The sequence below is a fragment of the Vibrio sp. MA40-2 genome (assembly GCF_047302445.1).
In the GTDB taxonomy this organism is placed as follows: Bacteria; Pseudomonadota; Gammaproteobacteria; order Enterobacterales; family Vibrionaceae; genus Vibrio.
In genome coordinates, this window is the sequence record NZ_CP178628.1 from 1,095,755 (window position 1) to 1,211,097 (window position 115,343).

At 40.2% G+C, this 115,343-nt stretch carries 105 protein-coding genes and 2 pseudogenes (2 of these 107 running past the window's edge); 52 read left to right on the forward strand and 55 right to left on the reverse strand.

Annotated elements, in window-relative coordinates; genetic code table 11:
- On the forward strand, nucleotides 1-3,939 hold the 3' portion of the coding sequence (gene rpoC / locus ACLKML_RS12710; RefSeq protein WP_413285615.1) for a DNA-directed RNA polymerase subunit beta'. 267 nt of this gene lie to the left of the window's left edge; only the last 3,939 of its 4,206 coding nucleotides appear in the window; its start codon lies off the left edge, out of view; the stop codon is at nucleotides 3,937-3,939.
- Between the two features lie 203 nt (nucleotides 3,940-4,142).
- A complete protein-coding gene (locus ACLKML_RS12715; RefSeq protein ID WP_413285616.1) occupies nucleotides 4,143-4,583 on the forward strand; it encodes a hypothetical protein in 441 nt (146 codons plus the stop codon).
- Nucleotides 4,584-4,682: 99 nt separating this feature from the next.
- Here ACLKML_RS12715 and rsd read toward each other — a convergent pair whose 3' ends face one another.
- Entirely contained in the window at nucleotides 4,683-5,177 is a 495-nt protein-coding gene (gene rsd, locus ACLKML_RS12720; RefSeq protein WP_413285617.1) for a sigma D regulator, read from the reverse strand.
- Nucleotides 5,178-5,355: 178 nt separating this feature from the next.
- Here rsd and nudC point away from each other — a divergent pair, with 178 nt between their 5' ends.
- Nucleotides 5,356-6,144, forward strand: coding sequence for an NAD(+) diphosphatase (gene nudC / locus ACLKML_RS12725; protein ID WP_413285618.1), 789 nt, complete (start codon nucleotides 5,356-5,358; stop codon nucleotides 6,142-6,144).
- A gap of 248 nt (nucleotides 6,145-6,392) precedes the next feature.
- A complete protein-coding gene (hemE, locus tag ACLKML_RS12730; RefSeq protein ID WP_413285619.1) occupies nucleotides 6,393-7,460 on the forward strand; it encodes a uroporphyrinogen decarboxylase in 1,068 nt (355 codons plus the stop codon).
- Between the two features lie 87 nt (nucleotides 7,461-7,547).
- On the opposite strand, the gene ACLKML_RS12735 is transcribed toward hemE, so the two are convergent.
- Complete coding sequence (locus ACLKML_RS12735; RefSeq protein ID WP_413285620.1) at nucleotides 7,548-8,474, reverse strand: D-2-hydroxyacid dehydrogenase; 927 nt, start codon at nucleotides 8,472-8,474, stop codon at nucleotides 7,548-7,550.
- A gap of 69 nt (nucleotides 8,475-8,543) precedes the next feature.
- Between ACLKML_RS12735 and ACLKML_RS12740 the strand changes: the two genes are divergently transcribed.
- Nucleotides 8,544-9,131, forward strand: coding sequence for a YjaG family protein (locus ACLKML_RS12740; protein WP_413285621.1), 588 nt, complete (start codon nucleotides 8,544-8,546; stop codon nucleotides 9,129-9,131).
- Between the two features lie 36 nt (nucleotides 9,132-9,167).
- Here ACLKML_RS12740 and ACLKML_RS12745 read toward each other — a convergent pair whose 3' ends face one another.
- On the reverse strand, nucleotides 9,168-10,226 hold the full coding sequence (locus ACLKML_RS12745) for a CNNM domain-containing protein (protein WP_413285622.1): 1,059 nt from the start codon (nucleotides 10,224-10,226) through the stop codon (nucleotides 9,168-9,170).
- A gap of 267 nt (nucleotides 10,227-10,493) precedes the next feature.
- Here ACLKML_RS12745 and hupA point away from each other — a divergent pair, with 267 nt between their 5' ends.
- On the forward strand, nucleotides 10,494-10,766 hold the full coding sequence (hupA, locus tag ACLKML_RS12750; protein WP_413285623.1) for a nucleoid-associated protein HU-alpha: 273 nt from the start codon (nucleotides 10,494-10,496) through the stop codon (nucleotides 10,764-10,766).
- A 45-nt stretch (nucleotides 10,767-10,811) separates the two neighbouring features.
- Nucleotides 10,812-11,507, forward strand: a complete 696-nt coding sequence (locus ACLKML_RS12755; protein ID WP_413285624.1) for a DUF1481 domain-containing protein — start codon at nucleotides 10,812-10,814, stop codon at nucleotides 11,505-11,507.
- Nucleotides 11,508-11,632: 125 nt separating this feature from the next.
- On the opposite strand, the gene purD is transcribed toward ACLKML_RS12755, so the two are convergent.
- Nucleotides 11,633-12,943, reverse strand: a complete 1,311-nt coding sequence (gene purD, locus ACLKML_RS12760) for a phosphoribosylamine--glycine ligase (RefSeq protein WP_413285625.1) — start codon at nucleotides 12,941-12,943, stop codon at nucleotides 11,633-11,635.
- Nucleotides 12,944-13,064: 121 nt separating this feature from the next.
- Nucleotides 13,065-14,672, reverse strand: coding sequence for a bifunctional phosphoribosylaminoimidazolecarboxamide formyltransferase/IMP cyclohydrolase (gene purH / locus ACLKML_RS12765; RefSeq protein ID WP_413285626.1), 1,608 nt, complete (start codon nucleotides 14,670-14,672; stop codon nucleotides 13,065-13,067).
- A 193-nt stretch (nucleotides 14,673-14,865) separates the two neighbouring features.
- Here purH and zntR point away from each other — a divergent pair, with 193 nt between their 5' ends.
- Nucleotides 14,866-15,264: a Zn(2+)-responsive transcriptional regulator gene (gene zntR, locus ACLKML_RS12770; RefSeq protein WP_413285627.1), complete on the forward strand. Its 399-nt coding sequence runs from the start codon at nucleotides 14,866-14,868 to the stop codon at nucleotides 15,262-15,264.
- Between the two features lie 54 nt (nucleotides 15,265-15,318).
- Here zntR and glcF read toward each other — a convergent pair whose 3' ends face one another.
- Nucleotides 15,319-16,605, reverse strand: a complete 1,287-nt coding sequence (gene glcF / locus ACLKML_RS12775; protein ID WP_413285628.1) for a glycolate oxidase subunit GlcF — start codon at nucleotides 16,603-16,605, stop codon at nucleotides 15,319-15,321.
- A 182-nt stretch (nucleotides 16,606-16,787) separates the two neighbouring features.
- Here glcF and ACLKML_RS12780 point away from each other — a divergent pair, with 182 nt between their 5' ends.
- The 4 genes from ACLKML_RS12780 (at nucleotide 16,788) to ACLKML_RS12795 (ending at nucleotide 22,483) form a co-directional block, all read left to right on the forward strand.
- Entirely contained in the window at nucleotides 16,788-18,188 is a 1,401-nt protein-coding gene (locus ACLKML_RS12780) for an FAD-binding oxidoreductase (RefSeq protein ID WP_413285629.1), read from the forward strand.
- A gap of 143 nt (nucleotides 18,189-18,331) precedes the next feature.
- Entirely contained in the window at nucleotides 18,332-19,258 is a 927-nt protein-coding gene (locus ACLKML_RS12785) for a hypothetical protein (protein WP_413285630.1), read from the forward strand.
- A gap of 25 nt (nucleotides 19,259-19,283) precedes the next feature.
- Entirely contained in the window at nucleotides 19,284-20,774 is a 1,491-nt protein-coding gene (locus ACLKML_RS12790) for an FGGY family carbohydrate kinase (RefSeq protein WP_413285631.1), read from the forward strand.
- A 2-nt stretch (nucleotides 20,775-20,776) separates the two neighbouring features.
- Nucleotides 20,777-22,483 (forward strand): glycerol-3-phosphate dehydrogenase/oxidase, encoded by a 1,707-nt coding sequence (locus ACLKML_RS12795; RefSeq protein ID WP_413285632.1) that lies wholly within the window; start codon nucleotides 20,777-20,779, stop codon nucleotides 22,481-22,483.
- 32 nt (nucleotides 22,484-22,515) lie between these two features.
- Here the strand turns inward: ACLKML_RS12795 and ACLKML_RS12800 are convergent, their stop codons facing one another.
- From ACLKML_RS12800 to ACLKML_RS12810, 3 genes are all read right to left on the reverse strand, one after another.
- Nucleotides 22,516-23,496, reverse strand: a complete 981-nt coding sequence (locus tag ACLKML_RS12800) for a YhfZ family protein (RefSeq protein ID WP_413285633.1) — start codon at nucleotides 23,494-23,496, stop codon at nucleotides 22,516-22,518.
- A gap of 250 nt (nucleotides 23,497-23,746) precedes the next feature.
- On the reverse strand, nucleotides 23,747-24,685 hold the full coding sequence (locus ACLKML_RS12805) for a sodium-dependent bicarbonate transport family permease (RefSeq protein ID WP_413285634.1): 939 nt from the start codon (nucleotides 24,683-24,685) through the stop codon (nucleotides 23,747-23,749).
- 3 nt (nucleotides 24,686-24,688) lie between these two features.
- Nucleotides 24,689-24,904, reverse strand: a complete 216-nt coding sequence (locus ACLKML_RS12810; protein WP_413285635.1) for a hypothetical protein — start codon at nucleotides 24,902-24,904, stop codon at nucleotides 24,689-24,691.
- A 159-nt stretch (nucleotides 24,905-25,063) separates the two neighbouring features.
- Here ACLKML_RS12810 and ACLKML_RS12815 point away from each other — a divergent pair, with 159 nt between their 5' ends.
- Nucleotides 25,064-25,990: a LysR family transcriptional regulator gene (locus ACLKML_RS12815; protein ID WP_413285636.1), complete on the forward strand. Its 927-nt coding sequence runs from the start codon at nucleotides 25,064-25,066 to the stop codon at nucleotides 25,988-25,990.
- A 58-nt stretch (nucleotides 25,991-26,048) separates the two neighbouring features.
- On the forward strand, nucleotides 26,049-26,528 hold the full coding sequence (locus tag ACLKML_RS12820; RefSeq protein WP_413285637.1) for a GNAT family N-acetyltransferase: 480 nt from the start codon (nucleotides 26,049-26,051) through the stop codon (nucleotides 26,526-26,528).
- A 134-nt stretch (nucleotides 26,529-26,662) separates the two neighbouring features.
- On the opposite strand, the gene fic is transcribed toward ACLKML_RS12820, so the two are convergent.
- Both fic and ACLKML_RS12830 read right to left on the reverse strand, forming a co-directional pair.
- On the reverse strand, nucleotides 26,663-27,814 hold the full coding sequence (gene fic, locus ACLKML_RS12825) for a protein adenylyltransferase Fic (protein WP_413285638.1): 1,152 nt from the start codon (nucleotides 27,812-27,814) through the stop codon (nucleotides 26,663-26,665).
- 149 nt (nucleotides 27,815-27,963) lie between these two features.
- On the reverse strand, nucleotides 27,964-28,155 hold the full coding sequence (locus ACLKML_RS12830; RefSeq protein WP_413285639.1) for a type I restriction-modification enzyme R subunit C-terminal domain-containing protein: 192 nt from the start codon (nucleotides 28,153-28,155) through the stop codon (nucleotides 27,964-27,966).
- 893 nt (nucleotides 28,156-29,048) lie between these two features.
- Between ACLKML_RS12830 and ACLKML_RS12835 the strand changes: the two genes are divergently transcribed.
- The gene (locus ACLKML_RS12835; RefSeq protein WP_413285640.1) at nucleotides 29,049-29,408 is read left to right on the forward strand and encodes a 4-fold beta flower protein; all 360 of its coding nucleotides are present in this window, start codon (nucleotides 29,049-29,051) and stop codon (nucleotides 29,406-29,408) included.
- A gap of 72 nt (nucleotides 29,409-29,480) precedes the next feature.
- On the opposite strand, the pseudogene ACLKML_RS12840 reads toward ACLKML_RS12835, so the two are convergent.
- A pseudogene (locus ACLKML_RS12840) lies at nucleotides 29,481-29,783 on the reverse strand (transposase); the annotation flags it as partial.
- A pseudogene (locus ACLKML_RS12845) lies at nucleotides 29,780-29,923 on the reverse strand (IS110 family transposase); the annotation flags it as partial. The pseudogenes ACLKML_RS12845 and ACLKML_RS12840, both read right to left, overlap by 4 nt.
- 114 nt (nucleotides 29,924-30,037) lie before the next feature.
- On the opposite strand from ACLKML_RS12845, the gene ACLKML_RS12850 reads away from it, so the two are divergent.
- The gene (locus tag ACLKML_RS12850) at nucleotides 30,038-30,943 is read left to right on the forward strand and encodes a hypothetical protein (protein ID WP_413285641.1); all 906 of its coding nucleotides are present in this window, start codon (nucleotides 30,038-30,040) and stop codon (nucleotides 30,941-30,943) included.
- A 294-nt stretch (nucleotides 30,944-31,237) separates the two neighbouring features.
- Here ACLKML_RS12850 and ACLKML_RS12855 read toward each other — a convergent pair whose 3' ends face one another.
- The 5 genes from ACLKML_RS12855 to greB all read right to left on the reverse strand — a co-directional run bounded on the left by ACLKML_RS12855 (nucleotide 31,238) and on the right by greB (nucleotide 35,239).
- Nucleotides 31,238-31,927 carry a hypothetical protein gene (locus tag ACLKML_RS12855; RefSeq protein ID WP_413285642.1) on the reverse strand — a complete coding sequence of 230 codons (690 nt, stop codon included), beginning with the start codon at nucleotides 31,925-31,927 and terminating at the stop codon, nucleotides 31,238-31,240.
- A gap of 456 nt (nucleotides 31,928-32,383) precedes the next feature.
- A complete protein-coding gene (gene fis, locus ACLKML_RS12860) occupies nucleotides 32,384-32,680 on the reverse strand; it encodes a DNA-binding transcriptional regulator Fis (RefSeq protein ID WP_317717934.1) in 297 nt (98 codons plus the stop codon).
- A gap of 23 nt (nucleotides 32,681-32,703) precedes the next feature.
- A complete protein-coding gene (dusB, locus tag ACLKML_RS12865) occupies nucleotides 32,704-33,672 on the reverse strand; it encodes a tRNA dihydrouridine synthase DusB (protein ID WP_413285643.1) in 969 nt (322 codons plus the stop codon).
- Between the two features lie 131 nt (nucleotides 33,673-33,803).
- Nucleotides 33,804-34,694 carry a 50S ribosomal protein L11 methyltransferase gene (gene prmA, locus ACLKML_RS12870; protein WP_413285644.1) on the reverse strand — a complete coding sequence of 297 codons (891 nt, stop codon included), beginning with the start codon at nucleotides 34,692-34,694 and terminating at the stop codon, nucleotides 33,804-33,806.
- A gap of 62 nt (nucleotides 34,695-34,756) precedes the next feature.
- The gene (gene greB, locus ACLKML_RS12875; RefSeq protein ID WP_317717931.1) at nucleotides 34,757-35,239 is read right to left on the reverse strand and encodes a transcription elongation factor GreB; all 483 of its coding nucleotides are present in this window, start codon (nucleotides 35,237-35,239) and stop codon (nucleotides 34,757-34,759) included.
- A 380-nt stretch (nucleotides 35,240-35,619) separates the two neighbouring features.
- On the opposite strand from greB, the gene ompR reads away from it, so the two are divergent.
- Both ompR and envZ read left to right on the forward strand, forming a co-directional pair.
- Nucleotides 35,620-36,339, forward strand: a complete 720-nt coding sequence (gene ompR, locus ACLKML_RS12880; protein WP_317717930.1) for a two-component system response regulator OmpR — start codon at nucleotides 35,620-35,622, stop codon at nucleotides 36,337-36,339.
- A 59-nt stretch (nucleotides 36,340-36,398) separates the two neighbouring features.
- Nucleotides 36,399-37,772: a two-component system sensor histidine kinase EnvZ gene (gene envZ, locus ACLKML_RS12885; RefSeq protein WP_317717929.1), complete on the forward strand. Its 1,374-nt coding sequence runs from the start codon at nucleotides 36,399-36,401 to the stop codon at nucleotides 37,770-37,772.
- A 125-nt stretch (nucleotides 37,773-37,897) separates the two neighbouring features.
- Here the strand turns inward: envZ and recG are convergent, their stop codons facing one another.
- The 7 genes from recG to ACLKML_RS12920 form a co-directional block, all read right to left on the reverse strand.
- Nucleotides 37,898-39,976, reverse strand: a complete 2,079-nt coding sequence (gene recG, locus ACLKML_RS12890; protein WP_413285645.1) for an ATP-dependent DNA helicase RecG — start codon at nucleotides 39,974-39,976, stop codon at nucleotides 37,898-37,900.
- Nucleotides 39,977-40,245: 269 nt separating this feature from the next.
- A complete protein-coding gene (gene accC, locus ACLKML_RS12895; RefSeq protein WP_413285646.1) occupies nucleotides 40,246-41,589 on the reverse strand; it encodes an acetyl-CoA carboxylase biotin carboxylase subunit in 1,344 nt (447 codons plus the stop codon).
- 54 nt (nucleotides 41,590-41,643) lie between these two features.
- The gene (gene accB, locus ACLKML_RS12900; protein WP_413285647.1) at nucleotides 41,644-42,102 is read right to left on the reverse strand and encodes an acetyl-CoA carboxylase biotin carboxyl carrier protein; all 459 of its coding nucleotides are present in this window, start codon (nucleotides 42,100-42,102) and stop codon (nucleotides 41,644-41,646) included.
- 68 nt (nucleotides 42,103-42,170) lie between these two features.
- Nucleotides 42,171-42,620 carry a type II 3-dehydroquinate dehydratase gene (gene aroQ, locus ACLKML_RS12905; protein ID WP_413285648.1) on the reverse strand — a complete coding sequence of 150 codons (450 nt, stop codon included), beginning with the start codon at nucleotides 42,618-42,620 and terminating at the stop codon, nucleotides 42,171-42,173.
- A gap of 358 nt (nucleotides 42,621-42,978) precedes the next feature.
- On the reverse strand, nucleotides 42,979-44,919 hold the full coding sequence (gene acs, locus ACLKML_RS12910; protein ID WP_413285649.1) for an acetate--CoA ligase: 1,941 nt from the start codon (nucleotides 44,917-44,919) through the stop codon (nucleotides 42,979-42,981).
- 170 nt (nucleotides 44,920-45,089) lie between these two features.
- On the reverse strand, nucleotides 45,090-45,725 hold the full coding sequence (locus tag ACLKML_RS12915) for a 3'-5' exonuclease (protein ID WP_413285650.1): 636 nt from the start codon (nucleotides 45,723-45,725) through the stop codon (nucleotides 45,090-45,092).
- A 2-nt stretch (nucleotides 45,726-45,727) separates the two neighbouring features.
- A complete protein-coding gene (locus ACLKML_RS12920; protein ID WP_413285651.1) occupies nucleotides 45,728-47,554 on the reverse strand; it encodes a DUF294 nucleotidyltransferase-like domain-containing protein in 1,827 nt (608 codons plus the stop codon).
- 246 nt (nucleotides 47,555-47,800) lie between these two features.
- Between ACLKML_RS12920 and ACLKML_RS12925 the strand changes: the two genes are divergently transcribed.
- Complete coding sequence (locus ACLKML_RS12925) at nucleotides 47,801-48,967, forward strand: 3-phenylpropionate MFS transporter (RefSeq protein ID WP_413285652.1); 1,167 nt, start codon at nucleotides 47,801-47,803, stop codon at nucleotides 48,965-48,967.
- A 97-nt stretch (nucleotides 48,968-49,064) separates the two neighbouring features.
- Complete coding sequence (locus ACLKML_RS12930; protein ID WP_413285653.1) at nucleotides 49,065-52,559, forward strand: PAS-domain containing protein; 3,495 nt, start codon at nucleotides 49,065-49,067, stop codon at nucleotides 52,557-52,559.
- Between the two features lie 88 nt (nucleotides 52,560-52,647).
- Here the strand turns inward: ACLKML_RS12930 and ACLKML_RS12935 are convergent, their stop codons facing one another.
- The 4 genes from ACLKML_RS12935 to ACLKML_RS12950 all read right to left on the reverse strand — a co-directional run bounded on the left by ACLKML_RS12935 (nucleotide 52,648) and on the right by ACLKML_RS12950 (nucleotide 57,700).
- Complete coding sequence (locus tag ACLKML_RS12935) at nucleotides 52,648-54,351, reverse strand: sodium:solute symporter family protein (RefSeq protein ID WP_413285654.1); 1,704 nt, start codon at nucleotides 54,349-54,351, stop codon at nucleotides 52,648-52,650.
- Nucleotides 54,352-54,363: 12 nt separating this feature from the next.
- Complete coding sequence (locus tag ACLKML_RS12940; RefSeq protein WP_317717918.1) at nucleotides 54,364-54,630, reverse strand: DUF4212 domain-containing protein; 267 nt, start codon at nucleotides 54,628-54,630, stop codon at nucleotides 54,364-54,366.
- 302 nt (nucleotides 54,631-54,932) lie between these two features.
- Nucleotides 54,933-55,568, reverse strand: a complete 636-nt coding sequence (locus ACLKML_RS12945) for a response regulator (RefSeq protein ID WP_413285655.1) — start codon at nucleotides 55,566-55,568, stop codon at nucleotides 54,933-54,935.
- A gap of 266 nt (nucleotides 55,569-55,834) precedes the next feature.
- Nucleotides 55,835-57,700: a protein-disulfide reductase DsbD gene (locus ACLKML_RS12950; RefSeq protein ID WP_413285656.1), complete on the reverse strand. Its 1,866-nt coding sequence runs from the start codon at nucleotides 57,698-57,700 to the stop codon at nucleotides 55,835-55,837.
- 169 nt (nucleotides 57,701-57,869) lie between these two features.
- On the opposite strand from ACLKML_RS12950, the gene ACLKML_RS12955 reads away from it, so the two are divergent.
- Entirely contained in the window at nucleotides 57,870-58,406 is a 537-nt protein-coding gene (locus tag ACLKML_RS12955) for an FxsA family protein (RefSeq protein WP_413285657.1), read from the forward strand.
- 223 nt (nucleotides 58,407-58,629) lie between these two features.
- Here the strand turns inward: ACLKML_RS12955 and ACLKML_RS12960 are convergent, their stop codons facing one another.
- The 3 genes from ACLKML_RS12960 to ACLKML_RS12970 form a co-directional block, all read right to left on the reverse strand.
- Complete coding sequence (locus ACLKML_RS12960; protein ID WP_317717914.1) at nucleotides 58,630-59,109, reverse strand: tRNA (cytidine(34)-2'-O)-methyltransferase; 480 nt, start codon at nucleotides 59,107-59,109, stop codon at nucleotides 58,630-58,632.
- A 100-nt stretch (nucleotides 59,110-59,209) separates the two neighbouring features.
- A complete protein-coding gene (gene cpxA / locus ACLKML_RS12965; protein ID WP_413285879.1) occupies nucleotides 59,210-60,586 on the reverse strand; it encodes an envelope stress sensor histidine kinase CpxA in 1,377 nt (458 codons plus the stop codon).
- Complete coding sequence (locus ACLKML_RS12970; protein ID WP_413285658.1) at nucleotides 60,586-61,272, reverse strand: response regulator; 687 nt, start codon at nucleotides 61,270-61,272, stop codon at nucleotides 60,586-60,588. Before ACLKML_RS12970 ends, cpxA begins: the two co-directional genes overlap by 1 nt.
- A 247-nt stretch (nucleotides 61,273-61,519) precedes the next feature.
- Between ACLKML_RS12970 and ACLKML_RS12975 the strand changes: the two genes are divergently transcribed.
- From ACLKML_RS12975 to pfkA, 3 genes are all read left to right on the forward strand, one after another.
- Nucleotides 61,520-62,020: a CpxP family protein gene (locus ACLKML_RS12975; protein WP_413285659.1), complete on the forward strand. Its 501-nt coding sequence runs from the start codon at nucleotides 61,520-61,522 to the stop codon at nucleotides 62,018-62,020.
- Nucleotides 62,021-62,181: 161 nt separating this feature from the next.
- On the forward strand, nucleotides 62,182-63,090 hold the full coding sequence (gene fieF, locus ACLKML_RS12980) for a CDF family cation-efflux transporter FieF (protein WP_413285660.1): 909 nt from the start codon (nucleotides 62,182-62,184) through the stop codon (nucleotides 63,088-63,090).
- A 292-nt stretch (nucleotides 63,091-63,382) separates the two neighbouring features.
- The gene (pfkA, locus tag ACLKML_RS12985; protein WP_413285661.1) at nucleotides 63,383-64,345 is read left to right on the forward strand and encodes a 6-phosphofructokinase; all 963 of its coding nucleotides are present in this window, start codon (nucleotides 63,383-63,385) and stop codon (nucleotides 64,343-64,345) included.
- Nucleotides 64,346-64,589: 244 nt separating this feature from the next.
- On the opposite strand, the gene tpiA is transcribed toward pfkA, so the two are convergent.
- A complete protein-coding gene (tpiA, locus tag ACLKML_RS12990) occupies nucleotides 64,590-65,360 on the reverse strand; it encodes a triose-phosphate isomerase (protein WP_413285662.1) in 771 nt (256 codons plus the stop codon).
- 236 nt (nucleotides 65,361-65,596) lie between these two features.
- Here tpiA and ACLKML_RS12995 point away from each other — a divergent pair, with 236 nt between their 5' ends.
- Together ACLKML_RS12995 and ACLKML_RS13000 are read left to right on the forward strand one after the other, a co-directional pair.
- Entirely contained in the window at nucleotides 65,597-65,944 is a 348-nt protein-coding gene (locus ACLKML_RS12995) for a 5-carboxymethyl-2-hydroxymuconate Delta-isomerase (RefSeq protein WP_413285663.1), read from the forward strand.
- 79 nt (nucleotides 65,945-66,023) lie between these two features.
- Nucleotides 66,024-66,455 (forward strand): DUF805 domain-containing protein, encoded by a 432-nt coding sequence (locus ACLKML_RS13000; RefSeq protein WP_413285664.1) that lies wholly within the window; start codon nucleotides 66,024-66,026, stop codon nucleotides 66,453-66,455.
- An 88-nt stretch (nucleotides 66,456-66,543) separates the two neighbouring features.
- Here ACLKML_RS13000 and ACLKML_RS13005 read toward each other — a convergent pair whose 3' ends face one another.
- Nucleotides 66,544-67,161 carry a helix-turn-helix transcriptional regulator gene (locus ACLKML_RS13005; RefSeq protein WP_413285665.1) on the reverse strand — a complete coding sequence of 206 codons (618 nt, stop codon included), beginning with the start codon at nucleotides 67,159-67,161 and terminating at the stop codon, nucleotides 66,544-66,546.
- Nucleotides 67,162-67,446: 285 nt separating this feature from the next.
- A complete protein-coding gene (gene glpX / locus ACLKML_RS13010; RefSeq protein WP_413285666.1) occupies nucleotides 67,447-68,454 on the reverse strand; it encodes a class II fructose-bisphosphatase in 1,008 nt (335 codons plus the stop codon).
- Nucleotides 68,455-68,726: 272 nt separating this feature from the next.
- Here glpX and zapB point away from each other — a divergent pair, with 272 nt between their 5' ends.
- Nucleotides 68,727-68,969, forward strand: coding sequence for a cell division protein ZapB (gene zapB, locus ACLKML_RS13015; RefSeq protein WP_413285667.1), 243 nt, complete (start codon nucleotides 68,727-68,729; stop codon nucleotides 68,967-68,969).
- 155 nt (nucleotides 68,970-69,124) lie between these two features.
- On the opposite strand, the gene rraA is transcribed toward zapB, so the two are convergent.
- The 7 genes from rraA to priA form a co-directional block, all read right to left on the reverse strand.
- Nucleotides 69,125-69,667: a ribonuclease E activity regulator RraA gene (gene rraA / locus ACLKML_RS13020; RefSeq protein WP_413285668.1), complete on the reverse strand. Its 543-nt coding sequence runs from the start codon at nucleotides 69,665-69,667 to the stop codon at nucleotides 69,125-69,127.
- A 77-nt stretch (nucleotides 69,668-69,744) separates the two neighbouring features.
- Nucleotides 69,745-70,662 carry a 1,4-dihydroxy-2-naphthoate polyprenyltransferase gene (locus tag ACLKML_RS13025; RefSeq protein ID WP_413285669.1) on the reverse strand — a complete coding sequence of 306 codons (918 nt, stop codon included), beginning with the start codon at nucleotides 70,660-70,662 and terminating at the stop codon, nucleotides 69,745-69,747.
- A gap of 149 nt (nucleotides 70,663-70,811) precedes the next feature.
- Entirely contained in the window at nucleotides 70,812-72,143 is a 1,332-nt protein-coding gene (hslU, locus tag ACLKML_RS13030) for an HslU--HslV peptidase ATPase subunit (protein WP_413285670.1), read from the reverse strand.
- Nucleotides 72,144-72,172: 29 nt separating this feature from the next.
- Nucleotides 72,173-72,691: an ATP-dependent protease subunit HslV gene (gene hslV / locus ACLKML_RS13035; protein ID WP_317717900.1), complete on the reverse strand. Its 519-nt coding sequence runs from the start codon at nucleotides 72,689-72,691 to the stop codon at nucleotides 72,173-72,175.
- A 202-nt stretch (nucleotides 72,692-72,893) separates the two neighbouring features.
- Nucleotides 72,894-73,436 (reverse strand): SPOR domain-containing protein, encoded by a 543-nt coding sequence (locus tag ACLKML_RS13040; protein WP_413285671.1) that lies wholly within the window; start codon nucleotides 73,434-73,436, stop codon nucleotides 72,894-72,896.
- A 192-nt stretch (nucleotides 73,437-73,628) separates the two neighbouring features.
- The gene (gene cytR / locus ACLKML_RS13045) at nucleotides 73,629-74,633 is read right to left on the reverse strand and encodes a DNA-binding transcriptional regulator CytR (protein WP_413285672.1); all 1,005 of its coding nucleotides are present in this window, start codon (nucleotides 74,631-74,633) and stop codon (nucleotides 73,629-73,631) included.
- A gap of 181 nt (nucleotides 74,634-74,814) precedes the next feature.
- Entirely contained in the window at nucleotides 74,815-77,016 is a 2,202-nt protein-coding gene (gene priA / locus ACLKML_RS13050; RefSeq protein WP_413285673.1) for a primosomal protein N', read from the reverse strand.
- A gap of 335 nt (nucleotides 77,017-77,351) precedes the next feature.
- Here priA and rpmE point away from each other — a divergent pair, with 335 nt between their 5' ends.
- Both rpmE and ACLKML_RS13060 read left to right on the forward strand, forming a co-directional pair.
- Nucleotides 77,352-77,567, forward strand: coding sequence for a 50S ribosomal protein L31 (gene rpmE, locus ACLKML_RS13055; protein WP_272132745.1), 216 nt, complete (start codon nucleotides 77,352-77,354; stop codon nucleotides 77,565-77,567).
- Between the two features lie 229 nt (nucleotides 77,568-77,796).
- Nucleotides 77,797-79,056: a malic enzyme-like NAD(P)-binding protein gene (locus tag ACLKML_RS13060; protein WP_413285674.1), complete on the forward strand. Its 1,260-nt coding sequence runs from the start codon at nucleotides 77,797-77,799 to the stop codon at nucleotides 79,054-79,056.
- A gap of 73 nt (nucleotides 79,057-79,129) precedes the next feature.
- Here the strand turns inward: ACLKML_RS13060 and metJ are convergent, their stop codons facing one another.
- Nucleotides 79,130-79,450 carry a met regulon transcriptional regulator MetJ gene (gene metJ, locus ACLKML_RS13065; RefSeq protein ID WP_317717895.1) on the reverse strand — a complete coding sequence of 107 codons (321 nt, stop codon included), beginning with the start codon at nucleotides 79,448-79,450 and terminating at the stop codon, nucleotides 79,130-79,132.
- A gap of 235 nt (nucleotides 79,451-79,685) precedes the next feature.
- Between metJ and ACLKML_RS13070 the strand changes: the two genes are divergently transcribed.
- From ACLKML_RS13070 to metF, 3 genes are all read left to right on the forward strand, one after another.
- A complete protein-coding gene (locus ACLKML_RS13070; protein ID WP_413285675.1) occupies nucleotides 79,686-80,852 on the forward strand; it encodes an O-succinylhomoserine (thiol)-lyase in 1,167 nt (388 codons plus the stop codon).
- On the forward strand, nucleotides 80,853-83,258 hold the full coding sequence (locus ACLKML_RS13075; RefSeq protein ID WP_413285676.1) for a bifunctional aspartate kinase/homoserine dehydrogenase II: 2,406 nt from the start codon (nucleotides 80,853-80,855) through the stop codon (nucleotides 83,256-83,258).
- 211 nt (nucleotides 83,259-83,469) lie between these two features.
- Entirely contained in the window at nucleotides 83,470-84,357 is an 888-nt protein-coding gene (gene metF / locus ACLKML_RS13080; RefSeq protein ID WP_413285677.1) for a methylenetetrahydrofolate reductase, read from the forward strand.
- A gap of 123 nt (nucleotides 84,358-84,480) precedes the next feature.
- On the opposite strand, the gene ACLKML_RS13085 is transcribed toward metF, so the two are convergent.
- The 3 genes from ACLKML_RS13085 to argE all read right to left on the reverse strand — a co-directional run bounded on the left by ACLKML_RS13085 (nucleotide 84,481) and on the right by argE (nucleotide 89,596).
- Nucleotides 84,481-85,020, reverse strand: coding sequence for a PadR family transcriptional regulator (locus ACLKML_RS13085; RefSeq protein WP_413285678.1), 540 nt, complete (start codon nucleotides 85,018-85,020; stop codon nucleotides 84,481-84,483).
- 363 nt (nucleotides 85,021-85,383) lie between these two features.
- Nucleotides 85,384-88,017 (reverse strand): phosphoenolpyruvate carboxylase, encoded by a 2,634-nt coding sequence (gene ppc, locus ACLKML_RS13090; protein ID WP_413285679.1) that lies wholly within the window; start codon nucleotides 88,015-88,017, stop codon nucleotides 85,384-85,386.
- Nucleotides 88,018-88,459: 442 nt separating this feature from the next.
- On the reverse strand, nucleotides 88,460-89,596 hold the full coding sequence (gene argE / locus ACLKML_RS13095; RefSeq protein ID WP_413285680.1) for an acetylornithine deacetylase: 1,137 nt from the start codon (nucleotides 89,594-89,596) through the stop codon (nucleotides 88,460-88,462).
- Between the two features lie 157 nt (nucleotides 89,597-89,753).
- Here argE and argC point away from each other — a divergent pair, with 157 nt between their 5' ends.
- The 5 genes from argC (at nucleotide 89,754) to ACLKML_RS13120 (ending at nucleotide 96,255) form a co-directional block, all read left to right on the forward strand.
- Nucleotides 89,754-90,758: an N-acetyl-gamma-glutamyl-phosphate reductase gene (argC, locus tag ACLKML_RS13100; RefSeq protein WP_413285681.1), complete on the forward strand. Its 1,005-nt coding sequence runs from the start codon at nucleotides 89,754-89,756 to the stop codon at nucleotides 90,756-90,758.
- An 11-nt stretch (nucleotides 90,759-90,769) separates the two neighbouring features.
- Nucleotides 90,770-91,558, forward strand: coding sequence for an acetylglutamate kinase (gene argB, locus ACLKML_RS13105; protein WP_413285682.1), 789 nt, complete (start codon nucleotides 90,770-90,772; stop codon nucleotides 91,556-91,558).
- 131 nt (nucleotides 91,559-91,689) lie between these two features.
- Complete coding sequence (locus ACLKML_RS13110; RefSeq protein WP_413285683.1) at nucleotides 91,690-92,901, forward strand: argininosuccinate synthase; 1,212 nt, start codon at nucleotides 91,690-91,692, stop codon at nucleotides 92,899-92,901.
- A 142-nt stretch (nucleotides 92,902-93,043) separates the two neighbouring features.
- Nucleotides 93,044-94,918, forward strand: a complete 1,875-nt coding sequence (argH, locus tag ACLKML_RS13115; protein ID WP_413285684.1) for an argininosuccinate lyase — start codon at nucleotides 93,044-93,046, stop codon at nucleotides 94,916-94,918.
- 458 nt (nucleotides 94,919-95,376) lie between these two features.
- Nucleotides 95,377-96,255 (forward strand): NAD(P)-dependent oxidoreductase, encoded by an 879-nt coding sequence (locus tag ACLKML_RS13120; protein ID WP_413285685.1) that lies wholly within the window; start codon nucleotides 95,377-95,379, stop codon nucleotides 96,253-96,255.
- A 58-nt stretch (nucleotides 96,256-96,313) separates the two neighbouring features.
- Here the strand turns inward: ACLKML_RS13120 and ACLKML_RS13125 are convergent, their stop codons facing one another.
- Complete coding sequence (locus ACLKML_RS13125; RefSeq protein ID WP_413285880.1) at nucleotides 96,314-96,562, reverse strand: DUF3624 domain-containing protein; 249 nt, start codon at nucleotides 96,560-96,562, stop codon at nucleotides 96,314-96,316.
- 251 nt (nucleotides 96,563-96,813) lie between these two features.
- Here ACLKML_RS13125 and ACLKML_RS13130 point away from each other — a divergent pair, with 251 nt between their 5' ends.
- Entirely contained in the window at nucleotides 96,814-97,104 is a 291-nt protein-coding gene (locus ACLKML_RS13130; protein ID WP_413285686.1) for a co-chaperone GroES, read from the forward strand.
- Nucleotides 97,105-97,173: 69 nt separating this feature from the next.
- Nucleotides 97,174-98,823 (forward strand): chaperonin GroEL, encoded by a 1,650-nt coding sequence (gene groL / locus ACLKML_RS13135; RefSeq protein WP_413285687.1) that lies wholly within the window; start codon nucleotides 97,174-97,176, stop codon nucleotides 98,821-98,823.
- A gap of 204 nt (nucleotides 98,824-99,027) precedes the next feature.
- On the opposite strand, the gene crp is transcribed toward groL, so the two are convergent.
- The 6 genes from crp to ACLKML_RS13165 all read right to left on the reverse strand — a co-directional run bounded on the left by crp (nucleotide 99,028) and on the right by ACLKML_RS13165 (nucleotide 104,564).
- Complete coding sequence (gene crp, locus ACLKML_RS13140) at nucleotides 99,028-99,660, reverse strand: cAMP-activated global transcriptional regulator CRP (RefSeq protein WP_272132783.1); 633 nt, start codon at nucleotides 99,658-99,660, stop codon at nucleotides 99,028-99,030.
- A gap of 245 nt (nucleotides 99,661-99,905) precedes the next feature.
- Nucleotides 99,906-100,775, reverse strand: coding sequence for a phosphoribulokinase (locus ACLKML_RS13145; protein WP_413285688.1), 870 nt, complete (start codon nucleotides 100,773-100,775; stop codon nucleotides 99,906-99,908).
- Nucleotides 100,776-100,864: 89 nt separating this feature from the next.
- Nucleotides 100,865-101,077, reverse strand: coding sequence for a YheU family protein (locus tag ACLKML_RS13150; RefSeq protein WP_413285689.1), 213 nt, complete (start codon nucleotides 101,075-101,077; stop codon nucleotides 100,865-100,867).
- Nucleotides 101,078-101,084: 7 nt separating this feature from the next.
- Nucleotides 101,085-102,062 carry a hydrolase gene (locus tag ACLKML_RS13155; protein ID WP_413285690.1) on the reverse strand — a complete coding sequence of 326 codons (978 nt, stop codon included), beginning with the start codon at nucleotides 102,060-102,062 and terminating at the stop codon, nucleotides 101,085-101,087.
- 115 nt (nucleotides 102,063-102,177) lie between these two features.
- Nucleotides 102,178-102,651 (reverse strand): TIGR02444 family protein, encoded by a 474-nt coding sequence (locus tag ACLKML_RS13160; RefSeq protein WP_413285691.1) that lies wholly within the window; start codon nucleotides 102,649-102,651, stop codon nucleotides 102,178-102,180.
- Nucleotides 102,648-104,564, reverse strand: a complete 1,917-nt coding sequence (locus ACLKML_RS13165) for an ABC transporter ATP-binding protein (protein WP_413285692.1) — start codon at nucleotides 104,562-104,564, stop codon at nucleotides 102,648-102,650. The genes ACLKML_RS13160 and ACLKML_RS13165 overlap by 4 nt, the downstream gene beginning before the upstream one ends.
- 365 nt (nucleotides 104,565-104,929) lie before the next feature.
- Here ACLKML_RS13165 and kefG point away from each other — a divergent pair, with 365 nt between their 5' ends.
- The 5 genes from kefG to ACLKML_RS13190 all read left to right on the forward strand — a co-directional run bounded on the left by kefG (nucleotide 104,930) and on the right by ACLKML_RS13190 (nucleotide 109,270).
- On the forward strand, nucleotides 104,930-105,523 hold the full coding sequence (gene kefG / locus ACLKML_RS13170) for a glutathione-regulated potassium-efflux system ancillary protein KefG (protein WP_413285881.1): 594 nt from the start codon (nucleotides 104,930-104,932) through the stop codon (nucleotides 105,521-105,523).
- Complete coding sequence (gene kefB / locus ACLKML_RS13175) at nucleotides 105,507-107,303, forward strand: glutathione-regulated potassium-efflux system protein KefB (protein WP_413285693.1); 1,797 nt, start codon at nucleotides 105,507-105,509, stop codon at nucleotides 107,301-107,303. Before kefG ends, kefB begins: the two co-directional genes overlap by 17 nt.
- 22 nt (nucleotides 107,304-107,325) lie before the next feature.
- Nucleotides 107,326-107,523 carry a YheV family putative zinc ribbon protein gene (locus tag ACLKML_RS13180; protein ID WP_317717873.1) on the forward strand — a complete coding sequence of 66 codons (198 nt, stop codon included), beginning with the start codon at nucleotides 107,326-107,328 and terminating at the stop codon, nucleotides 107,521-107,523.
- Between the two features lie 104 nt (nucleotides 107,524-107,627).
- A complete protein-coding gene (gene slyD / locus ACLKML_RS13185; RefSeq protein WP_317717872.1) occupies nucleotides 107,628-108,218 on the forward strand; it encodes a peptidylprolyl isomerase in 591 nt (196 codons plus the stop codon).
- A 107-nt stretch (nucleotides 108,219-108,325) separates the two neighbouring features.
- On the forward strand, nucleotides 108,326-109,270 hold the full coding sequence (locus tag ACLKML_RS13190; protein WP_413285694.1) for an isoaspartyl peptidase/L-asparaginase family protein: 945 nt from the start codon (nucleotides 108,326-108,328) through the stop codon (nucleotides 109,268-109,270).
- A 130-nt stretch (nucleotides 109,271-109,400) separates the two neighbouring features.
- Here the strand turns inward: ACLKML_RS13190 and ACLKML_RS13195 are convergent, their stop codons facing one another.
- A complete protein-coding gene (locus tag ACLKML_RS13195; RefSeq protein WP_413285695.1) occupies nucleotides 109,401-109,628 on the reverse strand; it encodes a SlyX family protein in 228 nt (75 codons plus the stop codon).
- Nucleotides 109,625-110,605: a WD40 repeat domain-containing protein gene (locus tag ACLKML_RS13200; RefSeq protein ID WP_413285696.1), complete on the reverse strand. Its 981-nt coding sequence runs from the start codon at nucleotides 110,603-110,605 to the stop codon at nucleotides 109,625-109,627. Before ACLKML_RS13200 ends, ACLKML_RS13195 begins: the two co-directional genes overlap by 4 nt.
- Before the next feature lie 138 nt (nucleotides 110,606-110,743).
- Between ACLKML_RS13200 and fkpA the strand changes: the two genes are divergently transcribed.
- From fkpA to fusA, 8 genes are all read left to right on the forward strand, one after another.
- Nucleotides 110,744-111,616, forward strand: coding sequence for an FKBP-type peptidyl-prolyl cis-trans isomerase (gene fkpA / locus ACLKML_RS13205; protein WP_413285697.1), 873 nt, complete (start codon nucleotides 110,744-110,746; stop codon nucleotides 111,614-111,616).
- Nucleotides 111,617-111,779: 163 nt separating this feature from the next.
- Nucleotides 111,780-112,502: a transcriptional regulator gene (locus tag ACLKML_RS13210; protein ID WP_317717867.1), complete on the forward strand. Its 723-nt coding sequence runs from the start codon at nucleotides 111,780-111,782 to the stop codon at nucleotides 112,500-112,502.
- Nucleotides 112,499-112,891, forward strand: a complete 393-nt coding sequence (gene tusD, locus ACLKML_RS13215; RefSeq protein WP_413285698.1) for a sulfurtransferase complex subunit TusD — start codon at nucleotides 112,499-112,501, stop codon at nucleotides 112,889-112,891. The genes ACLKML_RS13210 and tusD overlap by 4 nt, the downstream gene beginning before the upstream one ends.
- Nucleotides 112,888-113,244, forward strand: coding sequence for a sulfurtransferase complex subunit TusC (gene tusC / locus ACLKML_RS13220; protein ID WP_413285699.1), 357 nt, complete (start codon nucleotides 112,888-112,890; stop codon nucleotides 113,242-113,244). The genes tusD and tusC overlap by 4 nt, the downstream gene beginning before the upstream one ends.
- Nucleotides 113,245-113,252: 8 nt before the next feature.
- Complete coding sequence (gene tusB, locus ACLKML_RS13225; protein ID WP_413285700.1) at nucleotides 113,253-113,543, forward strand: sulfurtransferase complex subunit TusB; 291 nt, start codon at nucleotides 113,253-113,255, stop codon at nucleotides 113,541-113,543.
- A gap of 517 nt (nucleotides 113,544-114,060) precedes the next feature.
- Nucleotides 114,061-114,435, forward strand: coding sequence for a 30S ribosomal protein S12 (rpsL, locus tag ACLKML_RS13230; RefSeq protein ID WP_005417208.1), 375 nt, complete (start codon nucleotides 114,061-114,063; stop codon nucleotides 114,433-114,435).
- 111 nt (nucleotides 114,436-114,546) lie between these two features.
- On the forward strand, nucleotides 114,547-115,017 hold the full coding sequence (gene rpsG / locus ACLKML_RS13235; protein ID WP_102471084.1) for a 30S ribosomal protein S7: 471 nt from the start codon (nucleotides 114,547-114,549) through the stop codon (nucleotides 115,015-115,017).
- A 211-nt stretch (nucleotides 115,018-115,228) separates the two neighbouring features.
- Nucleotides 115,229-115,343 carry the start of an elongation factor G gene (gene fusA, locus ACLKML_RS13240; RefSeq protein WP_413285701.1) on the forward strand. 1,982 nt of this gene lie beyond the right edge of the window, so only the first 115 of its 2,097 coding nucleotides appear in the window; the start codon lies at nucleotides 115,229-115,231; the stop codon falls past the right edge of the window.

Here is a 115,343-nt window from a genome sequence, read left to right on the forward strand (position 1 = left end):
GTAGAAGTTACACAAACTAAAGTTCGTCGTGACCGTATGGGTCACATTGAACTTGCGTCTCCAGTTGCCCATATCTGGTTCTTAAAATCACTTCCGTCTCGTATCGGTCTATTGATGGATATTCCATTGCGTGATATCGAGCGCGTACTTTACTTTGAAATGTACGTAGTGACAGAGCCTGGTATGACTGATCTAGAAAAAGGTCAGATGCTTACAGAAGATGAGTATCTAGATCGTCTAGAAGAGTGGGGTGATGAGTTTACTGCTAAGATGGGTGCAGAAGCGATCAAAGATCTGCTTTCTACCATGGATCTTAATGCTGAAACTGAGCAAATGCGCGAAGAGCTTGAGACAACTAACTCAGAAACTAAGCGTAAAAAAATCACTAAGCGTTTGAAGCTTGTTGAAGCATTCATTACTTCTGGCAACAATCCAGAATGGATGATTTTAACTGTTCTTCCAGTGCTTCCACCAGATCTTCGTCCTCTAGTTCCACTGGACGGCGGGCGTTTTGCAACGTCGGATCTGAACGACCTATATCGTCGTGTGATTAACCGTAACAACCGTTTGAAGCGTCTCTTAGAGCTTGCAGCTCCGGACATTATTGTACGTAACGAAAAACGTATGCTACAAGAATCCGTTGATGCGCTTTTAGATAATGGTCGTCGTGGTCGTGCGATCACTGGTTCTAACAAACGTCCATTGAAATCTCTTGCTGATATGATCAAGGGTAAGCAAGGTCGTTTCCGTCAGAACTTACTAGGTAAACGTGTTGACTATTCTGGTCGTTCTGTAATTACAGTAGGTCCATATTTACGTCTGCACCAGTGTGGTCTTCCTAAGAAGATGGCACTTGAACTATTTAAACCATTTATCTACAGCAAGCTAGAAACTCGTGGCATGGCAACGACGATCAAAGCAGCGAAGAAAATGGTAGAGCGCGAAGAAGCGGTTGTTTGGGATATTCTAGATGACGTTATTCGTGAACACCCAGTATTGTTAAACCGTGCGCCAACACTTCACCGTCTTGGTATTCAAGCGTTTGAACCAGTACTTATCGAAGGTAAAGCAATTCAGCTACACCCACTTGTGTGTGCGGCATATAACGCTGACTTCGATGGTGACCAAATGGCGGTACACGTACCTCTAACTTTGGAAGCGCAACTTGAAGCACGTACACTGATGATGTCGACAAATAACATTTTGTCTCCAGCATCAGGTGATCCAATTATCGTACCTTCTCAGGATGTGGTATTGGGTCTTTATTATATGACTCGTGACAAGATTAACGTTAAAGGCGAGGGCATGTACCTTGCGGGACCAGCAGAAGCAGAAAAGGCTTATCGTACTAAGTCGGCTGAACTTCATGCTCGCGTTAAAGTTCGAATCACTGAAACCGTTGTTGATGAAGATGGCGACAGCACAACTAACACTAAAATGGTTGATACCACTGTTGGACGAGCCATGCTTTGGCAAATCGTACCAAAAGGATTGCCATTTAGCCTTGTTAACCAGAAGCTAGGAAAGAAACAAATTTCTACCCTTCTAAATGAGGCGTATCGTAAGCTTGGTCTTAAAGATACAGTTATTTTTGCTGACCAAATCATGTATACAGGTTTTGCATACGCAGCGCTTTCTGGTGTATCTGTTGGTATCAACGATATGGTTGTTCCGGCAGCCAAATACACTGAAATTTCTGAAGCAGAAGAAGAAGTTCGCGAAATCCAAGAACAATTCCAATCTGGTCTTGTTACTGCGGGTGAGCGTTACAACAAAGTTATCGATATTTGGGCTTCGACCAACGACCGCGTTGCGAAAGCTATGATGGATAACCTTTCTTTTGAAACAGTAATTAACCGTGATGGTGAAGAAGAACAACAAGAATCGTTTAACAGCATCTATATGATGGCTGACTCCGGTGCTCGTGGTTCTGCAGCACAGATTCGTCAGCTTGCTGGTATGCGTGGTTTGATGGCTCGACCAGATGGTTCAATCATCGAAACACCGATTACAGCAAACTTTAAAGAAGGTTTGAACGTACTTCAGTACTTTATCTCTACGCACGGTGCTCGTAAGGGTCTTGCGGATACGGCACTGAAAACAGCAAACTCCGGTTATTTGACACGTCGTCTAGTAGACGTTGCTCAAGATGTTGTTGTGCATGAACATGACTGTGGAACTCATGAAGGTATCGATATGATGCCGCACATTGAAGGTGGTGACGTTAAAGTTGCACTTTCTGAGTTAGCATTAGGTCGTGTTGTAGCTGAAGATGTACTAAAACCAGGTACTGATGATGTATTGATTCCACGTAACACTCTGATCGATGAGAAGTGGTGTCAAATCATGGAAGAAAACTCTGTAGACCGTATGAAAGTACGTTCTGTAGTAACCTGTGATGCAGACTTTGGTTGTTGTGCTCAATGTTATGGTCGTGACCTAGCACGTGGTCACCTTGTTAACCAAGGTGAGGCAGTTGGTGTTATTGCTGCTCAGTCTATCGGTGAACCGGGTACACAGCTTACCATGCGTACGTTCCACATCGGTGGTGCTGCTTCGACAGCGGCTGCTGAGAACAGCATTCAAGCTAAGACAACAGGTACAGTTAAACTTCATAATGCTAAGTTCGTAATTAATAAAGATGACAAACTTATCATTACTTCTCGTGCATCTGAACTAACTATTATTGACGAGTTCGGTCGTACGAAAGAGAAGCACAAACTTCCTTACGGTTCTATGCTGAGTAAGAAGCATGACCAAGACGTTACCGCTGGCGACATCGTTGCTAACTGGGAAGCTCACACCATGCCAATCATTACCGAAGTGGCAGGTCGTATCCAATATGTGGATATGATTGATGGTGTAACAGTTACTCGTCAAACTGATGATTTAACTGGGCTTTCTTCAAGTGAAGTTACCGATCCAGCTGCTCGCTCTACAGCAGGTAAAGATATGCGTCCAGCTATCAAACTTGTTGATGCGAAAGGTAAAGATGTAATGATCCCTGGTACTGATATGCCTGCTCATTACTTCTTGCCAGGTAAAGCGATTGTTCAAATCGAAGATGGCGCAGAAGTGGGTATTGGTGACACATTATCTCGTATTCCACAGAAATCGAGTGGAAACAAAGATATCACCGGTGGTCTTCCTCGAGTAGCTGATCTATTTGAAGCTCGTAAGCCTAAAGAGCCTGCAATTCTTGCTGAACACACTGGTACAGTGTCGTTTGGTAAAGAAACCAAAGGTAAGCGTCGTCTTGTTATTACAAGAGATGGTGGCGAGCATTACGAAGAGATGATTCCTAAGCATCGTCAGCTAAACGTATTTGAAGGTGAGAAGATCGAACGTGGTGATGTTATTGCCGACGGTCCAGAAACACCACATGATATTCTACGTTTACGTGGTATTCGCGCGGTAACCTCTTACATTGCAAACGAAGTACAAGAAGTATACCGTTTGCAAGGCGTTAAGATTAACGATAAGCACATCGAAACTATCGTTCGTCAGATGCTACGTAAGTGTACCATCACTCATGCAGGTGACTCAGAGTTCCTTGCTGGTGAACAAGTTGAATACGCTAACGTTAAGATTGCTAACCGTGCTCTAGAAGCGGAAGGTAAAGAGCCAGCACGTTTTGAACGCGAACTACTGGGTATTACCAAAGCATCTCTAGCAACAGAATCGTTTATTTCTGCCGCTTCGTTCCAAGAAACGACTCGCGTGCTAACAGAAGCCGCTGTTTCTGGTAAGCGCGATGATTTACGTGGTCTAAAAGAGAACGTTATTGTTGGTCGTTTGATCCCAGCAGGTACTGGTTTTGCCTATCACCAAGAACGTCAGAAATTACGTGAAGGTGGTGGTCCAGAAGCCCCATCCGCTGAACAAGCAACAGATAATCTTGCCGCACTACTTAATGCTGGTTTTTCTTCGGAAGAATAAGTATTAACAAAGCGTCAATAAAAGCACCTTCGGGTGCTTTTTTTTCGTTTGGATTTTCACGTTTTCACCTAATGAATTTACCTAGTGATTGGCAAACAGAAGCGGAAAAAAATCCACTCATGTTATGTCAAAAAACCATAATCTATATAAACTTTTGATGTCAAAAAGCATAAGTTCAATGGAGCGTTGAAAGTAAATTGCCTATGAATATATTAATCAAGTGGGTATTGATAGTTGTCGCAAACTCGATATACGCGTTTAACGTTGCAGTGAACTCGGGAGAATTTGTTGTATCAGGTATAATATTAGGGATTGCGACCTGGATTATTATTTACGTTTTATTAGACACTTATCTTGCTAAGAACGGTTATGTCAAGCTGAGCAAACAGCTGACTATTAGTACATGCCTTCGAATACCGTTACAGTTATTTTCTATTATCGATTTTTATGCGGGATTTGCTGCTATTAATACTGTGGAGCTGATTTTTCCGTGGGTAAGTTCTGCATTAGTTGGAACATACTTGGGGACAGTATGTACCGGTTTTTATCTTAGCCTTGTATGCGGAATCATATTGCTGTTTGTTCATTTAGTTGCTTGGTTAGCAGAAAGGGCAAGTAAAAATAACGAGACAGGTAAAATATGATATTACCTGAAGATAAAAGTAGAGATGGGCATTTGAATTGCCTCCGTTCTCTACTCAATTCGACTTTAGGTTTAAGTATACTAAAATATTATGATTAGTTTACGCGCCTGGTGGGACTGATAAACTATCGGCAATTAATTGAATAAGGTTATCTTCCACTTCAAACCTCGTTTCAATAATTTCACCAATTAACGACAAATCACTATCAAAATCATCCAGAGTATCGTCTCTGCCTACATCTGCATATTTGTCGGTAAAGTTGAGCAGAGGGTCGGTGGTCAGAATTATCTTCCCATATGTTTGGTTGATCTCATCGGTTGGAGAGAAGCCGGTAGATTTCCATTTATCCATAACCATTTCATAAATTTTGAAATGACCTTCAGAGATATAATCTACTAAGTGTTGGCTAAATTGTTGTAACTCTTGAGGAGTAGGAAGTCGTTCTACTGCTTTCTTGTTCAAATTTGGGCTTAGTGCTGCAAGGTGACAATATTCGACAATAACTACTTGTCGTGTATCGAGCCAATGATCAATAACCTCGCTTGATCCACCCCACTGTTCTTGTACTTTTTTAAACTTATTTAACATGACCATGTCCCTCATGATCAGATTGCGCTCATTGCGACAATCGACAATCCCATTACAGGGGCGTATAAAATTATTATCTATTTGATACCAAAAGCAATATGTACTTCTATTGCATAGAAACTAATTCTGGTATGAATTTAGATTGCCAGTAAAATAAGTTAACTTCAAGTGACGAGGTCAAAGGATGTTAAAAAATAGTGTTAAAGATAACGAACTTGGCGCCTACTGGATAGTCGTAAGTGCCAGTTCACTTTGGTTAGTGGATGACCAAATCCCATTTGGTGATGCGAAGGATTTTAACTTACCAGAAGAAAAAGCGATTTGTATCGGCAAATATGATAATTGCAACGTTATGTGGCTTAATGAGGCGGATGTTGATCAACCACTAGAAATGTCATCTCTTAGAGAACATCTACTGATGCCGCAAGCGTTATTCTTATTGGCCAGTAAGGCTATTCAATATGGTCATATGACTCAAACACAACGATTTTGTGCTCAGTGTGGTGGACGAAATTTTCTAAATCATAATGAAATTGCAATGCAATGTGGAGAGTGTCGTAAAATACATTATCCGCGAATTTTTCCTTGTATCATCGTGGCAGTAAGAAACAAAGATAAGATCTTATTGGCTCAGCACCCACAACACAAAGGCGGAATGTATACAGTCATTGCTGGTTTCTTAGAAGTAGGTGAAACCTTAGAGCAATGCGTTGCCAGAGAAGTAAAAGAAGAAACCGGACTAAACATTAACAACATTCGTTACTTTGACAGCCAACCATGGGCTTTTCCTACTAATATGATGGTTGGATTTTTAGCCGACTACGAATCAGGAGATATTCAGCCTGATTATTCTGAGCTTGCGGATGTAAAATGGTTTACACCAGAACAAATACCACCGATAGCACCTAAAGGCACCATTGCGCGTGCGTTAATAGATAAAACCATCGACAATATAAAACAGAAAAAAGCATAAAAAAAACCCTCCGTAAACGGAGGGGGTAAGTAAGATGTCGTTATGAGATATCTAGGTATTTAATTACCTAAGTTTATTATAGTTTTCGCTAGCGATAGATTTGTAGCATGCCGGTTAGTGAGACGCAAAAGAATTAGCGGTTAAAAACTTGAGAACATGATCTAGGGCTCAAAGCTTGTGTCGCAGCTTGCTCTAACAATGTTAGAATAAGCGTTTGGAAAACTTAAAGTTCAAATTGGAAATGCAAAATGACCGAATTAAAAAATGATCGCTATTTACGCGCTCTATTAAAACAACCTGTAGATTACACCCCTGTCTGGATGATGCGTCAAGCCGGGCGTTATCTACCGGAATATAAAGAAACGCGTGCTCAAGCGGGCGATTTTATGTCACTTTGTCGAAATGCTGAATTGGCTTCTGAAGTAACACTTCAACCTTTGCGCCGTTTTCCTCTAGATGCAGCTATTTTGTTTTCTGATATTTTAACCATTCCAGATGCGATGGGGTTAGGCTTGCACTTTGATACAGGTGAAGGGCCAAAATTTGAACGCCCTATTACATGTAAAGCAGATGTAGATAAAATCGGTAATCCTGATCCTGAAGGCGAACTTCAGTATGTAATGAATGCAGTACGTCAGATACGTAAAGATTTGCAAGGGCAAGTGCCTCTTATTGGTTTTTCTGGAAGCCCATGGACGTTAGCCACCTATATGGTTGAAGGTGGTACCTCTAAAGCGTTCACCAAAATTAAAAAAATGATGTATGCAGAGCCAGCAACACTGCATTTATTATTGGATAAATTAGCGGACAGTGTCATCGATTATCTCAATGCTCAAATTAAAGCCGGTGCTCAATCGGTTATGGTATTTGATACTTGGGGTGGTGTTCTCACACCTAGAGATTACAACTTGTTTTCTTTGCAATATATGCAAAAAATCGTTGATGGATTGATTCGTGAAAATGATGGCCGTCGTGTCCCTGTTACCCTATTCACTAAAAATGGTGGAATGTGGTTAGAACAAATAGCCGCTACAGGTTGTGATGCCGTTGGGTTAGATTGGACAATTGATATTGAAAATGCCAAAGCGCGTGTAGGAGATAAGGTTGCCTTACAAGGTAATATGGACCCATCAATACTTTATGCATCTGCACCACGTATAGAAGACGAAGTTTCTACTATCTTGAAAGGGTTTGGTGATGAAGGCACTGGTCATGTATTTAATTTAGGCCACGGGATTCATCTGGATGTCCCACCAGAGAATGCCGGTGTATTTGTAGACGCCGTTCATAAATTATCTAAGCCTTACCATAAATAATATTAGTAACGGTTGCGATGACAAATCGTCTATGTAATGTAGTAAAGCACTAATGGAAAATCATTAGTGCTTTTTAATGTTAAAGGGTTAATAACCTTTATCAAAATCAACTCGATTATCTAATTGGAATCCATCACGCCATTTTAGATAATTGTCGCAGAATATCTCAAAGACTTGCTCTGGAAAACTGTCTGCGGCGATATGTGGAGTAATCGTTACTTTGGCGTTATGCCAATAAGAGCATTGTTCTGAAATTGGTTCGTTAGCGAAAACATCTAAAAAAGCATGCGATATATTATCTCCTTCCAAAGCCTCTATAAGTGCAGCTGTGTTAACGGAATTGCCTCTACCTACGTTGAAAAATAAAGCATTACGGCAATGAGAAAAAAAGGTCTGGTCAAACATGTTTTTTGTCTGTGTTGTCCCAGGCAAAGTAGACACAATGATGTCAGCATCGGCTAAATATAAGTCCAATTGCTCAAAGTGGGCCGTTTGATCAAAAGCCGATTCTTTAGGCGGAATGCCGCTACGATTAATTCCTATCGAATGTAAATTAAGTACTGCTGCGGTTTTTGCTAAGTAATTACCAATTGCACCCGTGCCTAAAATTAATAATTTTTTTCCCGCCAAAGTGCTATACGCGTGTGGTTGCCAGCATTTTTGCTGTTGCTGCTGCCGATAGAGATTAAAATGACGAAAATACTCTATGCAATAGCCAAGAACATATTCAGAAATTTGTTGGCCAAATATACCTTTCACATTAGTTAGCTGGTAATTTTGTCGTAAATTTGGATGCATTAAAGGATCGACACCTGCATAAGTAGACTGAACCCATTTCATATGAGGAAATGTATCAATACAGTCAGCTAACATAGGAGGAGCGGCAAGCACAATATCAGCATTAGTGTTTTTTTCAGTAATGATTAAATCTGGTAAATTGGCCTTTTCAAATAGCTCAAGATAAACGCTATCACTTTTGGTTAAAATTCGTAGTTTGTTGTTGAAATTATCCATCTGTTTTCTTTTTTCCCTTTGCTTAATCGAGTACACTGCAGCTGATTATTTTTAAACCATAGAGCGGTTATGTTACAGAATCCACTTCAAGTACGCCTAGAAAAGTTCGAGCCTTGGCAGCAAATTACCTTCATGGCTTGTTTATGTGAACGCATGTACCCCAATTATGTCGTGTTCTGTGAGAATACAGAATTTGCCGAAGCGCGTATATATCGAGATATTCTCGATAGTGTTTGGGAATTGATGACGGTTAAAACTGCAAAAATTAACTTTGAGCGCCAGTTAGAAAAATTAGAAGTGCTTATTCCAGATTCAGAAGATTTTGATTTTTATGCGGTTTACCCTGCAATTGATGCTTGTAAAGCTCTATCTACGTTACTGCATGGCTTGTTGGATCGAGACTATCTATTTGAAAATATGCTGTCAGTTAGCGAAATATCTGTCACGACGGTCAGTCAATTAGAAGAAGCACAGGGTAGTGAGCCCATCACCAATGACAATCAAAAAGACAACCCAGCGGTTTGTACCGAATGGGATGTTCAATGGGCTATTTATCGACCGCTTATTGAAGCAGAAAGGCGAGATATAGAGTTAATCAAAGATTTACGCCAAGAAATTAAAGAGGAAGGCATTAGTAATATTGGCCTTGCACTTTAAGTTACTCCAGGAATAGTGATTAAGTTATTATTTAACTTAATCACTATCATCACGGCTGACTTTTACGTCATGCATCTTCTTCCATGTTTCCCACCGTTGATAAGCTAACTCTTGCATGTTAGTGGTTCGGTCTGCTTCATCAATGATTTGTTCTCCTAAAAGATGCTCGAAGATATCCTCCAGTGTCACAATGCCTTGAATAGTGCCATATTCATCGACGACTAAAATTAATTGAAGGCGTTGAGCCAACATATGATCAAAGGCTTTAGGTAGTGCAGTATTGTTTAGTAATACGTTGATCGGGCGCATTATCGCGCCTAGTTGCCTTTCTCCATGGCCTAATTGTTGTAGTTTGTATAGTTCAAGTCGGTGAATAAACCCAAGCACGTTATCTTTTTGTTGGCTATAGATTAGCGGTCGAGAAAAGGGAATATCTTTATACTGATCTATAAATTCATTAATTGTTAATTCTGCTTTTACTCTGAAAACAACTGGCCGAGGTGTCATTATTTTAGTAATTGGAACATCACGTAGAGAAAGTAGGTTATCTAGTATTTTTGATTCTCCTTCATTAAACTCGCCTCGTTCTCTTGCTAGCATGGCCATAGCAGAGATTTCATCACGTAATTTTGGCGGAGCATGGCCATGAGCAAGGCGCTTGGTAATTTGCTCTGATAACCAAACAAAAGGCGTCAGAGCCCAAACCATCCATTCCAATATGTTGGCTGCCAATGGCGCGAGTTGTCGCCAGTAGGTTGCTCCTATCGTTTTTGGCACAATCTCTGAAAGCAGTAAAATCCCTAGGGTCAATAATGCAGAAAAAAGACCTAACCACTGATTGCCAAATACCGTAGCAGCTTGAGCTCCAGCTCCAGCAGCGCCAATAGTATGAGCAATGGTGTTTAAGGTTAAAATTGAAGCTAAAGGTCGGTCTATATTCTCTTTTAGTTGACTTAGTTTGAGTGCAGATGGGTGATTTTTTTGCCTCAGTTGTGCTAAGTAACTAGAGGTAATACTTAACAGTATTGCTTCCAATACCGAGCAAACAAATGAAACACCAATCGCAATAGCGATATATATCGTCAGTAAGAGCATAAAATTTTCTTGGGTTTCCTGTGTAAATTATCAATAAATATTGGTCAATATAGCTGATATTATAGTCCTTACGTCTTGTATTTATTAACGTTAGTGCTATTTTTTAGAGGGTTACAATATAAAAAACTGTATCAATTTGTGAGTTATTGCCCATATTCTGGTTAAAAATTTAGCTTTTAAAGAAAACTTCACCTACAAACCTTTGCCAGACGGGGCCTTTATGCATTACAGTGGAATCAATTTGATAACAAATGAGAAGGGAAACCTATGAACAAGACCCAATTAATCGACTTTATCGCTGAAAAAGCGGATCTATCTAAAGCACAAGCAAAATCTGCTCTTGAAGCAACTCTTACTAGTGTAACTGAAACACTAAAAGAGGGTGACCAAGTCCAACTAATTGGTTTCGGTACATTCAAAGTGAATCACCGTGCAGCACGTACTGGCCGTAATCCAAAAACCGGCGAAGAGATTCAAATTTCAGCCGCTAATGTTCCTGCATTTGTTGCTGGTAAAGCACTGAAAGATTCAGTCAAATAATTAAGGTCGACACCGAACAAATTACTGTTCGGTGTCATTCCCATTATGAAAAAATGTATTTTAGCTATACTCACCAGTTCTTTTATTGTTGGCTGTTCCTCAGGCTCAATAGAGAATAATAGCCAACGTTTTACCACTTTTACTGGCGGACAAACGGCAGGCGATTCAACCAGTTTTTATTGGTATACCCAGCGATTAGATATGCCTTATTCAGCGACAGATGTGGTTACGTCCGGAGATTATGGTTGGTATCAGTCTAACTATCGCTGGAGAGAAAATCGCGTTAAAGAAATCGTTCGCGAAGGAATAACTCTTCAAGCATCTAATGAACTAGTGCCATTTAAGGTACATTTGCGTTTTAACCAAGATGGAGAGGCGGTTTACCAACAATACAGGCTTGATGGTAAGGTGCTTCCTTTTACTCCTAAACAGATTACCCAACTAAAAAATGAAGCGGTATCAGTGAAGATATCCACCGAAGTTGGGAGTAAAAATGGTGTTAAATTAATACAAGGCTATTGGGATGGTGAGCAATTTACCGATTGCTCCGATAATAAATACGATAAAATTGAATTTAATCAGACATTACCTAGTTTTGTGGTCGACCGTTTAGCAAGCCTAGATAGTTATGCTGCTTTTACCGGATCTAGCTTTTCAGGGAAATTAGTCGTGACAGATTTATTAATGCTTGATGATGATGATCATGAGTGCGTGACGCCGCCTATTCTTATAGAAGAGTAATTAAACGCTTATATTTTTTAGAAGAAAATAAAAATCTAGAGAAGATAAATAAAGCATCAGCTAAACCTGACTAACAAAATCCATAAAAAAAGCGCCTGAGCGCTTTTTTTATGGAAGGAAAGAAATTATTTTTTATTCTCTCTTTCTATTGCTCTGTAGCCGATATCATTGCGATGGAACATGCCATTCCAGCTGACTTGTTTTGCAAGCTTATAAGCACGTTCTTGAGCTTCTGACACAGTATTGCCAAGTGCAGTGGCACAAAGTACACGCCCACCGCTAGTGACTATTTTACCGTCTTTTTCACTGGTGCCAGCATGGAAGATTTTTTCTTCTATCATGCTCTCTTTATCGTTTAGTTGCTCACTATCCGGAAGCCCCGAAATAACCTCACCTTTTTGGTAGTCAGCTGGGTAGCCTCCTGCTGCTAAAACGACGCCAATAGATGCGCGAGGATCCCAATAAGACTCAGCATTTTCTAGGTTTTCGTCAATGGCATCTAAACAAAGGTCAACCAGGTCAGATTCCATACGCATCATGATAGGTTGCGTTTCTGGATCACCAAAGCGACAATTATATTCAATCACTTTTGGTGTACCATCAGCACTAATCATTAATCCCGCATACAGGAAGCCTGTATAAGGGTGCCCTTCTGCATCCATACCACGAACTGTTGGATAAATGACTTCTTGTAGAATACGTTCATGTATTTCTGGTGTAACCACAGGCGCAGGAGAGTAAGCTCCCATACCGCCAGTATTCGGGCCGGTATCTTTATCGCCAACACGTTTATGATCTTGGCTGGTGGCCATTGGTAACACACTCTTACCATCAACCATAACAATAAAGCTGGCCTCTTCACCTTCTAGAAATTCTTCAATAACAACACGGCTGCCTGCATCACCAAAGGCATTACCAGCCAGCATATCTTTAATGGCCTCTTCCGCTTCTTCAAGCGTCATTGCCACAATTACCCCTTTACCCGCAGCGAGTCCATCTGCTTTTATAACTATTGGCGCGCCTTTTTCTCTAACATAGGCAATAGCAGGATCAATTTCAGTAAAATTAGCGTACCAACCCGTTGGAATATCATGACGAGCTAGGAAATCTTTAGTGAATGCTTTTGAACCTTCTAACTGTGCTGCGGCTTTGGTGGGACCAAAAATAGGCAGCTTTGCTTCTCTAAAAGCATCTACCACACCAAGTACTAGCGGTACTTCCGGGCCAACGATAGTGAGTTCTATCGATTTTTCTTTAGCAAAAGCGACTAAAGCATCGATATCTTCTACTGCAATAGCAACATTCGACAACTTGGGTTCAAGTGCGGTACCTGCATTACCCGGAGCCACGTAAACTGTCTCAACACCAGGGTTTTGTGCCGCTTTCCAACCTAGTGCATGTTCACGACCACCCGCACCGATAATCAATACATTCATTTTTACATCCTTAATTATTCCCTGTTCACAAAAGGGAGCAACTATTAGCTAATTTGACCTTAGAGTTCAGGTTGATCTCTAGGGCTATGTATCATTTTTGATGATTAACAATTTATAGCGATTAGTGACGGAAGTGACGCATTCCGGTAAATATCATCGCCATGCCATGCTCGTCAGCTGCTTCGATAACTTCGTTATCTCGCATAGATCCGCCAGGCTGAATAACACATTTGATACCAGCTTCAGCCGCCGCATCAATGCCATCACGGAACGGGAAGAAAGCATCAGACGCCATTACACTTCCGGCAACTTCTAAACCTTCATCTGCCGCCTTAATACCAGCAATTTTTGCAGAGTAAACTCGGCTCATTTGACCAGCACCAACACCAATGGTCATATCACCTTTTGCATAAACAATTGCATTGGATTTCACGTACTTGGCGACTTTCCAACAGAATAAAGCATCTTTTAATTCTGCTTCTGTTGGCTGACGTTTAGAAACAACGGTTAGATCATCTAGCGAAACCATTCCTTGATCGCGATCTTGCACTAACAGACCACCATTGACACGCTTAACATCAAAACCAGTTGTTTTTGTTGTCCATTCGCCACACTCAAGTAAACGAAGGTTTTTCTTAGTTGCAACAATTTCAATTGCTTCAGCTGATACACTTGGAGCAATAATCACCTCAACAAATTGACGCTCAACAATCGCTTTTGCAGTTTCTGCATCTAACTCTTGGTTAAACGCAATAATACCGCCAAAGGCAGACGTTGGATCAGTCTGATAAGCGCGGTTATAAGCTTCAAGAATGTCTTTGCCAAGTGCCACACCACAAGGGTTCGCATGTTTAACAATAACACAAGCTGGTTCTACAAACTCTTTTACGCATTCCAGTGCCGAATCAGTATCGGCGATATTATTGTAAGACAGAGCCTTACCTTGGATTTGTCGCGCAGTAGAAACAGAAGCTTCTTCAGGCTTGCTTTCAACGTAAAATGCGGCCGCTTGATGGCTGTTTTCGCCATAACGCATATCTTGTTTTTTCTCGAACTGCTGGTTGAAAGTACGAGGAAACTTGCTTTTGTTTTCAGGGGAAGGTTGGTCGTCTTGGTTATTATCACCATAAGAAGGAACCATGGTGCCAAAGTAATTGGCGATCATGCCATCATATGCGGCAGTGTGCTCAAATGCAGCAATGGCGAGATCAAAACGAGTGTCCAATGTTAATGATTTTTCATTCGCATCCATTTCTGAAATAACGCGAGAATAATCAGATGCATTAACAACAATAGCAACGTCTTTATGGTTTTTGGCTGCACTACGTACCATCGTTGGGCCACCAATATCGATGTTTTCTACTGCATCAGCTAATGTACAACCTTCTTTGGCCACTGTTTCAGCAAAAGGGTAAAGGTTAACAACCACCATATCGATAGGGTCGATACCGTGTTGTGCCATAACAGCATCATCTTGACCACGACGGCCAAGAACACCGCCATGAACTTTAGGGTGAAGCGTTTTTACACGGCCGTCCATCATTTCAGGAAAACCTGTATAATCAGAAACTTCAGTTACTGAAATGCCTTGTTCTGCAAGTAAGCGAGCAGTGCCTCCAGTAGATAAAATATCGACACCATGGTCAGAAAGAGCTTGAGCGAACTCAACAATACCAGTTTTGTCTGATACGCTAATTAGGGCACGACGGATTGGGCGGGCGTTATTCATTGCTTCCATTTTCCTCGAATTCACAGAGTGATTGATTAAGAGATATGTTTGTAACGATTGCAGCGATAATACTTGCTGATTTTATGGCGCGTATTCTACCCAATTTGTACTTAAAATGCTCGCGCAATCGATTGGCTTCACAAAAATAATTAAATTGGTCGGTTTTTAAGATAAAACGAAGGAAAAAAATAGTATGTATTTGATTGGTGAATTGGCAAAAAAAAGTGGAGTGACAACGGATACGCTTCGATTTTATGAGAAAAATGGGCTTATTAATCCCACTTCACGCAGTGAATCCGGTTATCGCTTGTATTCGGAAACCAGTCTTGAACAAGTTCGCTTTGTTTTAAATTCGAAACAACTTGGTTTGAGTTTAGATGAGATTAAAGAACTTTTGGATATTCGTTTAGAAGCCACGCTACACAGTTGTGCAGAAGTAAAAAACATCACTTCCGCCAAACTGGAATTGATCGATGAAAAAATTCGAGAGTTGAGCAAAATTCGCAGCGCGCTAAAGAAGATAAATGATGCATGCTGCGGACAAAGTGAAAAAGATGCCAGCCACTGTTCAATATTAGAAGCGTTAAAATAATGTATTGGATTATGCATTATCAAATATTGATAATATTATTTACGCAGCGGTAACTTAAAAAATTGAGTTTTCGCTTAACATGCGTTCAATATGTTCTATCCAATGTGTCACAGGGAGATTAGATTTTGAAGCAATATGAGACTGGCAACTAGCATTAGAGGTTAAGATTTTAGTTGGAGAATTGAAATTTAAAGCTGTAATTTTGTTTTTCAATAATTTTTGGCTCATTGTTGTTTGCAGAATAGAATAGGTGCCACCGGCGCCACAGCATATATGGTTATCTTCTGTCTTAACTATTGTTACCCCTAACTTGGTTAATAGTTCTTCTGGGATTTGGTGTTTTTCTAACCCATTTCTTAATGAACATGGAGAATGGAGTGCTACTTTATGTTCGTTTTTTGAAACGACGAAATTAGCAAGATCTTCTTCAAGTAGTATTTCGCCAATGTTCTTTACCAGTGAGCTGATCTTGCGTGCTTTTTTAGAATATTCTAGATCATCGGCTAAGTATTTCCCGTACTCTGTAAGCATAAGCTCGCAGGATGAAGAGAGTGATAGAATAGCTTCGGCACCATTGTTGATCCCTTGCCATTTTTCGATCTCTTGTAACCATGCATCTATATTGTTTTTCATTAACTGTTTCGCTTTTTCAAGGTGACCTAAACTCAAATGGATAGCTCCACAGCAGCCCACTTTTTGGGCTTTCTTTACAGAAATACCTAGTCGATTAAGAACATTTATTGCTGCAATATTGGTGTTTGGAGTAATTGATGGTTGTGCGCATCCCTCTAGCAGTAAAACAAATCTCTTTTTTTTGCTATTTCTTTTTGTTAATGATTTTTCTTTCGATGGGATTTTTTCTGACATCGAGCGTGGTAATAACGGGTTTAATAGTCTTGCTGTAGTTAAAGCCAGAGCAAAACGATTTTTATAGGGAAGTACTTTCTGAAGAAGCCAACGAACGATTTTCTCTTGCAAAGGCCTTGGGTACTCTTTGCCTATTAATGTTCTAGCGATAGTTATTAAGTGGCCAAATTCAATATTTGCGGGGCAGGTTGTCTGGCAACTTCTACAAGTAATGCACAAATCTAACAGGTTTCTTTCTTTTAACGATAAACGTTTACCTTCCAGAAACGCTCTGATCAAATAAATTCGTCCTCTTGGGCCAGAGTGTTGATCACTCAATTCAATAAATGTTGGGCAGGTACCATTGCAAAACCCTCTATGAGCGCATTTCTTAATAATCGAGCTTGCTGATTTTGCCAGTTCCGAGCTTTTATATTTAGGGTCTAAGTCAGTCAACATATTCGATAGTGTCCATTTTTGGCTTTGATTTTTCATTTGTCGTCATAGATAGCGTGTTTAACTGGTAAATAGAGTCAGTTCTCGTTTTTTAATTTCTATATTGACAATAACGTCCAATCGATCAATAGTCAATTTATTGATTGCTCCGTAATTGGAGTTTTGTTAATGGCTCGCATTACAACTTTCTTTGTATGCGCCAATTCTAGAGAAAGGAAATTATGTCTAGTTATCAAAATATAGTAATTGAACTCAAGAAAGTGCTTGGTGAGCACAAAGTCTCTACGGCGAAAAAAGATCTTGAAGCAAGCAGTCATGATACATGGCCGTTGATGACCAAACTTAACTTGCTTGATCAACATCCCAATATGGCTGATATCGTTGTCAGAGCCGAAAGCGATGATGATATTTGTAAGGTATTAGATATCGCTAATAGAGAAAAAATCCCTACTACGGTTCGTGCTTTAGCTTCTTCTGTAACAGGGCAACCTTTACCAACTAAAGGTGGGATAGTTTTAGATATCTCTGAAATTCCAAGTGGCTTTACGGTAAATGAAGCAAATATGACGGTTACAGCGACTTGTAGTTTCAATGGTGGTGATCTTGAAGATTTACTTCAGAAACAAGGGTGGACACTAGGTCATTCCCCTCAATCGTTATATCGTTCAACGGTTGGAGGTTGGTTGGCTACTTTGGCGACAGGTCAATTTTCATCTTTGTATGGTGGTATTGAAGATTTGGTGGTTGGGTATGATGTTATTCTCGCTACTGGTGAAAAAATGCCACTACGAGCTAACCCAAGAGCAGCTATGGGGCCTGACTTACGACAAATTTTCTTAGGCTCTGAAGGAACGCTTGGGGTTATCACCTCAGTAACATTGAAAGTATTTCCAATTCAAGAAGCTGAATCTCTTATGACCTATGCAGTGCCAACAGTAATGGATGGCTTGGCGATGATGCGTGAAATAGCTGCGGCTAATCTTAAGCCATTTCTTGTTCGACTTTACGATACAGAAGAGGCTAAGCATGCAATGCAAGACACATTATTTGCGACCCCAGTTATTTTTCTTGGTAGTAGAGGGTTAACTCCTATGGTCGAGGCGGAACAAAATGTGCTAAATCACATAGTAGTGAAGCATGGAGGTCAGGCTATTGGAGCCAAAGGAGTTCAAGGGTGGATGGATAGACGTTATGACTTTTCAACAGTTGAAAACTTGTTAGCAACCAAAGGTGGGTTTGGTGAAACCATCGAGATTGCGCATAACTGGGACTCAATTCATGACCTGTGGAAAGATCTGAAACAAGCACTAGATCCTCTTGCTGATGAAGTGATTTCTCATTTTTCACATATATACACTCAGGGCACTTCAATGTACGTGATACTGCTTGGCGCAGAAGAAGACAACGAAAAATGTGTTGAGACATTGAGGGCAATCTGGAAGACAACTATGGAGATATGTTTAGAGCACGGTGCTGAGCTTTCTCATCATCATGGCGGTGGTCTTGCTCGTTCACCTTACAGCCGACGTTCAATAGGGGACTCCCACCTTATTCTTCGAAAACTAAAACAAGCGTTAGATCCAAATGCAATTTTGAACCCTGGAAAGTTGGGACTTGATTAAAAATTAAATATATTTGGTAGATACCTACGTCTACCAGATATATACATCAGTGGTTTGCGACTTTACACAAATAATAACGAGTTGGTATTCAGCCACAATTTTATAACGTGAAAAAGGACAAAATGATGGAAGGTTTTTTCAATATGAGCCTCATAGGAATAATCGGGTCTGCTGCTGGTGGCTTTTTAGGTGCAGCTTTTGGTGGTTTGGTCGCCTTCGTTTTTGCAGGAATCGCTATTTTAATTGGAATCGCTATTTTAATCGGAAGTAGCGATGCTAGCTTTTTAAACTTAATTGGATTAGGCCCATTCTTTGGACCGCATATTTCATTTGCTGGAGGTGTTGCCGCAGCCGCTTATGCTGCTAAAAAAGGTTGGTTAGATAATGGAAGAGATATTGTAACTCCGCTAGTGAGCTTAAGTCAGCCAAGCGTACTATTAGTTGGTGCTGGATTTGGTGTGTTTGGATATGTGTGCCAATCTGTTATCGCTTCTATAGATGGAGTTGGAGAAAATACCGATTCAGTTGCTTTAACCGTTGTAATTTCTGCGGTTGTAGTACGTTTAATTTATAGCAAATGCGGTATTGTAGGCCAACACTGTGATGGTAAAAAAGGCATGGATAAATATACGCCTTGTGGAAGTCACTCTTGGTTATTGTATCAAGATTCTTTTGTTATGACGGCATTGTTGGGTGTATTTATTGGTGCAATGTCATCGTGGGCTTCCTTTGAATTACTGCGTGCTTATCCTAATGCTCCTGGTGTCATTCTTTTAGGGTTTGCAATTTCAGCGACATCGTTGCTATTTCTTTCTGTGAATATCCTAGTTCCAGTAACTCATCACATTACCTTAGTGAGTGCCGTCGCTGTATCGTTGTTCATAGAGATTATTGATAGTGATGCGATGGTTGTTATGGTGGGATCTCTAGCTGGTTTGGTTGCTGCCATTGTTGGTCAAGCCTTTGCACGGTTTTGGCTGATTCGCGGCGATACGCATATCGATCCACCCGCGAGTGCTATCTGGCCAGTAACTTCTGGGCTAATTTTTGTCTCGACTGTTTTTCAATAAACTACAAAAGTAAAGGAGATCACTTATGAATAAATTCATATTAGTTATTGATGCAGGTACCACTGGGATTAGAGCACTCATTTACAATGAACGTAGCCACATTCTAGCGCAGGCATATACTGAATTTCCTAATTATCATCCGAAACCAGACAGAGTAGAACAAGACGCTACAGAGATCTGGGAAGCGACTAAATTAATGGTAGAACAGGTTTTAGCTAGTCTATCTATCAAAATGAACGATCTCACCTGTATTGGTATAACGAATCAACGAGCAACCACCGTGGTTTGGGATAGAGAAACAGGTCAACCAATAACAAGAGCGATCGTTTGGCAAGATACTCGGACCGCCGGTAGAGCGGAGGAATTAGCATCTGAATGGGGAGAAAAAGTATATAGCAGAACGGGTTGGCCTTTAGCTCCAGTATATTCTAGCCTAAGTCTTGAGTGGATGATGAATAATGAACCTCTAATTCGTCACCGAGCTAAAAAAGGAGCACTTGCCTTCGGCACGATTGACTCTTGGATTATCTATTGTCTAACAGGGGGAGAGGTACATGTAATAAGTGCTTCGAATGCTTCAGTAACGGGCTCTTATGATCTACTTAACGATGAATGGTATGAGGAATGGCTTGATGCTTTGGGTATTCCATTATCGTTATTCCCAATTGTTTGCGATGACTCTGCGAATATTGGCTTGACTAGTGAAACTGTTATGGGAGCGAGTGTACCTATTTCGGGTGTTATTGCTGACCAACACGCCGCATTATTTGCTCAAGGCTGCACTGAACCAGGGATGATTAAATGCACTCATGGCACAGGTACATTCTTAGATATGTTGATTGGTGAAGAACCTAAAATAGATACCAATAGTGGAATTGTTTGTCAGATAGCATGGCGTAAGGATGGTAAAACACATTATGCATTGGAAGGTTATGCTGGCTGTACTGGCTCTGCTATTCAGTGGTTGAGAGATGGATTACAGATCATTGATTCATCTTCAGAGTCAGAATCGATTGCATCTAAGGTTGATGATAATGGTGGGGTTTATGTTGTTCCTGCATTAACTGGTTTATCCGCACCGTACTGGGATTCCTATGCTCGCGGCACTATTCTCGGTATCTCCCCTGGTACAACAAGAGGCCATATTGTTCGGGCAACATTAGAGGGCATCGTTTATTCCGTATGTGATTTTGTTACAGCGATGCAAGAAATATCCGGATATGAGATTAAGAATCTTGCTGTAGATGGTGGTGCTTCTAAGAATGACTTACTCCTTCAATTTCAGGCCAACCAGATTGGTGTTGATGTTGTTCGACCTAGGAATGTAGAGGCAACCAGTCTTGGGGCCGCTCTTCTGGCTGGTTTAGGAATAGGTCTATGGAAGACAGAAAAAGATGCATTTAGCATTGGTAGGAACAAGACGGTGTTTTCTCCTCAGATTGAGCAAACCCTCCGTTGTAAACAATATGAAACATGGAAGCGGGCAGTAGAACGCTCAAGAAATTGGAGTAAGTAACAATGAAAAGAGCGAGTTTACAACAACTTGCTGGGGTCACATTTGATATTATCGTTATTGGTGGAGGTATCACAGGTGCAGCTGTTGCCCGTGATGCCGCACTACGCGGGCTTAAAGTGATTCTAGTTGAAAAGGATGATTTTGCATCAGGAACATCAAGTCGTTCATCTAAGCTGATCCACGGTGGCCTGAGGTATCTTGAAACATATCAATTTGGATTGGTCGCTGAATCGGTGCGGGAACGTGAACTTGCGTTAAGGCTAGCTCCTCATTTGACTAAAGTTCAACCATTTTTGTATATGTTTTATGATGATGCGCCAGATAAAAAATGGTTACTGAACTTAGGTCTAACTTTCTATGATTTTGTTTCCGGTAATTGGAACAAACGTCGGCATAAAATGTTAAATAAGCAACAAGTTCTGGAAAGGCAGCCTCAGTTTAGAGCGGATGGTTTGCAGGGAGCAGCACTGTTCTATGACGTATCTACAGACGATGCCCGGGTTACTTTAGATACAGTGAAAAGTGCGGCTGATCATGGTGCTCAAGTCATTAACCATTGTGAAGTTATAGGACTGACATACAATGATAACCGCTGTGATGGCGTTAGAATTCGTGATTCATTAACACATAAAGAAAGCCTTATTAAGGCAAATTATGTTGTTAACTCATCCGGTCCTTGGAGTGATAATATACTCGGTTTTGAAAATGAGAAATCGAATATATTACGTCCCACTAAAGGTGTACATATTGTTTTACGTAAGCAAGACTTTCCTTTGCATTCCGCTATATTTATGCGTTCTCCTGATGATGGACGTGTTGTTTGGCCAATTCCTTCAATGCAGGATGACAGAGTGTTTATTGGTACCACAGATACAACCTATAATGGAAATCTAGATGATGTTCACCCAGAAAAAGAGGATATTCAATACCTATTAAATGTCGCTAACCACTTGATGCCGAAAGCCAATCTAACAACAAGCGATGTGATTGGTTCATGGGCAGGATTACGTCCTCTTATTGCACCTAAAGATGATCTAAATAACAGTAAAACACCTCGTGAACATCAAATATTACAAAGTGATTCTGGCATTTTTTCTATTGTCGGAGGGAAACTTACTAGTAATCGAGTCATGGCTAAACAGTTATTGGATCGCGTGGAGAAAAAAGATCAATACAAATATTTATCTCCTGGAGTATTGCCCTATTCTGCAGATAAAGTGGGCATTTCAGGTGCTCAAGCTGAAGACAATAATAGCGCATTAGGTAAGCCAAAGTATTCAAAAACTTTGGTTGTTGCAGGGTTAACTGAAGAAAATATACCATTCGCTATCGCAGAAACATGGGCTGGAAGGTATGGATACAATGCTTACAAACTTGCAAAGTTATGGAATAGTGAAAGTGAATATCAGACAATTTTGTCAGATCGAAACCTGACAGTTGCAGAAATTTATTATTGTATAAATGAAGAAGCGGCTCGTTCATTGATAGATCTTCTTGTTCGTCGGACCTCAGAATTTTTCTGGGATGATAGTGGAGGACTAATTAATATTGACTCCATTGCACAAGCGATGAAAGAACTACTCGATTGGAGTGAAGAAGAGACGTTAAGTCAGATAAATGAATACTATAATTTAGTTCGCAAGCATCGACCAACACCAGTTCAAAAGCCACAAATGATCACTGATATGATCAATAAGGTAGTTGAGTAAATAAATGTAATCAGCCCTTTATTTGGGGCTGATTAAGTTAAGGACGCAGTGGATAAAAAATTAAAAGCTTTGTTATATGGGTCTTCTGTATTAAAAGCATTACATTGATTTTGAACAATTTCCATATTATCCAATTCGTTTAAAAGAGATATTAATTCAGGGCGATGAGGATTGGTAACAAACGTGGCGGCAGAGAGCTGTTCATGTATTGCGATTGACTTCTCATTCTGCAGTATTGAAGCACGTAACCCTGCTAACTCTAAAGGTACAGGACTTGATGTCATATGCCATAAACCAGCATCAACTTCGTTTTTTAGCGTTCTAGCTGGCACCTGTCTAAAATTGGTCTCTATGTATTCGAATCCTTCACTTTCTGGGAATTCAGCTTTGGTAATTCGGGTATGATCTGAAGAATTACTATCGATAGCAATTTTTTTCCATGAAGAGGTGGGACCTTTAGTTCTAGAGACAATCACGAGTCGATTCAAAGAGTAATATGTATGTGGAGTAAGTACTTTTATATTAGTTTCTGAAAGTTGTTTTTGCATGTTTTCAGACGCACCTCGAGAGACCAATGCAATATCGAACTCTCCCGATAACACTTGGGATATCCTTTTTTCTCCACCTGGCTTATTGGAAATAAAATAAGGGATGTTTAGTCTACTTAGTTTATTAGTGATGTTACGAATAAGGATATCTATTTCAATCGAACCGCTACTTGGCATAAGCAATTGCACTGGCTTCAGCTTTGCGATATTCCAACATAAACCTGTATCGATTTCTGTAATAATTCGTCCCAAGTGTCCTTTGGAACGAGTTGTCAGTGCCTCTGTTTTTTTCAGTGTGTTCAGAGCTCTTTGAATAGTACCTGCAACAATCCCATATTTTTCGAGAAATTGTGTATTAGTCAGTAATTTACTATTTAAACCAGTTTGCAACGCGTGTACAACAATACATCGTTGAGCATTAAGTATTGCTTGATCATCATTTACAATAATTTTGGCGCTTGGCATAAAGAAGGTACCGAATAATTATATCGTAACTCGATACGATAATACCTTATTTTAATCGAGTTAGTTATGTAATTTTTAAAATCAATTTTAAGATTTATGTTCATGGAATCAAATTAGTAGCTTACATGATTCCAATTTAAGACGGGCAAGGTAGTTAATTTATTACCATTCTTAATGGAATACAATGCTCTGTATGGGTAAAGAAAAACTAAGTATTCTTCAATCAAATGAAGGGTCGTTAGCCAATATATCATGAATAACTGCCGACATGCTGGCCAAGTACAATAAAGAAAGGCACATTAAATAAAACGTTAAAAGGAAATGTAATACCTAGAGACGCGGTAATAGACATACCCGCGTTTGCTTCTGGCAAGCTTTCTTTCATTGCTGCAGGTACTGCAATGTAAGATGCACTTGCTCCTAATACAGCCATAAGGGTAATGCCTCCAGCACTAAAACCGAGCAGATAACCAAGAGTGGTTCCGGCTAGGCCTCCTATCATTGGCATGAGCACAGCGAAGCTAATCAAGAATAAACTGTTTTGTTTTAATGCTGATAACTGTTGGCCTGCGGTCATGCCCATCTTCAATAAGAATAAAGCTAGAACGCCAGAAAACAATTCGATGAAGAAAGGTGATAATTTTTGTACACTTTCACCACCCCAGTAACCTATCAATAAGCTACCGACCATAAGTAATATACTTGGGTTAGCAATTAACTCTTTCTTCAAAAAATGCGCGTTTATCAGTTTTACATTACCCTTAGCCAAAACCAGACCAACGACAATTGCCGGCATTTCTAGCAGCACGACAAAGAGTGGGAAGTAAGCTTCATAACTAATATTATTGGCTTCCAATAACGCCACGGCCACCGCATAGGTGGCCACACTTACAGAGCCATAATGCGCAGCAATGGCTCCCGCATTAACTTTATCCAGTTGACCGAAGTATCTAAGCAGAGGATAGGCTATCAAAGGTAGTAATAAACCGAAGGCAACGACCGCTAGTGACATAATAATAAGATCGGGATCAATATACTTTTGAAGTGCCAACCCACCTTTAAGACCAATCGCAATCATTAAAAACATACTAAGTGTTTTATAGAGGCTTTCTGAAAAGGGGATTTTAGCTCCCAGTAATTGACAAACAATGCCCAAGACGAAAAATGCAACTACTGCGTCAATGATCATGACTTATTTCTCTCCAATAGCTTGTTGTGTAAGCACAATATCACGACGGCGACTTTTATTTACAGATGACTTGAAGGTGTTAAATAAGGTAAAAGCAGTCAACATGGCTGCAGATGCTAAAAAACCAAACGAATCGTGACCAATTGATGTACTAATCGAGTGAAACAGCACTAACATAGTAATAGTGATTGATGGTAAAACCATATTTCGATATTTCATAAAATCCCCCTGTAAAATTTCTTTGCATGTTATTCTTTTATTTGCATAGATTAAAATAGATAATCTATATAGTTTGAATAGATAAAAATCTATGAAATATGATTGATGAATTAGATTTGAACCACTAGTTGAAGAGCATTAACGGAATTGGAGAAGATTATGGCGTCGCGATTACACGCACATATTGGCACGTTTCGCCAGCTTGAAATTTTGCTCGCAGTTTATGAGCAAGGCAGCATAAAATCTGCCGCCGATACGCTGTTCTTAACTCAACCCACGGTATCGATGCAATTAAAGAAGTTGGCAGAATCTATTGGTCTGCCGCTTTACCAGCAAGTGGGTCGAAAATTAAAATTTACCGATGCTGGGCTAGCAACGGTAAAAACGGCGCGACAAATACTGCAAAGCTGTGAAGAATTAGATATGCACTTATCTAGTCTAAAAGGACTGGAGGTTGGTACGTTGAGGTTAGCCGTTACCACTACGGCCAAGTATTTTATTCCTCACCTGCTAGGGCCATTCTGCGAGCGTTATCCTGGGATTGATATTCAGTTAACGATTGCCAATAGACGACAAGTTATAGAGCGGGTAGAAAACGGCTCAGATGATTTTTATGTGTTCAGCCACTTACCACAGGATTTGGATCTTGAGGTGATCGAATTTATGTCAAATGATCTAGTTGCGATTGCTCAAGTTGACCACCCCTTTACTAAACAGAAGGTTGTTTCATTACAAGAATTTTGCCAACAAGACTTTCTAATTCGCGAGGAAGGGTCTGGCACAAGATACGCCACAGAAGCTTTCTTTAAAAAGCAGCCATATCAACCTAATATCAAAATGACCATAGCCAGTAATGAAGCAATTATTCACTCGGTGTTATCGCGATTAGGTGTGTCTATTTTATCGGCGCATACCTTAGCGTTCGGGAATGTTTATGATGTAAAGGTGATTAACGTTGAATCCCTACCTATTCAAACGCACTGGTCATTTTCTTGGACAAGAAGCCAATCTTTGTCACCAATAGCCAAGGTGTTTTTGAACTATGTTGAAACAGAAGGCAGAAAAATGATGCGTGAAGTTCTATAGCATTGAAATGATTTGCAATAAGTTGTAGTTCGAATTTATCGTCTGAAAAGGGGAATATATGATTGTACTCAGAGCAATGCGTACAGAAGAGTATCCAAGGTACTGTCAGTATTTTATTGACGATTACAGCCACGAAATAGCTAAGAATTATGGGCATTCAATGGAACTTGCCATTGAGTTAGCTAAAAAAGATTTGCATCGTTGTTTTCCAAATGGACTGGAAGGAGATGAGCATTCACTGCTCTGTATTGATGCTGATGTTAATGGTAAGCAAAACCTAGTCGGTTATTTATGGCATTCAGATAATGTTAAAGATAAATCTACCTTCATATATGATTTTTATGTGTTTAGCGACTACCGTGGGTTAGGTTATGGAACGGAAGCTATTTCTGTGTTTGAAAAGCAATTGCAAGGCCGAGGAATTAATCAAATCAAGCTGAGAGTTGCTTATCACAATGAACGAGCCCTTAAGTTGTATCAAGAAGTCGGTTTTGTGATTACAGGCTTTAACATGTCTAAGAAAATAGGGGCTTTATAGCTTAAAAACGCATTTCTAGTTAATACTGTCGTCAGGCAATACATCATGAAGGTTCCACAGTTTTTGTACGATATCGTTATTACTCATTTTAGGTTCTCAATTTATAATTTTGGCTAATGGTTGATGCATTAGGCTTATTTTTCAGGTAAATAGGGGCTGAACTGATTGCTGTCTTTGGTCATTAGGGTGACAAATTTAGGGTGGACAAATAGTTTTTCTTTACCCGATTGCACCTCTTCAAGTACACCGATATCACAGAGTTGCTTTAAGTAGACGGAGGCGGTTTGACGTTTCGCCAAGCCACCCTCTACTAGATTTTGAATACGGCAATAAGGCTGTTCAAAAATCACTTGTACTAGTTCGTAGCTGTAGATTTTAGGTAACTGCTGACGTACATATTCAGTGGTGTGTTCTATCAGTTCGCGAGCCGCGGCGATTTTATGGGTGGTCCACTTAGCCGTTTGCTCAACAGCGTTAACAATAAAGATGATCCATGGTTGCCACTCTTGGTTAGTGGTCACATTAAGCAGTAAGCGGTAATAATCTTGCTTGTTAGCCACGATATAGCGACTTAGGTACAAGATAGGTGTGCTAAGCAGTTGTTGGTCGATAAGGTAAAGAATATTGAGTATGCGACCTGTACGACCATTACCGTCGATAAATGGATGAATAGCTTCAAACTGGTAGTGGGCCATTGCCATTTTTATCAGTGGGTCTACGTCATCTTGATTGTGTAGGAAGGCTTCCCAGTTACTTAGCAAGTCACGAATGACAGACTCGCCTGCTGGTGGGGTATAGATAACCTCACCTGTGGCCTGATTGGTTAAGCTAGTACCGGGGACTTTACGGACATCCATTGACATCGATTTAAGGGTGCTGCAAATTTCTAATGCGGTGGTCACACACAATGGCCTGCTGGTTAGTTCGGTAAAGCCTTGATATAGGGCGGTGCGATAGCGCAGCGCCTCTTTGGTTATGGGATCGGCTTGGCTATCTTCATGAGCGTGCTGAAATAGCTTGTCGGTCGTGGTGACAATATTTTCAATTTCACTACTGCCTTGTGCTTCAAGCAGTGGCAGTAAGTTGATAAGTAACCCTTGATTAGGCAGTAGCTCACCGGCTTGTTTTAATTCAGCAAGGGCGGCACGAGCAGGAATACAGGCTTTAAGTATGGGTAAGGTTTCAGCCAACTCACCTAGTTCGCTGTCTAGCGGTAAGGGCGGCAAATGGTTGTAGGCTTGGTCAGCTTGCCATTTCATGTTTAAAAAACCTTCTTTTGTCGACATAATGAGACTTTGCAGTGAGCTTATGTCGATTCAGTCGACATGTAAAGAAAACATGTTTATAAAATTAGATTTAATCGACATGTATAGCGTAATTTGAGTTGTTATGTCGATGGTATCAACATCAATGACAACCCGTGTAGAAAACAGCACTAACCCACCTGCCCAAGGTATTCGTTTAGTTCGTCGATAATGGTATCGAGCTGGTCATCAAGTACACGGTTAAAGCGCTTGGCCCCGCCTTGGTCCGCAAAACGTTGGTTTACAAATGCCTTATCAATCACAGCTTCATCCACTAACTTTTTTGCTAAGCACTCTAGTGCCGTATACCTTACATAAAGCACCTAAAACATCAGCTACCGAGTAATAAATTCTGGAATCTTTACCTAGTGAAGCGATTTGGCTCAAGGGGGTATCGAAGATGATAGCTTGATTGATGGAGATTGCTTTTTGATTTAGACCATTCGCAAACTATTCCCAAAAATAGCTTCTTTAACAGCTATATCAGTTTTTGCGACCAAATGAATATTTCTGGTTATGACCGTTGCAACAAAATCAAGCTTGGATCATATTTGAAAAGTTTCTGATGGAGGTAAGATCTCTGTTAACGGGCAGAGGTTGAATTGTTACCGGACGGTTTCGTTACAGGAAATGGAAGTATACATAACGATTTTAGATTTCTTACATAACGTTACGTAACGTAGCTAGAGCACTTTATTATGCTGAATATTCTAGTGAGTTAACCCTAAAAACTAGCTCGTTTGTGCCCCGTTATGTTTTTAGTTAGTTTCTCTGCATAACATTCTGCTTGGCATTTGACTTACTTTTCCTTATGCCAAAACATCCAACTATGTAGCCAGATTTGCTTGGCACTCTAGCATTCCACTTTTGTGAATTTATACAGTTTATTGGGCTTGAATCCCGATTGAGTATGAAAAATGGCTTATTTTGTCTAGAATCCAGTCTCTCTTTGTCAGTAGGGTGAGTAGTAAGTTATTGTTAAATTTAGGATTGCCACCATTACCCCAAAGATAACGAGCATTGTTAAAAAGTGATAACACGCAGGCTCGTTTTTACGTAAAGGCAGAGTGAAAAATGTGATGAATATGCACTATATTTCATCTATTTATGGTAGTTTGAATGAAAGTTAGGCAAGCAGAAAAACGAGCTGGCCTGTTATTAAGAATTTATGTGCCAGTGTTATTCAATAATTAGCTCTCACAAAGGAGAATAAGTAATGTCATTAGATTTTTATGATTCAAACGGTAGACCATATGCTTATACAGATGATGGTGTACATCTTTTTTCATTTACAGGTATCCCGATAGGGTATGTTAGTGCTGATTCTATCTACTCCTATTCTGGAGTGCATATTGGTTACTTTAATGATGGCGTGATTAGGGATGATAGAGGGGATACTTTACTCTTTACTAACGAGTCTACGGCTGGCCCCATGAAGCCTATGAAACAGATGAAGCCTATGAAGGGTATGAAGCAAATGAAGCCTATGAAAGGCATGAAACAGATGAAACCTATGCGTCCAATGAAAACGCAAGGTTGGTCAGGTTACGAACCAGAACATATCTTTGAATCATAGGCACATAACAAACGACTATGGCATCAATAGCTAATTTTTTGCGATGTTCTCATCCCACAAGACGCCATCTTTTTACATAGGGTTTAGGATGCCAACCATCTTGCGAACTCAAGCGATGATAGCAACTTTTTTGGGGTTTCCAGCAGCGACTAAGTGAGTGTAAGTGGCCTTAAATATAGGGTTACACTGTATTGCTGACATCATCACCATATATAAAACAGTTCCTACTTGAGCCCGTCCTCCTTGGATAACTCGTTTGCCTTTATAGCGTCCACTTTTCCGAGTCATAGGGGCTACGCCGATTAAAGATGCTGCTTGCTTGTTAGTGATATACCCCAGTTCAGGGACATTACTAATGATGGAGGCAGTTGGCAGGGTGGTAAATTAGCGACAGTTTCTAATAGTTTGTTTCTCTTAACAGTTTTACGTAGAACACACTTGCCATATGCATCTACGCCATGAATACTGAATACATTCTTGGCAAGATCAACGCCAATAGTTTGAATGATGGACATGGTAACCTCCAGTTTTTGATCGTATCCATAGTTAACTATGGCACGCTGCGGTTGGGGTAGAGGGAGTCCATATCATTCGTTTTATGCAATTATATATTTTAAATAGAGTGATTTATGTCAGTTGAGTTACCTTTCGAATTATTCAAAAAAAACAAAATCACCCAAGCTTGGGATCAATATGTACTAGAAACCTATAGAAACAACAGGAATTTTAATGACATTATAGATGGGCATGCAACTCTAAAAGAAATGCCAAAGCCTAGAAGTAGAAAAGAAGTAGCTAAAGTTATTTTGGCTTCTGGGCAAGAACCAGACCTATTTGCACAGAGATTTAATGCTAAGCCAGTGATGGGGGATGTAGGTGAAGCCATAACAGAGCTACTTCTTCCAAGTGAGCAACTGTCGGTAAACTATAGTGGTGCAGATGTCATATATCAAGAAGCTCTTATAGAAGTCAAAAGTACTGCTTCTGATCGTGTATCAATGAGTGGAATTCAGTTTAAGGATGCAGACTATTTGCTTATCCATAGATATCACGAAAAGAGAGGAAATTACCTATGGTCTTACTTAATACCAATGGAACTCGCAAGATTAGTAAAACATCCCGAAAATCAAGATAGGAACGTGACATTTAATATTGATAAAGAAAATTGGATCGAGAAGTTTGGGATTAGTCCGCTCAGAATTGTTGATTACTTCCGTTTGAGAGGAGCGTATTTGGGGCACGAAAATATAAGGTATATAAACCAAATTCTCAAGCCAGGTTCTTACATCCGTAACTTCAAGTTATATAAAAGTATTTTTAAATATCAAGGTTATTTAGAAGTTGATAGTTTGTTTGTGATGTATCGTGATTGTGAATGTTGGAAGTGGGAACATCGCTTGGCTTACTATCAATATTCATTTAGCAAGTTAGTTGGATCGTTTAGCTGGCATTTTAATAAAGAATCCGTTGGTCGACTTCCTTCAATAGGGTTTGAACCTATTTTAGTTGATAATATGTGGCAGAGAAGCATATAACAAGACAATCAGTGTAACCCGTTACACTTAGCGGTTTTGGTATGAAGTTCAGCGCGCTTTGTTGGTTTTGCGTGAGGCGTCTTATTGCAGGTGTTACCAATACTTTTCCTAATGCTTCACACTGTTTTTAGAGTGTTTGCGTTAACACACCTCTGTCCAAATTCTTATTTGGTTGACTTTTTAGTCATCGTACTCGGAGTTTAAATCTTCTTTTGCCATTACTTATTCTTAGATACAAAAAGCCACTACTAAGAAGTTTACCTAAATAAAGTAAACTTCTTATAAATTTTGTAGTTAATTTATGGCGGTACTACCCCATTGCATAGCTACAGAGTTGGCTAGCAAACCAGCGATATAATCATGTCCATCATGGTTCACTGTTAGGAATACACCTTCATAAGTTCCATTGAATTCAGAGTCAGTACAAGATACAGCACTTGCATCCGTGATATTCCAGTAAGCACCAGAGCGTTCTATGTCTCCTGTAATAATGCAAGTACCAGTAATTATAAATGAGCCGTCTGAATTTACTTGCCAAGTACTACCGTCATCTGCATCAGTATAAGTACCTACTATTTCAGCTAGGCTTAATGAATCTGAAGCTTTGTCCATGGAATAGATTAAATTCGTACCATCTACCTCGCCATTAAGAGTGACTTCGCTACTATCAAACGTTGCAGTTAGCACCAAATCAGTGTCCACAGCAAAAGTAGCTGTGTCTGCGTAAGTCAGCCCTGTAGTTGTCATAGTGTTGACGGTAGTTGTAGCGGTGTTAGTAAAATAAATACTGTCATTAGAAAAATCACCAACAATTATGTTCTCTGAGTCTCTGGTTGAATCAACAATCATTACTGCTAAGTCAGCAGTGTTGGAGTATATTCCATTACCTGTAAATGATGGAGAACTATCGCTACTGCCTCCACCGCCACAACCAATGAGTAATGATGAAGATAGACATACAATAATAAAGCTTTTATTTTTCATTATATTTAACCCTAGTTTTAATGTGCATGCTATCAAACTAGTATCATTTATTGCATTGTTTTATGTCTAATTTTAAGATTAATGAACTGTTTTATAATGATATTTGTAATATATAAAATTTTAGATTACATCACTTCTAAAAATATTTGTAAGTGAATTTGACGTTTTTGAGATCACTTCCCTCTAGTTGTCCTAACTTACTTAGGACAGCTATACAGTTTAGGACATTAAAAACCACTTTAAATTCGAAGTGACGTCCTAAGTGTCGGATACTTTTCTGTTTTTTCTACATATATTTTTTACTGTCAGAATAGACAAATGTTTCGCATGAAAATTATTCTAGGTGGCACGACGGAGGTTTTTTTAGTTCGTGGGTTTTGTTGTGGGTTTAAAAATAAAAAAGACCTAACCATTAATGGTTAAGTCTTTTTAAATCAATGTATTACAGTATGATTTCTAGTTCATGCCGTATTTTTTTAGTTTTTTACGAAGAGTACCACGGTTGATACCCATCATATTTGCTGCGCGAGTTTGGTTACCGCGAGTATATTGCATGATGGTGTCTAGTAATGGTTGCTCAACTTCTGCCAATACTAGTTCGTACAGGTCGTCAACGTCTTGACCATTTAACTGAGCAAGGTAATTTTTCAAAGATGCTTTTACAGAGTCACGTAGAGGCTTCTGAGTTACTTGATCTTGTGAAGTTACAGTAGTGACTGTTAGTGGTTCAGAAGTTAAATTTTGTTCGAACATATTATGCTAGCTCTTCTCGTAATTTATGATGCAAATTGTACAAAGTAACCTTCTAGTGCATCTAGTTGCTGACTAGCAGCATCTATTGCGTTGAAGGTACGGCGAAACTCACTCGCTTGCCCATGTTCTTTTAAATACCAACCCACATGCTTTCGAGCAATGCGAGGGCCAAGAAATTCACCATAAAATTGATGAAGCTCTCGAACATGTCCAAGTAAAATATCCTGTACTTCCTTATAAGGTAGTTCAGGCAAGGTGGTGCCGTGTTCCAAATAATGATGGATTTCTTGAAAAATCCAAGGACGACCTTGGGCAGGCCGACCAATCATTAAAGCGTCCGCTCCGGTGTAATCTAGAACGTATTTGGCTTTCTCTGGACTGTCGATATCGCCATTAGCAATAACGGGTATAGAGATAGCCTGTTTGACGGCTCTAATGCTGTCGTATTCCGCCTCGCCTTTGTACATACAGGCTTTTGTTCTTCCATGAAGAGCAAGAGCTTGTATGCCACAGCCTTCGGCCATTTTTGCTATTTCGACACAGTTTTTATTGTCTGTGTCCCAACCTGTACGGGTTTTCAGAGTAACTGGAGCATCTACTGCATTAACCACCTCAGTTAATATTTTTTCAATAATATCTGGGTGTTGTAGTAGTGCTGACCCCGCCAGCTTTTTATTTACTTTTTTTGCCGGACAGCCCATGTTGATATCGATGATTTGAGCACCGTTTTCAACACTGTGTATGGCTGCTTCAGCCATTAACTTGGGATCAGAACCCGCAATTTGTACAGAGCGAATGCCCGATTCACCCTCATGCACCATGCGTTGCTTTGATTTGGCCGTTTTCCAGAGCTTAGGATTAGAGGACATCATTTCACTGATAGCCATCCCAGCACCGTATCGAAGACATAACTCTCGAAATGGTCGATCGGTCACACCAGCCATTGGTGCCACAATCAATTTGTTCTTAAGTTGATAATTTCCGATTTTCAAAAGGCCGTCACAGTTCTTATCTAGCAAGGGCGCGCATTTTACGCATTTTTTCGATGCGTGAAAAGACTAATTTTTGAGCATTTACAATTTGTTTTTCAAATTGCCTAATTTTCAATCAATTAGTGCCTATTTTACGACGGTTTTTTTTGTCCAGAGATACGACACCACTCTTGTAGTTCGGCGATAGGATCAATATCGAGTTTATCTTGGTAATAACTGGCTACGTCTTCTGCTTGTGTATCCAGAACTCCAGACATGGCAAGTAAACCATTTGGCTTGATTAATCCTTTAATTACCGGAGAAAGTTCTCGTAGTGGCGCGGCGAGAATATTGGCTACTACTATGTCAGCAATTAAGTCTTGCGGTTGGTCTTGAGGCAAATACAGTGCTAATTGTTCGGCAACACCATTACGTTTGGCATTTTCTTTGGAGGCTATAATTGCTTGCGGGTCAATATCAATGCCGACCACTTTGTCTGCACCAAGTTTAATGGCAGCAATAGCAAGAATGCCTGAGCCACAACCAAAATCGATCACTGTTTTGCCTTTAAGGTCTATGCTTTCAAGCCATTCAAGACAAAGTGATGTAGTTGGGTGTGTTCCGGTACCAAAGGCTAACCCGGGATCTAGCATAACGTTAATGGCATCAGGTTCAGGAACTTCTCGCCAGCTTGGGCATATCCACAAGCGTTGTCCAAATTTCATAGGGTGGAAGTTTTCCATCCATTCACGCTCCCAATCTTTATCTTCTAGCTGCTCAATTTTGTAAGAAAAATTATCAGCCAGTAATTGTGATTGGGTTATTTGACTTAATATTAAGGCGGTGTCGACGGTTGCATCGTATAAGGCTACCACGTCGGTTTCACCCCAAAGATGAGTTTCTCCAGGAAGTGGCTCAAATATCGGAGTATCTTTTGAATCAAGAAAAGTAACTGATAAAGCACCAGTTTCTTCCGACAACATATCACCAATTTGCTCAGCATTGTCAGCTGTTGCGTTGAGTTTTATTTGAATCCATGGCATGAGAGTCACTCGATAGGTAAATTAATTTGAGGGAATTCTAGCAGAATCTTGCTGATATGGTACTAATCGTCTTTTGAGTAACGTATTTTATTGATAAACCATTCTTTGAATCCTTCGGGAGTTTTTACCGAAAATTCATCATCAACTTGTTTCTTTAGTAACGCTCTTGCCATAGGTGAATCAATCGATACGTAATCTTTTATTCCACCATAAATTTCGTCTGGACCGACTATTTTGAAGGTCTTTATGTCGCCTTGTTCGTTTTCAATTTCTACCCAAGCGCCAAAAAACACTTTGCCTTCTTGTTCTGGTGAATAATCTACCACTCTAAGCTGTTCTAATCGTTTTCTTAAGAAACGTACCCGTCGGTCAATTTCTCTTAAGCGTTTTTTATTGTATTGATAATCGGCATTTTCACTGCGATCACCCAAACTCGCTGCCCAAGTTACTTTTTTGGTTACCTCTGGACGTTCTTCTCGCCAAAGATAATCAAGTTCTTTTTGCAGTTTATTGTACCCTTCTCGAGTGACCAGATTTGTTTTCATATGAGCTTCATTTTTCTGAACGGTGTTAGTTTTTTATATTGTGTAACACAAATAATGAGCTTGGCAATGGCGAGAGATAACATAATTAACGTGTTGTTATTTTCTGTGTACAAGATTTAGGCAATTATTGATAATATAACAGTAAATATTTGCATGAAATTTACTATGTAAGTTATAGAATTAGGTATGCTTGATAGATAAGGTATTCGGTTTAGGTTTATAGCCTTTATCTTTGACGTTACCTTTTTGATGGCGGTGTGAGTGTGGTTAAGTACATATTTACTTATGCGTACCGGGTTCATTCATAGGTTATTTTAATGTAACGTCTATGCCGTTGGGTTTAGTTTATTTCATTTCCGTTAGGTTATTTGGGACAGTAGATGCAAGAAAACCATAAAATATTAGTTGTAGATGATGACGCCAGATTACGTTCTTTGTTGGAACGCTATCTTACCGACCAAGGATTTCAGGTGCGAGGTGTTGCTAATGCAGAGCAGATGGATAGATTGCTAGCACGAGAAACGTTCCATTTAGTAGTATTGGATCTTATGTTACCAGGTGAAGATGGCCTTTCTATCTGTCGTCGTCTTCGTAGTAATGATAATAGAATCCCAATTGTTATGTTGACCGCTAAAGGAGATGAAGCTGATCGCATAATTGGTTTAGAAGTGGGGGCTGATGATTACTTACCCAAGCCGTTTAATCCGCGTGAGTTGTTAGCTCGTATTAATGCCGTGTTACGTCGGCAGGTTGTCGAAGCGCCAGGAGCACCGAGTGCAGAAGAGACCAATATAGAATTTGGTGAGTTTCGTTTAAACCTTGGAACAAGAGAGATGTTTCGTGGTGATGAATGCATGCCTCTTACGTCTGGCGAGTTTGCCGTATTGAAATCTTTAGTAACCAATGCAAGAAAACCGATGTCTCGAGATCAATTGATGAATATGGCCAGAGGTCGAGAATATTCAGCAATGGAACGTTCAATTGATGTTCAAATATCCAGATTGCGTAGAATGTTAGAAGAAGATCCAAGTCACCCTAGATATATACAAACAGTTTGGGGTTTAGGTTATGTGTTTGTGCCTGATGGTCAAGCGGTTTAATTCTATTATCAAAAACCCTTAAACATTCGTTTTAAGGGTTTATTATTTTTGGGGCAGTTATGCTTATCCGCAGTTCTCACACGCAAACGGTCATACTTTTCATTTTAGTTCTGTTAGCCAGCCAAGCTTACTCTTATTTTGCCATATTTAACTATGCTTTATTACCGAGTTTACAACAGTTTAATCGTATTTTAGCCCACGAGATAAATCTGATATTAGACGATAGGGCCGAGCTTGAAACGGGAGAATATTTGCAAGCGCCTTCTAGAAGAAGGTTGCTAGACAAGCTTGGTGTTACCGCTCATCAAGAAGGCGATGCAATTTATGCGGAATTTAATGATGCCACCAGTATCGATTTTTTAAGTCATGAAATGAGTGATGAACTGGGTGGTGCGTCAGAAGTGAGGTTATCTTCTGGTAGTGAGAGTTATATCCTATGGGTTAAGTTAGAAAAATTACCCAATATTTTATTGAGAATACCGCTTTCAGAATTACAAGAAGAGGATTTTATTCCTCTGTTTAGAAACAGTTTACTGATTGCGATATTGATCATTTGTTCCTGTTGGGTTTTTGTCAAAATTCAAAATAGACCTTTGGTGGCACTAGAAGGAGCAGCAAGAATGGTGGGCCGAGGTGAGTTTCCAACACCTTTAGCAGAGAAAGGTGCCAGTGAAATAAGAGCAGTAACTCAGGCTTTTAATCAAATGTCGCAAGATATCCAGAAGTTAGAAGAAGATAGGGCTTTGTTGATGGCTGGCATTAGCCATGATCTGCGTACACCGTTAACCCGAATCCGTTTAGCAACGGAAATGATGTCCGAACAAGATAGTTATCTTGCGGAAGGCATTATTCAGGATACGGAAGAGTGCAACGAAATTATTAATCAGTTCATGGATTACTTGAAACCTGTTAATACAGATAGCTTTCAACAGGTTGATTTAAATGTTATTGCTAACAATGTTGCAAGTGCAAGTAATAACGCGAGTGCGAGTAAAGAAAATGCCAATGGAGACAATGTAAATCAAGTGAAAATTAGTCTTGCAAGCGAACCTTGCTTGTTACAAGGAAATGAAATTGAAGTAAAACGTTCATTGACCAATCTGGTGGTTAACGCAGAAAGGTATGGTAATGGGTGGGTGAGAATAACGACTGGAATGACAGTAGATAAGCAGTCGGTGTGGGTTTGTGTCGAAGATAATGGTCCTGGAATCAATATTGATCAACTTGATAAATTGTTTGAACCGTTTACTCGCGGAGATAGTGCGCGAGGCAGTGAAGGAACGGGTTTAGGTCTTGCTATCGTTAAAAGAATTGTTACGCAGCATAATGGCTCTATTTCTGTAACCAATCGTTCTGAAGGGGGCGGAAGAGTGCATTTACAATTCCCGAGTGTGTCTCGATCAAACAAAGTGAATAAAAACAAAAGAGCTTAAAATGAATAACCTGAATGTCGTTTGAATAATCTGAATATGGTTTTAAGAATTTGAGTATGATTTAAAAAATGAGAGTTTAGATTAAATCACCAAAGCTAAGATTAAATAGATAACTAACGTTGATATCAGGCATTAGAATAAATATCACGCTCTCCTAACCAGCGTGTAATAATGGCTTGCGCGCTTTTAGGGTGATTATCGTGAATAAATCGAGCCATGCGTTGAATATCGGGTATAAGTCTTTGATCTCTTATGAGATCGGCGATTTTTAAATCGGCGATACCGGTTTGTTTCGTTCCCAATAGTTCTCCTGGACCTCTGATTTCTAGATCGCGCTGAGCGATAACAAAGCCATCGTTACTTTCTCTTAGTACCGCTAAACGTTTTTGAGCGGTTTTGGAAAGAGGGGAGTGATAGAGTAAAACACAGTGACTTGCTACCGTTCCTCGACCGACTCGGCCTCTAAGTTGATGGAGTTGAGCTAAGCCCAATCGCTCAGGGTTTTCGATGATCATTAAACTAGCATTAGGCACGTCAACGCCCACTTCAATAACGGTTGTTGCAACAAGTAAATGCAATTGGTTATTTTTAAACTGCTGCATTATGGCTTGCTTCTCGGCGGGTTTCATCCTGCCATGAACGAGACCAATTTTTAGTTCAGGGAGTTGTTTTTGCAGTTCTTCAGCGGTGTCTGCTGCGGCCTGTGCTTCTAACACTTCTGACTCATCAATCAGAGTACACACCCAATAGGCTTGTTTGCCTTCGTTTAAACAGGCATTACGCACTCTATCTATAATATCGTCTCGTTTAGTATCAGGAATTGCTACGGTTTGGATCGGTGTTCGCCCGGGAGGTAACTCATCAATAATAGAGGTTTCCAAATCGGCATAGGCTGTCATGGCCAAAGTTCTAGGGATAGGGGTGGCAGTCATGATCAGTTGGTGAGGGAAGGCGCCCTGAATTTCACCTTTTTCTCTTAGTTTTAAGCGCTGATGGACACCGAAACGATGTTGCTCATCAATAATCACTAACGCCAGTTGATTAAATTCGACATGATCTTGGAATAGTGCATGGGTACCGACCACCATTTTAGCATCGCCACTGGCTATTTTAGCTAACTCTGTTTCTCGAGCTTTCCCTTTTAGCTTGCCGGCTAACCAAGCGACTTGAATGCCAAGTGGCTCAAGCCAATTGGTAAAATTGATAGCATGCTGCTCGGCTAACAATTCGGTTGGGGCCATTAAGGCAACTTGATAACCAGATTCAATGCCTTTTACCGCAGCAAGAGCGGCAACCAATGTTTTACCTGAACCTACGTCACCTTGAACCAGACGCATCATCGGGTGCGGTTTGAGTAAGTCGGCTTCTATTTCTGTCACGACTCTGTTTTGCGCATTGGTTGGTGAAAACGGCAATTGTGCGAGTAGCTTATGTTTAAAGTTATCTTGGGCGGTCAATGGTAAAGCATTATCTTTTTGTCCTTTACTGCGAACTGCTAGCATAGAAAGGTTTTGCGCCAATAACTCTTCTATAATTAATCGCTGTTGTGCCGGTGTTTTACCTTCATCAAATTCTTGTATATTGGTAGTTGGCGGTGGACGATGAATAGTGTGCAGCGCTTGAGATAAGGTCAATTGATTGTTATATAAACCTGATGGTAATAATTCTTCAACCGCTGCGCTTTCTAATAACTGTAACGCTTGTTCCGTTAGATTGCGTAAAGTGTTTTGTCGTAAGCCTTCGGTGGTGGGATAGACCGGAGTAAGATTTTGTTCTACATCTGGTTGAGTTGCTGGAGCGAAAAACTTGTAATCGGGATGAACAATTTCTAACCCATAATTACCGCGTTTAATTTCTCCGTAAGCATGCACCAATTTTCCAATTGTGAAGTTATTTTTCATGCCTGCAGTAAAATTAAAAAAGCGTAATGTGACGGTACCATTGCCATCACTTATTTTAACAGTAAGCATTTTTTTACGGGAAAAAGTTGTATCAACGCTCATGACTTCACCTTGAACTGCAGCCCATAAACCGGCGTGAAGTTTGGCCATGGGATATATTCTGGTGCGATCTTCATATCGCAAAGGAAGGTGGAATAACAAATCTTGTACTGAATATAAACCGACTTTTTGTAACTTCTCGGCTACCTTGGCGCCAACACCAGATAGAGAAGTAATCGAAACGCTTGATAAAAGTTGGGACATAATTTAACTCACTTCCAATTCAGTACGCAGTCATATCAGGTTAACGAGACAAGGGATGATTCTTTACGTGACATTCTATTTTTTACAACACATCTTACCCTCTACGCAAAGATTCGCCTGTATAGCTAATATGTTTATAGTTATTCAATCATCTCACTGTCTATTTGTACAGGTTTATAAGTAGGTAAATAGTATTAATCGCTAACGTTCACCACCAATAAAAAAGCACTCGTTAGAGTGCTTTAGAAGAGAGACTAATTCAGGTGACCTTATTGGAGACCGAGTTTTTTCTCTAAATAATGAATGTTTGCGCCGCCGTGCTGGAAGTTTTCATCATTCATAATGTCTTGTTGCAGTGGTATGTTGGTTTTAATACCTTCGATGATCATTTCACCTAGGGCGTTTTTCATACGTGCAATAGCCACATCTCGATTTTCACCGTAAGTAATTAACTTACCTACCATTGAATCGTAATGAGGTGGAACCGTATAGCCAGCATAGATATGAGACTCCCAACGAACGCCCATTCCACCTGGTGAATGGAAACGTTCGATTGTTCCTGGGCAAGGCAAGAACTTTTCAGGATCTTCGGCATTAATACGACATTCAATGGCATGGCCACTTAATTTAATATCATCTTGAGTAAAGGATAATGGTTGGCCTGCTGCCACACGAAGTTGCTCTTTAATTAGGTCAACACCGGTTACCATTTCTGTTACTGGGTGCTCAACTTGAATTCGAGTATTCATTTCAATGAAATAGAATTCACCATTTTCATACAAGAACTCGAATGTGCCAGCACCACGATAATTAATTTCAAGACAAGCTCGCGTACAACGTTCGCCGATGTATTTACGCATTTCTTCGGTAATGCCTGGAGCGGGTGCTTCTTCGACAACTTTTTGATGGCGACGCTGCATAGAACAGTCGCGCTCACCAAGGTGGATAGCACCGCCTTGTCCGTCAGCAATGATTTGAACTTCAACATGGCGAGGGTTTTCAAGGTATTTTTCCATGTAAACCACATCATTGTTGAATGCAGCTTTCGCTTCTGCTCTGGTCATGGCGATAGCTTCAACCAACTCAGGTTCACTACGTACAACACGCATACCACGGCCGCCACCGCCACCTGAGGCTTTAATGATTACAGGATAACCAATGCGCTTAGCGTGCGCTTTATTTTGGTTTTCATCATCATCAAGTGGGCCATCAGAACCAGGTACACAAGGTACACCCGCTCGTTTCATTGCATTGATAGCAGAAACTTTGTCACCCATGATGCGAATCGTTTCGGCTTTAGGGCCAACAAAAATAAAACCGCTTCGTTCCACTTGTTCAGCAAAATCTGCATTTTCAGACAGAAAACCATAACCAGGGTGAATAGCTATCGCCCCAGTGACTTCGGCTGCTGAGATGATACGCGGTATATTCAGATAACTGTCTATTCCGCGTGCAGGACCGATACAAATCGATTCGTCTGCTAATAATACGTGTTTAAGGTCGCGGTCGGCTGTTGAGTGTACCGCAACTGTTTTGATACCTAATTCTTTACATGCGCGAAGTATACGAAGTGCAATTTCACCTCGGTTCGCGATGACTAATTTGTCCAGCATAGTGATTGGCCTCTATTATTCGATGACGACAAGCTATTATTTGATAACAAGAAGTTATTCAATAACAACAAGCGGTTGATCGAATTCAACGGCGGCACCGTCTTCAACCAGAATAGCAGTAACAACGCCCGACGTATCAGCTTCAATCTGATTCATCATTTTCATTGCTTCAACGATACAAAGCGTGTCACCAGCAGAAACTGATTGACCCACTTCAATAAAGGATTTTGCTTCTGGGCTTGGAGAACGATAGAAAGTTCCGACCATTGGAGAAAGAACTTTATGGCCAGGAGCTTCAGCTACAACGGGAGCTGCATCAACCGTGGTTGCAGCAGGAGCAGCTACTGCGGGTGCTGCCGCTATTGGAGCTTGTGAATATTGCATTGGTGCAAATTGTTGTGTAGGACCATTACGGCTAATACGTACGGACTCTTCACCTTCTGATATTTCTAGCTCAGAAATACCCGACTCTTCTACTAATTCAATAAGCTTCTTTATTTTACGTATATCCATCTTTTCTTTCTCTTTGTCTGTTAAACGTTTCTCACTCTAAGACAGAGTGAAACGAAATTAGTTCTTCACTACTTTGATTTCAGCTGTTCTATCGCTGCCATCAAAGCAAATTGGTAACCCTGAGCACCTAATCCACATATCACACCCACTGCTTTATCTGATAAATAAGAGTGGTGGCGGAAAGTTTCACGCGCGTGAACATTGGATAAGTGCACTTCAATAAATGGGATTGCTACACCGAGTAAAGCATCACGTAAAGCAACACTTGTATGAGTAAAGGCAGCGGGATTAATAATAATGAAATCGATTTTGTTATGAGCAGCATGAATCGCTTCTAGTAATTCATATTCCCGATTAGATTGCAGGTGTTGTAATTCAATATCCGCACGGTTGGCTTGTAGAACTAAATCGTCTACTATTTGATCTAACGTTTGGCTTCCGTAGTGACCTGGCTCTCGAACACCTAATAGGTTAAGATTTGGGCCGTTTAAAAGTAGAATGCGTAACTTTGTAGTCATCGTGTAGTTATCTTCCTTTAATTCGGATCAACTTCGAATGTTCATATTATTATAGATGAAAATGAAAATTTTCCAGTTAATTTTTGAGAAAATTTCATTTTAGCCCACGATTATAGCTAATTCACCGAAAATAGCAGCATTTTACTGGTCTAATCTCCCAACTTAATGACCTAAGTTGCAACAGAGGTTACATTTTTTGTGTGATTTTGCGATGTTCAGTAGACAATAAAATAGTAGGATTTTTAAATTGTATTTTTATAACTGCGCAAACTAGCAAAATTTGCCAGTAAGAAAATAAAAAAAGCGCTATAAAAAATAGCGCTAAATGGTAGAAATTATCTTTGTTTAATCCATTCGGTTAGGACATTTCGGCTTTTTCAGCGATCAGTTTATCGACAACACTTGGGTCGGCTAATGTCGAGGTATCGCCTAAATTACTGGTGTCGCCAGTGGCTATTTTACGCAATATACGGCGCATTATTTTACCTGAACGAGTTTTCGGGAGCGAGTCTGTCCAGTGCAACACATCGGGGGTCGCAATTGGACCTATCTCTTTTCTCACCCAATCTTTTACTTCTTTATGCAGTTCTGCACTTGGATATTCACCCGAATTTAGCGTGATGTAGGCATAGATAGCTTGTCCTTTAATATCATGAGGAACACCAACAATTGCCGCTTCTGCTATTTTATCGAAGGCAACCAGTGCGGATTCAATTTCAGCTGTTCCCATCCTGTGACCCGATACATTAAGAACATCATCTACACGACCAGTGATCCAGTAGTAACCATCTTCGTCACGACGAGCGCCATCACTGGTAAAGTACATGCCTTTAAAAGTAGAAAAATAGGTCTGCTCAAAGCGATCATGGTCACCATAAATACTGCGCATTTGACCCGGCCACGAATCTAAGATAACTAAGTTTCCGTCGGTTGCCCCTTCAATGATATTTCCCATATTATCGACTAGGGCTGGCTGCACGCCGAAGAATGGGCGAGTCGCCGAACCCGGTTTCAAAGCGGTGGCTCCGGGTAGCGGAGAAATAAGAATGCCACCGGTTTCTGTTTGCCACCATGTATCAACGATAGGGGATTTTTCATTGCCGATAGTTTTGTAGTACCACTCCCAGGCTTCTGGGTTTATAGGTTCACCTACCGAGCCCATAATACGTAAACTGTTTCGGTTGGTGCCTTCAATCGCTTCATTGCCTTTGGCCATCAGGGCTCGAATCGCTGTTGGAGCGGTATATAAAATAGAAACTTGATGTTTATCGACTACTTCACTCATTCGATTTGTGTTTGGATAATTAGGTACACCCTCAAATAGAATGGTTTTTGCGCCATTGGCTAATGGCCCGTAAACTAAGTAGGTATGGCCAGTTATCCAACCGACGTCAGCGGTACACCAAAATGTGTCACTGTCATTATAGTCAAACACATATTTAAAGGTCATCGCCGCATAAACAAGGTAGCCCCCTGTTGTGTGCAGAACACCTTTAGGTTTGCCAGTTGAACCTGATGTATAAAGAATAAATAGTGGATCTTCTGCCTTCATCTCTTCAGGCGGACAATCATCTGAAACAGTGGCAGTTGCTTCGTGCCACCAAATATCACGATGTTCATGCCATTCGATATCACCACCTGTTCGTTGCAGTACCATTACTTTGCTGACACTGCTTGTTTCAGGGTTGGTTAGTGCTTCGTCGACGTTCTTTTTCAATGGTACTGCACGCCCTGCACGAACGCCTTCATCGGCTGTGACGACGACTTTCGCGTTAGAATCGATTATGCGACCAGATAAAGCTTCTGGAGAGAAACCGCCAAAAACAACAGTGTGAACAGCTCCAATACGGGTACAAGCCAGCATGGCTACCGCGGCTTCTGGTACCATTGGCATGTAAAGACAAACTACATCGCCTTTATGCACACCCGCTTCTTTTAACGCGTTAGAAAATTGACACACCTTTTGGTGTAATTCATTGAAGGTTAATGTTTGATCTTGTGTTGGATCATCACCTTCCCAAATGATGGCAACCTCATCGCCTTTTTGGGCTAGATGTCGGTCAATACAGTTAGCCGAAACATTCAATGTTCCATCTTCAAACCAGCGTATATCAACGTGCCCAGTATCGAAAGAGGTACTTTTAACCTGGGTGTATGGCTTAATCCAATCGACAATTTTGCCATGCTCTCCCCAAAAACCTTCCGGATCACTAACCGACTGTTGGTACATAGAAAGGTAGGTTTCATTGTCCGCGTGGGTGGTGGCTTTAATATTTTCTTTGACTGGATACACACTCATTGCTTCTCTCCTTGTGATATAAGCAAACTTCCGTTGAGTTCATTTTGGCAAGCACTGTTATTTTGAAAAATACTGTTATTTTGATAAGCACTGTGTTGTTGAGTTTTATAACTTTCGGTTATTAACGAATTTTTCTCAATTAGACTTTAGGATATATTGATGGTGAGAATCTATCGTCTATAAGCGGAGGTTAATTCGGGTAAGTCTCCGTAAGTTAATCTAACGTAGACAAGGGCTGCTGAGATTGCATCTTGCAATGCATCATGTTTGTGAGTTTGTGAAGGGAGATTTAAATGCTTACAGATCGCATCTAAGCTGAGGTCGAAATACGCATTGGGTAAATGTTTTTCTAACATTTCATGATAAATATGGCTCACCTCAATCAATTTATTAGGCAACGGAAAGCCCAATTGTTTTTGGCATGCAATGTCTAATATGGTTTTATCATAACGGATATGGTATCCGACTAAAGGTCGATTACCGATAAAATTTATTAGTGCTGTTATCGCTTCTTTTTCGCTTATTCCTCCAATTAGATCTTGATGGCGAATATGATGAATGCGAACCGATCCAGAATCCAAAGATTGAGGGGCACGTAAGCGAATATGAAAAGGTTCGCTAGTAATGATTCGGTTACCAATGATTTTGGTTGCGGCTATAGTAACGAGTTCAGCTCGCTTAGGGTCTAAGCTTGTGGTTTCACAATCGAGAGAAATCAATTCTTGATGTGAATTTTTGGCAAAAAGTTCACGATAAGGCGAGTCTTTTAGCTTGTAATACCACCAGTTACGTCTAAAAAAATTCATAGTTAATCTCTTATCTGGTAATGGTATTCAAGCCATTGCTTGAATTTTTTGACGACGTGAAAGCTATGGCGAAGTAGATCCCGTTCGGTTCGTTCTAATAATTTTAAATCAATTATGTTGTGGCTGTGTTGTTGCGATAGTTGCTGTGTTAATCGCAGTTTTACAAACAATTTAAAGGCTTCACTAAGGTTATCGGCGGTCTCTTTTTCCAGTACCTTTTTATTGGTTAGGGCAAGCAATCTATCAAACGTGTTATTTTCTTCGATTGCGTATTCTAGGCTCAATGCTCTAACGCCGTGAACAATAGGAAATAAACCTCCAGACTTTATATCTAATCCTTGTTTAGAGGATTTAACGTTGCCGAATAAAGTGAGTGGTGTCGAAAAGCTTAATGCAGGTTTGGTAAATTCGGCCAGAATCAGTTCTTGCGCAGTCATTTTGTCAATCAAGTGTTTTTTTATGGGAGTAAGTAACGCAGTGTTTCCCGCAACGGCATGAGCATCGGCCATAATCGCTAACTTCATGACTTGCTCCGGTTTAGAGCTTGATATCCAAAGATTTAAAGTTTTTTCCCATTCCTTTTCATGTTTTACCCACTGCGGATTATTGACCATAACGTTTCCGGGACAAAGAGGGTAACCGAGTTGTTGTAAAGTGTGGGTGAGGGTATTCATAAGATCAGATAAATCGGCAATATCAACCCCTTGTTTTATTATTAATGCGTTATCTTGGTCGGTTTTTAAAATTTGCTCTCCTCGACCTTCAGAACCTAGCACGATCAAACATACCTCATTATGCACCGTTGGCGGCAAGACCAATTCGAATGCTTTTTCGATGATTTGTTCGTTAACCGCGGAAATAAGTTCCATGATAAAACGGGTTCGAATACCGTTGGTAATTAAGCTTTCGACTAAGTTTCTTTGTCGGTTGGCTGCGAGAGCAAGCTCATCAATACTGCTTGCACGAGCAATACTAAGGGTTAATACATGAGAATGAGTAGAAAAAGCACTGAGTATTTGAGTCATATCTAACATGCCGACCGCATTGTTGCCATCGCACACCATCACTCTTTTCATTTTCTGTTTTGTCATTGTGATCATGGCATTAAATAGAAAATCACCATCATCTACGTGAAAGACAGGAAAAGTAACGATGTCACCAATGGCAGTATTTAATGGCCGTTTATCTAACATGACGGCATGCAGCATGTTGGTTCGAGTGACGATGCCATAAGGGCGTTCATTACTGTTATCGAGTATCCTTTTATCGTCTTCATTGAGTTTAACCAGAGCGGCGTCAACGCCATTGTCTTTAAGCAATTGTGTGGCCTCAGCCAAAGGCAGCTCGGCTGTGATAATAAGTGGAGGGTGGTAAATAGAACGATCTACTCTAGTGAGTATAAATTCAGCTAAGTTTTGTTGTTGTTGAGCGGCTTTAATTAATTGGCGTCGTTTAGACAAACTGTTATCAAAATAGGCCGCGAACTCACCGTTGGAATGGTAAAGTTGCAGAAATTTATCGTTAGGCAGTAAATAGCAAAGCGTATCTTCTAGAGCGATATAATTATGTTTGGATAAATGATCAAATTGAGATCGAACGTCAAAAATATCATCATTGGCATAATGAGCAAAAACCTCTACGTTATCGGCCGATCGCTCTTCAACGACTCCTTTTATTAAAATATGCAAAAATTTATTCTTTTCTCCTGCTGTTACCAATTGATCTTTTGCTCGGTAATAAGCGACATCCAGAGAAGACTTCAGTAAGAGTTGTTGGTTCTCTGATAGTCGATCAAAGGGCGGTGATTGCATATTAAATTTATCAGGCATGGTGAGCGTTGCTCCAAATAGACTTACTTATACATAGTCTGGCAAGTTTCCTTTGAACCTCCAGACGACTTTGGTCTAATGGCCGTTTTAATACCATCAAGCTGGTATCGGTTTTTTTGATATTTATATCATTGAAAGGAACTGGAAGTAGGAACAGAAAATCAATTAATTGTTCCCTTTTTAACTGATCAAATCGTAGGCATAATAGCGAGGAATTTTCGATTATTATAAATAGCTAGGTTAATTATGTTTTCCCCTTCCCCTCATGGTTGGATATCTCAGTATTTTATTGGTTTCTTTTTTGCTTATGGTGTTTATATTCCATTTTGGGCACTATGGTTTAAAGAACAAGGCGTCTCTGCCAGTGATATAGGTTTACTTATGGGCTTGGCTTTTGCTACCCGTTTTATTGCTAACCTAGTTATTACCCCACGCTTACATAAAGTCGAATATTTATTGCCGGCAATTCGTTGGCTTAGTTTCTTTTCGGTAATTTTTATTTGGTTCCATTTCTTCACTGGTGGTGATTTCTGGCTAATGGCTGGTGCGACTATTTTGTTCAACTTGTGCGTTGGTCCTGCGATCCCACTTTCAGATGCAATGGCCAATTACTATGCCAAACTGGGTAAACTAGATTATGGCCGAACACGGTTGTGGGGCTCGATTGCCTTCATTGCTGGGTCTACTTGTGTTGGCTATTTGATTTCTGTATATGGCACCGACATGATTGTACATACCGCTCTAGCCGGTATTACCGTTGGTCTATTACTCTCGATGCGAACGCCCAATCCGCCACCTAAAAGTGACGATGACCAAGATTCGATACGCCCTAAATTATTTGCTTTAATGACTAAACCTGATGTATTTCGTTTTTTAGTTTTAATGTCATTAATTCATGGTAGTCATGCGGCATACTATAGCTTTAGCACTATTTATTGGAAATCGGTTGGTCATTCAGAAAACATCATTGGTTATTTGTGGAGCATTGGAGTTATCGCTGAAATTACGGTTTTTGCTACCAGTAAAAAGTTATTTAATGATGTGAGTATTCGCACCATGTTTTTGATCGCTTCTACCGGTATTGCTGTGCGTTGGGGCTTAACCGCATCAATTACCGATATTTGGGCATTAGGATTTATTCAATTATTGCATGGTGCGACGTTTGCCACTGCTCACCTTGCTGCAATTCAATATATTCAACGTGCTAATCAGAATGAAATGGTGCCGTTGCAAGCATTATATAATGCCATTCCTATGGGAGCCTTTACTGCGGTTATGACTGCATTGAGTGGTATTGGATTTGAGCTTTGGGGCGCAAATGTATTCTGGTTTATGGCAGGAATGGGTATTCTAGCCTTGTTTATTCGGGTTGATTCAAAAAAAGGCCAACCCAAGCCACAGATTCCGAGCTAACCACCTGAGTATTAACAATTCTTTAACTACACTACTAAAGTCGAAGTTTTATACTTCGGCTTTTTTTAGTTAATTAGCATGGTTCAAGGATACGAAAATGCAAGGATGGATTGTTGTTCCTGTTACTCTCACATATTTAGGTATTCTTTTTTTGGTTGCGTGGTATGGCGATAGGCAGTCCCGATGGTTATCTCAATGGAGACCGTGGATATACAGTTTATCTATTGCGGTTTATTGTACTTCGTGGACATTTTATGGAACGGTTGGGCAAGCCAGTAATAATCCTTGGTCTTTTTTGCCGATTTATATTGCGCCGATATTAGTCTTTACCTTGGGCTGGCGAGTGATTGCTCGTCTCATTCTTATCGCTAAACGTGAACACATTACTTCTATTGCTGACTTTATCGCCGCACGTTACGGTAAATCTCAAGGGCTTGCTGTTACCGTCACTCTCATTGCCGTTGTCGGTATTCTTCCATACATTGCCTTGCAATTACGTGGCATTACAATGGGGCTAGATATTCTCGCACCTGAATTAACGTCGCAACTGGGCTATAAGGACAGCCATATTTCATGGTTTGTGGTGGGTGCATTAGCGGTATTTACCACCTTGTTTGGTACTCGCCATATTGATAACACTGAACATCATCGTGGTATGATGATGGCAATTGCTTTTGAATCACTGGTGAAATTAGGCGCTTTTCTTATTGTGGGTTTGTTTATTGTTTACCTCGCGTTAAGTCGTTCCGAAATTAACTTAGTTGATATCGCTATTGAAACCTATCAAGCACCTAATATTCCTAGCATGGTTATCCATACGCTATTAACAATGGCAGCGATCGTTTGTTTGCCTAGGCAATTTCATACCATGGTAGTTGAAAATGAAAGGGCGCAAGATTTGCACGTCGCACGTCGAGTCTTTCCTACTTATCTTGTGTTAATGGGGTTGTTTGTTTTACCTATTTCTTGGGTTGGTCAGAGTTTATTAGCTGGTAGTCCCGCCGATGCTTATGTGATTTCGTTGCCACTTTCTGTTGGTGCTAATGACATTGCACTGTTGGCATTTTTAGGAGGGACTTCCGCGGCAAGTGGCATGGTTATCGTGTCGACTATTGCTTTGGCTATTATGGTTTCAAATGACCTTGTATTACCTCTTCTGTTGAGAAGAATGCGTTTTTCTCAGCGTACTCATCAACACTTTTCCGGTTTGTTGCTTAACATTCGCAGAGTGTTGATATTGCTGATTCTATTTGCAGCTTGGGGCTTTTACATGGCACTGGATAATATCCGTTCATTGTCTGTTATTGGGTTGCTGTCATTTGCCGCTATTGCGCAATTTTCTCCTGCACTCATTGGTGGCATGTATTGGCGATTAGGCAATAAAAAAGGGGTGTATATTGGCTTACTGGCTGGCTTTACTATTTGGGTTATTACTTTAATGAGCCAGACGGATATGTTAGCGGGTGATTCTGAAAGTAATTTTTTATTATGGATAATTAGCCCACCTCAGTTTTTAGCCAATTGGTCACTAACCTCAACTGATTGGGGAATGGCATTAAGTGTCTTAGTTAATGCTGGCTGCTATGTTGTGGTTTCGATGTTTACTCGCTCTAGTCTTAGCGAACGTTTGCAGTCGGCTGCATTTGTAGGAACCCCATTACCAGAAAATGAAAACATGAGTTTGTACCAAAGCCGAGTAACGGTCGCGGAGCTTGAAATGCTTGCAGCACGTTTTGTAGGCAGAGCACGTGCGCGTACGGCGTTTAATCATTATTGGCATAAAGAACAGCACACTTTATTACCCAACCAGCAAGCCTCATCCGGTTTAATTCGTCATACCGAACGTGTTCTTGCTGGTGTTTTTGGAGCTTCATCCGCTAAGTTAGTACTTACTTCTGCTTTGCAAGGTAAAAAAATGCAGCTAGAAGAAGTGGCGACGATTGTTGACGAAGCGTCAGAATTGTATGACTTCAGCCGAGGCTTATTACAGGGGGCGATTGAACATATTAGCCAAGGGATTACCGTGGTGGATAAACAGTTGAGGCTGGTGGCTTGGAATCAACGTTACTTAGAGCTATTTGAATTTCCTGCTGGACTTATCCAAGTTGGTCGGCCGATCGCGGAAGTTATTCGTCATAACGCTCAAATGGGTTTGTGTGGGCCGGGTGATCCAGAGGAGCATGTTCGCAAACGGGTTTATCATTTAGAATGCGGAACGCAACACACTTCATCACGAGTTTATCCTGACGGGACTGTGATAGAAGTTCAAGGCAATCCCATGCCTGGTGGTGGCTTTGTTATGAGTTTTTCCGATATTACTGCATTCCGTGAAGCGGAAAAGACGTTAAAAGAGGTGAACGAAAACTTAGAATCTAGAGTGCAAAAAAGAACCCAAGAATTAGAGGATTTGAATAAGCGTTTGGTGCTTGCTACGCAAAGTGCTAATAGTGAATCTCAATCTAAGACACGTTTTTTAGCGGCAGTAAGTCATGATTTAATGCAACCGCTCAATGCTGCTCGTTTATTTTCCTCATCTTTGTCTGAAGTGGTTCATTCGTTTGATGCTGATAAGGATTTCGGTGTTGAGGCCGATGCTAAAACCGCAAAAAATAAAGAAATTAAGCAGCTGTCTAACAATATAGAGAGTGCCTTAGCGGCGGCTGAAGAACTGATTGGTGATTTGTTAGATATTTCTCGATTAGAGTCAGGGAAATTGAAAACCGATATAAAAAGTTTCAAATTAAACGATGTGTTAAATACCTTAAATGCTGAGTTTAGTGCCTTAGCTAACAAGCAACAAATTGACTTTAAAATGATCCCATCCAATCTGATTGTTCATTCTGATGCCAAGTTGTTACGTCGAGTTTTACAGAACTTTTTAACTAATGCCTTTCGGTACAACCCAAAAGGCAAAGTAGTGTTGGGCACTCGTCGTGTACAAGGGCAGGTCAGAATAGAGGTTTGGGATAATGGCGTTGGTATTGCCCAAGACAAGCAATCTGAAATTTTTGACGAATTCACCCGTGGAGATGCGAATCACGTTTCTCAGGGATTGGGTATCGGTTTAGCTATTTCTAGAGGTATTGCCCGAGTACTTGAACATGATATTGGTTTGCGCTCTTGGCCTGATGAAGGTTCTGTTTTTTCAATCACTGTCGATCGAGCGGAAAGAGCCGAAACCATGATTGAAGTCGTTGAAAAAACAGAAATTGCCCCTTTATTGAATGTCAGAGTGATTTGTGTCGATAATGAATTAGAAATACTAACCGGTATGAGAACGTTACTAGAACGCTGGGGCTGTGATGTTCGAACGGCACGAGATTTGGTGGAAAGCTTGCAATTACTACAGGACGATTGGATACCGCAGGTGATTTTTTCCGACTATCGTTTAGATAACGATAGAACAGGATTAGAGGTACTGCAGCAATTCCGTTTACGTTTGGGCAATAAGTTTGCAGGCATTATTATTAGTGCGGATAGAACAGAAGATATGATAAGTGCGATTAAGTCGAACGGTTTTGATTTTATTGCCAAGCCTGTTAAACCTCTTAAATTAAGAGCAGTTCTGAACCGCGTTCAGCCAGATGACTAATATAAAAATCGTATAATAAGATATTTTGTTCCGAATAAAAAAGCCGATGCTACTTAGCATCGGCTTTGGTCGTTAATCTAACGGTTAATTAATGATCGTGAGCTGCGCCTGATCCTTTTGGATAGCGAATTGACTCAACCATTTCTTGAACATCTTGTGGTACTTCTGCAGTAAACTTGTTCACAACAAGAGAAACAACAAAGTTGACACACATACCTAGTGTACCGATACCTTCAGGACTGATGCTAAATAACCAGTTTTCAGGCACGTTGGCTGCTGGGTTAATGAACTTGAAATAGACGATATAAATAGTGGTAAAAGCGATACCAGAAAGCATACCGGCAATGGCACCTTCTTTGTTCATCTTCTTGTAGAAGATACCCAAAATAATGGCTGGGAAGAAGGATGCGGCTGCTAAACCAAAGGCAAAAGCGACCACTTGTGCGACGAAGCCTGGCGGGTTAATCCCAAGGTAACCGGCGCAGATTATTGCAAAGAAAGCGGCTAGCCGAGCAGCAAACAGTTCTTGTTTGTCGGTCATATTGGGCCTAAATCCTTTCTTCAACAAGTCGTGAGAAATAGAGGTCGAAATAACTAACAATAGACCTGCAGCGGTTGATAGTGCAGCGGCTAGACCACCAGCAGCTAACAATGCGACAACCCAGTTTGGTAGTTTGGCCAGTTCAGGTGATGCTAATACAATGATATCGCGGTTAATGTTCATTTCATTGCGTTCATCGCCAGAGTAGAACATCTTGCCATCACCGTTTTTATCATCCCAAGAGACTAGCCCAGTACTCTCCCAGTTTTTATACCAACTTGGTGCTTCTGCTGCAGCGACACCTTGCATTTCTGGCCCATTGATCGTTTCTATCATATTAACACGAGCAAATGCGGCAACCGCTGGTGCTGTGGTGTAAAGAATAGAGATAAAAATGAGAGCCCAACCTGCTGAGATACGTGCATCAGATACTTTAGGAACCGTAAAAAAGCGAATAATAACGTGAGGTAGTCCTGCTGTACCGACCATAAGAGCGGCAGTGATAAAGAAGACATCAATAGTACTCTTGGTACCATTGGTGTATGCGGTAAAGCCAAGTTCTTCAGCTAAACCATCTAATTTATCAAGTAGATAGACATCTGTTCCAGAAATGGTAGAGCCGAATCCAATTTGAGGAACCGGAGATCCAGTCATCATAAGTGAGGTAAAGATTGCAGGCACCATAAAGGCGAAGATCAGTACACAATATTGAGCAACTTGAGTGTAAGTAATTCCTTTCATTCCACCTAATACAGCATAGAAGAACACCACACCCATACCGATGATGATACCCATATTAATATCAACTTCGAGGAAGCGCGCAAATACCACACCAACGCCACGCATTTGACCTGCAACATAAGTGAATGATACGAAAATCGCACAGAATACCGCAACCATACGGGCGGTTCTAGAATAGTAACGATCACCGATAAAATCAGGTACGGTAAATTTACCGAACTTACGGAGGTAAGGTGCAAGACAAAGTGCTAGTAATACATAACCACCAGTCCAACCCATCAGGTATACACCACCGTCATAACCGACGAATGAGATAATACCTGCCATTGAGATAAATGATGCTGCTGACATCCAATCCGCTGCGGTTGCCATACCATTTGCTACCGGGTGAACTCCACCGCCTGCAACGTAGAACTCACTCGTTGATCCTGCACGAGCCCAAATTGCTATGCCGATATAAAGTGCAAAAGTAATACCGACAAGAATAAACGTCCAAGTTTGAATTTCCATTTCTACAACCTCTTAATCTTCCTGTACGTTATATTTCTTGTCGAGCGCATTCATGCGCGCAACGTAAACAAAAATCAACACAACAAATGTGTAGATTGAACCTTGTTGAGCGAACCAGAAACCTAATTTGAATCCACCAATTTGGATAGTATCAAGTGCGTCGACAAATAAGATCCCTGCGCCATATGACACGATGAACCAAATGGCGAGTAGTGAGCCCATGATAGTTAGGTTTTCCTTCCAGTAGGCTTGAGCGTGATCCGATGATTCGAATGACATTGCCTTCTCCTTCCGTTTAATTGTTAGGTGTTTACAATTTATTGATGTAGCTAGCCGGAGACTGATTGACTCGTTTGTATCTTGTTATGAGCACAACTCTCGGCTTGTTAATAAAATGTTACGGAATATAGGTTAGCAGCACTTGGTTATTATCTCAGTGCAACTTTAGTCGAGGGAGAAAAGTGAAAAACGCCCTAAAAAAGGACGTTTATGATAAGTGGGTTATAAAAAACGCATGTTAATGATTTGTTAATATAGTCTAAGGTCTAACATACTACACCTAAGGTCTAACGGGCTAATTTTTAACTTTCTAACTCAAGGTGTTGAAGAAGAATGACCGCTTGAGTTCTATTCTGTACGCCTAGTTTACGAAAAATAGCGGTCATGTGGGCTTTGATTGTTGCTTCTGACACATTGAGTTCGTAAGCGATTTGCTTGTTGAGTAAACCGTCCGACAACATACCTAGAACTTTGTATTGTTGTGGGGTGAGTGAAGCCAGTTTATCGGCGAGATCAGTATTAATATTACTGTTCTTAAGCAGTTCTTCTGGGAAAAACGGATCGCCGCTTAACACTTGATTTAGTGCGCTAATCAGTGAGCGCATATCACTAGATTTGGGAATAAAGCCAAATGCGCCATGCATTTTTACTTGAGCGACAACATTGGGTTCCTCACTAGCCGATATCACGACAATGGGGAGATCGGGGTATTCCGCTCTTAACTGAATCAGGCCTGACATTCCGTTAGCACCAGGCATTTTCAGATCAAGTAACAGTAGATCGGGTTCAGTTTCTCTGCTGAGTAAATCAAGTAATGCAGATAGGGAGTCTGCTTCTACCAAGTTGGCGCCACTGATCGCCATGTGAATTGACTGAAATAAGGCATTTCGAAACAGTGGATGGTCATCAGCTATGATGATTGTGTAAGTCGATTCCATGACGTTAAGGGCTCTTTATAATTAAGTTAAATTTGTGCTTCGAGAATAAGTATTATCCGCTTTGGACGAATGGACAATATTTGACAGTTAAATTTCTGAACAGTATCGACTTTTATTGGATTTTTTATGCAAGTTGGTGGTTTTTTTGCTTTGGAGACGAGTTTTCAAGTTTAATTAGATTAACAATTGGACAATTTGGCTAGATGATAGGTCTCTTTCATCTAGCCAAAAGTTGCTGATTACTGACTAATAGATTAATAAATGACTTATTGGCTAATTTTGTGTTTTTCTAAGTGAGTGATAAAAGGTTCTGATTCAATGAATCCGGTTAATCTTGCATTAGAGCGATAGTTACCGTTAGCATCCCAAAAATCGATGGTCGGTAATCCCATGACTTTTAAGCGTTTAAACAGTGCGATATCTTCTGGACTGTTTTTAGTGACATCTGCTTGTAATAGAACCAAATCTTTTAGCTTGTCTTCTACTTCGGCAGTATGAAATGTATATTTTTCAAACTCTTTACATGCCACACACCAATCGGCATAGAAATCGAGCATTACCGATTTATTGGCTTTGTTTGCTGCGACAAGTTGAGTTTCTAAATCATCGACAGACGTGATACGAATAAAGCTTACTTGAGGCTGGTATGTGTGCTTGGATGCATCGGTAAACCACTGGTTATAAATAGGAATTGCCGAGGCGACTAATCCTAACACTGCGATAATGCCTACTATGCTTTGTTTCCAACCACCAAATTCGAGCTTATTTTTAATATGGTATAGCCAACCGAATGCCGTTAGACCTAACACAGCCCATAATGTGATGGCCCATGATTGCGGAATGATTCTTTCGATTAAAAAGATTGGAGCAGCAAGTAAAATAAAGCCAAACAACACTTTAACTCTATCCATCCACGCTCCTGCCTTCGGCAACAATTTATTACCAAAAACCGCCACAACAATTAGTGGAATTCCCATGCCTAGAGCCAGAGCGTAAAGTGCGATTGCCCCTGTTAATAAATCCCCACTCTGCGCGACATACAGTAATGCGCCAGATAATGGCGCGGTTGTGCAAGGAGAACAAACTAAGCCAGAAATAGCCCCCATGCTAAATACTCCGGCAATATTGCCTCCCTGTTGTTTATTACTTTGGCTACTTAACCAAGTTTGAATGCTATTAGGCAATTGAAGCGTGTATAAGCCAAACATAGACATGGCGAGTAAAACAAACAGGATACTTAGACTGATTAAAACATAAGGGTGCTGTAATGCGGCTTGGAACTGTAAACCAGCAGAGGCGACAATTAAACCAAGCAAAGTATAAGTAAGCGCCATTCCTTGCACATAAATAAAGGAAAGGAAAAAGGTTCTAGCTTGGCTGAGTTGGCCACTGCCGAGAACAATGCTGGTAAGAATAGGGTACATAGGTAGAACACAAGGCGTGAAAGCCAAACCGATGCCAAGTGCTAAAAATAGAAAGGGTGTCCACCAATTGTCGGCTATCGTCGTGGCAAACTCAGTATCTTTACTTTGTATTTGCGCCTCATTCACCACCACTTGGTTGCTCTGAATTGGATCCTCATTGCTTGCAGTGATTTCCTTGTTACTATTTTTATCCAGCTGTTGAATTGAGGGGGATAGGTCTGTTTGAGTGATTGTTGTTAGGTCGATTATTTTAGTTTCTGGTGGATAACAAAACCCTGCTTTCGCACAACCTTGATATTGAACAATCAGTTTTGCATTTTCAGTAACTGATATTAGCGGTACTTTGATGGTTAAAGGTTGAGTATAAATGTTGACCGCACCAAAGAACTCATCCTTGTACGGTTCACCGTCGCGCATAGTAAATTGATCAATTTCAGCGCTTTCGACGCTAATAGAGAGGCGCTGCTGATACAAGTAATACCCTTCCAGCACATCCCATTCGAGATGGACAACATCGTTTATTTGAGTCGCATAGAAAGGAAAGGCTTGTTGAACCGTAACAAATTTCGAATCGTTGTTATTGAAACTATCGTTATTTAAGGTATCGCTACTGGTGAAGCTAGACGAACTTGGGGTATTGAATAAAGCCAGAGCAGTATTAGGGAGTGACAATATACTGATCAGTAACAGAGAGAGAAAAATACGCATATTAAATTAACAACTAAGCCAAATAAGATAAGAATAAGACCGAGTAAGGCCTATCGAACTTTCATCTCATCATATTACTGTAAAATATTGTAATTGCACTGTCTGATTTCTGTTTTTACAAGTACACTCAAATATAAATTCACTGATCAAACTGTTAGATGGAGCGCGTGTGTTTCCTATTTTATTGTTGCTATTTATCTTGGTTCCCATAATTGAAATTGGCTTGTTTATTCAAGTGGGTGGTTTTCTAGGTTTGTGGCCTACTATTGCTCTGGTTCTTATTACAGCTTTTGCTGGTGCATCTCTTGTTCGAAGCCAAGGGATCGCGACATTGATGTCGGTACAAGGAAAGTTGCAGCAGGGAGAACTTCCCGCTCAACAAATTTTAGAAGGTGTGATGCTAGCAGTGGCGGGTGTATTGTTGTTAACTCCTGGCTTTATGACCGACACTCTTGGTATGTTAGTGCTACTGCCTGCTCCAAGAGCCAAAATAGCAAAAGAGTTGATGAAACGAGTAAAAGTAAACACCATGTCAAGCGGTAGTGGTTTCAATGCTCGAGGTGGAAATGCTCAAGGTGGATTCGGGCAAAGTCCTTTTGGACAGGATCCTTTTCAGTCTTCGAATGATGACAAAAATACCTTCGAAGGCGAGTATGAAGAAAAGAAAGATGACGACAATGATGGTTCAAATAATCGTTTGAACTAGCATTAGTCATTAGGGTTAAGCGTTTTAACTCCACTTTATTCTATGATGGTTGCCACTATTTTTATGCAACCATCTGATTTTGTGCAACCATCTGATTTTGTGCAACCATCTCATCTCATTTACTTTATTTGGTTATCGAATTTTTCGATAACTATTCTGTGTGATATCAGGTAACTGGTTCATTAACCAAATGGCTAAAACGCGTCGGTGCATTTAATTATCGTTAAATCGCCCCTTCAAAGCCCAATTGTCGCCAAGCTTCAAATGCGATAATAGCAACCGCATTTGATAAATTTAAACTTCGGCTGTCTGGTACCATTGGAATGCGAATTCTTTGTTCTAACGGTAAGCTTTCAATTAATTCTGCTGGTAAACCACGAGTTTCTGGACCAAAGAGCAATACATCGTTTTGTTGGAACTTTGCGTCTACATGATGACCAGTCGTTTTGGTGGTGCAAGCAAATAGTCGAAAAGAGCCGTCACGTTCATTTTGTAAATATTCAATAAATGCCGCTAGATCTTTGTGCCTTTTTACTCTTGCCAAATCTCGATAATCTAAACCTGCTCGACGGACTTTTTTTTCTTCTAAATCAAAGCCTAATGGTTCTATAAGATGCAAGTTTGCACCACAATTGGCACATAAGCGTATTATGTTGCCTGTGTTTGGGGCGATCTCTGGTTCAAAAAGGGCAATATCTAGCATGATTATTTTATGAGGTTGGTGATTAATGGTGCGAGTATAGCGAGGGTCAGTCGGCATTCAAAGAACAACTGACCCTATTTTGATAGGTTTTAAAGTAAGCTTATTTTTCAATGGGTAAGGTTATCGTGACCTTTAAACCACCTAACGTACTCTTTTCTGCCAGAATAGTTCCGTTATGTTGTCTTACTGCACTTTCAGTTATGGCTAATCCTAATCCTGTGCCGCCTGAGTTTCTATCTCGTGCTGTTGATACTCGATAGAATGGCCTGAAAATATCTTTTAATTCATTTTCTGGAACGCCTTCTCCATCATCTTCAACACCTATTTTTAGTGCTTTATTGGTCTGCTGAAAATGAACCGTTATCGTGGTGTTGCCATAATGAATTGCATTACGAATTATATTTTCTACCGCACTCATTAATAAACTTGGATTACCCGATATTAAACAATCGGGTGCTTTAGTATACGTTAGTGATTTTTTGTGCTGTTCTGCTTCAAATTGTGCATCAGCAATAATATCTTGCCAAAGTACACTCGCAGAGTGGGTCTCGCGGACTTGATGGCTGTTGTTTTGCATTCTTGATAAGGTTAAAAGTTCGCTGATCATCTTCTCTAATCGTTCTGCTTCAGTGTCAATACGAGTGAGCTCAGAGGATTCTCCTTGCTTTCTTGTTGCTAAAGCATTTGCCATTCTTAAACGGGTTAATGGTGAGCGGAGTTCATGAGATATATCGGAAAGTAACCTTTGATTTCCCGATATCATTTGGTTGATGGCTAACACCATTTGATTGAATGCCGCGCCCGCTTGTCTAAATTCAGAGCTACCTGTTTCAAGATCAGGGTCTTCAATAAATTCACCATTCGCGACTCTGCGCGCGGCGTTTTCTAAACGGCGCGCCGGTTTACTTAATGCATAGGCTAACCAAAGTAGTAGAGGGGTACTCACCGCCATGATGACCAGTAATAGTTTTATTGGTTGCTCAAATAATTGAAGAAGGAAAGGTGGCGTGCCGCCCCATTCGCCGGCGATAAACAACAATGCTTGTTGGTTTGCTACTGTTACCGGTATTGGACCTACAACCATTAGTCGACCATAAAGTCGTTGTTGAGGTTGTTCTAATGACTCTAAACTGGTGATGAAGTTTTGAATAGTGCGCCGTTGGCGACGATTTTTTTGATCTATTAAATTACCACTTAAATCAGAGAAAAATATGGCCGGTTTTCTACCACTTTTATCTTCTTTTCTTTTTTTATCGTATGTTTTTAGTATTTCATCAATTGATTGAGCATGTTGGTATTTATGTTGTAGGTACTCGGCATAACTGATTAACCTTTCAGTATTTGTTTTTTGAATGGTATGAGTTTGCCTTGGATCAGAATCTTGCACTATTAGCACTGCAATTAAGACTAAAAGCATGGTAAACCAAAATATAGAAAAAATTCTGCCGTAAAGGTTAGAGAACTTGGGTAACCTCATCATCCTTCCTCAACCAGCAGGTAACCTCGGCCTCGTAATGTTTTTATTCGTGGCTTGCCATCACTGCGCTCTGGTAATTTTTTTCTCAAGTTAGAAACATGCATGTCGATTGCTCGATCAAATGGCGCTAATCGTTTACCTAATACATCTAAACTGAGCACTTCTTTTGTTAATGACTCACCTGGATTTTGAATAAAGTGCAGCAGTAAGGCCAATTCTGTTGTGGTAAGATCTAACAACTGTTCATCCACATACGCTTCTTGTTTTCCTGGGTAAACCTTTATATTTTGATATTGAACATAGTCGGTTGATTTAACAGAAGAGTTAGATTGGGTTCTTCTTAAAATCGCTTTAATACGAGCAAGAAGCTCTCTATCACTGAATGGTTTTGCAAGATAGTCATCCGCTCCCAGTTCTAGACCAATGACTCTATCAATCTCTTCACCTTTTGCAGTTAACATAAGAACAGGGATGTCCCATGAACTGCGTAATTTTTTCAGCATGTCCATCCCATTCATTTTAGGCATCATCACATCTAAAAGTATCAGATCAATGTTTTCATTGACTGCAGCTAATCCGGCTTCTCCATTATTAGCTTCGGTAATATTAAAGCCTTCAAATGAGAGCACTTCTTTTAACAAACTTGTTAATTCAGTGTCATCGTCAACTAATAGGATGTTACTCATTGTTACTACCTCAAATGGCCATATTTATAGCATTATGGTTGATTTTACCTACAAAATTAACCGTTACCGCATTTCTTTACGCTTTTTTACTTAACCTATGCTGCTTGTAATAATTATTGCGAAATGTTTCGTGCTTCTTTACGCTTTTTTACACTCCATAGACGTTACTTTACTGTGCAGACCTTAGTCTATACTTAACCGCTGTGAAGACAGCTAACTTAAAAAGAATAACGTGAGGAAACATCCTATGAAACTATCTAAAAAAATTATTATCGCTGCTACCGCTCTTCCAATGGTTTTTGCAACAACCAGCGCCTTTGCTAAAGGTGGAAATAATATGGACGGAAAAAAACAAGGTTCATTTGATAAAGGCTTGATTCGTCAGTTAGATTTGACTGAAGAGCAAAAAGATCAATTACGAGATCTTCGACAAGCAAATCGCGATGAAAACAGAGAAGATCGTGGAGCGAATAGAGCGACACGCATGGCAGAAATGCAGGCTAATCGCTTAGCAATACAAGACTTAGTGTTAGCCGATGATTTCGATCAAGAAAAAGCTGAGCAATTAGCAAAATTAATGGTTGAGAAACAGACAGAAAGACGAGTTCAACAGCTTGAAAATCAACATGAAATGTTGAGTGTGTTGACCGCTGAACAAAAAGAACAATTAAAAGAACTACAAGCTGAGCGTATAGAAAGCATGCAAGAGCGCATGAGTGAAAAAATGAACAAAGGTAAAAATAACTAATTACTGTCTTATCGCTTGTATTGATTTTTTAGTCGAAATCTAAAGTAACCTCCAATCGTTGGCTTTGCCCATGTTGGAGGCTTTTTTATGTCAAAATAAATGATACCCAAGTCACAGCATGCCCGTTATAATTCGGGGAGATGTTCCTAATTAGAGCAGATATGAAAGAAGAATATACACGCCTGGTTTCAATGGCAGCTTGGATGGCTACCGGGATTGCAAGCTTGTTATTGGTCGTTAAATTGATCGCATGGTGGACGACCGGTTCAGTGAGTATATTGGCGTCGTTGATCGATTCACTGTTAGATATTGCCGCATCTGCTGTTAATTTAGTTGTGATCCGCTATGCTCTTCAACCGGCTGATGAGCAGCACACTTTTGGGCATGGAAAAGCAGAATCTTTAGCCGCTTTGGCTCAAGCGATGTTTATTTCAGGCTCGGCTTTTTTCCTCATCCTTAATGGAATCGACCGTTTCTTTCGTCCACACGAATTAGTGTCACCAGAATACGGTGTGTACGTTAGTCTGTTTGCTACGATTGTGACCGCAGGTTTAGTTATGTTCCAGAAATATGTAGTGAGGAAGACCGGAAGCCAAGCGATAGCGGCCGACTCTCTGCATTATCAAACTGATATTTATATGAATATTGCGATTATGGTTGCACTCGGATTAAGTTATTTTGGCATAACTCAAGCGGACGCAACGTTTGCGATTGGTATTGGTATATTTATATTAATTAGTGCGATAAAAATGGTGATTGAAGCGATTCAGTCATTGTTGGATCGACAGTTACCGAAAGATGAATTGGATATTATTTATAATTTATCCATGTCGGTGGAAGGGGTTTTAGGCGTTCATCAGTTAAGAACTCGAAGTGCAGGAGCGATAAAATTCATTCAGTTACATTTAGAGTTGGAAGATGATATGCGTTTAATTCAAGCGCATGAAATATCCGATCAAGTGGAAATGAAATTGATAGAAAAATTTCCATCAGCAGATGTGATGATACATCAAGATCCGTACTCTGTTGTTTATCAAACGGAAAAAGAACAAAAAGAGTTAAGTTGGTAAATTAATTTCAATAATTAGATCAACAAAAACGATTATTTTGAGCTATCTTTGGTTGAAAGGGAAAACTAAAACGGATTCTGATATGAATCAACTAAGTTTTTTCCCAAAATGTAATACTCTTACATAAATGAAAGATTACACTGTGTGTTAGCCTAATAAAGACGTAGCAAAACGCGATGGGCTAATAAAACAATAATGTTATTAATTCGGCTAATATTGCTACCTGTAAATGAAGTATTAGTAATATTGGCATTTAAAATTTGTAAATTTGAATTAAAAATTGAGGGTGAGCATGATTAAAAAGATTGGTGTTTTGACAAGTGGCGGAGACGCTCCTGGGATGAACGCAGCGATTCGTGGGGTTGTACGTACTGCACTGTCATCTGGAATAGAAGTCTACGGTATTTATGATGGCTATCAGGGTTTGTATGAAGGTAAAATCGAGAAATTAGATCGCTCTAGCGTTTCTGATGTGATTAACCGTGGTGGTACATTCCTTGGGTCTGCGCGTTTTCCTGAGTTTAGAGAAGAAGCAACTCGTCGAAAAGCAATTGAAAACCTGAATGAGCATGGCATTGAAGCCTTAGTGGTTATTGGTGGTGACGGTTCATATATGGGTGCTAAGAAGCTGACTGAGATGGGTTACCCATGTATTGGCTTACCAGGTACTATCGATAATGATATTGCAGGCACAGATTACACCATCGGTTATCTAACTGCTTTAAACACGGTTATTGATAACATTGACCGTCTTCGAGATACATCATCATCTCACCAACGTATTTCCATTGTTGAAATTATGGGACGTCACTGTGGTGATTTAACGTTAATGTCTTCTATTGCGGGTGGTTGTGAATATATCATTACTCCTGAACAACCATGGAGTAAAGAAGAACTTATCGAAAGCCTGCAAAGTGGCATTGCTAAAGGTAAAAAGCACGCAATTATTACTCTTACCGAGCTAATGATGGATGCGAATGAATTAGCTAGAGATATTGAAAAAGCAACAGGCCGAGAAACTCGTGCGACTGTTTTAGGACATATCCAACGTGGTGGTCGTCCAACTGCATTTGACCGAGTGTTAGCGTCTCGAATGGGTAACTATGCTGTGCATTTATTAATGGAAGGCAAAGGTGGACGTTGTGTTGGTATACAGAAAGAGCAGCTGGTTCATCATGATATTATTGATGCGATCGAGAATATGAAGCGTCCTGTACGTACTGATTTATACAAAGTCGCTAACGAGTTATTCTAAACGTTAGCCATTAGTTTGCCAGATAACATTCTCAGTGCACTAGTGTATGTATTTAGAGTGGTACAATAGAACAGTACAAAATATTTCACAAAGGTCATTAGTTTACTAATGACCTTTTTTGTCGACTCAATAAAATGTCAGGGATTTTGGCTAAAGTTGGTACGCTTGAATTCAAGCAATAAAAAAGCCAGCCTAAGCTGACTTTCTAAGAAGCTTGAGATTCAAGCTCAAAGCTAAATTTGAATTATGCTTTAGCTTGTGCTGCTGCTTTAGCAATAGCAGCAAAACCTTCTGCATCAAGTGCTGCACCGCCCACTAGAGCGCCGTCGATATCAGGCATACCGAACAGTTCAGCAGCGTTTTCTGCTTTAACAGAACCGCCATATTGGATAACAAGATTTTTTGCAACTTCTTGGCTAGATTCAGCAATGTGAGCACGAATAGCAGCATGAATTTCTTGAGCTTGTTCTGCTGTAGCCGCTTTACCTGTACCAATCGCCCAGATTGGTTCGTAAGCAACGATAGCGCCGTTTAATGCTTCTACACCTTGAGTTTTGATTACAGCATCAAGTTGACGAGCACAAACTGTAACTGTTTCGCCAGCTTCGTTTTGTGCTTCAGATTCACCAATACATAGAACAGGTGTCAGGCCATTCTCTTTTAGGAAGGCGAATTTTTGAGCAACAAACTCATCAGATTCGTTGTGGTATTCACGACGCTCTGAGTGGCCGATGATGATGTGAGAAGCACCGAAATCTTTTAGCATTTCAGGAGAAACATCACCAGTAAACGCACCACTGTTTTTTAGGTCAGTATTTTGCGCGCCGAGGATGATTTTGTTGCCACCTTCTTTGATAAGACGTTCTGCAAGGTCAATATAAAGTGCTGGCGGAGCGACAGCAACATCAACGCCAGATACACCTTCAAGTGCAGTGTTAAGACCATTGAGTAGCTCAGTTACCATTGCTTTGCTACCATTAAGTTTCCAGTTACCCATAACTACAGGATGACGCATAAGGAATATCTCCAAAAAGTAATTAACATAAAAAATCGAACAAGATTGGCAAAGAATATAGCAGATAAAACGTTCTAGTTCATGACACTAATCACTTCTTTTTCGAATCTTTTGCTTTTGTTAAGAATTGACGTTAATTCAATGTTGATCAAGTAGGCAAAATTATGCTCAGTTCTAATAAAATGAGTAATATTGAGGTATTTTGTTGGAGGTGTGTTACTAAAAGGGAGAGAGTTATGCCGAGTATAGTGTTGGAATATACTAGTTCAGTTGAAGAAAAAGTGAATATACAAGGGTTATTAGACTCTATTCATCAGGTTGCGTTAGAGTGTGGTTTGTTCCATGCTGCAGATGTAAAATCACGCGCATTACGTTGTCATCAATGGCTAATAGGCGAGTATGACGACAGTGAAGATTTCATTCATATTACTTTAGAATTACTATCAGGGCGATCAACTGACCAGAAAAAAGACTTATCCAAAGGGTTAATCGCTGTACTATCTGAGCACGCAGGAATGATTAAAAGCCTCTCGGTAAATATCCGAGATATGGATAGAGAAATTTTTCAAAAAGTAGTTAATTAACTGAAAAGTAGTAAACTAAATAAAAGAATGATGAACTAAATAAAAAAGAACAGTGAACCAAATGAAGAAAAGCAGTTATATGATGTCAATTTTTGACTTGTTATTTACTTTTGATGGGCGAGTGAGTCGCCGAACTTTCTGGCTGTGGAATGCGACGTATTTCTTACTTATTATTAGTGTTGCTACGGCGGTTAAGAATTTTTCCCCAGAGACGGCGAGTATGGTTTTGCCTACTACGTTAGTATTATTGGTTTTTCCTGATTTAGTTATAACAGCAAAGCGTTGGCATGATAGAAATAAATCTAGAGTGTGGTTGGTGTTGTATATCCCTTTAATACTTACTCGCCTGATTATTCCGACTAATACGACCACGACGTTGTATCAACCAACCACAATTGAGTCTTGGCTTTCTATTGCCGCTATGCTTTGTGGGGCATGGATTTTTATTGAATGTGGTTTGTTTGAAGGGGATGAAAAAGAAAATCAATATGGCCCCGTTCCCACTCGATAACTGATTTGCTTCGACAAGCTGTTCATCTTGATAGTTAATTGATTTGGTGTTTGACTTTCGGTTAACATATTTAATGTTGATAGAAATATTATATTGAAGTGATTTTATATACGCATCTTCTTTCATTTTTTATGATATGTTCAGTACGTCTTATTGAACAAAACGAACCTAATAATTGTTCAAATACATTGAGTTCTGATTGACATAAGCTAGGGCAACTTTGTGCTGCTTTACAGATAGGGCAGTGATTTTCGATTAAAACAAAACCATGCTCGGTTTGTTCTAGTTCAGCCATATAACCATCTTCTTCACGTAGTTGAGTGAGTTGGATGAGTTTATCTTTAAGGGTGTCGACTTGTGAGAGGGCTAATTGATACCGTTCGAAAGTTTGTTTTTCTCTTTCTAACGCAACTTTTTTAATACCTTCTTCACCAAATAGTGATTCCACGGCTTCAATGACTTGAACGGTGAGTTCTCCATGGCGATCTGAAAACTGCGCATGCCCTTTGGCGGTTAACTGCCAATGACGAGTGGGTCGGCCAACTTTCACCTTACGATCAAAAAAAGACAATAGTTCCAATTCTTGTAAAGACTGCAAGTGTTGCCTAGCACCCATACTTGTCATGTTGAGATCTTCAGAAAGTTGCTTTGCGGTGATCGCTCCTTCTTTTTTGAGTTTGAGTAGTATTCTATCCGTTGTTTTCACCGAATGTACCTTTGGTTATGCCTGAAACTGATGTATGTCCGTCATCTCTTAAAGTTGCTTAAATGCAATTCTAATGATGTTGTGTACGTGCGTTTCATTATGGATAAACTAATTTATAAAGTAAATTCTTAACTAATATATTTGAGTTTATCGATATGAGTTTATAGATAATAGGCTGGGGCTGTGGTTTCTAACGGAATCTGTTTGAAAAACGGCGAGTTAATAAAAAAACGCAACGGTTAGGCTGCGTTTTTATGGAAGTTTCATACCATTTAGAGTAAGAAATTAGACAATAAATTGTTTTATCTCATCGTCTTTTCGGTCTAGATAATGAGTTGATTTAATACGTCTGATGGTTCTGCAACGTCCTCTAATAACCAGCGTCTCAGTGGTGGCAATATTTCCTTTACGCGTTATTCCTTCTAGCAGATCACCTTTGGTAATTCCCGTTGCTGCGAAAACCACATTATCACTGCGAGCCATATCGTCCATTTTCAGGACTGTACGCGCTTCTACGCCCATTTCTTTGCAACGAGCAAGTTCTTGGTTGCCGTGGATACGGTTATCGTCTGTATCCCCTTTTACTTCGTGCCTTGGTATTAATCGGCCGTTCATATCACCATCTAATGCTCGAATAACGGCTGCTGATACGACTCCTTCAGGTGCGCCACCGATACAGTACATTGCGTCCACTTCACTGTCTGGCATACAAGTTAATATTGACGCAGCAACATCGCCATCTGGCACAGCAAAAACACGTATGCCCATTTCTTGCATTGCTTTAATTGTTTTATCATGACGAGGCTTAGCTAAGGTTGTGACTACTAAAGTATTAATTGGTTTACCCAAGGCTTTAGCGATATTTTCTAGGTTTTCGGTTAACGGTTTGCTTAGATCAATACTGCCTTTTGCTCCTGGGCCAACAACCAGCTTTTCCATGTACATATCCGGTGCTTTTAAGAAACTGCCTTTTTCTCCAGCGGCCAATACGGCAAGCGCATTAGCTTGTCCCATTGCCGTCATTCTAGTTCCTTCAATCGGATCGACCGCGATATCAACTGCGTCGCCACCTAAGCCTACTTTTTCTCCGATATAAAGCATTGGCGCATCATCGATTTCTCCCTCACCAATGACAATTTCACCTTCAATTTCGGTTTTATTGAGTAGTACCCGCATGACTTCGACGGCGGCACCGTCTGCTGCGTTTTTATCTCCACGTCCAAGCCAGTGGTAACCTGCTAGTGCTGCACCTTCGGTTACACGAGAAAATGCCATAGCTAAATCGCGTTTCATGCGAACTCCAAAATAATCATTAAAAGGGAAGGAAAAAATTTTTTGCGATTCTATCATACAAAATAGTAAACGTTTGCTTTTTTGATTTTTTGGATAAGAGAGGTTTTTAAGTAAGGAAAATGTCATGATTTCAGTTTTGTTGCTTTAATTTTAATCAAATAAGTCAATTTCCTGAATTTTGGCGTGTTTATATTTAAAAGCCTGAGTAGAATGAGCTTATTCGTTACTGAATAATCCCTCTGCGAACCAGATTAATATAAAGGTAGAAAGTTATGTCTTTAGAAGTGCTAGAGCAGTTAGAAGCAAAAATTCAAACCGCTGTCGATACCATCACTCTCCTTCAAATGGAATTAGAAGAAGTTAAACAACAAAATGTACATTTAGATCAGGAAACGTCTTCATTAAAAGAGGCATGCGCTGAACTAGAGAAACAAAAACAACAAATGAGTGAAGAACAAGAAGCTTGGCAGCAAAGAATTCGTGTATTGCTAGGTAAAATGGAAGATGTTGAGTAATCGTGAATCGTACTTAGGTTAACTATTTCTTACTTAGTTAACAACATAACAAGTTAACGAAATAATACCGTAACGAAATAAAAGGCAGCCTGTAAAAAAGAGGCTGCCTTTTATGTTACTGAAATATATCTAGCTATGAAATGGATAGAAATAATTTAACGTTCGTCTTCGTCTAAACCATCATCAAGATCAAATTCGTCATCCAATATTTCCAAGTCAATATTTAATGCTTCTTGAGAAATTAATATTCCGGTGTTGTCTGCATAAAGAAAATCTTCTGGTAAGAATGTAACGCCACCAAAATTAACGGGGACATCTATCTCGCCAATGTTTTGATTGGTTGCACCAACGGGTATAGAAGCAAGTGCTTGAATGCCAATACTCATATCTTCTAGTTCGTCAACTTCGCGAACACAGCCATAGACAACAATGCCTTCCCAATTGTTATCTTCAGCTAGAGTAGCAATTTCAGCGTCGATAAGGGCTCTACGTAGCGAACCACCACCATCAATCAGAAGTATACGTCCTTCGCCATCTTCTTCTAAAATAGAGCGGATAATTCCATTATCTTCAAAACATTTCACGGTAGTAAGCTGGCCTGCGAATGAGGCACTTCCACCAAAATTGCTGAACATAGGTTCTACTACGTCGACTTGTTCTGAGTAAATATCACAAAGTGCAGAAGTGTTGTATTCCATATGCATTGTCTTCTTTTGGCTGCTAATAACTCATTGAGTATATCTACTCAATGAGTCAATGCAATGACAAGCTGCAATTATCTAACTATTGTTTGAGCTACAACTACTAGCGAAAACAAAATGTTAGTAATTGACGCACATTTTACTATAACCGGTAGCATAGGCGCTATTGCTACTGGTGAGCTAGATTCAAGTACCGCTTTAGCGTGTTTGGTTAACGTAATAGCAGATAAAAAGAATGGGACAATAATCCAAATAGTGGTGCTGTGAGTGAATAAATAATAGACATAAGACAAGAAGGCAAGACCAATTAGCACAATATGATAATATTTAGCTGGTTGCTCACCAAGTCTAACTGCCACTGTTTTTTTACCACATGCGCGATCGTTATCTATGTCGCGCATATTATTTATATTCAGCACAGCCATCGCTAATAAACCGCAACCTATTGCAGGAATGAAAATATCTCCATTAATAAAACCAGTATGTAGGAAGTACGTACCACCAACGCCTAATAAACCAAAGAAAATAAATACTGATAAATCGCCTAGTCCTACATAACCATAGGGTTTTTTACCAACGGTGTAAGCAATAGAGCTGCATATCGCTAGTAGGCCTAAGCCTAAAAAGGTCATGATGTTAGTAAAGCTTTCTAGAGAGTAAAAAACCAAAGCCAATCCAGATAGCATAGTGAATACTACATTGAGAATGATTGCACTTTTCATCTCTTTTTGAGTAACTGCACCCGATTGTAAAGCTCTTGTTGGGCCGAGCCTGTTGTTATTGTCGGTACCTTGTTGGGCATCACCATAGTCGTTGGCGAGGTTAGATAATATTTGCAGCAATATTGCTGTCATTAACGCTAGTATCATTACAGCGAAAGAAAATTGACCATTAGAGTAGGCAAGACTACTGCCAGTGGTAATGGTTACTAGTGCTAAAGGTAGCGTTTTAGGTCTAGCGGCATCGAGCCAAATTGTGAGTGACTGCTTCATTGAAAAATAGTTACCTTAAAATAAGGAGATAAGTATACCAATTGCAGGGATAATAAACAGCCCACCTAAAGTATTAGGTGGGCTGTTGTTTCAACGTGTTTTACTAACGTAATTATTTCGTTAACGACATAATTGGTCGATAAAATCGATTAAAGGATAAATCGACTTAGATCTTCGTCGTCAATAAATTTGCCTAAACGTTCATTAACATAAGCGGCATCGATCATGAGTTTAGAGCCAGATTTATCAGTTGCATCAAATGAAATTTCATCCATTAGGCGTTCCATAACGGTATGCAATCGACGAGCACCAATGTTTTCGGTTGTTTCGTTAACTCGCCATGCCGCTTGTGCAATTTGACTGATACCATCTTCTGTAAATTCGATATCGACATTCTCGGTATTTAGTAAGGCGATATATTGCTCTGTTAATGAGGCTTTAGGTTCAGTTAAAATACGCTTGAAGTCATCACTAGAAAGTGCTTCTAATTCGACACGAATAGGCAGACGACCTTGAAGCTCGGGAATTAAATCTGATGGTTTAGACACTTGGAAAGCGCCCGAAGTAATAAATAAAATATGATCCGTTTTTACCATACCGTGTTTAGTCGATACTGTACTACCTTCAATTAAAGGCAATAGGTCTCGCTGTACGCCTTCGCGGGATACATCTGGGCCTGAGCTTTCTCCACGTTTACAGATTTTATCTATTTCATCGATAAATACGATGCCATGGTTTTCAGCGTTGTAAATGGCTTGCTCTTTGAGTTCTTCTTGATTGACCAGTTTAGCTGCTTCTTCTTCAATTAAAGCTTTGAAAGCATCTTTGATTTTAAGTTTACGACTTTTTTTAGTGTTGCCAGCCAAGTTTTGGAACATACCTTGTAGCTGATTGGTCATCTCTTCCATACCTGGAGGCGCCATAATTTCAACGCCCATTTGTGGCGCCGCGACATCAATATCGATCTCTTTGTCATCCAGCTTGCCTTCACGCAATTTTTTGCGGAAAATTTGACGGGTATTTGAACTCTCTTCTGGCTTGTCACTTTCTCCCCAACCCTCTCGTGGTGGTGGTAACAATGCATCTAAAATACGTTCTTCCGCTTGTTCTTCTGCTCGATATTTTACTTTTTCTGTCGCTTGTTGGTGCGTCATTTTGATTGAAAGATCGGTAAGGTCGCGAATAATAGTTTCGACCTCTTTACCGACATAACCCACTTCAGTGAATTTAGTCGCTTCCACTTTAATAAAAGGAGCGTTAGCCAGCTTGGCTAATCTGCGAGCAATTTCAGTTTTACCCACACCTGTTGGCCCAATCATTAGAATGTTTTTAGGTGTGACTTCCACGCGCAAGCTTTCTTCTAGTTGCATTCGACGCCAGCGATTACGTAGAGCGATGGCAACAGAGCGCTTGGCTTTGTCTTGACCGATAATGTGGCGATTTAATTCGTGAACAATTTCACGAGGTGTCATTTCCGACATAGATTGATTCCTCAATTATGAGCTGAGAATTATAATTCTTCAATTGTGTGGTGATGGTTCGTAAATACACAAATATCACCAGCAATGTTGAGTGATTTTTCTGCAATTTCGCGTGCTTCTAATTCGGTGTTTTCAAGTAGTGCAGTCGCTGCTGCTTGAGCAAAATTACCACCTGAGCCTATCGCAATGAGATCATTTTCTGGCTGAACTACATCGCCATTACCAGTAATGATCAAAGACGCGGTGTGATCCGCGACAGCGAGGATGGCTTCTAATTTGCGAAGTGCACGATCGCTGCGCCAATCTTTAGCTAATTCAACCGCCGCTTTAGTCAGATGACCTTGGTGCATTTGCAGTTTGCTTTCGAAGCGTTCGAATAAGGTAAAGGCATCGGCTGTTCCGCCTGCAAAACCTGCAATAACTTGGTCGTTATACAAACGACGGACTTTTTTTGCATTGCCTTTCATTACCGTATTGCCAAGAGATACTTGTCCATCACCAGCGATAACAACTTTATTATTTCGACGTACAGATACAATGGTAGTCACGAGATTAGCCTCTTTGTCTTATTTTACTAGTGAGATAGCGAATATATGAGGATAACTTTGCTGAAATTCAAGGATGAAAAAAGCGAGATAGAGAACTATCTCGCTTTTAAGTTACAAATCTTGTTTTATGTGAGTGAAAAGCGTCGGTAACGTTACCTGCAGTTATTGTGTAGACAACGACAATGAGGCAGATAGATAAGTGTTACTGTGCGTCTTTCCAAATTGCACAAGGTTCTATTTTTGCTCTTTGTAGTATGTGTTTGTCTTTTTCTGCATCACGTTTAAACTTATACGGGCCCAAGACTACTTTGTACCAGCTGCTGCCTTCTTTACTGCGAATTTTACTACTGATCCCTTGAAAGGCGATATTGACTTTACGCTCTTCTGCTTGGCTTAGTGTTTTAAAGGCGCCACATTGCATTATGTAAGGAACTTGTGAGACGACTTGTTGTTTTGCTTCTATTTTTATTTCTTTGTTAGGCAGCGTTTTTACGTAGTCCCACTCTTCTTTTGGGGGAGTGGGTAAAGTACTTGGTTGTTCAGTGGTTGGTTGGGCTTTTGTTGTTTTAGGTTCTGGTGTTATTGGTTCTGGGTCATTATTCAGAATATAGAGAACATAACCAAAACCAGCAGCTAAAAATATCGCTAATAGACCAGCCTTCCACGGTTTTTTAGACGGTGTTTTTTTTCTGTTAGTGCTTTTTCGAGAACCTTGTCCTCGTTTAACGTAATCTCTATTGGCCATAATATATCAGTTAGTTTCTAATGGTAATATGTTATCCAGATTGCTTTTATAAGACAATCAAGAGATGAAAAACGGTACCAGAAGTACCGTTTATTGAAAAATGTTGTTAAGCAAAGCGCTATTCATGTAAGACTGTAATTAACTGAAACTATACCGTAAATTAAAATTTATGGTTATATAAATAGTAGACAATTATGCCTTGGGTGGAGCAACGCTATTTCTTATCACCAATTGGGTTTCTAGTAATCTTGAACCTGCTCTCACATCTCGACCTTTTAATAGCTCTAGCATCATTAGCATCGCTTGTCTGCCAATCTCGTATCTAGGTTGGGAGACGGTGGTTAGTGGAGGATCGCAGTATTGTGAAAATTGAATATCATCAAAACCTACCAGTGATATATCTTGCGGAACGCGTAGGCCTAATTTTTTCGCTTCTTGAATGGCTCCAATTGCCATTGTGTCATTATGACAAAAGATAGCCGTAGGCGCATCGGGTAAAGATTGTAATTTTCTCAGTGCTTTTGCTCCACCTTCAAAGGTGAAGTTACTAGAAGTACAATAAGCAGAATTAAGTGCAATGCCAGCTCGACGCAACGCTTGTTGATATCCTTGGTGCCTAAACTTACATAATGCAGACTCTTCTGGGCCAGATATTTGCGCTATTTTTTTATGCCCCATCTGAGTGAGGTAATTTACGGCCTCGAAAGCTGACGTTAAGTTGTCAATGTGGACTGTTGGTAGTTCCAACTCTGGAGCGTATTCGCAAGCCATCACAAGAGGAGGGAGGTTTTTTTGTTCGGGTTTGCTTACATCGAAAGGTAAATCCGTACCGAGTAAGAGCATGCCATCAGCTTGTTTAGTAAAGACAAGATTAACAAAAGAGCTTTCTCTTTTTTGTTGCATACCACTGTCGCCTAACAGAACAAGATAGCCATGTTCTGTTGCTGCGTCTTCAATACCACGAATGATTTCGGTGAAATAGGGATCACATATATCGGGTACGATGGTGACAATGGTTTTTGACTCATTCCTACGTAGATTTCTAGCCAGAGAGTTGGGGGAATATCCAGCTTCGAGTACAGCGTCTTCTACACGTTTGCGAGTTGATGCAGATACCTTTTCAGGGTTCATTAGAGCACGAGAAACCGTAGCCGTAGAAACACCGGCAAGCTGGGCAACATCCTTCATTGTCGCCATAAAAATAACCTCTATATCCTAAAATTATAACAATTTGTTATGTAATTACACGACTATACTCTAAGTGTATTGCTTTAGAGATAGGTAGTTTACGGGTAAAGTAACAAAATTTACATAACTTATGTGATTGTAGTCACAATGGAGAAGATAAAAAAGCCTTAATTATTCATTTAGCTAATAATTAGCTTAAATCCTGTGGTTCTATATCAATAGACCAGCGTACTTTTTTAGCTGACGGCAATAGTTGCAATATGGGTTTCGAACTGTGAAGTATTTTTTGCATGGTGCTTCGATGAGGGGTTTGTAAGAGTAATTGCCATCTTGATTTTCCTGCTCTTTTAGCCATTGGAGCCGGTGTGGGTCCCATAACAATAGATAGATCATCAAACATTGGATTAGATTCAAGAGTTTGCTTTACTTGTCGTAAAAAGCTTTCTACTAACTCACTGTTGTTGGCTTCTGCTCTGAATAGAGTTAAGTAAGTAAACGGTGGTAGTTTTGCGTATTGTCTTTCTTGCAAAGCGGTTTGAGCGAAGTGGTGATAATTTTTATGCAATAGCGCTTGCAATAAAGGATGGTCAGGATGATGAGTTTGTAATAGCACTTCTCCAGGCTTACTGGCTCGTCCTGAACGACCAGCTACTTGAATAAAAAGCTGAGCTAAACGTTCAGAGGCACGAAAATCACTACTAAATAGCGAACCATCCACATCAAGTAAGCCAACCAAAGTAACATCAGGAAAGTGGTGCCCTTTGGCGAGCATTTGTGTACCAATTAATATTTGATATTCATTTTTTCTAATTGATTCTAATGCGGCTTCTAATGAGCCTTTTCTTCTGGTGCTATCTCGATCTATTCGTAAGGTTTTATATTCAGGAAATAAACTCGCAAGTTGCTGTTCTAGTTGCTCTGTACCTACGCCGACAGTGACCAATTGCATCGAGCCACAGCTTTGGCATTGTTGTACGACAGTATGTTGAGAGCCGCAATGGTGACATCGCATTTCATTACTTTTTTGGTGATAGGTGTAGTACGCATCACATCGCTTGCAGTCTGCTACCCAACCGCATTCATGACACATTAGTGCGGGTGAAAAGCCTCGTCGATTCAGGAATAACATCACTTGATTACCTGCTTGCAAATGTTTGCGCATTTCGGCGATCAGCGGAGCCGATAATCCACCCTCTAAGTACAAGCCTTTTATATCAAGAACTTTATGTTGTGCGGCAACTGCATTTCCTGCTCGAGTACTTAAAACTAGATGATGATATTTTCCTGACAGAGCGTTATGTAAACTTTCAAAGCATGGGGTTGCGGATCCTAAAACGATAGGAATGTCTTGTTTGTGTGCTCGCATAATCGCCACATCGCGAGCATGATAGCGTAAGCTGTCTTGTTGCTTGTATGAGGCGTCATGTTCTTCGTCGACAATAATAATACCCAAGTCACTAAAAGGCGTGAGTAAAGCAGAACGAGTACCAATAATAATACCGGCTTTTTTTTCTTTTGCCGATAGCCAAGCATTGAGTCTTTCTGTTTCATTTAAACCAGAATGGATGACTTCTACCGGAACATTAAAACGTTTTCTGAAACGATTTATGGTTTGTGGTGTTAACCCTATTTCTGGCACGAGAACGAGAGCTTGTTTACCAGCCTGAAGAATCGGTTTAATGATATTGAGGTAGACTTCGGTTTTTCCGGAACCAGTCACTCCATCAAGAAGATAACAGCCAAAGTGACTGTTACTATTAATGGTCGCAATTGCGACAGCTTGTTCTTGATTTAGTGTCGGTTTCTCATCGTTGTTTTCGATATGGTTAGACCAACTTGACGTAGCCGGTTTTTTCTCTACAGAGCAGATCCAGCCTTTTTCATCCAGTGCCTTTAACACAGTGGTTGTTACTTCGTGAGCAATCATTTGTTGATGAGATATTGGACCATTTTCAACTAGGTGCATTACTTTAGCTTGCTGAACAGCTCGACCAAATCCCGACATCAATTGGTTTTTACCTGTTTCGGTAATATGCCATTCGACTAAAGAAGCAAATTCTGCCGCTTTGCCTTTGCGTAGAGCTGTAGGAAGGGCATTAACCAATGTTTCACCAAGTGGGTATTGATAAAATTGGCTGCACCAATTAAGTAAAGCATAAAGACTATCTGGCCAGATAGGTTTGTTATCTAAAACCTGTTTAATGCTTTTTAACTGTTCTAATGGAAAATCGGATTGATGCACAATCGCAGTGACAATTCCAACTAAGGTTTGACGACCAAATGACACACTAACTCTCCCGCCAATTACAGGAAATTGGTGCGGTTGAATAAGATAATCAAACCGTTTATCTAGTGGGACAGGCAAGGCAACTTGAGCGATAGTTGGGCGCATAAGTGATCAAGATATCAGTACAGTTAAAAGAAGACCTAGTGTAGTTGATGCAACAAGTAATTACGAGTAGCGAACTTTTAGTTTATTGTTTGCAGAAGAGCTTAATTGGGTGAAGTAAAAATAGATTTTACAAGCTATTTCTACTTGGTAATTGATATATTTGTTATTAGTAATCAAAATAATTGCAGAAAAAAGAGTCAAATCAGTTGATCCTTAGACTGTGTTTCATTACTATGCTCGGCCTTGACGGTATATCAATTTATACCATTTTTGTAAATACGTGTGGTGTTCGGCTTAGAATCGGATGGCGACACGGCCTATAATGAGGTTTTCCCATGAAAACAGGTATCCACCCAGAATACAAAGCAGTTAAAGCAACATGTTCTTGCGGTAACTCTTTCGAGTTTAACTCAACACTAGCAAAAGAAAGCATTCACCTAGACGTATGTGACAAATGTCACCCATTCTACACTGGTAAGCAACGTATCGTTGATACTGGTGGTCGTGTTGATCGCTTCAACAAACGTTTTGGTGCACTATCTAGCAAATAATTGCTACTGTGTTATCCCAAATTTAAAAGGACGCTTATGCGTCCTTTTTTGAGCCTGCAAGGTTATAAATTCGTTATTCAATCTTAGATTAATTCAAATCCTATCCTTTTCTATAAAATTTAATGGTGTTAATGACTTTCTAAGTAGGAAGTTTTGTTACGATCATTTACTATCATTAGCAATATTGAAAAATTAAATATCTTGCCTATTAATATTGGAATAAATTCTTATGTCCGAAGAGAACCTAGAAAACGACTTTCGTCAACAAGCACTTGATTATCATGCTTTTCCTACTCCTGGTAAAATTGCGGTTGCATTGACTACGCCAGCAGATTCTGCTGAAGATTTAGCGCTTGCTTATAGCCCAGGCGTTGCAGAGCCGGTACGTGAAATTGCGCAAAATACTGACAATGTTTACAAATACACAGCGAAAGGAAATACAGTAGCTGTTATCTCTAACGGCACGGCTATTTTGGGTTTAGGTAACCTAGGACCAATGGCATCTAAACCGGTTATGGAAGGTAAGGCATTACTATTTAAGCGTTTTGCGGGACTTGATGCGATAGATATACAAGTTAAACACCGTACAACTGAAGAGTTTGTCAATACGGTTGCTAGCATTGCTGATACGTTTGGTGGCATCAATTTAGAAGATATTAAAGCCCCTGAATGTTTTGAGATAGAACGCCAGTTAATTGAGCGTTGCCAAGTTCCGGTTTTTCACGATGATCAACATGGTACAGCGATTGTAACCGCTGCAGGTATGCTCAATGCGATAGAGCTACAAGGAAAAACCTTACAAGAAGCGATTATTGTTTGTCTTGGCGCAGGAGCAGCAGCAACAGCCTGCATGGAGCTTTTGATAAAATGTGGTGCTCAGCGAGAAAAAATTTACATGCTGGATCGAAAAGGCGTTATTCACACTCGTCGTGACGATTTAAATGAATACAAAAAAATGTTTGCCAATAATACTGATAAACGCACGCTAGAAGATGTGATTGACGGTGCGGATTTGTTTCTTGGTGTTTCTGGACCCGATCTGTTCCCTGCCGATGCACTTAAATTGATGGCAGATAAGCCGGTAGTCTTTGCTTGCTCGAACCCTGATCCTGAAATTAAACCTGAAATCGCCCATCAAGTAAGAAGCGATTTGATTATGGGAACTGGCCGTTCGGATTATCCGAACCAAGTTAACAACGTTATCTGTTTTCCTTTTATTTTCCGTGGTGCTTTAGATGTTCGAGCCAGTGAAATTAATATTGAAATGAAATTAGCAGCAGTTGAAGCGATTCGTCAGTTGACCAAAGAACCGGTTCCTGCCGAAGTATTAAAAGCGGCAGGTGTAGAGTCGTTAGAGTTTAGTAAAGAATATATTATCCCTAAACCTATGGACCCTCGTTTACTACCTCGTGTTGCCAAAGCGGTGGCTATTGCCGCAGTGGAGTCTGGTGTTGCTAGAGTCGATTTACCTGAGCATTATATGGATTAACGCGATCTGTATTTAGGTAACCGCAATCTACTATCCTAATTTTATCTAAGGTAGTAGATTGCTGAATTAATCATTACTCTTCATCAAATGCTTCAAACTCTATGCCCATTTCCGTCATTAATCGTTTTACTTCGGTTGGAATATCATCAGGGCGATCTTTTCTCAAATCTTCATCTGTTGGTAATGGTTGGTCTGTATAAGCATGTAAAAATGCTTCGCACAGCAATTCACTATTTGTTGCATGTCGTAAGTTATTTATTTGGCGACGCGTACGTTCATCGGTCAAAATTTTTAAAACTTTCAGAGGGATGGATACGGTTATTTTTTTTACTTGTTCGCTTTTTTTACCATGCTCTGCGTATGGACTTATATATTCGCCATTCCAATCAGCCATTGCTCACCTTTATAAAAATAGTCATAAAATATTTATGGGTTAGAATTCTAGCGGGATTTACCTCTATAAGCAAAGACATATAGACGTCTAGAGGTATTGACGTCCTTTAAAACTAGCAGTAAAGTGTGCGATATACGTTCCAAATCTCGATATTCAAGTATAGTATTTCGATATTCAGGTATAGTTAGCGGATCGCCAAATCACAGCCTGAAACCTGATAAAGGAAAGCAAGCACATGACACAAAGGAAACCTGCGACTATTGCTGTTCGCACCGGGATTGAATCTGATTCCCAATATCAAGCCGTCGTCCCTCCCATTTATTTATCGACCAATTATAGCTTCCCTAATTTTGGCGATGTTCCTAAATACGATTATACCCGTTCTGGCAATCCCAATAGAAATATGTTGGAACAAGCCCTTTCCGAACTAGAGTCAGGTGCAGGTGCAGTGGTGACTAATTGTGGTACCTCAGCACTCAATTTATGGGTATCGGCTTTTATAGGTCCAAATGATCTGATTGTGGCACCGAATGATTGTTATGGTGGTACGTATCGTTTGTTTAATACCAGAGCTCAGAAAGGTGATTTTTCGGTTTTATTTATTGATCAATCAGATCAATCAGCTTTAGAGGCGGCATTGGCTAAAAAGCCAAAATTAGTCTTGTTAGAAACACCATCTAATCCATTGGTGAGAGTGGTGGATGTGCAAGAAACCTGTAAAAAAGCGCATGCAGTAGGGGCATTGGTCGCGGTGGATAATACCTTTATGACACCGATATACCAAAAACCACTGGAGTTAGGTGCAGATTTTGTTATTCATTCTACAACCAAATATATTAACGGTCATTCCGATGTAATTGGCGGCGTGATTGTGACCAAAACCGAGCAACATGCCGAAGAATTAGCTTGGTGGGGAAATTGTATTGGTGCGACGGGCACGCCCTTTGATAGCTATATGACGCTGCGAGGCATACGAACCTTGGGTGCAAGAATGCGAATACATGAAGAGAGTTCGCGAGAAATTTTACATTACTTAGCTAAGCAAGATCGCGTTGGTACCATTTATCACCCAAGTTTAGTGAATCATCCAGGCCATGAAATAGCTAAAAAACAACAGTCTGGTTTTGGTTCAATGCTAAGTTTTGAATTCAATGGGTCTATGGAACAGTTAAAAGCTTTTGTTGGTGCGCTAAAACTGTTCTCTCTAGCGGAGTCTTTAGGGGGAGTGGAAAGCCTTATTTGTCACCCTGCTACGATGACTCATCGAGCAATGGGTGAAGAGGCGCTTCAACAAGCTGGTATCGCTCAAACATTGCTTCGATTATCGGTAGGGCTAGAAGATAGCCGAGATTTAATTGAAGATTTAGATAATGCCTTTAAAGAAGTTCAGGAGACAGCGTAAATGACAGGTAAGCGTCAGCTGCATAAATTCGGTGGTAGCAGTCTTGCTAACCCTGAGTGCTATAAGCGTGTGGCGAACATTCTTTCCGAATATTCACAACATGAAGATTTAATTGTTGTTTCTGCGGCTGGTGATACGACCAATAGACTGCTTGAATGGTTAAATGCTCTAAATAAAGATGGACGAACAGCGCATGAATTGCTTATGCAGTTGCGTCAATATCAGTCGAATTTAATTGAGCAATTATTGGATGAACCCAATGAATTGTTAGCCGTATTGCATGCGGAATTTTCTGCTTTAGGCGATATGCAAATTCCACTGACTCATCAACAAGAAGCCAGCGTGCTTGGGCATGGTGAAGTTTGGTCTGCTAGGTTATTAGCGCAATTACTCAGTCAAGAAACAATGCCTTCTGTAGCAACCGATTCACGAGATTTTCTGCGAGCAGATTTAGGTACTCAGCCAGAGATAGATCGTTCCCGGTCTTTGCCTTTACTAAAAGATATATTGGTGCAACATCCACAATGTCGACTTGTGATCACTGGTTTTATGGCAAAAAATAGTGCCGGTGATACCGTTTTACTCGGTCGTAATGGCTCGGATTATTCCGCAACAATGATTGGTGCATTAGCCGACGTCAACCGAGTCACGATTTGGAGTGATGTTAGTGGCGTATACAGCGCTGACCCACGTAAGGTGAATGATGCTTGTTTATTACCGTTATTAAGGCTTGATGAAGCCAGTGAACTGGCTCGTTTAGCGGCACCTGTTCTACATAGTAGAACCTTACAGCCGGTTGCTCAAAGTGCTATGGATTTGGAGCTTCGTTGCAGTTATCAACCAGAAGCAGGGTCAACCAGAATAGAAAGGGTACTTGCTTCAGGTCGTGGCGCCAAAATTATCACTTCGCTTGATGATGTGCTGCTTATCGAGTTGATCTTTAGCTTAGGCCACGACTTTGAACGAGCAAAAGAAGAGGTTTTACAAAGTTTACAACGAGCTCAGTTACAACCGTTAGCTTTTGAAGTACAAGCCGATCAGGGAGAGATACTGCTTGCTTACACCTCTGAAGTTGCGGCTGGTGCCTTGAGGTATTTAAATGATGCGGCCATCGAAGCCGATATTCGTCTCAAAGAGGGCTATTCTATGGTTGCCGCAGTTGGTGCTGGTGTAACTAAGAATCCGATTCATAGCCATGGCTTTTACCAACAATTAAAAAATGCACCAGTCGAGTTTATGTGCGAAGCAGAATCAGGTTTGAGCTTCGCCGCTGTTTTACGTACTTCTAATACTGAAATATTGATCCAAAATATTCACACGCAGTTATTCCAAGCTCAAAAAAGAATTGGTTTAGTATTGTGTGGAAAAGGTAATATCGGCTCCGGTTGGTTACAGCTCTTTAAGACACAAAAAAGTGAAATAGAGAAGCGTAGAGGAATGAGTTTTGACTTAATTGCCGTTATAGGAAGCAAAACCTACTGGATGGAAACCGACGGAATTGACCCTAGTACGGTATTGAGTCGATATGATGATAAAGCGATAGAAAGTGATGGAACTGAATGGTTAACAAAATTGAGCCATCATCAGACATTTGACGAAGTGATTATTATCGATGTGACAGCAAGTGAAGAGTTGTCGATGAAGTATCCAGAGATAGCAGAAAAAGGTTTTCATTTAATTTCCGCTAATAAGGTAGCGGGATCTGCTTCGAGTACTTTTTATCATCAAGTGCAAGATGCCTTTGCGAAAACCGGTCGTCATTGGCTTTATAATGCTACTGTGGGCGCAGGGCTACCGATAAACCATACGGTACGTGATCTAAAAGAGAGTGGTGACCAAATTACTGCACTTTCAGGTATATTTTCGGGTACTTTATCTTGGCTTTTCCAACAATTTGACGGTTCAATTCCGTTTAGTGAGCTGGTTGAGCTCGCGTGGCAACAAGGCCTAACAGAGCCCGACCCTCGGGAAGATTTGAATGGTTCTGATGTTATGAGAAAACTGGTTATTTTGGCTCGAGAGTCCGGTTTAATCATTGAACCAGAAAATGTCAAAGTGGAATCTCTGATACCAGAAGAGCTTAAAGGTTTGACGATTGACCAGTTTTTTGACCAAGGACAGTTACTGAATGAAATCTTGGCAGAAAGGTTAGAAAAAGCACAAAAAGAAGATCGAGTATTGCGCTATGTTGCTCGTTTAGAAAAAGATGGAACGGCAACGGTAGGTATAGAGGCTTTGAATAAAGAGCATGCGTTAGCTAACTTATTACCATGTGACAATATCTTTGCTATTGAAAGTGTTTGGTATAAGGATAATCCATTGGTTATTCGTGGGCCAGGAGCGGGTCAGTTCGTTACCGCTGGAGCGATTCAATCCGACATTAATCGACTTTCCAACTTGTTTTAACTTACCTCAAGGCCACTATTTCATTAGTGGCCTTGAGGTTTTATATAGACGTTACACCACTTGTTGAGTAATTCTCATTTTTACATGAAAAAAGCTCATGATCATCAGGTTGACATTAAGCTCATTTCATTACATTCTAGTGGACATATAGACGTCTAAACGTCAAAAAGATATAACCCACTATTAGCCCTAAATGGGAGAGAAATGCACAATGAGCTATTCACATGCAAGTCATCTAGACGCTTTAAATCAAAATATCGCAGAGCTTGGTGATATTAATGTTTCATTTGAGTTTTTCCCTCCTAGTAGCGAAAAAATGGAAGAAACGTTGTGGAACTCGGTACATCGTCTAAAAACGTTGCAACCTAAATTTGTTTCCGTGACGTATGGTGCTAATTCTGGCGAACGAGATCGTACTCACTCTATTATTAAACAAATTAAAGATGAGACGGGTTTAGTTGCGGCTCCACATTTAACCTGCATTGATGCAAGTCGCGATGAACTTATTGATATTGCGGAAGACTACTGGGCAAATGGGATTCGAAATATAGTCGCTTTGCGTGGTGACATTCCAGTAGGAGGCGGTGCTCCAGATATGTATGCATCGGATTTGGTTAATCTGCTTAAAGCGCGCCATGATTTTGATATTTCGGTTGCTGCTTTTCCTGAAGTTCATCCAGAAGCTAAAAGTGCTCAAGCTGACTTACTTAACTTAAAAAGAAAAGTTGATGCAGGTGCCAATAGAGCGATTACGCAATTTTTCTTTGATGTTGAAAGTTACCTGAGGTTTCGTGATCGTTGTGTGAGTGCGGGTATTGATGTTGAAATAGTACCAGGCATTTTACCTGTATCTAATTTTACTCAAGCGTCACGATTTGCGGCAATGAATCATGTAAAAGTTCCGGGTTGGATGGCACAGCAGTTTAGTGGTTTGGAGGACGACCCAACAACTAGACAGTTGGTTGGAGCAAGTCAAGCGATTGATATGGTAAGAATTCTTAGCCGAGAAGGCGTAAAAGATTTCCATTTTTATACTTTAAATCGCGCCGAAATGACATTTGCTTTATGTCATACTTTAGGGGTTAGACCTGAAAAATAAAGCCTGATAAACAGCAAGCCGTACCAGAAAAAAGAGGGTTGATACTATGTATCAACCCTCTTTTGGTTGTTGCTATAAAAATGTTTAAAATGAACCGTTTTACTTAATCTATCAAATCTTCACTTATTGCATAGAATCCAATTCAGCAGCAACTTCTTCTGCCCAATTTATCCATGCTTCGCGCATTATCATATTTCGTCTTAAAGTAAGGCGCTCTAGTTTTGCGTGTCTATCTAAATTTGCAGGATCACCATAGTGTGTCGCTTCTATTTGCTTATAGTGATTAACCAGTTGTTTAGATTCATTTATAAGTAAAGATATTTGCTCTCTTAACGGAGACGTTGGCTGCACTGCACAAGCGATAAGCTTAGCACTGAATTCGTCGCGTACCGTTGGTTGCGCTGTGGGTTGTTCAAACCATTCTCCTAAAGCTTTACGTCCATTTTCAGTAATGGAGTAAACTTTTTTATCTGGTTTGCCGTCTTGTGGTTGAATGTTACAGGTAACGAGATCATTTTCAGCCATCTTATTTAGCTCGCGATAAACTTGTTGATGACTCGCTTTCCAAAAATAACCGATACTGTAGGAAAATTCTTTGGTGATATCATATCCGGTAGCATTACGAGTGCTTAAAACGGTTAAGATTACGTGTGGTAATGACATGTCTTAAATCCAATAATTAGTAATATATAAACTCATAACTATGAACTGCGTTTTCGCTTTCTTTGACACCCATTAATCAAGCAGTTCAGGATAACGACGCCTCTTTGTGCGTTCATTAATCCCAATTTATAGCCGAATTTCACCTAGCGGTGTTTGGAGTTTGATTCCTAGAGATTGTGCTTATTGTAAGTATAATTTGTCTTTAATGCACAACGGGGCGTAAGCATACCACTAAAGTTTAAGGTATAAATAAAAATATAGGGCAATTTGTCTCAAAATGATGATAAATCTCTCAGTAAGGAAGGTAAGCAGGACAACATTCCGATCGAAAGGGTATTGTTGTCCTGTTTTTGGCTATTAATCCTAGCCAGTATTACGCATTCCTGCAGCAATACCTGCAATTGTCACCATTAAGGCTTCATCTAGTTCAGAAGAAACATGATCTGACTGACGAGTTCGATACAGAAGTTCAGCTTGAAGGATGTTCATTGGTAATACATACACGTTGCGAAGTCGAATAGACTCAAGTCCCCAAGGGTTACTTTGCATTAAGTTTTCATTGTTTTCTACATTAAGCACGGCTTTGATGTCTTTTTGTAGTTGATCTCTTAATCTATCGCCCAGTCTCCATAATGACTTATCGGTAAGCCTTTGATCATAGTACTGAGATATCTCAATACTCGACTTAGAGTACACCATTTCAAGCATACCCAAACGAGTTGAAAAGAAAGGCCACTCGCGACACATTTCTTCTAACAAATCCTGATGTCCATGGTCGATAGAGTGCTGAATGGATTCACCAGCACCTAGCCAAGCAGGGAGTACTAACCGGTTTTGGCTCCATGAGAATATCCATGGAATCGCTCGTAAGCTTTCAACACCACCATTTGGATTTCTTTTTGAAGGACGAGATCCTAAAGGTAATTTACCCAGTTCTTGTTCTGGAGTTGCGGCTCTGAAGTAAGGAACAAAATCGGGCTCTTCTCTTACTACAGAACGATATGCTTCACAGGATACTTGTGACAACTCTTCCATCAAATCACGCCATTCTTGTTTTGGATTTGGTGGCGGCAAAAGGTTCGCTTCTAGCACGGCACTGGCGTACAGATTAAAACTGTTTACAGCAACTTCCGGTAAGCCCAACTTAAAGCGGATCATTTCACCTTGTTCGGTTACACGCAGACCACCTTGTAAGCTTTTTGGTGGTTGAGACAGTAATGCAGCATGTGCTGGTGCACCACCACGACCAATTGTGCCACCTCGGCCATGGAATAGGGTCAATTCTATGTTGGCTTCTTCACAGACACGCACTAAGGCATCCATTGCGCTGTATTGTGCCCATCCTGCTGACATAACACCGGCATCTTTGGCTGAATCAGAATAGCCAATCATGACCATTTGATGGTTTTGAATAAAGCCACGATACCAGTCAATCTCGAGCAGTTGTTTGATGACCGCTTCTGAGTTATTTAAATCATCTAGGGTTTCGAATAATGGGCAAACATCCATTCTGAACTCACAACCAGACTCTTGAAGAAGCAAGTGCACAGCAAGAACATCAGATGCGGTGCGAGCCATAGATATCACGTAAGAACCAAACGCTTCACGTGATTGGCTAGCAATGATCTTACAGGTGTCTAAAACCTCTTTAACCGCTTCAGATGGTTGCCAATTACGGGGTAGTAATGGGCGCTTAGAACTTAATTCATTAACAAGGAAAGAGATCTTGTCTTGCTCGCTCCAGTGATCGTAGTCACCAATACCAAGGTAACGCGTTAGCTCAGACAATACATCAGAGTGACGAGTACTCTCTTGGCGAATATCTAAACGGACTAAGTGAACACCAAATGCTCTAACTCTGCGCAATGTATCAAGTAACGAACCATCGGCTATAACGCCCATACCGCATTGGTGAAGAGATTGGTAGCATGCGTGAAGAGGCTGCCATAATTGCTCCACTTTTTCTAAAATGATTTTGTTTGGTACATCGGTTTTGTTAATTTTTGCATCAAGAACGTCTAATGTATCGGTTAAAAGAACACGTAGATCTTTTAGAACCGCTCGATAAGGTTCATGTGCATCGCCAGCAAATTCACGTAGGCCTTCGCTGCAATCAACCATGGACAGTTCACTGATAAGCTCTTGAATATCATTTAAATACAGATCTGCTGCTTTCCAGCGTGACAAGTGCAGTACTTCATGGGTGATATTGTGAGTAACAAACGGGTTACCATCTCTGTCACCTCCCATCCAAGAAGAAAAATGAACAGGGCGAGCATCAATAGGTAAACCTTCACCTAAATATTCTTCTACTCGATCATTGAACTCACGTAAAAACTCAGGAACCGCTTGCCATAATGAATTTTCAACAACAGCAAAGCCCCATTTAGCTTCATCTAACGGCGTAGGGCGTTCTTTACGCATATCATCAGAATGCCAAGATTGAGCAATAAGTTGCTCTAAGCGGCGTTCTTGTTTAACCCGCTCTCTGTCAGAAAGATCAGTCAGTTCGAGTTGTGAGAGACATTGATTTATCTTCACTAGCTTGTTGATCATGGTACGCCGAGCGATTTCAGTCGGATGAGCCGTGAGTACTAATTCAATATTAAGTTCTTTGATTGCTTGCGCGGTATCGAGTTTACCAACACTATTTGACGTCAGTTTGGAAAACAGTGAATGAATAGCATCTGGTTCACAAACATTGGTATCACAATGGCGTGAAATTGTGTGGTATTGCTCCGCAATATTGGTTAAGTTTAAAAATTGGTTAAAAGCCCTAGCTACAGGGTTTAATTGGTCATCTGGTAGATCTGAGATCACTTTGATCAGCTTCTCACGAGCTTGTTGATCGTTTTCTCGTTCGGCAGATTTTGAAAGCTGGCGTATCTCTTCTACTTTTTCTAAGATTTCTTCGCCATGGGCATTTTTTATAGTGTTGCCAAGTAAGTGACCTAATGTTCTCACATTACTTTTTAAAGCAGCATACTTCTCGTTCATTTCCTTTCTGCCTCGTAATTAAATTACAGTCTATTTTCGTCCTGGATAGACAATCTAGCTAATTTATGTGCTCTGAGTCAAATAAAGACCTTATGATTTTAATTAGGTTGGATAAAAGTGACTTCTTATAAATGCTCCTATGTAAAATCATTGTGAAAATTAATTTCATAACTAAATACATAGCCAGTAATACCAACCATAATAACATATGATTGAAAGGGAAGAGATCGCGTGAACCACCTAACCTCCTCCCTTGTACTTGCGTTTCGAGATGCATATCAATAACTAACTGCACCTAACAGTTATACAGACTTAGTAATTATGCAAACTTAGTAATCATGTAAACTTAATCGATATACAAACTTGCCCGCTATACAAATTTAGCCATGATGCGCCGACCGAAACCAATCTCCAGTCTTTGGATATTTAAACAAGATCCCAATTAAAAGCAGTATTGATGAATGGCTTTTGATAGTATTTTTATGGTCGGTTCAATATATTCGGTCGCTAAAAATTCATCCGGTTGATGAGCTTGTTCAATTGAGCCTGGACCGAGTACTAACGTAGGACATAATTGTTGTAAAAATGGCGCTTCAGTACAGTAATTTACTGTTTCAGATTCGGTTGCACAGATCTCTTCCATACCGACAATAAATCCACCATCATGTGTACATTCATATCCGGGAATAGGCTCATGTAATGGGGTTATTTCAATACGATCTGGCCATTTGGCTTCGACTTCTTTTAAGGCTCCGCGTAATAGATTATCAAGTCCATCTAAGCTAATACCGGGTAAAGGACGAACATCGTAATGAAGTTCACAGCAACCACAAATACGGTTAGCACTGTCGCCACCATGAATATGACCCAAATTTAGTGTCGGCGATGGAATCGCGAACCCTGGGTGATGATACTCTTTAATCAACTTATTTTTTAACTGCATTAAGGCAAACATAACTTCATGCATGATCTCAATTGCATTTACGCCTAAGGCCGGATCGGACGAATGCCCCGATTTACCTGTCACTCGAATAGCATTGGCAACATGGCCCTTATGCCCTCTCACTGGCACCAAACTGGTTGGTTCACCAATAATGCAGTAATCAGGTTGAATTGGTGCCGAATCAGTAAAATGACGAGCCCCTAGCATGGTGGTCTCTTCATCGCAGGTAGCTAAAATATAAACTGGCTTTTTCTGATTTTTCCAATCTATCTGTTTTACTGCTTCAATAATAAAAGCAAAAAAGCCTTTCATATCCGCTGTACCTAAGCCATAAAAGCGATTATTAACTTCTGTTAATGCATGCGGATCAAAATTCCAACGCCCCTGATCAAAAGGAACCGTATCAGTATGCCCAGCTAATAACAGGCCTCCTTCACCTTGTCCTCGTTTTGCTATTAGGTTGCATTTACCTTTTTCCACATCAATGACACTAACTTCAAAATCCATTTTTTTTAGCCAGTCAGCGAGTAATTCAATGACTTTGCTATTGCCCTCATCCCAGCTTGGGTCTGTTGAGCTGATAGAAGAGGTGGAAATTAGCCCCTTATATACATCGATAAATTTAGGTAATTGCATATTATCTTTGCTTCCCCTATTGACAGTTAACCGTTAAGACGTTAAAAAGCATATTAAATCATTATTTGTGAATAAAAAACCGAATAATGCGTTTTTTTTAGTATGATTAGTCAAGTGTGACCGTTGTTTTTTTACCCAGCTATTTGGATAAGTGAAGATGTTAAAAGCTACAATTATTGGTGCAAGCGGATATACCGGAGCAGAACTTGCTCTTATGGTGACAAGACACCCACAGTTAACGCTATCAGGATTATACGTTTCAGCCAATAGTGTAGATGCGAATAAATCTATTGGTACATTGCACGGCAAACTTGCTGGTGTGGTGGATATGAATGTTCAACCATTAACTGACGTGCAATCTGTAGCAAAAGAGTGCGATATCGTATTTTTAGCAACGGCACATGAAGTTAGCCATGATTTAGTTCCTGAGTTTTTAACGCAAGGCTGTCAGGTATTTGATTTATCTGGAGCGTATAGAGTTCAACTAAATAGCTTTTATCCTCAATACTACGGTTTTGACCATCAACATGAAGATTTATTAAGTGAGGCGGTTTATGGCTTGGCAGAATGGAATGAACCAGAGATTAAAAACACCGATTTGATCGCTGTTGCTGGCTGTTACCCTACTGCGTCACAATTGGCGATTAAACCGTTAATTGAAATGAATATGCTAGACCTAAATCAGTGGCCAGTTATTAATGCAACCAGTGGGGTTTCTGGTGCAGGACGAAAATCGTCTATGGTTAATAGCTTTTGCGAAGTGAGTTTGCAGCCTTATGGGCTTTTTAGTCATCGCCATAAACCAGAAATTGCTTCGCACTTAGGCTGTGATGTTATTTTTACTCCACATTTAGGCAATTTTAAACGAGGTATTTTGGCAACGATTACGATGAAGCTCGCGGTTGGAGTTAATGCCGAAGATGTAAATAAAGCCTTTGAACAAGCTTATAAGAATAAACCAGCGGTTCGTTTAAAACACGATGCAGTACCAAGAATACAAGATGTTGAGAATACACCGTTTTGTGATATTGGCTGGAAGGTAGAAGGCGAACATGTGATTGTTGTTTCCGCGATCGACAATTTATTGAAAGGGGCATCGAGTCACGCGATGCAATGTGTGAATATTCGTAACGGCTTTGAGCCGCTTACTTCACTTGTGTAGAGATAATTATTATGAATCAAACATTAAAACCATTAGTGATTAAGTTAGGCGGAGCGGCGTTGTCATGTACTGAAACTCTGGGCAAGCTGTTTAATGCTATTCAAGCGTATCAAAATCAAGCAGATAGAGAGCTGGTCATTGTTCATGGAGGTGGCTATTTGGTAGATGATCTGATGGCAAAACTGCAATTATCAACAGAGAAAAAAAACGGCCTTCGTGTTACACCATATGACCAGATTGATGTCATTGCTGGTGCTTTAGCGGGTACAGCGAATAAATCATTGCAAGGTGAAGCGATTAAGAATGGATTGAATCCGATTGGCCTTTGTTTAGCTGACGGCGGTTTATGTAACGTTGTTGAACTTGACCCAGAATTAGGTGCGGTTGGTAAGGCAAGTGCCGGAGATGCCACCGTGGTTAAGGCTATTCTAGCGACAGGAGCACTGCCGATCATCAGTTCTATCGGCTTGACGGATCAAGGCCAAATGATGAATGTTAACGCTGATCAGGCGGCGGTTGCGGTTGCCAGTACATTAGATGCAGAACTTGTCCTTCTTTCTGATGTAAGTGGCGTGTTGGATGGCAAAGGTCATTTGTTACCAAATCTTGATAAAGTTCAAGCAGATGCACTTATTCAAGGAAAAGTGATTACCGACGGAATGATAGTAAAAGTAGAAGCGGCGCTTGATGCTGCAAACGAACTCGGTAGACCGATTGAAGTGGCAACGTGGCGTTATCCAGAAAAATTAAGTGAACTATTTTCAGGTAAAAGCATAGGTACTCAGTTTTTACCCCAATAAATTTTGAAGTTACCTTGTTAGTTTGAACTAAGCTAACTCGTTATTTTTAAATAAAATTAAACAGTATAAATTACCAATTTAAACCCCAGGAACTGACCGCCAGTGCAGACCGGGAGATTAGGAGAAATACAATGAGCAAAGTAGAAGTTAAAAAAGTAGTCGTAGCCTATTCCGGCGGTCTGGACACATCAGTTATTATCCCATGGTTAAAAGAGAACTATGGGTGTGAAGTGGTGGCGTTTGTTGCCGATGTAGGTCAAGGAGCAGAAGAACTAGAAGGCGTAGAAGAGAAAGCTATTGCCTCTGGTGCATCTGAAGTTTATGTCGCTGATCTAAAAGAAGAGATGGTAAAAGACTATATTTACCCATCACTTAAAACCGGTGCATTATATGAAGGTAAGTATCTATTAGGTACGTCTATGGCACGTCCAATTATCGCTAAAGCTCAGGTTGAATGTGCACGTAAAGTTGGTGCAGATGCGTTGGCGCACGGTTGTACAGGTAAAGGTAATGACCAAGTACGTTTTGAAGGCGCATTTGCTGCATTAGCCCCTGATTTGCATGTTATCGCACCATGGCGTGAGTGGGATCTTGTTAGTCGTGAAGAGTGCTTAGATTATCTTGCAGAACGTAATATTCCTTGTACGGCTTCGCTAACAAAAATTTATTCTCGTGATGCTAATGCTTGGCATATTTCTACGGAAGGTGGCGTACTAGAACAAACTTGGAATGCACCGAATGATGATTGTTGGGCATGGACTAAAAGCCCAGAAGATGCACCAAATGAAGCTGAATATGTCACATTGAAAGTTGAAAATTGTGAAGTAGTTGCAGTTGACGGTAAAGAAATGTCGCCATACGACGTACTCATGTCTTTAAATGAAAAAGGTGTTGAGCATGGTATTGGCCGAATCGATATCGTAGAAAACCGTTTGGTTGGTATGAAGTCTCGTGGTTGTTATGAAACACCAGGAGGAACCATCATGATGGAAGCACTGCGTTCAATTGAACAACTTGTGTTGGACAAGAGTTCATTTGAATTCCGAGAAGAACTGGGTGTTAAAGCGTCTCACCTTATCTATGATGGCCGTTGGTTTACTCCATTATGCGAATCTATTCTTGCCGCGACAGAAAGTCTAGCGAAAGATGTTAATGGTGAAGTGGTTATCAAACTTTACAAAGGACAAGCAACCGCGACACAGAAGCGTTCAGAAAACAGTTTGTATAGTGAACAATTCGCAACATTTGGTGAAGATGACGTTTATGATCAAAGCCATGCAGAAGGGTTTATTCGTTTATATTCTTTGGCGAGTCGTATTCGTACTTTGAACTCTCAAAAGTAATTAATTAGAATGAACAAAAATTAATATAGCAGATGCTTGCTTCTCGGTTGTATATCGCTAGTATCTACAACCGAGTATTGAGTAGCATTACAACACCAACTAAAAATAATAATTAGCTTCCGTTTAGATCAGGAGAGACACAATGGCATTATGGGGCGGTAGATTTACCCAAGCAGCAGACACTCGGTTCAAAGACTTTAACGATTCATTGCGCTTTGATTACCGATTGGCTGAGCAAGACATTGTAGGTTCAATCGCTTGGTCTAAAGCGCTGCGTTCTGTCGGTGTATTAAACGAGGTGGAGCAGCAAAAGCTGGAACTCGCGTTAAATGAACTAAAATTAGAAGTAATGGAAGACCCGGAGCAGATCTTAAAATCTGACGCTGAGGATATTCACAGCTGGGTCGAACAACAATTGATCAGTAAAGTTGGTGATTTGGGCAAGAAACTGCACACGGGTCGCTCGCGTAATGATCAGGTTGCTACAGATCTTAAGTTGTGGTGTCGTCAACAAGGTCAGCATTTACTGCGTGTAATGGATCGTTTGCAAAATCAATTAGTTGATGTTGCTTCTCAGCATCAAGCAACAGTATTACCGGGTTATACCCATTTACAACGAGCTCAACCTGTCACTTTTGCACACTGGTGTCTAGCGTATGTAGAAATGTTTGAACGTGATTACTCACGTTTGGGTGATGCCATTAATCGTTTAGATACCTGTCCATTAGGCTCAGGAGCCTTGGCTGGTACGGCTTATCCTATGGATCGTCAAGACTTGGCCCACAATCTTGGCTTTAGACGAGCAACCCGTAATAGCCTTGATTCCGTTTCAGATCGAGACCATGTGATGGAGCTGATGTCTATCGCTTCTATTTCTATGCTGCATTTATCTCGTCTAGCGGAAGATATGATTTTTTATAACTCAGGTGAATCTAATTTCATCGAGTTAGCCGATACAGTGACTTCCGGCTCTTCTTTAATGCCACAGAAGAAAAACCCTGATGCATTGGAATTAATCCGTGGTAAATGTGGTCGCGTATATGGTTCATTAGCGGCGATGATGATGACAGTTAAAGCCTTGCCTCTTGCTTATAACAAAGACATGCAGGAAGATAAAGAAGGTTTATTCGATGCCTTAGATACATGGAATGATTGCATGGAAATGGCGGCGCTGTGTTTTGATGGATTAAAGATCAATAAAGAGCGTACATTGGAAGCGGCGAAGCAAGGTTACGCCAATGCCACTGAGCTAGCAGATTATCTTGTTGCCAAAGATATACCATTTCGTGAAGCTCACCATATTGTTGGGGTCGCGGTAGTTGGAGCAATAGAGAAAGGTTGTGCGCTAGAAGAGTTATCTATTGCCGAATTAAAAGTATTTTCTGAAGTGATTGAAGAAGATGTTTATGACATTTTGACCATTGAGTCGTGCTTAGACAAACGTTCAGCTCTTGGTGGCGTTTCACCAAAACAAGTTGCCTACGCGGTAGATCATGCACAACAACGGCTTGAAAAAAGAAATGTCTCCGCGATTAAAGTTCGCTCTGCAAGGCTTACTGACATCGACGCTTTAGAAGGTATGGTCGCCTACTGGTCGAATATGGGAGAAAACCTACCTCGAAATCGTAATGAATTAATTCGAGATATCGGCTCGTTTGCCGTAGTTGAAAATCAAGGCGAAGTGACTGGTTGTGCCTCTCTTTATGTTTACGATTCAGGCTTAGCTGAGATTCGATCACTTGGTATTGAGGCCGGGTGGCATAAACAAGGGCAGGGCACAGCTATTGTTCAACATTTGATAAACAAAGCTAAACAGATGGCGATACAAAAAGTGTTTGTGTTAACACGAACGCCAGAATTCTTTATGAAGCAGAACTTCTTGCCAACCTCCAAGAGTTTACTGCCGGAAAAAGTATTAAAAGACTGTGAACAATGCCCAAGAATTCACGCATGTGATGAAGTGGCGCTAGAAATTGATCTTTGTGAGCAAACCATTATCCGAACTAACGTGGCATAACTATTTGAAAAATAACGGTTAAATTAGTTAATTAGCAAATCCTAAAAAAATAATATTTTTTTTGGGAACAATTTAGGAAAAGCCCGGTCTTAATAAGTACCACTGCTTTTTCTTAGAAGAATCTAAGAAAGCCCCTATCCGGATTGGATTAGGGGCTTTTTCTTTATTTAAGCCTAATTTTTATTCACTGAAATCTAAATTTGTCTAAGGCGATAATTCTACATCCGACCAATATGCAACCACCGTTTGTTTTTTGTACTATGCTAAAAACAAAAATTCGACGGCTTTTGTGAGAGCAACCAGTTTATTTTTGAACATTTAATGTAATTTTTTGCATTAACGATTGAGCTACTTAACATCTTGCAATAATTTCTAGTCATTCAGGATTGCTTAAATATAACCAGACGTATATTATTTATACTCATATAAACATACAATAGTATTTTTGGGAGTTAGACATGACAAAACCAGTAATCGGTTTTATCGGACTTGGCCTTATGGGCGGTAACATGGTTGAGAACCTACAAAACAGAGGCTACGAGCTGAATGTTATGGATCTTAACAAAGAAGCAGTAGCAACTTGTGTTGCTCGCGGTGCTAAAGAAGCCACTTCTGCTAAAGAACTAGCGGCAGCAAGTGACATCGTTATGCTTTGTCTTACTACTTCTGCTGTAGTTGAAAAACTCGTTTACGGCGATGACGGTATTCTTGCGGGAATTAAACAAGGTTCAGTATTAATTGACTTTGGTACTTCTATCCCTGCATCTACTCGTAAGATCGGTGAAGCTCTTGCTGAAAAAGGAGCCGGTATGATCGATGCTCCTCTTGGTCGTACTCCAGCACACGCTAAAGATGGTCTATTAAACATCATGGCCGCTGGCGACATGGATACATTCAATAAAGTTAAACCAGTACTAGAAGAACAAGGTGAGAACGTATTCCATCTTGGTGCTCTAGGTGCAGGTCACACAACTAAGCTTGTAAATAACTTTATGGGCATGACAACTGTTTGTGCAATGTCTCAAGCTTTCGCTGTTGCTGATCTTGCTGGTGTTGATCGCCAACAACTATTCGACATCATGTCAGCGGGTCCTTCTAACTCTCCATTTATGGGCTTCTGTAAAAACTATGCAGTTGACGGCGTAAGTGACTTAGGTTTCTCAATTGCCAATGCAAACAAAGATTTGGGTTACTTCCTAAAAATGGTAGAAGATCTAGGTACTGAATCTAAGATCGCTGAAGGTTCTTCTGCTAACCTTCAAGCTGCATTTGATGCTGGCTTAGGTAACGGTAACGTACCTGAAATTTTCGATTACTTTCTTAAACTAGAGAAGTAATTCGAACTCGACCTTACTATCTTGTCTAACCTGTTTAGAGTGACGCAAGGTAGTAAGGTTATATTTTGTTTTTCTTTTGTAATGGAATAATGACAAATTTAAACAGAAGATGAAGAAACAACATAAAATTAAATGCAAATCCTGCAACCATTAGCGCAATTGATTCCACACTTCTTAGATCATTCCTATAAAACCACCACCAGACAACCCAACATAAAACAGATAACACGGTTAACTGATTCATGCACTGTTGACATCGTCCAATTTTTTCCCAAAACCCATTACTATGACAATATTTGCAAGCCATCATCTTTACCTAATCCGTTGTTAGTAAGATTTTGAACCAGTCTCTGATCCAGTGCAATAACAACCTCTATATTGGTCAAAAATCGGTTTTCATTCAAAAAAAAACAATTTAATAAAAAAAATGTCGTTTCTGAGGTAAAAATTTGATTTTTCCCCTTGGGATTTTGCACATGATCCCCAACATAACTTTCACGCGCTGAGAATTCAGCACTTTATCTATTAAATGAAACAACAATCAGGAGAGACGACCTCATGAATATTCGTCCTTTACACGACCGTGTTATCGTTGAGCGCAAAGAAGTTGAATCAAAATCTGCAGGTGGCATTGTATTAACTGGATCGGCTGCAGAAAAATCTACTCGCGGAACTATTCTCGCTGTAGGAAAAGGCCGTATTCTAGAAAATGGCACTGTTCAGCCTTTAGATGTAAAAGTTGGTGATGTAGTTATTTTTGCAGAAGGCTACGGCACAAAAACTGAAAAAATAGATGGCAAAGAAGTATTAGTCATGTCTGAAAACGACATCATGGCAATTGTTGAATAAGCATACGTTGAGTAATTCACTCTTAAACGACAAGCAAATATAAATAGTATTTAGGAAAGGATATATAAGATGGCTGCTAAAGACGTAAAATTTGGTAATGACGCACGAATCAAAATGCTAGAAGGTGTAAACGTTCTGGCTGATGCTGTAAAAGTAACGCTTGGGCCTAAAGGCCGTAACGTTGTATTGGATAAATCTTTCGGTGCACCAACCATCACTAAAGATGGTGTTTCTGTAGCGCGTGAAATTGAACTAGAAGATAAGTTCCAAAACATGGGCGCTCAAATGGTTAAAGAAGTGGCTTCTCAAGCAAATGACGCCGCTGGTGATGGAACGACAACAGCAACAGTATTGGCTCAGTCAATCATTACTGAAGGCCTTAAAGCGGTTGCTGCTGGTATGAACCCAATGGACCTTAAACGTGGTATCGACAAAGCGGTTGTTGCCGCAGTAGAAGAGCTTAAAGCTCTATCTGTACCATGTGCTGATACAAAAGCGATTGCACAAGTAGGAACGATTTCAGCGAACACTGATGAAACCGTTGGTAACATCATTGCTGAAGCAATGGAGAAAGTAGGTCGTGACGGTGTTATTACTGTTGAAGAAGGCCAAGCACTTCAAGATGAACTTGATGTTGTTGAAGGTATGCAGTTTGACCGTGGTTACCTATCTCCTTACTTTATTACTAACCAAGAAGCGGGTGCGGTTGAATTAGAAAACCCATTCATTCTTTTGATTGATAAAAAAGTATCGAATATCCGTGAGCTGTTAACCACTCTAGAAGCGGTTGCTAAAGCCTCTCGTCCACTGCTTATCATTGCAGAAGATGTTGAAGGTGAAGCGTTGGCTACATTGGTAGTAAACAACATGCGTGGCATCGTGAAAGCTGCAGCAGTTAAAGCTCCAGGGTTCGGTGATCGTCGTAAATCAATGCTACAAGATATCGCGATTCTAACTTCTGGTACGGTTATCTCAGAAGAGATTGGTTTAGAACTAGAGAAAGCTACATTAGAAGATCTAGGTCAAGCGAAGCGCGTTATCATCACTAAAGAAAATACAACCATCATTGATGGTCTTGGTGAAGAAGCAATGATTCAAGGTCGCGTTGCTCAAATTCGCCAACAAATCGAAGAAGCGACATCAGATTACGACAAAGAGAAACTACAAGAACGCGTAGCGAAACTTGCTGGCGGTGTTGCAGTAATCAAAGTTGGCGCAGCAACTGAAGTCGAAATGAAAGAGAAGAAAGACCGTGTAGAAGATGCGCTTCACGCAACTCGTGCTGCGGTTGAAGAAGGCGTCGTTGCTGGTGGTGGTGTTGCTCTTATTCGCGCTGCTTCTAAAGTCGCGGGTCTTGAAGGTAGCAATGAAGAACAAAATGTTGGTATTCGTGTTGCTCTTCGAGCAATGGAAGCGCCTTTACGTCAAATCGTTGAAAATGCAGGTGAGGAAGACTCAGTTGTTGCTAACAACGTTAAAGCAGGCGATGCGAGCTATGGCTACAATGCCGCCACAGGCGAATACGGTGATATGCTTGAAATGGGTATCTTAGATCCAACTAAAGTAACGCGCAGTGCACTACAGTTCGCTGCATCGGTTGCTGGACTAATGATCACAACTGAAGCAATGGTTACTGATGCTCCAGCTAAAGATGCTGGTGCTGCAATGCCTGATATGGGCGGCATGGGTGGTATGGGTGGAATGCCAGGAATGATGTAAAATTCCGCTACCTATGTGACTAAAGTTTAGCGTTTATGTTAAACCGGTTGGGTGTGTCCAGATATATGCCCAACCAAGTTGCAAGCACCATCAATTAGAAGCACTTACATAAAAGCTATTCTAATTTTATCGAAAAAAAAAGCAGCGTTTCCGCTGCTTTTTTAGTTTGTTTTTTATAGACGGTTCCGTATTAACGAATGAACGTTAGCGAGTACCGTAAACAACGATAGTTTTACCGTGTGCAGAAATTAAGTTCTGCTCTTCAAGCATTTTTAAAATACGTCCAACTGTCTCACGTGAACAGCCAACAATTTGTCCAATCTCTTGACGAGTAATTTTGATCTGCATCCCATCAGGGTGAGTCATTGCATCAGGTTGTTTTGCTAAATTAAGAAGTGTTTGAGCAATACGACCAGTCACATCTAAGAAGGCCAAATCGCCTACTTTTTGGCTTGTCGTTTGTAGACGACTTGCCATTTGAGACGAAAGACGCATCAAAATATCTGGGTTAACTTGAATAAGCTGACGGAATTTCTTAAACGAAATTTCAGCAACTTCACAAGGTGATTTAGCTCGTACCCATGCGGTACGTTCTTGGTCTTCTTCAAAAAGGCCTAGCTCACCGATGAAGTCACCTTGGTTAAGGTAAGAAAGAATCATCTCTTTACCTTCTTCATCCTTGATAAGCACAGCCACAGAGCCTTTCACAATGTAATACAGAGTTTCCGCTTTTTCACCCGCGTGGATAAGCGTACTCTTTGATGGATATTTATGAATATGACAGTGTGAAAGAAACCACTCTAACGTCGGATCGGTTTGAGGTTTACCTAGAACCATAATTATCTCACTATTATCTGCAGGGCCTACTTAAGCAGCGTTCCTTTGCCACGTCCCTATATTTCGGTGACGTTAGCATAGGATTTCTTAATCAAAGCTGCAAGCTACATATGTATGTCTGTTAAGAATAGTATCCTTTTTTTCAGGTGATTTCTTGATTTTGATCGCTCTCAAATCCCTATTTTATACGCAAAAATGTGCACGTCATCACGGTATAACAAACAAAGCCGCAAGTTGTGTATAAATTAACCTATTTTGCCTGTTTCGATTAACTGCTGAAGCACGGGTCTAATAATTAATTCCATAGCAAAACTCATCTTGCCACCTGGAACAACGAGTGTATTGTGGCGTGAAACAAATGAGCCATCAATCATGGCCAACAGATAAGGAAAATCGACATTTTTCATGCCACGTAAACGAATAACCACAAAACTTTCGTCTAAACTGGGTATTCCTTTGGCGTTAAGAGGGTTCGAAGTGTCAACCGTTGGTACGCGCTGAAAGTTAATATGTGTGCGAGAAAATTGAGGCGTAATATAATTTAGATAGTCATCCATTGAGCGAACGATTGAATCGGTCACGGCTTCTCTAGAGTGTCCTCTATCTCTAGTATCGCGTACGAACTTTTGAATCCATTCTAAATTAACAATCGGCACCATACCGATAAGCAAGTCAGCGTGTTGCGATACATTCACCTCACCATCGACCACCGCGCCATGTAAGCCTTCATAAAAAAGCACATCACTGTTTTCGGGTAAATCTTGCCAAGGGGTAAAGGTTCCTGGCATCTGATTATAAGGTACGGCTTCATCAAAGGAGTGCAGATAACGCCTTACTTGTCCTTTGCCTTCTTCTCCATATTTCTTAAAGAATTGCTCTAATGCCGGAAAGTCGTTTGCTTCTGGGCCAAAATAACTGATGTGTCGACCTTGTTCTTTAGCTTTACGAATTTCGATGTCCATTTCTGGACGAGTGAACTTATGGAAGCTATCTCCTTCAACCCATGCGGCTCTAACGTTCATCATATTAAACATTTTTCTAAATGCTTCTGAAGTTGTCGTTGTTCCTGCGCCAGATGAACCTGTAACAGCGATAACCGGATGTTTTGCGGACATGATATCCCTTGTTATTAAATTAGATTAAACGGTGTAATTTGCTAGTTTATGGGATTATCTAAAAAGAATAAATGCTTTACTTTTGCCAGTTAAAATTCGCCTTTGAGTTTTATATCAACGGTTTCATGTAATTCTGAAAACACGATAACGGCGTCACCCACTGTAAGTTGTTCTTTTACTTGCGCTACTTTCTCATCGAGCGTTACTTCATTTTGCCCATAATCCGTTCCTTCTCTCAGAACAAACTCTTTAATTAAATTATCCAGCGTGTCGGTTTCAATCTCTTGCCATGGAATGATCATGTGATTTTTACACCTCTGTGTGGATGTTTTGATAATAGTTTGGCAATGTTTCTTCCAACCAAAATTGAGGATTAGCCATTGAACCAGTTAGAAAACCCACATGTCCCCCTTGTTCAAATAGTCGATAATGTATGTTTTTGTTTAGAGTAAACTTGGGGATCACTTGGTCGGTCATAAATGGATCATCTTTAGCATGAATTAGTTGCAAAGGAACGGTGACATCATTGAGTACATTCATTCCCGAACATCGGCGGTAATAATCATGAGCACTTTTAAAATTATGCAGAGGGGCGGTGATAAGATCATCGAATCCGTGCAGAGTTTTCAGCGCGTGTATGGTGTCGACCGATACCCCAATAGCTTGGTTTAATTGGTTGTGTTTTTTCAGCGCGTTTTTCTTTAATGAACTTAATAAATAGTTACGATATATCTTAGAAAATCCTCGTTCAATACGAGACGAACATGCCGCGAGATCCAGTGGTGCAGAGACTACAGTTGCTGCTTTTACAATAGGATCGTCACTATATTTTGCCAGATAGTTTACTAACATATTGCCACCAAGAGAGACACCGACAGCGACAATAGGTTGATTTGGAAACAGTTTACGAAAATATTCAAGCACAAAGCGGGCGTCTTCAGTTTCTCCTGAATGGTATGCTCTGGCCAACTTGTTTGGCCTACCACTACAGCCTCTAAAGTGCATCATGACAGAGAGCCAACCATGTTGCGCGAAAGCGTGCATAAGTCCATTTGCATATGGGCTGTAAAAACAGCCTTCTAAGCCATGAAAAAGCACAAATATTGGTTTGTTTTTTGCTGAATCAGTGGTTCGGTCTTCACTCCAAGCGAGATCAAGAAAATCGCCATCGAGTGTGTCTAAGGTCTGCCATTGAGCGGTAAAGAGTGGTTTTTTTCTAATAAATCGGGGAATGACGGTTTGAATATGTGGATTGCTTAATCCACGAGCAGCTTTAAATTCGGTCATAATAGTGAGTCATCGATTGATGTGGAGTTGATTCTGCATTGATTCTAACAGAGATCAGTTTATCGATGATGTGAAAATTTATAATTGTTAGTTTGATACTAACTTAACTGTGATTTTATGAACTGGTTTTGGTGGAATGCTTTGCAAAAGTCGCTGTAAAAAGGTGTTCGGCATTAAGTGAACGACAGTAAGCCAATGTTAATGGTTCTTTGTTGTTGGTAGTGAGTTCTAAGGTATTGATACATTGAACTAAATCGGACTGTTGTTGTTTTTCTAATAATAGTTCAAATTCTAAAGATTCTCGATATAAGGTTGCAGGTACATGCGATTTGGTTTTCTTGCGAAGTTTTCGATAGTGAAGAAGTAGTGTTTCTGTACGCAGAAGTGCCTGTTGAACTTGGCTCCAATCATTGCGATGAAAAGTCAGTTGTTGTTCATCAAGACACTTCAACAGTAACAATAAATTAACGTTGCCATCGAAATTGTTTTGTAGAGAAAGACACGCTTCTTTTACCCCTCGCATGGCGTAATATTGCAAACTAAATTGCCATAATCGTTCTACGGTGATAAAAGAAGCGGGTTTTGTCATATAGCGTCCTGTTCCATTTCTTCTAGTGACTCTTGGATAGTCATCCATTCTAATTCAATCTCCTCAAGCTCGGATTTTGCAGAGGCTTGAAGTGCCAATATTTGATTTAGTTTAGCTTTGTTTTCAGCTTGGTACAGTTCGGTATCCAATAATTGTTGTTCCGCCTCAGACAAAGTTGTGCCGAGTTTATCCATTTTTTTTTCAAGTGTTTCTAACGACTTTCTAAGTGGTGCGGTCTGTTTACGAAATTCAGCTTGTTTGCGTTTTTGTTCTTTTTTTGACGCGGCGCTGTTGTTGTTGTTCTTATTTGAAGTAGTTTGTGTTGCTTCTTTTTTATTGGCTTTGTTTTGCTCGGTAAGCCATTTGTAATAGTCAGTTAAGTCGCCATCAAAAGGAGCAACTTGCCTATCGTGAACAAGGTAAAGATCATCCGTTGTTGCACGCAGTAAGTAGCGGTCGTGACTAACGATGACCATTGCACCTTCAAAGGTTTGTAATGCAAAGGTGAGGGCTTGACGCATGTCGAGATCAAGGTGGTTGGTTGGTTCATCAAGTAAAAGTAAATTGGGTTTTTGCCAAACAACTAAAGCTAGAACTAAACGTGCTTTTTCTCCACCAGAAAATGGGGCAACTTTATCCAGTGCTTTATCACCTTGAAAACCAAAACTACCTAAATAATTTCTTAATTCTTGCTCGGTTTGTTTAGGCGCAATTTGCATCATGTGTTGTAACGGTGTCTCTTCAGGATGAAGAGTTTCTAATTGGTGCTGCGCAAAATAACCAATTTTAACACCTTGTGAATAGGTTAAATCGCCATCTTGAGGGGCTAACTCACCAGATAATAGTTTTATTAATGTCGATTTACCTGCCCCATTTCTACCTAAAAGACCAATGCGGCTACCAGGAACCAAATTTAGACGAATTTTTTCTAAGATGAGATTATCATCATAGCCTGCGGAGACTTCATCCATCATCAAGATTGGGTTAGGTAACGCCGAAGGGATACGAAATTCGAAACTAAATGGATTATCCAGTTGAGCAGGAAGCACTTTCTCCATTTTATCTAACGCTTTAATACGACTTTGTGCTTGTTTCGCTTTTGATGCTTTATAGCGGAAACGGTCGATGTAGCTTTGCATGTGTTCTACTTGCTTTTGTTGTTTTTGAAACATCGCTTGTTGCAATATTAACTTTTGAGCACGCTGACCTTCGAACGAAGAATAATTACCGGTGTACTCGTTTAATAATTGATTTTCTACATGAATAATTCGACTCACGATAGGATCGAGAAAATCTCTATCATGAGAAATCAAGAGCAAGGTGCCTGGGTAGTTTTGCAGCCATTTTTCAAGCCACATTACGGCATCAAGATCTAAGTGGTTGGTCGGTTCATCAAGTAGTAGTAAATCTGAACGACATAACAATGCTTGAGCCAAGTTAAGGCGCATGCGCCAACCACCAGAAAACTGAGTAAGGTTCCAACTCATTTGTTGCTGACTAAAACCTAAGCCGTTAAGCAGTTCCGATGCTCTGGCTGCAATACTGTAACCACCTATGGTTTCTATTTTACCGTGCAATTCAGCAACTAAAGTACCGTTATCATCTTGTTCTGCCTGAGCAAGTTGTGTCTCTAAACGTCGATATTCTCTATCGCCGTCGATCACGTATTCAAGCGCTTTGCGTTCTAAAGCAGGCGTTTCTTGGGCAACCCATGCAAGCTCCCAATGAGCAGGTTGGCTAAAGTTACCGGCATCAATAGAAAGTTCGCCTTTTAATAAAGCGAATAAAGTGGACTTCCCGCAACCATTTTTCCCAACTAAACCGACTTTATCTCCTGGATGGATGGTTGAAGTCGCTTTATCTAAAAGTGCTTTACCGCCACGCAGTAATTGAATATCTGAAAACGTAATCATAAAAATCTTATTGATAGGGTGTAGTATAAACGCAGGAATAGTAGGCGTTATAAGAATAAAAGTCGATCATTATACAAATTACGATATGATGTTTGTTATCGAAAAATGTCAACTGTAAGTAAATTGTATCTATATAGTGTAACTATGTTGGCAAATCAACTCGAATCTGTAAATCGTTTACTAGATAATTTGAACTCTGAGTAATCTAAACCTCTATATTTTAAAATAAAAGGATTATAGACTTTCTCATTCAACGTTCAGGTTAGATAAATTTATATACAGCAATTGTATTTAGAAAATTATCTGTAAGTAGATAAAATACTGCGCCAATGATAAAAGCAAGTGAACAAGAATATTGTCGAGGAATGATGAAAAAAGAGAGCTCTCTACCACGTATATTGGTGATTTTTGTTCATCCAGAACCGCACGCGTCCGTTGCCAATAGTGTGATGCTAAAAAAAATACAAGATCTGGAACATGTTACGATTCATGATTTATATGCGCAATATCCAGATTTTTTCATTGATGTTCAAAAAGAGCATCAGCTTTTATTGAGCCACGATATTATTGTCTTTCAGCATCCATTATTTATGTATTCTTGTCCCGCGCTTTTAAAGGAATGGATGGATCGAGTATTAGGGAAAGGCTTTGCTTTTGGTGATGATTGTGAGCTTGCTGGAAAATATTGGCGAAGTGTCATAACCACCGGCGGCGCTCGTGAAGCCTTTGCTGCGTCAGGTTATAACAAATATCCCATGGAGCAGATTTTACAACCGTTTGAATTAACCGCTGGGTTGTGTCGAATGAACTGGTTAGAGCCGATGGTGTTGCATTGGGCGAGACACATTACCGATGTTGAGCGTTATGAGCATGCTGAAATTTACCGTCATTGGTTAATGAATCCGAAGGATATATTGAAACAAAATCACAAGGAGAACAGTGATGGCGATGAGCGGTGATTTTTTGCATAGTAGCGTCATTTTTCTATCCGCGGCAGTAATTGCGGTTCCTTTAGCACAAAGATTAGGACTTGGTTCGGTATTGGGCTACCTGCTTGCTGGTGTGGCGATTGGACCATGGGGATTTAGATTAATTAGTGATGTCGATGCGATTTTACATTTTGCCGAGTTTGGTGTGGTTTTATTGCTGTTTCTAATTGGTTTAGAGCTTAATCCTAAAAAATTATGGCAGATGAGAAGTCCCATTTTAGGATTAGGTGGCGCACAAGTGGTATTAACCACCTGTGCACTAGCCAGTATTGCTAGTTTATTTGACCTTTCATGGCAAACCAGTTTAGTGATAGGGATGGGCCTCGCCTTATCTTCTACGGCAATCGCATTACGAGTAATTGAAGAACAAGGTTTAGCAGGTTCAGAAACTGGTCAATCAGGATTTGCTGTGTTGCTCTTTCAAGATATAGCTGTGATACCGATGTTGGCTATATTACCGGTACTGGCTGGTGGTCATGGTGATGGTGATTGGTTAGACACGGTAATTACTTTCGGCACTATCATTGTTCTACTCGGGGGAGGGCATTTTTTACTGCGCCCACTGTTTCGGTATGTTGTCACCAGTGGCGTACGTGAGCTATTTACCGTTACTGCATTACTGTTGGTTATTGGCATTGCCTTAATTATGCAGAGCCTTGGTCTATCTATGGCCTTAGGGACATTTCTGGCTGGTGTATTGTTGGCTGAAAGTGAATATCGGCACGAACTAGAAGTAGCAATAGAGCCATTTAAAGGTTTGTTACTCGGGTTGTTTTTTATTGCAGTAGGTATGTCTGTCAACCTTGGCTTGATCATTTTAGAACCGATGAAGATTCTACTCTCCGTGGTAGCGTTAGTCGCCATTAAAGGAATCATTCTGTATATCTTAGCTCGCTTGTTTGGAACACAAGCGAAAGCCAGAAGTAGAATGGCGGCTATTTTGAGTCAAGGTGGTGAATTTGCCTTTGTATTATTTACCGCCGCTCAAGCAGAAAATTTGCTTGCGCCTGAATTAGTCTCATTTTTATTGGTGGTGGTTAGCTTATCTATGGTGACTACACCGCTGCTATTACTTATCCAGAAAAAATGGTTTTCTGCCACAATTAATCACGATGAAGATATAAATGCAGAAGATGTAGTGAACCGAAATCCTAGGGTAATTATCGCCGGATTTGGTCGTTTTGGCCAAGTTGTTGGACGACTTATGTATGCCAACAAAATTCGGATTACCGTGCTTGAAAGCGATGCTGGGCAAATTAATTTGTTGCGTAAGTATGGCTACAAAGTATTTTATGGTAACGCAACACAGTTGGATTTATTAAGAGCAGCTGGCGCAGATAAAGCTGAAGCTTTGGTTGCCTGTACCGATAACCCTGATGATATCCTACACATTGTGAAAATTTGTCAACAGCACTTTCCACATCTCAAGATCTTAGCGCGCGCACGGAGTCGTGTGGAAGCCTATCAGTTATTAAATCACGGCGTACCTAATTATTCACGTGAAACGTTTTTAGGTGCTTTGGATTTAGGTCGACAGTTGCTTATTGAGTTGGGTATGCATCCGTATCAAGCTAAAAGAGCGGAAGACCATTTTCAAAAGTTAGATAATTCAATGTTAAAAGAATTGCTGCCTAAACACACAGATGGAAAAGATCTCGCACTGCGCTCGAAAGAATCCCGTAAAGAACTAGAAGAAATATTCGGTCAAGAAATGGAAACCGACAAGCAATCGACCAATCACTGGAAATAATTAAATAAGCAAGGTTAATGGAATGAAACTGAAGAAACGATTTATAGCAGGGGCAAGTTGCCCAAAATGCGCTGCTCAAGATTCGCTTCGTTGGTGGGTAGAGAATAGTATTGAAATGGTTGAATGTGTTGAATGTCATCATTTAGATAAACGACTGCCTAAAACGATGGAACAATCTGAACATTCAGATCAAGATATGATCGGTTTTTTTAAACCTTAGGGTTTTAGTTTAAGAATTTTACCTCCATAATAGGCGCTAATTGTCACTAAAATTACTCTTGGTTGGTAGGAAATTCAGCTACCCCAATTCTCTTTGGAGCAAACATGAATATTGAAAAGAACGTTGTAGTGAGCCTAGCATACCAAGTGAAGCTTGAAGAAGGCGTAGTTGTTGATGAAGCAACCGCTGATAAGCCTTTAGATTATTTGCATGGCCACAATAACCTAATTACTGGTCTTGAAGCTGAACTTGCAGGTAAAAAAGCTGGGGATAAATTTTCTGCAACGATTGGCCCTGATGATGCTTATGGTGAACATAACGAAGCGTTAGTTCAACGTGTTCCTGCTAATGTTTTCCAAGGCGTTGATCAAATTGAAGTTGGTATGCGTTTCTTAGCCGATACCGATCAAGGTCCGATTCCTGTTGAAGTAACCGAAGTGGATGGTGATGAAGTCGTGGTTGATGGAAATCACATGCTTGCAGGTCAAACGTTGACGTTTGACGTTGAAGTGATGGCCACGCGTGAAGCGACAGCAGAAGAAATTGAACACGGCCATATTCATAAAGAAGATGGTCACGATCACGAAGGTGGTTGTTGTGGCGGTGAAGGCCATGGTGAAGGCAAAGAAGAAGGCTGCTGCGGTGGCGGCAAAGGTAAAGAAAGTAATGGCGGCGGCTGTGGCTGCTCACACTAATCACTTTCTTGGTTAGATTTGTTAAGTAAGTATAAAAACCCTAAGAGCACAATTGCTATGCCTTAGGGTTTTTTTATCAATAAAATTCAGTCAATCAAGGATGAGTTATGTCTACATTACCTTTTGCAATCGCCATTCATGGTGGCGCTGGAACCATACTTAAACAAAACCTTACTAATGAGCTTGAAAAAGAAATCACAACCGCTCTGGAGCTTTCAGTATGTGAAGGATACAAAATTCTGCAACAAGGTGGTGATGCGCTTGATGCCACGGTTGCCGCGGTGAAAGTTTTAGAAGACAGTCCTCACTTTAATGCTGGCAAAGGTTCGGTATTAACTCATACAGAAATGGTTGAGATGGATGCTTCAGTTATGCATGGCAAAGAGATGGATGCGGGCGCGATAGCGGCAGTGAAGCATATTAAGAATCCAGTAGTATTGGCACGTGATGTTATGCAAAAAAGCGATCATGTTTTTTTAATTAGTGAAGGTGCAGAGCAGTTTGCGTTTGAACATGGGCATGACTACACCGAACAGGATTACTTCTTTACAGAACGACGTTATGAACAACTTCAAACCATGAAAGCCTGTGGCAGTTTCGGTCTTTCAGAGTCTAAATTTCCAGATGATAAAAAGTTTGGCACAGTAGGCGCAGTTGCATTAGATCAACACGGTAACCTTGCCGCGGCAACCAGTACTGGTGGTTTAACTAATAAAAAGTATGGACGAGTGGGCGATTCACCTATTATCGGTGCAGGAACATTTGCAGAAAATAATAATGTGGCGGTTTCGACAACAGGCATGGGCGAATGTTTTATGCGTAAGATGGTAGCTTCAGATGTCGCTGCTCGAATGAAATATTTACAGGAAGATGTGTATACCGCGAGTGAAATGGTTATCCAAGGTGATCTAAAATTAATGGGCGGAGAAGGAGGGCTAATCGCAATCGATCAGTATGGTAATATCCATAATGCAATGAATAGTTCAGGTATGTATCGAGCAAGCATCGATAATCAAGGCCAACTAAATGTCGCTATTTTTGTTGATGATTAGTCTTTAAAGCAAAAAGCTTGACGTTAAAGTCTTAGCAATCGGTAAAGCTAGAGACTTAGCAACAAGCATCTAGCTTTAATAGATTGTATTTTTAATAGAATGGTTTTGACTGACCCATTTTGTTGAAAGATTAATAATGTGGCGGTGGTGTTTCTTCAGACACATCTGCCATATTGGATGAATCCATATTTTTAACTTTACCTACCACGTACTTCATTTGGTCCTGCATCTTGTTAATGAGTAACTGCTGCTGACTAAGTGCTTCATTGAGTTCATCAATAGTTTGCTCTTGGAAAGCGGCTTTGTATTCTAAATCTTCAATACGTTGTTGTAATTGTTCAATAGTATTATCTGTCATTGTTCTATTTTCCAAGCTTGGGCAATACCAGCTGATGTGGCTGATATTATTCTATTTTGACGATCAAAAGCGGCATCATACACGACTGCACGCGGAGGGCGAGTATCTTTTAATGGTTCGACATCCCAACTTTCTAGGTGTTTACCACTGCTCGATTCCCATAACATCACTCGACCATTGGGAGATCCCGTTACCAAGAATTGTCCATCGTCTGAAAAACGAGCAGAAGAGAAGACTAATTGCCTTGAAAGCGATTTTAATTCTGATATTTTCTGGCCCGTTTTTAAATCCCAAATAAAGCTATCGTTTGCACCATCAGAGGTTAGTGCGTATTTTCCATCTCGTTGTAAAGCCACTCGGTTAATACGTGCTTTGTGCTCAAAACGATATAACGCTTGTCCAGTATCGGTATTCCAAAAGTACGCGTTGTAGTCATTGCCGCCTGTTAATGCAAACTTGCCATTGGACGACATCGCAACCGTATTGACTTTTTCTCTATGGGCAAGGAACTCTAGTCTTCTTCCGCTGACTAAATTGACGTAAATAGCTTTACCATTGGACAAACCAAGCAGCACTTGTTCTCCATTGCTGGATATATCGATGTCTCGGATTAAGCCATCAGAGATAGACCACAGGCCTTGAGCTTGAGTCCAAGATAGATCCCAAACCGCGAAATTAAGCTGAGTTGCGGTAACGGCGTAACGACTGTTGTCTGAAATCCTTATGTGGGATACGGTGTTTCCATCAAGGTCTTGTTTACCTAAAGCGGCTAATTCGGTATTTTCTTGTAGATCCCAAAGGAGTAATTGACGTTGTTTGGAATAAAGTAAAGCAAAGTGTGCGTCTCGACTTAGTGCAAAACTCGTGCTGCCTTTAGGCTCTATTGTCCATCTTTTATCTTCTTGGGAAGAAAAAAAACAACCATTTAACAAGCTTATGACAATAGCCAATAGCATATAATGAGAGATTATTCGCATTCTGATTGAGAATCCAGTTTGTGTCGACAGGCATAACCCTAGTATATTGATACCATATTAATTTTGCACATTTCATTGATAATGATTGAGAAGTGCGTACTGACATAAATAGCTCGAGCTATTAATTTGGAGAATTTAATGAAACCTTTGTTTAAAGTGTCCCTACTTGCTGCAACTGTAATGTTGGCTGTAGGTTGTCAAAAAGAAGAAACACCTAAAGCGGAAGCGGCTCCTCAAGTTGAACAAGTACAAGTTGAAGCTGATAGCGCTGTTCACTTTAAAACAGAAGAAGAAAAGGCCGCTTATGCGTTTGGTCTTTATTTTGCTAAGAATATAGAATCTAGCATTGAAGGTTCTACTGAGATTGGTGTTAATTTACAGAAAGAACTTGTACTTCAAGGTATTGAAGATGTTTTTGCTGATACAGAAAAAATGACCGATGAAGAATTGCATGCAGTGCTGGAAACATTCCAACAAACAGTGAATGAAAAAATGCAGGCTAAAGCTTTAGCAGAAGCAGAAGAAGCGCAAAAAGTCAGTGATGAATTTAGAGCTGAATTTGAAAAACAAGACGGCGTACAAAAAACCGAATCAGGGCTTTTATATCAAGTATTGACACCATCTGAAGGTGAAAAACCAGCAGAGACTGACACAGTAGAAGTGCATTATGTTGGAACTTTGATCGATGGGACTAAATTCGACAGCTCATACGATCGTGATGAAACGGCTACATTCCCACTCAACCGTGTGATTCCAGGCTGGACCGAAGGGGTTCAACTTATGTCTGTAGGTTCTAAATATAAGTTTGTGATCCCGCCAGAGTTGGCTTACGGCGCTCAAGAAACACCGACTATTCCTGCAAACTCAACTCTCGTTTTTGAAGTTGAATTAATTAGCATCGATAACGGTGAAGTTGAAGAACCTGCAGAAGCAGTAACAGAACAAGCTACAGAAACAGCGGCTGACGCGCCTTCAGAAGCGGAAAAAGAAGAAATGACAACAACAGAATAATGATTGTTTTGGTTGTGTAAATAAAGGCTCGATTTTTCGAGCCTTTTTTTATTGATAAAAAAATAATTAATCTTAGCGGTTGTTATTGACTCAAAACGGTGCGCAATTCAAAATTTCTGATAAACTTGCATTAATTAGTTGAGTTTAAACGAGGCGATAAATTGTGACTACTTCAGAAGTTGTTCATGCAGAAGCGTTGTTAGAAATGGAACATGTGGTAGTGGAACCATTTAGCGAGCATGATCTGATAATTTTAAAATCTTATGAAGCCGTAGTGGATGGGATTGCGGGTCTAATCGGCCCATTTTGTGAAATAGTACTTCACTCTTTAGAAAGTCTGGATACTTCTGCGATTAAAATTGCCAATGGCGAAAATACAGGTAGACGGGTTGGTTCTCCTATTACTGATTTAGCATTGAAAATGCTAAAAGATATTGAAGGTTCTCAACGTAATTTTTCGCGTGCTTACTTTACCCGAGCGAAAGGCGGCGTATTGATGAAGTCTATTACTATTGCTATCCGTAATGGTAATAATCGCGTGATTGGCTTGCTTTGTATCAACATCAATTTAGACGCCCCTTTTTCTGATATTCTGCAATCTTTTATGCCAACGGAAGATGCAAAAGAAGCGGCATCATCGGTTAACTTTGCCAGCGATGTGGTTGAACTTGTAGACCAAACGGTTGAGCAAAGTATTGAAAATATTAATGCAGACAAGTCTGTATCAAATAACACTAAAAACCGACAAATCGTAATAGAACTATATGATAAAGGTATCTTCGACATTAAAGATGCAATAAATCGCGTAGCTGATCGATTAAATATCTCAAAACATACGGTGTATCTCTATATTCGTCAGCGTAAAACTGAGGACGGGGATAAGTGAGCTTGCGTTACACTCTAGTGGTCAATGGGGGCGTTTATGGTAGTCAATCTGCAAGAAACGCGTACGCATTTGCCACTGCTCTGCTTGAAAAAGGTCATGCATTGGTTTCAGTGTTTTTTTATCAAAATGGGGTAACGAATGGGTCGAAACTTATTGTGCCAGCAAACGATGAATTTGATTTGACCAAAGCGTGGCAACAATTAGCTGATAAACATAATGTCCGCCTTGAAACGTGTGTTGCGGCTGCTCTTCGACGAGGTATTGTTGGCAAACAAGAAGCAAAACAACACCAATGTGATGCGGATAATTTAGCGACCGGTTTTGAACCAACAGGATTAGGCAGTTTAGCTGAAGCCTTGCTAACACAAGATCGAGTGGTGCAGTTTTGAAAAAACTTGGTTTTATTTTTCGCTCTCATCCGCATTCATCGGCAAAAGGGCGTGAAGGTTTAGACGCATTACTTGCTGCCTCAGCTTATTGCGATAATATATCGGTATTCTTTATTGGTGAGGGAGTAACTCAGCTTATCGCGAATCAAAATACCTCAGATATCTACTCTAGAGATTATGTTCCCGCATTTAAATTGATGGATCTTTATGATATTGAAGATGTGTATCTTTGCGAGCACTCTTTGATAGAGCAAGGGTTGAGAAATAGCGAGTTTGTTTTTGATATAACCCCACTGCCAATTGAACAGTTAAAAGAAAAATTAAGTAGCTGCGATAAACTGCTGACATTTTAAGGTCCATTATGCTGCATATAATTAAACATCCTAGGTCGCTAGTAGAGGCACTTATGTACTCTACAGAGAGTGACGATATATTGTTACTGGAAGACGGGGTCTATGCAGCACTGCCTGAGCATAAATCCCATACTTTGATAGTTGATAATCCGAATGTTTTCTGCTTATCAGAGGACGCTGTGGCAAGAGGACTGAAGTTACCAAAGAAAGCGACAAGCCTGAATAAAGTGAGAGTAATAGACTTTGCAGGTTTTGTGGATTTGACTGCGAAGCAGGCTCAGTCATTAACTTGGGATTAAACTTCGGTTCTATCACTAAATGTAGCTTGTTTTTATATATCAGTGTATTCATTATATTGACAATCAATGCCGAGAATAAAAATTTTCCCAGTCCATTTTTATAACTAATGTGTGTTGGCAACTTGGACATTGATATTTTCCTTGTGTTGCTTTTCATAAACTTATTTTGTTATTGCAGTCTTTGGCAATAAAGAAGTTAGTCATGCTGTTTCCTTTTGCACATCACAGTGAATGAAATGAACAATGTCGTTTTGGCATGCGGACGGTTATTTATTACCATTTTTCCCCTGAGCGTAGGAATAGCGCTTGTTGCTATGTTGATGTATAAAAATGCTTAATTGAACCAATCCATGTATGTATTAAATGAATCAACAAGTTGGGATAAATGCGATAAAGGATCTGTAAAAGATCACTAAATACCTTGACACACCTCTCTTCCATGCATAAAATCTTGCGTCCCTCATTGTAGGGTTAGATTTTTCATGAAGCATAATTTCAGCAAATCAGGAGCTAGTTAATGGCAACTATTAACCAGTTGGTACGTAAGCCTCGTGCAAAGCAAGTTGTTAAAAGCAACGTGCCAGCACTAGAAGCGTGCCCACAAAAACGTGGTGTATGTACTCGTGTATATACTACTACACCTAAAAAACCTAACTCAGCACTTCGTAAAGTTTGTCGTGTACGTTTGACAAATGGTTTCGAAGTAACTTCGTACATCGGCGGTGAAGGTCATAACCTTCAAGAGCACTCAGTTGTTCTAATCCGTGGCGGTCGTGTTAAAGACCTTCCAGGTGTGCGTTACCACACAGTTCGTGGTGCACTTGACTGTGCAGGCGTTAATGACCGTAAGAAAGGTCGTTCTAAGTACGGTGTTAAACGTCCTAAGTCTTAATGATTCTCTGTTTACGAACAAGCGTTAAGTAAGGCCAAACATTAATTATTTATATTTTTGAAAAAACTGAAAAGTTTTGGATAACCTGAAGAAGACAACGGAGAAATTCCTATGCCACGTCGTCGCGTAATTGGTCAGCGTAAGATCCTACCAGATCCTAAATTCAAATCTGAATTGCTGGCAAAATTCGTCAACATCCTTATGGTTGACGGAAAGAAATCTACTGCAGAAAAAATTGTTTATACTGCACTAGAAACTATGGCTGAGAAATCTGGTAAAGATCACTTAGCTGTATTTGAAGAAGCTCTTGAAAATGTTCGTCCATCGGTAGAAGTTAAATCTCGCCGTGTGGGTGGTTCAACTTACCAAGTACCTGTAGAAGTTCGTCCGGTTCGCCGTAACGCTCTTGCTATGCGTTGGGTAGTTGAAGCTGCGCGTAAGCGTGGTGAAAAATCTATGGCTCAACGCCTAGCTGCTGAAATGCTAGATGCGTCAGAGAACAAAGGTACTGCTGTTAAGAAACGTGAAGACGTTCACCGTATGGCAGACGCGAACAAAGCGTTCGCACATTACCGCTGGTAATAATACCTTTAAGCACTGCGAAGTCCTTCGCAGTGCTTTTCTTGTTCAAGCATTAAATTTTCTACATCGAAATATTTATTTCACATTTTTATTTCAAAATATTATTGTTTCAAAATAGTTTTTTATCTGACATGCCCAATAATAGGCGGCAGTTAAGATAAACAGATATTTTAAAACAACTAATAGTCTCTATATTTAAGAGGATAGAATCGTGGCTCGTAAAACTCCGATTGAGCTATACCGAAATATTGGTATCGTTGCTCACGTTGATGCAGGCAAAACAACCACAAGTGAACGTATTCTGTTCTATACAGGCCTTTCTCACA

Coding starts and splice junctions, on each gene's coding strand:
- ACLKML_RS12715 (WP_413285616.1), top strand. CDS start 4,143: ATGAATATATTAATCAAGTGGGTATTGATAGTTGTCGCAAACTCGATA.
- rsd (WP_413285617.1), bottom strand. CDS start 5,177: ATGGTCATGTTAAATAAGTTTAAAAAAGTACAAGAACAGTGGGGTGGA.
- nudC (WP_413285618.1), top strand. CDS start 5,356: ATGTTAAAAAATAGTGTTAAAGATAACGAACTTGGCGCCTACTGGATA.
- hemE (WP_413285619.1), top strand. CDS start 6,393: ATGACCGAATTAAAAAATGATCGCTATTTACGCGCTCTATTAAAACAA.
- ACLKML_RS12735 (WP_413285620.1), bottom strand. CDS start 8,474: ATGGATAATTTCAACAACAAACTACGAATTTTAACCAAAAGTGATAGC.
- ACLKML_RS12740 (WP_413285621.1), top strand. CDS start 8,544: ATGTTACAGAATCCACTTCAAGTACGCCTAGAAAAGTTCGAGCCTTGG.
- ACLKML_RS12745 (WP_413285622.1), bottom strand. CDS start 10,226: ATGCTCTTACTGACGATATATATCGCTATTGCGATTGGTGTTTCATTT.
- hupA (WP_413285623.1), top strand. CDS start 10,494: ATGAACAAGACCCAATTAATCGACTTTATCGCTGAAAAAGCGGATCTA.
- ACLKML_RS12755 (WP_413285624.1), top strand. CDS start 10,812: ATGAAAAAATGTATTTTAGCTATACTCACCAGTTCTTTTATTGTTGGC.
- purD (WP_413285625.1), bottom strand. CDS start 12,943: ATGAATGTATTGATTATCGGTGCGGGTGGTCGTGAACATGCACTAGGT.
- purH (WP_413285626.1), bottom strand. CDS start 14,672: ATGAATAACGCCCGCCCAATCCGTCGTGCCCTAATTAGCGTATCAGAC.
- zntR (WP_413285627.1), top strand. CDS start 14,866: ATGTATTTGATTGGTGAATTGGCAAAAAAAAGTGGAGTGACAACGGAT.
- glcF (WP_413285628.1), bottom strand. CDS start 16,605: ATGAAAAATCAAAGCCAAAAATGGACACTATCGAATATGTTGACTGAC.
- ACLKML_RS12780 (WP_413285629.1), top strand. CDS start 16,788: ATGTCTAGTTATCAAAATATAGTAATTGAACTCAAGAAAGTGCTTGGT.
- ACLKML_RS12785 (WP_413285630.1), top strand. CDS start 18,332: ATGAGCCTCATAGGAATAATCGGGTCTGCTGCTGGTGGCTTTTTAGGT.
- ACLKML_RS12790 (WP_413285631.1), top strand. CDS start 19,284: ATGAATAAATTCATATTAGTTATTGATGCAGGTACCACTGGGATTAGA.
- ACLKML_RS12795 (WP_413285632.1), top strand. CDS start 20,777: ATGAAAAGAGCGAGTTTACAACAACTTGCTGGGGTCACATTTGATATT.
- ACLKML_RS12800 (WP_413285633.1), bottom strand. CDS start 23,496: ATGCCAAGCGCCAAAATTATTGTAAATGATGATCAAGCAATACTTAAT.
- ACLKML_RS12805 (WP_413285634.1), bottom strand. CDS start 24,685: ATGATCATTGACGCAGTAGTTGCATTTTTCGTCTTGGGCATTGTTTGT.
- ACLKML_RS12810 (WP_413285635.1), bottom strand. CDS start 24,904: ATGAAATATCGAAATATGGTTTTACCATCAATCACTATTACTATGTTA.
- ACLKML_RS12815 (WP_413285636.1), top strand. CDS start 25,064: ATGGCGTCGCGATTACACGCACATATTGGCACGTTTCGCCAGCTTGAA.
- ACLKML_RS12820 (WP_413285637.1), top strand. CDS start 26,049: ATGATTGTACTCAGAGCAATGCGTACAGAAGAGTATCCAAGGTACTGT.
- fic (WP_413285638.1), bottom strand. CDS start 27,814: ATGTCGACAAAAGAAGGTTTTTTAAACATGAAATGGCAAGCTGACCAA.
- ACLKML_RS12835 (WP_413285640.1), top strand. CDS start 29,049: ATGTCATTAGATTTTTATGATTCAAACGGTAGACCATATGCTTATACA.
- ACLKML_RS12850 (WP_413285641.1), top strand. CDS start 30,038: ATGTCAGTTGAGTTACCTTTCGAATTATTCAAAAAAAACAAAATCACC.
- ACLKML_RS12855 (WP_413285642.1), bottom strand. CDS start 31,927: ATGAAAAATAAAAGCTTTATTATTGTATGTCTATCTTCATCATTACTC.
- fis (WP_317717934.1), bottom strand. CDS start 32,680: ATGTTCGAACAAAATTTAACTTCTGAACCACTAACAGTCACTACTGTA.
- prmA (WP_413285644.1), bottom strand. CDS start 34,694: ATGCCATGGATTCAAATAAAACTCAACGCAACAGCTGACAATGCTGAG.
- greB (WP_317717931.1), bottom strand. CDS start 35,239: ATGAAAACAAATCTGGTCACTCGAGAAGGGTACAATAAACTGCAAAAA.
- ompR (WP_317717930.1), top strand. CDS start 35,620: ATGCAAGAAAACCATAAAATATTAGTTGTAGATGATGACGCCAGATTA.
- envZ (WP_317717929.1), top strand. CDS start 36,399: ATGCTTATCCGCAGTTCTCACACGCAAACGGTCATACTTTTCATTTTA.
- recG (WP_413285645.1), bottom strand. CDS start 39,976: ATGTCCCAACTTTTATCAAGCGTTTCGATTACTTCTCTATCTGGTGTT.
- accC (WP_413285646.1), bottom strand. CDS start 41,589: ATGCTGGACAAATTAGTCATCGCGAACCGAGGTGAAATTGCACTTCGT.
- accB (WP_413285647.1), bottom strand. CDS start 42,102: ATGGATATACGTAAAATAAAGAAGCTTATTGAATTAGTAGAAGAGTCG.
- aroQ (WP_413285648.1), bottom strand. CDS start 42,620: ATGACTACAAAGTTACGCATTCTACTTTTAAACGGCCCAAATCTTAAC.
- acs (WP_413285649.1), bottom strand. CDS start 44,919: ATGAGTGTGTATCCAGTCAAAGAAAATATTAAAGCCACCACCCACGCG.
- ACLKML_RS12915 (WP_413285650.1), bottom strand. CDS start 45,725: ATGAATTTTTTTAGACGTAACTGGTGGTATTACAAGCTAAAAGACTCG.
- ACLKML_RS12920 (WP_413285651.1), bottom strand. CDS start 47,554: ATGCCTGATAAATTTAATATGCAATCACCGCCCTTTGATCGACTATCA.
- ACLKML_RS12925 (WP_413285652.1), top strand. CDS start 47,801: ATGTTTTCCCCTTCCCCTCATGGTTGGATATCTCAGTATTTTATTGGT.
- ACLKML_RS12930 (WP_413285653.1), top strand. CDS start 49,065: ATGCAAGGATGGATTGTTGTTCCTGTTACTCTCACATATTTAGGTATT.
- ACLKML_RS12935 (WP_413285654.1), bottom strand. CDS start 54,351: ATGGAAATTCAAACTTGGACGTTTATTCTTGTCGGTATTACTTTTGCA.
- ACLKML_RS12940 (WP_317717918.1), bottom strand. CDS start 54,630: ATGTCATTCGAATCATCGGATCACGCTCAAGCCTACTGGAAGGAAAAC.
- ACLKML_RS12945 (WP_413285655.1), bottom strand. CDS start 55,568: ATGGAATCGACTTACACAATCATCATAGCTGATGACCATCCACTGTTT.
- ACLKML_RS12950 (WP_413285656.1), bottom strand. CDS start 57,700: ATGCGTATTTTTCTCTCTCTGTTACTGATCAGTATATTGTCACTCCCT.
- ACLKML_RS12960 (WP_317717914.1), bottom strand. CDS start 59,109: ATGCTAGATATTGCCCTTTTTGAACCAGAGATCGCCCCAAACACAGGC.
- cpxA (WP_413285879.1), bottom strand. CDS start 60,586: ATGAGGTTACCCAAGTTCTCTAACCTTTACGGCAGAATTTTTTCTATA.
- ACLKML_RS12970 (WP_413285658.1), bottom strand. CDS start 61,272: ATGAGTAACATCCTATTAGTTGACGATGACACTGAATTAACAAGTTTG.
- ACLKML_RS12975 (WP_413285659.1), top strand. CDS start 61,520: ATGAAACTATCTAAAAAAATTATTATCGCTGCTACCGCTCTTCCAATG.
- fieF (WP_413285660.1), top strand. CDS start 62,182: ATGAAAGAAGAATATACACGCCTGGTTTCAATGGCAGCTTGGATGGCT.
- pfkA (WP_413285661.1), top strand. CDS start 63,383: ATGATTAAAAAGATTGGTGTTTTGACAAGTGGCGGAGACGCTCCTGGG.
- tpiA (WP_413285662.1), bottom strand. CDS start 65,360: ATGCGTCATCCTGTAGTTATGGGTAACTGGAAACTTAATGGTAGCAAA.
- ACLKML_RS12995 (WP_413285663.1), top strand. CDS start 65,597: ATGCCGAGTATAGTGTTGGAATATACTAGTTCAGTTGAAGAAAAAGTG.
- ACLKML_RS13000 (WP_413285664.1), top strand. CDS start 66,024: ATGATGTCAATTTTTGACTTGTTATTTACTTTTGATGGGCGAGTGAGT.
- glpX (WP_413285666.1), bottom strand. CDS start 68,454: ATGAAACGCGATTTAGCTATGGCATTTTCTCGTGTAACCGAAGGTGCA.
- zapB (WP_413285667.1), top strand. CDS start 68,727: ATGTCTTTAGAAGTGCTAGAGCAGTTAGAAGCAAAAATTCAAACCGCT.
- rraA (WP_413285668.1), bottom strand. CDS start 69,667: ATGGAATACAACACTTCTGCACTTTGTGATATTTACTCAGAACAAGTC.
- ACLKML_RS13025 (WP_413285669.1), bottom strand. CDS start 70,662: ATGAAGCAGTCACTCACAATTTGGCTCGATGCCGCTAGACCTAAAACG.
- hslU (WP_413285670.1), bottom strand. CDS start 72,143: ATGTCGGAAATGACACCTCGTGAAATTGTTCACGAATTAAATCGCCAC.
- ACLKML_RS13040 (WP_413285671.1), bottom strand. CDS start 73,436: ATGGCCAATAGAGATTACGTTAAACGAGGACAAGGTTCTCGAAAAAGC.
- cytR (WP_413285672.1), bottom strand. CDS start 74,633: ATGGCGACAATGAAGGATGTTGCCCAGCTTGCCGGTGTTTCTACGGCT.
- priA (WP_413285673.1), bottom strand. CDS start 77,016: ATGCGCCCAACTATCGCTCAAGTTGCCTTGCCTGTCCCACTAGATAAA.
- rpmE (WP_272132745.1), top strand. CDS start 77,352: ATGAAAACAGGTATCCACCCAGAATACAAAGCAGTTAAAGCAACATGT.
- ACLKML_RS13060 (WP_413285674.1), top strand. CDS start 77,797: ATGTCCGAAGAGAACCTAGAAAACGACTTTCGTCAACAAGCACTTGAT.
- metJ (WP_317717895.1), bottom strand. CDS start 79,450: ATGGCTGATTGGAATGGCGAATATATAAGTCCATACGCAGAGCATGGT.
- ACLKML_RS13070 (WP_413285675.1), top strand. CDS start 79,686: ATGACACAAAGGAAACCTGCGACTATTGCTGTTCGCACCGGGATTGAA.
- ACLKML_RS13075 (WP_413285676.1), top strand. CDS start 80,853: ATGACAGGTAAGCGTCAGCTGCATAAATTCGGTGGTAGCAGTCTTGCT.
- metF (WP_413285677.1), top strand. CDS start 83,470: ATGAGCTATTCACATGCAAGTCATCTAGACGCTTTAAATCAAAATATC.
- ACLKML_RS13085 (WP_413285678.1), bottom strand. CDS start 85,020: ATGTCATTACCACACGTAATCTTAACCGTTTTAAGCACTCGTAATGCT.
- ppc (WP_413285679.1), bottom strand. CDS start 88,017: ATGAACGAGAAGTATGCTGCTTTAAAAAGTAATGTGAGAACATTAGGT.
- argE (WP_413285680.1), bottom strand. CDS start 89,596: ATGCAATTACCTAAATTTATCGATGTATATAAGGGGCTAATTTCCACC.
- argC (WP_413285681.1), top strand. CDS start 89,754: ATGTTAAAAGCTACAATTATTGGTGCAAGCGGATATACCGGAGCAGAA.
- argB (WP_413285682.1), top strand. CDS start 90,770: ATGAATCAAACATTAAAACCATTAGTGATTAAGTTAGGCGGAGCGGCG.
- ACLKML_RS13110 (WP_413285683.1), top strand. CDS start 91,690: ATGAGCAAAGTAGAAGTTAAAAAAGTAGTCGTAGCCTATTCCGGCGGT.
- argH (WP_413285684.1), top strand. CDS start 93,044: ATGGCATTATGGGGCGGTAGATTTACCCAAGCAGCAGACACTCGGTTC.
- ACLKML_RS13120 (WP_413285685.1), top strand. CDS start 95,377: ATGACAAAACCAGTAATCGGTTTTATCGGACTTGGCCTTATGGGCGGT.
- ACLKML_RS13125 (WP_413285880.1), bottom strand. CDS start 96,562: ATGGCTTGCAAATATTGTCATAGTAATGGGTTTTGGGAAAAAATTGGA.
- ACLKML_RS13130 (WP_413285686.1), top strand. CDS start 96,814: ATGAATATTCGTCCTTTACACGACCGTGTTATCGTTGAGCGCAAAGAA.
- groL (WP_413285687.1), top strand. CDS start 97,174: ATGGCTGCTAAAGACGTAAAATTTGGTAATGACGCACGAATCAAAATG.
- crp (WP_272132783.1), bottom strand. CDS start 99,660: ATGGTTCTAGGTAAACCTCAAACCGATCCGACGTTAGAGTGGTTTCTT.
- ACLKML_RS13145 (WP_413285688.1), bottom strand. CDS start 100,775: ATGTCCGCAAAACATCCGGTTATCGCTGTTACAGGTTCATCTGGCGCA.
- ACLKML_RS13150 (WP_413285689.1), bottom strand. CDS start 101,077: ATGATCATTCCATGGCAAGAGATTGAAACCGACACGCTGGATAATTTA.
- ACLKML_RS13155 (WP_413285690.1), bottom strand. CDS start 102,062: ATGACCGAATTTAAAGCTGCTCGTGGATTAAGCAATCCACATATTCAA.
- ACLKML_RS13160 (WP_413285691.1), bottom strand. CDS start 102,651: ATGACAAAACCCGCTTCTTTTATCACCGTAGAACGATTATGGCAATTT.
- ACLKML_RS13165 (WP_413285692.1), bottom strand. CDS start 104,564: ATGATTACGTTTTCAGATATTCAATTACTGCGTGGCGGTAAAGCACTT.
- kefG (WP_413285881.1), top strand. CDS start 104,930: ATGATGAAAAAAGAGAGCTCTCTACCACGTATATTGGTGATTTTTGTT.
- kefB (WP_413285693.1), top strand. CDS start 105,507: ATGGCGATGAGCGGTGATTTTTTGCATAGTAGCGTCATTTTTCTATCC.
- ACLKML_RS13180 (WP_317717873.1), top strand. CDS start 107,326: ATGAAACTGAAGAAACGATTTATAGCAGGGGCAAGTTGCCCAAAATGC.
- slyD (WP_317717872.1), top strand. CDS start 107,628: ATGAATATTGAAAAGAACGTTGTAGTGAGCCTAGCATACCAAGTGAAG.
- ACLKML_RS13190 (WP_413285694.1), top strand. CDS start 108,326: ATGTCTACATTACCTTTTGCAATCGCCATTCATGGTGGCGCTGGAACC.
- ACLKML_RS13195 (WP_413285695.1), bottom strand. CDS start 109,628: ATGACAGATAATACTATTGAACAATTACAACAACGTATTGAAGATTTA.
- ACLKML_RS13200 (WP_413285696.1), bottom strand. CDS start 110,605: ATGCGAATAATCTCTCATTATATGCTATTGGCTATTGTCATAAGCTTG.
- fkpA (WP_413285697.1), top strand. CDS start 110,744: ATGAAACCTTTGTTTAAAGTGTCCCTACTTGCTGCAACTGTAATGTTG.
- tusB (WP_413285700.1), top strand. CDS start 113,253: ATGCTGCATATAATTAAACATCCTAGGTCGCTAGTAGAGGCACTTATG.
- rpsL (WP_005417208.1), top strand. CDS start 114,061: ATGGCAACTATTAACCAGTTGGTACGTAAGCCTCGTGCAAAGCAAGTT.
- rpsG (WP_102471084.1), top strand. CDS start 114,547: ATGCCACGTCGTCGCGTAATTGGTCAGCGTAAGATCCTACCAGATCCT.